Here is a 115,343-nt window from a genome sequence, read left to right on the forward strand (position 1 = left end):
CGGCGTGCTCCAAGGGCAGTGTCTCGGCCGCCGGATCGACGATCCAAAACGCCTTAGAAACGAGATCGCAGCATGGGAGCGGCAGCGAAACAAAACTCGCGCCCGTATCAACTGGATGTTCACAACGGACAAAGCTCGCACCAAACTGGGGCGCGCCTATCCAGGCATACCCAAAGAGTCAAAATCACTGTGACGAGCTACTAGGTTGCGACGGGCCGCCGGGCTGGCCAAGTCCGGCGCGTCCTGCCGGAGGCCCGATGTTCGATTCGCCGTTCGACTTCCTGACGCTCGTCCTCGCCATCGTCGCGATCATTTTCGCGCGCAAGGCGCTGGGCCGGATCGACCTGCTGCAGCGCCGCCTGGATGCGATCGAGGCCGCGGGCGGCGCCGCCGCGCGGACGGCCATGCCGCCGCCGCTGACTCCGCTGCAGGAGTTCGAGCAGACGCCGCCGACGGCGCCTTCCGTCGCGCCGCCACCGCTCCCGGAGGCGGCTCCCAGCGAACCGGCCGCGCAGACCGAGCCAGCCGCGGACGCGCCAGGTGCCGTACCGCCGCCCCTGCCGGAGCCGCCAGCCCCTCCGCAGCCTGCACCCGGCTTCGAGGAGACGCTCGGCACGCGCTGGGTGGTGTGGATCGGCGGCCTGACGCTCGCGCTCGGCGGCTTCTTCATGGTGCGCTATTCGATCGAGGCCGGCTTGCTCGGCCCCGGCGTCCGCACGATGCTCGGCGGATTGTTTGCGCTGGCGCTGCTCGGCGCCGGTGAATGGACCAGGCGCCAGGAAAGCATCTCCAACATCGCGGCGCTGCCGATCGCCAACATCCCGGCGATCCTCACTGCCGCCGGCACCGCGGTGGCATTCGCTACCGTCTACGCCGCCTACGCGCTGTATGATTTCCTCGCCCCGGCGAGCGCCTTCATCCTGCTCGGTATGGTCGCGCTCGGCACGCTGGCGGCCGCGCTGCTGCACGGACCCGCGCTGGCCGGGCTCGGCATCGTCGGCGCCTTCGTCACGCCGCTCCTGGTGTCGTCAGACAAGCCCGACTTCTGGTCGCTCTACGTCTACCTCGCCATCGTCACGGCGGCGGCGTTCGGCCTCGCCCGGATCCGGCTGTGGCGCTGGCTCGCGGTCACGACGATCGCCTTCGCGCTGCTGTGGACCTTCCCTTGCCTGCAATGCGGGCCCGAGATGATCGCGCCGCACGTCTTCCATGTCATCGCGGGCTTCGTGCTGGCGGCGCTGCTCGTGGTCTGCGGCTTCATGTTCGGTCCCGACGGCGACGGCGAGGAGATCGAGCCGATTTCATCTAGCTCGCTCGCCGCCTATCTGTTTGGCGCGATGCTGATCGCGCTCAACAGCGCCCACGCCGACACCGCGATGATCGGCTTTGCGCTGCTGACAGCCGCGAGCCTGCTTGTCGCCTGGCGCGCGCCTGCTGCTACCCGTGCGATCGGCGCCGCGTCGATCTTCGTGTTCATTGTGTTCGGCGAATGGGCCGTCCGCCGCAACGTCGACATGCTGGTGCTGCCGGGCGGCGCGATCCCCGGCATCGGCCGGTCCGTGACCGATGGCTCGGTCTCGCTGCATCTCGTCACCGCCGCGCTGTTCGCGGCCGCCTTCGGCATCGCCGGCTTCCTCGCGCAATTCCGTTTTACCACCACGAAGGTCACGGTGACCTGGGCCGCGGCGGCGGTGTTCACGCCGGTCGCGCTGCTGGTCGCACTCTATGCACGCATCGCGCATCTCGACCGCTCGATCCCGTTCGCGGTCCTCGCCGTGCTGCTGGCGGCGGCCTACGCAGCCGCGACCGAGGCGCTGACCCGGCGCGACGAGCGGCCGGAGCTGTCGCCTTCGATTGCGTTGTCCGCCACCGGCGCCCTCGCCTCGCTGGCGCTGGCGCTGACCTTCGCGCTCGACAAGGGCTGGCTCACCATCGCGCTCGCGCTGGTGTCGATGGGCACGGCGTGGCTGTCGGTGCAGCGGCCGATTCCGTTCCTGCGCTGGCTTGCCGCGATCCTGGCCGGCATCGTCGTGCTGCGCATCGGCTATGAGCCGCGGATCGCGGGCGACGCCGTCGGCACCACGCCGATCTTCAACTGGCTGCTGTGGGGCTATGGCGTGCCGGCGCTGTCATTCTGGGCGGCAAGCCATTTCCTGCGTCGCAACGGCGACGACGTCCCGCTGCGCATCGTCGAATCCGCCGCGATCCTGTTCACGGTGCTGCTTGCCTTCATGGAGATCCGCCACGCGGTCAACAGCGGCGATGTCTATTATGCCAGCGCCGGGCTGACCGAGGTCGCGCTGCAGGTCGGCGCGACGCTTGCGATGGCGATCGGACTGGAGCGGCTGCGCCTGCGCAGCGGCAGCATCGTGCACAATGTCGGCGCGATCCTGCTGACCGCATTCGCCGGGCTTGCCAGCCTGTTCGGACTGCTGGCGCTGGAGAACCCGATACTGTGGTGGCAGGACGTCGGCGGCAGCTTCATCAACCTGCTGCTGCTCGGCTACGCGCTGCCGGCGGTGCTGGCGCTGCTGCTGTCCTATGCGGTGGCGGGCCATCGTCCTGCCGGCTATGCCAACACGATCGCCGCCGGCGCGCTGGTCCTTGCGCTCGCTTACGTCACGTTCGAGATTCGCAGGCTCTACCACGGACCCGTGCTGACGCGCGGCGAGACCACGGGCGCGGAGCAATACACCTATTCGATCGCCTGGCTGATGTTCGGCGTCGCGCTGCTCGGCATCGGCATCGTCGTCAACTCGCAGCGGGCGCGGCTCGCGTCTGCTGCGGTGATCGGGCTGACGATCCTGAAGGCGTTCCTGATCGACATGTCGACGCTCACGGGTGTCTACCGGGCGCTGTCGTTCATGTGCCTTGGCATCGTGCTGGTCGCGATCGGCTGGCTGTATCAGCGGATCCTGTTTCGCAGGCGAACCGCTCAGCCGCTCGCGCAGGCTGAGGGTTAGGACTTGCCGTCCTGAAAGACAGCTTCAGTCGACGGACTCGGCGACCAGTCGAATCCTGAACACGGGTTTTCTGCCCTCGTCGAGCAGCTCCATGTGCCATTCGCTGTTCTGCTTCAGATTGCGCGAAATGCTGCCGAGGAAATTTCCGCAGACCTTGGTCATCTCGGCCCAGGCCACGTCGCGGCTTTCAAACTCCGTCGCGTGGTCGGATGCACCAGCGTAATCGCCATCACTAATTCGAAAAAAATATTGCGCCATATGACTACTCAAAATCAGAGTCCCCAATGTCCCGCCTCACGGCGAACGCCAGGTATTGAGTAGCGAGCAAGGCGTGGCGACCGCCATCCGTATGACTACGGCTTGGCGGCGCTATTCCCGCTAGCGCGCAGATGAAAGGTTAGTCGGTGGAGCGGCGCAATTCCGGCGCGCTCTCGACCTTGGCGGGCTCGGCCTTGACCGGCTCGAGCTTCGCGCTTCCGACCTGCGGCGTCTCAACGCGCGACACTTCGGTCTGCGAGGCATCCGCGGATCGGGTGCGCGGATGCAGCGAGCGCGGACGCGCCGCCGCGCGCGCCATCAGCATCTGCTGGCCGCCCTGGTGATGGAAATCGCAATAGGCAAAGCCCATGCCGGAGACCGAGCCGCGGAACGAGCGGTCGTCCTGCTTGTCGAGATTGAAGCACGGTTCGAACGGAATGCCCTTCAGCGACGCGCAAACGCTCTGACCGCGGATCTGCAGCGTGTTGCCGGGCAGGCGCAGGTGACGGATCGGCCCCGAGCCGGAGAACTGGACCGAGCCTGCCGCACCCAGATCGTCGAGGATGCGACCGGCGCCGCGGGTGCCATCGAAACAGGTGAACGCGAACACCTTGCCGGCGACGAACCTGCGGGCCTCATCGGCGTTCATCATGCCCGCGAATGCCGGCACGACCATTGCTCCGGCCGTGACGGCCCCCAACACCAAACGCGCAAGCATGAGCTACTCCACTTACGAGCGCGGGCACTCGCTCCTTGTTGCGCATGACCCCCGCACCAACGCTTTTCGACGTCTGCGCGAGGAAACCCGGCCCCCCGGGATCATGCTGCAAGTCTCTTTACCCGCTGCTTACCATACCAACAGTGGCAACATTGGAGCAGCTTGGTTGGTAAAGTCTGAACGTCCTCAGACTATTTTTACCACGATGCGGCCGCGGACCTGGCCACCGAGGATTTTCGCGCCAAAGCCCATGACTTCGTCCAGGGCGATTTCATGAGTGATATCAGCCAGTTTTGCCTTATCCAGATCGCTGGCAAGGCGGCGCCAGGCGGTCCTCCGCAGCTCGATCGGACACATCACCGAATCGATACCGAGAAGGCACACGCCCCGCAAAATGAAGGGCGCGACCGACGACGGCAGATCCATACCGGCCGCCAGACCGCAGGCCGCGATGGCTCCGCCATACTTCGTCATCGACAGCAGGTTGGCGAGCGTGGTCGACCCGACGCTGTCGACGCCGCCGGCCCAGCGCTCCTTCGCCAGCGCCTTGGGCGCACCTGACAGTTCTGCGCGGTCGATCACCTCGGTGGCGCCGAGACCCTTGAGATAGTCGGTCTCCGACGTCCGCCCGGTCGACGCGATGACGTGGTAGCCAAGCTTCGAGAGCACGGCGATCGCCACCGAGCCGACGCCGCCGGCGGCACCCGTGACCACCACAGGGCCGCTCTTCGGGGTGAGACCATGCTTCTCCAGCGCCAGCACCGAGAGCATCGCGGTATAGCCGGCGGTACCGACCGCCATCGCATCGCGGGCCGAGATGCCGTCGGGCAGCCGCACCAGCCAGTCGCCCTTGACCCGGGCCTTTTCGGCATAGGCGCCGAGATGGGTCTCGCCCATGCCCCAGCCGTTGCAGACGACCTTGTCGCCCGCCTTCCAGTCCGGATGGCTGGATTGCTCGACCGTGCCGGCGAAATCGATGCCGGCGATCATCGGGAACCGGCGCACCACCGGTGCCTTGCCAGTCAGTGCGAGGCCGTCCTTGTAGTTCAGTGTCGACCACTCGACGCGGACGGTGACGTCGCCGTCCATCAGCTCGGCTTCGTCGAATTGGGTGAGTGCGGCGGTGGTACCCTTGTCCGCCTTGTCGATCCTGATTGCCTTGAACGTTGCCACGATGTGCACTCCCCGTAATCTTGGTTTCGGGGAAATGGTTTACCCCATCAGGCAGGCTGCGCAACCGGGCGGACGACGGGCTTTTCGACGATCGGCAGATTGATCAGCGCCGACAGCACGCCAAACAGCACCGACAGCCACCAGATCGGGGTGTAGGAGCCATACTGCTCGAACACGATGCCGCCGAGCCAGACGCCGAGGAAGCCACCGACCTGATGGCTGACGAAGGCGAAGCCGTACAGCGTCGCAAACCAGCGCGTGCCGAACATCAGCGCCACCAGCGCCGAAGTCGGCGGCACTGTGGAGAGCCAGGTCAGGCCGGAGATTGCCCCGAACGCGATCGCCGAGAAGGTCGTGATCGGGAACGAGATGAAGGCGACGATCGACGCCGCGCGGGTGAAGTAGATCACCGACAGGATGTAGCGCTTCGGGAAGACGTTCTGCAGCCAGCCGACGCTGAGCGAGCCCACGATGTTGAACAGGCCGATCGCCGCGATCACCCAGCCGCCGGTCGATGCCGGAATGCCGCGGTCGGCGAGATAGGCCGGCAGATGCACGGTGATGAAGGCGAGCTGGAAGCCGCAGGTGAAGAAGCCGAGCACCAGCAGCACGTAGGAGCGATGGCCGAACGCCTCCGCCAGCGCGGTCTTGAACGACTGCTGATCAGCCGGCGCGGCGTCATTCGTCTCCGCCGGCGGTGTCGAGAGTGCCAGCGACAGCGGCAGGATCAGCAGCATCAGCGCGCCGAATACGAGGAGCGCGGTCTGCCAGCCGAAATTGTCGATCACCGCGACGCCGAACGGCGCGAACAGGAATTGGCCGAACGAGCCCGCGGCGGTGCCGGCGCCGAGCGCGATGCCGCGCTGCGCGGGCGGCAGCAGCTTGCTGAACGCCGACAGCACCAGGTTGAACGATGAGCCCGACAGGCCGAAGCCGATCAAGACGCCGGCGCCAAGGTTGAGCGAGAGCGGCGTCGCCGAGTAACGCATCAGGAGCAGGCCCGCGGCGTAAAGCAGTGCGCCGACGACCATCACACGCAGCAGCCCGAAGCGGTCGGCAATCGCGCCGGCGATCGGCTGGCCGAGCCCCCACAACAGGTTCTGCAGCGCCAGCGCGAGGCCGAACACGTCGCGGCCCCAGGTGAATTCATGGCTCATCGGCTGCACGAAGAAGCCGAGGCTGGAGCGCGGCCCGAAGCTCAGCAGCGCAATCGCGCAGCCACAGACGATGATGACAAGCGGCGTGCGCCACGTGCCCGACGTCGGTCGAAGATCCCCGGTGGTAACGGCCATCTTGTCTTCCCCCGCAACTGCTGCGCGGGGAGCCGCCCCGCCGAACGTTACGGGGAGTTAATGCAGGTGCATGAAAACCCCAAGAGGGGCCGGAGAAAAATATTCGCCTGCAGGGCTGCTCTGCAGAATCGGAGAGGATGATGACCGTCATTCCGGGGCACGCCGGCCGCGGAACGGGAGGCAGAAGGCCCTATCGCCGGGCGCTGGCCTGCTCGGCCGAGCTCTGGGCGGCCTCGGCGAGCTGCGCCGAGATCTTGGCGGTCTCGGCCGGGTTGCCCCAGCTCGGCGCGTCGCTGCCGTCGCCCCAGGCGCGCGGGCGATAGAAGGTGTGGACGCCGAACTTGTACATCTTCTTCATCTCGCTGACCCAGGACGGCCGCACCCAGTAGGCGTGGTAGTGGGTCGAGCGGTCGACTTCCGGCAGCCACAATTCGCCGTCGAGCATCGCCTTCGCGATCTTCTTGGCGCGATCCCACATGTCGGGCTCGCGGACGACGTCGGCGACGTTGTCGCAGGCGAAGGTGAACTGACAGGCGTAATGGCGATTCTTGTTCTGGTAGACCACGCCGCACACCGTCTCCGGATATTTGCCGGAGAAGGCGCGATTCAGCACCACCTGGGCGACCGCGATCTGGCCGCGCACCGCTTCACCGCGGGCTTCGAAATAGACCGCCTCGGCGAGGCACTTCTCCGACTTGGCGCGCGACTTCTCGTCGAACAGGCCGAGCCGCTCCGCCGGCGTCTTGGTGTGCTGGTCGTCCGCATTGACCTCGCCCTTCGGCGCGATGCTCTCGCCCATCTCGCCGGCCTTGACCGGACCGTCGGCATCGACCGGCAGTGACGCCATCACCTTCATGTCGGGATCGGGCGTTGCTGCCGGCGGTACGACAACCGGCGCCTCGCCGGGCTGCCAGCGCTCGAGGTTCTCCGGCGTGCCGAGCGACGAGCCGAAGAACAGACTGGCGGTCTGAAATGCGAACGGGTCGCGCTCGCGCGCCGCATCGGCGGGCGCAGCAGCGGGCTTTGCGGGCGCGGGCTTCAGATCGTCGAGCGGGCTGGCCTCGAGCGAGAGCGACACGTCGTTCTGCTGCGGCGACGGCTTGGCATATTGCGGCAAGGGCGGCGCGCGCAGCGCCTCCTGCAATTCAGGATCGAGCGGCGCGCTGTCGGCCGGTGCGGTCGCGGTCTTCATGCCCTTGACCGACGAATTCGATGTCGCCGGATCCTCGTTCGCCGGCGCCGTATTTGCAGGCTCCGCCGGTTCGACCTGATCGGGCCGCCGGACGACGAGGCGATCGCCCTTCATGGTGCGATCGACCTTGGGAAAATCGGATGCCTGATAGCGCGGCGGCGGGGCCGTGATCGGATTGCGCGTCACCGTTCCGGTGATGTCGAGGTTCGAACTGTCCAGTCTTGCGAGCAGGATTTGCGGCGCTTGCGGCGCGGACGTGCCGATCGGACGGCCGAAGCTGTAGGTCGCGACCTGGATGGAGCCGACGGCGGAGGCGAAGACGCGCTTCTGCCAGCGCTCGGCGACGCCGGGCTGCCGGGCCAGGAGCGAGGCGATATCCTGATATCCGATCTCGGTCGGCATCAGTGCGAAGATGCCAAGACCGAGACCGAAGAGCGCAAGACGTGCGCCCCTCGGCTGGTTACGCGACACAAACATCGTACGCTCACGCAACGCTTACTGAGTGCAATCGAACGCGGTACATCCGCGCAATTCGACCTTTCTCGTTGCTAAACCGTTTAGGTTGCCGCGGAGTTAATCGGCGTTGCTCGCGCGCTACACTCAAGCGATCGCGCATGTTTCGCACGTTGCATTGCGCGCCTTGGTAAACGCGCGGCGCATGAAAGTCGTAAACAACAAGTCAACGGAGATGGTGAACAAAGTGTTGCAGGCACGGTAGCCACCCGCCGTCATTGCGAGGAGCGACAGCGACGACTTGTCCGCCGAAGCCTTGGCGAAGGCTGAAGCGATCCATGGCTCGGCAAGTGGAAACATGGATTGCTTCGCGGAGCCTGTCATCGGGCGCGCGTTCGCGCGACCCGTCGGCTCGCAATGACGCTATATTTTCAGGCTGCCTCAACAAACAAAAATGGCCGGGACTTGGTCCCGGCCATCGCACTCTCTGAACTGTAAGATCGCTCACGCCTGGCTGGCGATCTCCTTGCCGAGCGCGGCCTGCGCCGCGGCGAGACGCGCGATCGGCACGCGATAGGGCGAGCACGAGACGTAATCGAGCCCGACCTCGTGGCAGAACGCGACCGACGCGGGATCGCCGCCGTGCTCGCCGCAGATGCCGACCTTGAGGTTCGGACGCGTCTTGCGGCCGCGGGTGACGCCGATCCTGACGAGCTCGCCGACGCCGTCGCGATCGACCGAGATGAACGGATCGATCTCGAGGATGCCCTTGGCGACATAGGTGCCGAGGAAGCTCGCGGCGTCGTCGCGGCTGATGCCGTAGGTGGTCTGCGTCAGGTCGTTGGTGCCGAAGGAGAAGAACTCCGCGGTCTCGGCCACCTCGCCCGCCATCAGGCAGGCGCGCGGCAGCTCGATCATGGTGCCGACCTGGTAGCTCAGCTTGACGCCGGTTTCCTTCATCACCGCGTTGGCTGTCGCATCGATCCGCGCCTTGACCAGATCGAACTCGGCCTTGGTCGCGATCAGCGGCACCATCACCTCGAGACCGACCGGCTTGCCGGTGCGCTTGCCGGCTTCGACGGCAGCCTCGAAGATCGCACGCGCCTGCATCTCGGCGATCTCCGGGTAGGCGATCGCAAGACGGCAGCCGCGGAAACCGAGCATCGGGTTGAACTCGGAGAGTTCGCGGGCGCGGTCGGCGAGCTTGCGCGGATCGGTGTTCATGGCGCGCGCCACTTCCTCGATCTCGGCCTGGGTGTGCGGCAGGAACTCGTGCAGCGGCGGATCGAGCAAGCGGATCGTGACGGGCAGGCCCTGCATGATCTCGAACAGCTCGACGAAGTCGGCGCGCTGCATCGGCAACAGCTTCGACAGCGCGGCGCGGCGCGACTGCTCGTCCTCGGAGAGGATCATCTCGCGCACGGTGCGGATGCGGGTCTCCTCGAAGAACATGTGCTCGGTGCGGCAGAGGCCGATGCCTTCGGCGCCGAACTTCACCGCGGTGCGCGCGTCATCGGGCGTGTCGCCGTTGACGCGAACGCCGAGCTTGCGGACCTCGTCGGCCCAGCCCATCAGCGTGCCGAACTCGCCGGACAGTTCCGGCTCGATCATCGGCATGCGGCCGGCCAGCACCTGGCCGACCGAGCCATCGATGGTGATGACGTCGCCGGTCTTGAAGGTGCGCGAGCCCACGCTCATGGTGCCGCGGCCGTAATCGACGCGGATGGTGCCGCAGCCGGAGACGCAGGGCTTGCCCATGCCGCGCGCAACCACCGCCGCGTGCGAGGTCATGCCGCCGCGGGTGGTGAGGATGCCTTCCGCCGCGTGCATGCCGTGGATGTCTTCCGGGCTGGTCTCGATACGGACCAGGATGACCTTGCGTCCGTCGGCCTGCAGCTTGGCCGCTTCGTCCGACGAGAACACGATCTCGCCCGAGGCAGCGCCAGGCGACGCCGGCAGGCCGGTCGCGATCACGTCGCGCTTGGCGGCCGGATCGATGGTCGGGTGCAGCAGCTGGTCGAGCGAGGCCGGATCGATCCGCGTCACCGCGTCCTTGCGCGAGATCAGGCCTTCATTGGCGAGCTCGACCGCGATGCGCAGCGCCGCCTTCGCGGTGCGCTTGCCGCCGCGGGTCTGCAGCATCCACAGCTTGCCCTGCTCGACCGTGAACTCCATGTCCTGCATGTCGCGGTAGTGCTTCTCGAGCAGCGTGTAGATCCGCGTCAGCTCCTTGAACGCGGCCGGCATCGCCGCTTCCATCGACAGCTTGTCGGAGCCGGATTCCTGGCGCGCCTCCTCGGTGATGTCCTGTGGCGTGCGGATGCCGGCGACGACGTCCTCGCCCTGCGCATTGATCAGGAACTCGCCGTAGAGCTTGCTCTCGCCGGTCGAGGGATTGCGGGTGAACGCGACGCCGGTGGCCGAGGTCTCGCCCATGTTGCCGAACACCATCGCCTGCACGTTGACGGCGGTGCCCCAGGATTCCGGAATGTCGTGCAGCTTGCGATAGGTCACCGCGCGCGCGTTCATCCAGGATGAGAACACCGCGCCGATCGCGCCCCACAGCTGATCGTGCGGATCCTGCGGGAAGTCGTGGCCGGTCTCCTTGGCGACCGCCTCCTTGTACTTGCCGACCAGCTCGACCCAGTCGTCGCCGGTGAGGTCGGTGTCGAGCGAATAGCCCTGGCCGTCCTTGAAGGTGTCGAGGATGTCCTCGAAGTGATGATGCTCGAAGCCGAGCACCACGTCCGAATACATCGTGATGAAGCGGCGATAGCTGTCATAGGCGAAGCGGCGGTCGCCGGAGAGTTCGGCCAGCGCCTCGACGGTGCGGTCGTTGAGGCCGAGGTTGAGCACGGTGTCCATCATGCCCGGCATCGAGGCGCGCGCGCCCGAGCGGACCGAGACCAGCAGCGGGTTCTTGGCGTCGCCGAACGTCTTGCCGGTCAGCTTGCCGACATAGTCGAGCGCCTTCTCAACCTGTGCTTTCAATTCCTTCGGATACGTCTTGTCGTGCTCGTAGAAATAGGTGCAGACCGAGGTCGGAATGGTGAAGCCGGGAGGCACCGGCAGGCCGAGATTGGCCATTTCCGCGAGGTTGGCGCCCTTGCCGCCGAGCAGATTGCGCAAGGTCGCCTGGCCCTCGGCCTTGCCGTCGCCGAACGTATAGACCCACTTGCCGGCCTTGATCGCAGCCGGGGCCGCCTTCTTCGCAACGGCCTTCGCCGGCGCCTTCCCAGCGGGCTTTGCGGCCGGCTTTGCAGCCGATTTGGGAGCGGCTTTCGGCGCCGCCTTCGGGGCGCTCTTCTTCAGCGCCTTGCGCGCCGGGGCGGCCTTGCGGGCTGCGGCGGAGGGCTTTGATTTCGCTGCTGTTTTCTCGGCAGTTTTCGCAGCAGTTTTCTTGGACTTCGCGACGGCTTTGGCCATGTCAGACAACAATCCGGAAGGAGGGGTCGAAGATGCGCGCCTTACACCATTTTGAGGGGTTCCGCGCAAGCCGCGAAACCCCGCTTTCCCGCTAGAGGTGCAACCAGCGCAGCAGACCCATCCCCACGAGCCCGACGAAGATCAGATAGATTGCGACGATGTAGTTGAGGAGCCGCGGCATGATCAGGATTAGGACGCCTGCGATCAGAGCCACGATAGCAGGCAGATGCCCAGCGGTGATGGTCATTGAAGTTTTCTCCGGGGGTTTTTGGAGGAGCGAATCGAGCGGCAGTTTATCCGCTGAGGGAAGTTCCCACATCAAGACGCCCGTCCCGCCGACGAGTTCCCGCAACTCACGAAAATTGCTCCAAATTGCCGCGTATATGGCGGCGGCTTTCCGGAACATCACCGCAGCCGATGCATTGGCTCGCCGTGCGCATCGGCGAAGGCTGGCGCGCACCGAAAAAGAATGGAGCGAGCCATGCGAAACAGATTACTTGCCGTTGCAGCGGTTGCTGCCGCGATCACGGTGCCGGCTGTTGCCGCACAGGCCCAGACCGTTGGCATCGTCCGCGGTGGTCCGGCAGTCGCCGTCGATGATGACGGAGGCATCGCGGTCGAACAGCGTCCGGCATTCCGCGAATACATCGTGCGCGAGCGTGTACCGAACTACACGGTTCCGGATCGCGTCGTGGTCGGCACCGTGCTGCCTGACGCCGGCGTGACCTATTACGACGTGCCGCAGCGGTTCGGCGCGACGCCCTATCGTTACACCGTCGTGAACGGCGAGACCGTTCTGGTCGAGCCGCGTTCGCGACGGATCGTTCAGGTGGTCGACTAGATCAACGTCAGCACGATCGCCTGAACGACAGTCCGGGCGCCGCGCAAGCGGATGTGCGCGAGGATCGACCGGACCAGAAAGCCCCGTCCGGCCTCCCCTCCGGGCGGGGCTCTTCCGTTCTGATGCCGTGCCGGGTTACGACTTGAGGATCGAGAGTAGCGTCGAGGTCGACTTGTAGCTCTTGATCGCGGCGTCCTGGAAATCCTGCGTCCAGTTGGCAGCCTGGCGCTCCTCCGCGCTCATCGAGGAATATTGCTTGAGGATGCCGAGGCTGAACTGGCGCGGATCGCCGGCGGTCTGGCTCTGCTTCAGCGCGTCGAGCACGGCGAGACGCGTCCGCGTATTGAGTTCCTGCTTGGCCGCGAAGATCTCCTCGGTGGAGAACTTCTTGTCCTGGTTCAGCGAGATCGCCGAGAGCGAGCGGTTGTCGAGCGAGGAAAGGTCGGCGAGCTGTCCGGTCTTGCGGCGGGGATCGTAGACCAGCTCCTTGCCGCTTTTCGCCGCCTCGCTCTTCTGCCGATCGAGGAAGGCGCGCACGTCGCTGGCAATGCTGCTGAAGTCGCGCGTGGTGCTCTTTGTGGGAGGCGCCGTCCCCGCCAGCGAGGCCGCGATCGGATCGCCGGAAATTCCCGATGGTGCCGTGTTCGGATCCTGCTGCGTCGCCTGATAGCCCTTCAGCACCGCGGCGCGCTGGCGGGCCCAGGTTGCGGTGGCCTTCTCCTCATCGCTCGCACCATCGAGATAATCGAGCGCGGTCTTGTAGCTGATGCTGTAGTCGCCGGTCAGGCGCGTGGTCGCCAGCGACGGCTCCAACGCCTTGTCGAAGCGCTGCTTTAGCTCGGTGGCCGCAACAGTCTGCTCGTCCGGGGTGAACTTGCCGCCATTGTTGGTCGAGATCGCAAACAGCGAGCGACGGTCCAGCGTCGAGAGATCGATGGTGGTCTTGCCGTCGACGATCGGCGCCTTGACGCCGGCGACCGTGTAGAGCCGGTCGAGCGTGATCCGCGCATCGCTGGTGACGGTGGCAAAATCCGGCAGCGGCGCCTTGGCGAGCTGCGCGCGGGCGGCGTCCGACAGCGTGAGGTTGGTTGCCGCGTTGGCCGTCGAGGACGCCGACAGATCGCCGGCGGTGCCGTCGCCCGACAAGGTCGCCGCCAGTGACGGCGTCGCTGCTGCCCGCGCATAGGCCGAACCATATTGGGCGTAGGGATTGGGCGTGGTGCCGATCGAGGTCATCGGGCGGTCCCTGCATTGGCGCGAGGGGCGATGTCTTAAGAAATCGTTGCTTTGTCAGGACCTTCGCAGGGCATGGTTAACAAATTGCAAATTGTGTCGAAATATTTCCAGCGCGACGCAAATCGCTGCGGCGGTGGTCTATTTGTCGACGACCCAGGCGTGGCGGCGCTGCGTGAAGACCGATTGCGACGGTGCGGGAAAATCGGGGTCCGCGAAGGCGCCGACCGCAACGCCGATCAGGTCCGGCGCGCGACCGGGCTCCCAATAGACCGACGATCCGCAATTCGGGCAGAAATGAAACACCACGGCAGATCCACTGCCGCCGATGCGGCTGTATTCGCGCGCCTCGCCCTGCGGCTCGACGTCAGCGCGCGGAAAGAACGCCGCGACGCCATAGGTGCTGCCGGTTCGCTTCTGACACTCCAGGCAATGACACAGCGCTACTGTGGTGGGCTCGCCCTGGCAGGTGACGCGGAGCTGTCCGCAGGCGCATGTCGCGAGCCGCGCCATCATCGCCCGCCCTTGCTGGCGACCAGCCGGTGAATGACCTTGCCGGACGATGCGCTGACGACCTCCGCGTCGAGCAGCAACTCGGCCGCCGCCAGCTCGGCCCGCACCAGCGCGGTATCGAACGCCGCGTAAAGCCGGCCATGCGCATCGCGCGCATCGTCACCTCTGGTCACGCGCCAGCTCAGATAGAAGATGCCGCCGGGCTTCACGATATCGAACATGCGACGGACCGACGGCGCGATCAGCGCGTGATCGAGATGCATGATCACGGTCTCGCAGAGCACATTGTCGAAGCTGCCGGAGGCGGTGCCGGACAGGTCCGGCAGCTCGGCGCGGGCAAAGCGCAGCGCCGGATAGCGGGCGCAGGCTTCCGCGAGCAGGCCCCCGGAGGCGTCGAAGCCTTCGGCCGGAAAGCCGTTGGCATTGAGCCAAGCCACCTCGCGGCCGCTGCCGCAGCCGATATCGGCGGTCGCGCCGCCCCGGATGAAGAACCGCGTGACGATGTCGTGCAGATCGACCGGGGCCGGCTGTTCGTGCCAGTCCTGCGCAAACGCCGCCGCATCCTTGTCGTAAGCGGCGAGCGTTGCGCGGTCCATCGATCAGCCCTCGATCCTGGAGAAGTCCGCAACCGCGCGCGTCGCAGCGCGGATCTCGTTGAGCAGCTTGAGGCGGTTTTCGCGCACCTTCGGATCGTCGTCGTTGACCTTGACCTTGTCGAAGAACGCATCGACCGCCGGACGCAGCTTGGCCATCGCGCTCATCGCGCCGGCGAAGTCTTCCTTGGCGACGGCGGCGGAGGCCTCGGCCTTCACCTGGTCGATCGCCTTGGCCAGCGTCTTCTCTTCGTCGAGCGTGTAGAGCGCGGCGTCAGGCGCGCCGTCGAAGGTCCGCTTGTCCCTCTTCTCCTCGATCGCGAGAATGTTGCTGGCGCGTTTCGTGCCAGCGAGCAGGTTTTTGCCGTCGTCGCTGTCGAGGAATTTGCCGAGCGCCTCGACGCGCCGGACGACGAGCAGCAGATCGTCCTGGCCACCAAGCGAGAACACGGCATCGACGAGATCGTGGCGCGCGCCCTGATCGCGGAGCTGGACCTTCAGGCGGTCGGCAAAGAAGGCTAGCAGATCGTTCGGCAGCGTTTCGGCATCGGCCTCGAGCGACAATCCGAGCAACGCGGATTTGGCCGTCTTCAGGATCGGCAGGCGCAGCGTATTCTCGACGATCAGCCTGATCGCACCGAGCGCTGCCCGGCGCAGCGCGAACGGGTCCTTCGAACCCGTCGGCTTCTCATCGATCGCCCAGAATCCGGCGAGCGTGTCCAGCTTGTCCGCCAGCGCGACCGCGACGCCGACCGGATCGGTCGGCACGCGATCGGTCGGCCCCTGCGGCTTCCAGTGGTCCTCGCTCGCGGCGGCGACGGACGCATCCTCGCCCTGCGCCAGCGCGTAGTACTTGCCCATCAGGCCCTGCAACTCCGGGAATTCGCCGACCACTTCGGTCAGCAAATCGGCCTTCGCGAGGCGCGCGGCGCGCCTGGTCTTCGCGACGTCGGCGCCGACCAGCGGCGCGATCTCGGCGGCGAGCCGCTCGATCCGCTTGATGCGCTCCGCCTGGGTGCCGAGCTTCTCGTGGAACACGATCTGCTCGAACTTCGGCAGCCGGTCTTCCAGCTTGGTCTTCAGATCGGTCTCGTAGAAGAATTTTGCGTCGGACAGCCGCGGACGGATCACGCGCTCATTGCCGGCGACGATGGTCTTGCCGCCGTCGGGCGCCTCGATATTGGCGGTCAGCACGAACTTGTTGGTCAGCTTGCCCGTCTTGGGATCCCTGACCACGAAGCACTTCTGGTTGTTGCGGATGGTGGCGCGGATCACTTCGTCGGGGATCGACAGGTATTGCTCCTCGAACGATCCCATCATCACGACCGGCCATTCGACGAGGCCCGAAACCTCGTCGACCAGTACCTGATCCTCGACCAGTTCGAGGCCCTGCGCGAACGCCAGTTCCTTGGCGTCCTCGAGGATGATGTCCTTGCGCGCCTGCGGATCGAGGATCACCTTCGCGGCCTTCAGCTTGGCCTCGTAATCCTCGAAGCGGCGCACGGAGATCGCACCCGGCGCCATGAAGCGATGGCCATAGGTGGTCTGCCCGGCCTCGATGCCGTCGACGGAGAACTTGACGATGTCGGGCTCCTCGGTCTCCAGACCGAAGGTCGCGGTGATGGCGTGCAGCGGGCGCACCCAGGTGAGCGAGCCTGATTTCGCCGAGCGCGCGCCCCAGCGCATCGATTTCGGCCAGGGGAAGGTCCGGATAATCACCGGCAGCATTTCCGCGATCACGTCGATCGCGGCACGGCCGGGCTTTTCGATGAGCGCAATGTAGAAGTCGCCCTTCGCATCTTTCTGGACCTTTGCTTCATCCAGCGACGTGAGACCGGTCGCTTTCAGAAAGCCCTGCACCGCCGCATCAGGGGCGCCGATCTTCGGGCCGCGACGTTCGGTCTTCAAATCGGGCTGGCGCGCGGGAATGCCGTGCACGGTGAGCGCAAGACGGCGCGGGGTCGCGAATGCCTTGGCGCCCTCATACACCAGGCCTTCGGCGACCAGCTTGTCGGTCACCATGCGGCGCAGATCGTCGGCCGCTTTCGCCTGCATGCGCGCGGGAATTTCTTCGGAGAACAGTTCGAGGAGAAGATCGGGCATCAGACCGCCCTGCCCGTTTCAGTGTGGATCCATGCCTCGCCGCAGGCCTTCGCCAGGTCGCGCACGCGGGCGATGTAGCTCTGCCGCTCCGTCACCGAGATGACCCCGCGGGCGTCGAGCAGGTTGAACACGTGGCTCGCCTTGATGCACTGGTCGTAGGCCGGCAAGGCCATCAGATGTTCCTTTTGATTCCCACCCTCACGCCAGCCGGCGGCGAGATATTTGCGGCAGGCCTCCTCGGCCATCCTGAACTGCTCGAACAGCATCGCGGTGTCGGCGTGCTCGAAATTGTGTCGTGAGTATTCCTGCTCGGCCTGCAGGAAGACGTCGCCATAGGTCACCTTCTCGGCGCCCTCGCGGCCGTTGAAGTTGAGGTCGTAGACGCGGTCGACGCCCTGCACATACATCGCGAGCCGCTCGAGTCCGTAGGTAAGCTCGCCCGCGACTGGCGCGCATTCGACGCCGGCGACCTGCTGGAAGTAGGTGAACTGCGACACCTCCATGCCGTCGCACCAGCACTCCCAGCCGAGGCCCCAGGCGCCGAGGGTCGGGCTTTCCCAGTCGTCCTCGACGAAGCGGATGTCGTGGACGGCGGCGTCGATCCCGATCGCGGCCAGCGACTTCAGGTACAGGTCCTGAAGGTTCGGCAGCGACGGCTTCATGATCACCTGGAACTGGTAGTAGTGCTGCAGGCGGTTGGGATTTTCGCCGTAGCGGCCGTCCTTGGGCCGGCGCGAGGGCTGCACATAGGCCGCGTTCCAGGGCTTGGGCCCCAGCGCGCGCAGCGTGGTCGCGGGATGGAAGGTGCCGGCGCCCATTTCCATGTCGTAGGGCTGCAGGATGACGCACCCCTGCTCGGCCCAGAACCGCTGGAGGGCCAGGATGAAGCCCTGGAACGAACGTTCCGGGCGCATGTGGTCAGGCAGGGCGTCCATCGTTGGAATCGATCTCGCGAGGGGGTGTGAGGCGCGCGGGACCGTATCGGCGGCAGCCAATGGAATCAAGGCGATGGGGGATGTTTCTGCACCTCGCCCCGCTTGCGGGGAGAGGTCGAAATTCGCGCGCAGCGCGCATTTCGGGTGAGGGGACTCTCCGCGTAGGTCTTTCGAATCTGCGGAAACAGCCCCTCACCCCGGCCCTCTCCCCGCAAGCGCGGGGCGAGGGAGATCCAAGCCCCCTAGCCCGGGCGATAGGCCCCGGTCACGGGGTCGCGGCGCAGGGTCTTAATTTCGCCCGCGCGGGTGGCCTCGGCCACGCGGGACAATCGCGCCTCTTCGAGTTCCTGGTTGATCCGGACGGCCGTCTTGTACGCCCAGCGGACCACGGCCAGGCTTCCCAAGACGCCTGCGAATGCAATCAGCGGCGGCATCGGTCGATCCTTGTCGTTCACGTCTGTCAGGCCCCCAATGACAGGCATTCTCGCGCAAGGCGGCCTGCGCCGCAATCGCGGTTTTTGGGGCTAAATGGCGCGCTCACATCCCTGTGTTCACAGCCCGAATCTGGCCCAAATCGCCCGGGTTTCCAGCGCCGAGATCACCTCGTCCGGCAGCGCGGCCAGCCCGTCCAGCGCCGCCAGCGACCCTGCCCCCGGCGCCCGCCGGCCGAGCAGGCCGGACAGCAAGCCGCTGGCCGGCGCAATCACCGGGGTCAGCACCTTGTCGCCATAGCGGGCCCGCAAAGTGGAGCGGATGTCGCCGATGCCGTCGGCGAGCCCGAGACCGATCGCGGTATCGCCGGCCCAGTATTCACCGGTGAACAGCATGTCGTCGGCACCCTTGAGGCGGCTGCCGCGGCTCTGCTTCACCAGCGCGATGAAGATCGCATGGATCTCGCGCTGGATCGCCTTCAGCCGGGCGACGTCGTCGGGGTTCTCGGGAAGGAACGGATCGAGCATCGCCTTGTGGCTGCCCGCCGTATACAGCCGGCGCTCGACCCCGATCTTCTTGATCAGCCCCTCCAGGCCAAAGCTGCCGCCGACCACGCCGATCGAGCCGAGGATCGAGGACGGGTCGCAATAAATCTCGTCGCCCGCGCAGGCGATCATGTAGCCGCCGGAGGCCGCGACGTCCTCGACGAACACCAGCACCGGCAACTTCTTCTCGGCGGCGAGTTGCCGGATGCGCAGATAGATCTGCCGTGACTGCACCGGCGAGCCGCCCGGCGAATTGATCACCAGCGCCACCGCCTTGGCATTCCGCGTGCCAAAGGCGCGCTCCAGCATCTTGGCGACGCCGGAGAGTGTCATGCCGGGCCGCAACGGCGTCACCGCGCCGATCACGCCTGCCAGCCGCACCACCGGCACGACGGCCGCGCCGCGCCTGAAGCGCGCCGGCAACACTGCCTGCACGCGTTCGAGCAGTCCCGAACGTCCAGCGTGATCACTTATTTGTTCACTCATGCCGTTACCTCGAATTAACCACTTTTTATCACGCCACTGTCATTGGAATCCGTGGAACGCGTTTTGCATTTTGTCATTGGGGCTGCAATGCGCGGGCGGAGAGGGACTCATGAAAATCTATCTGCTGATTTTGCTGATCGGTACACTCCTGGCGGCGATCCACTTCACGTCCACGCCGGACCGCCAGTCGGAAACGGCTTCGCAGTGATTTAGTGCCTCTGACGACGTGGGCAGCATGCCTGCCCGCTAAAGCGCAATGCCATCGCGCCTTGGCTTCTTGTTCGAGCATGATCGTTTTAGCGCCGCGCCAGCGGCAATTCCCCCTTCCCAGCCAACACCTCCTGCACCCATTTATTGGGCACGCCTGACTCTTCATTGAGCAGCAGTGCGGCATGGAGCCGCGTCGGCGCCCGGCCGCCCTTGGTCGCCCGCACCAGGATTCGGATCGCCGGCGACGTCCCGTCACCGTGAACCGGCAGGATCTCGAGGCTGCCAAAACCACGGTCCAGCGCGGCCAGCACCTCGGCAATGCCGTCGGCCCGCCAGATCAGCGCAAGCTGCCCGTTCGACTTGAGAATCCGCCGCGCCGCGTGAACCCAACCGGCCAGCGTGGTCGCGCTCGCGACATGGGCGCGCTCGCGCACACCGTCCGGCGAGGCGCGGTGCCGCGACGGATCGTTGAACGGCGGGTTCATCAGCACGACGTCGGCGCTATCCGGCCCGAGGCCGGCATCATCGAAGGCTGCGGCGCCGGCTTCGACATCAAGCACGATCACCTCCGCCATGATCGCGTTGGTGGCGGCATTATTCCGCGCAAGCTCGGCCAGGGCCGGGTCGATTTCGACCAGAACGGGATTGATCCCCCTCACCCGCCGCGCCACGGCCAGCCCGGCCGCGCCGACGCCGGAGCCGAGATCGACGACGCGGTCGCCTGATCGAGCCGGCGTCGCCGCGGCGAGCAGGATCGCGTCATGGCCGGCGCGGTGGCCGCTGCGGGGTTGCCGCAGGCGCAATTGGCCACCGAGAAATCCGTCTTCGGTGATCCCGGCGGCCGGAGACTCGCTTTTTGACGCGTTTTCTTCACGCGAACCGGGGCCCATTTCGCTCGAAAACGCTCTAGTCATCGGCCCGCAATTCGTGGCCGAGGCCGGCATCGGTCAGGAGCTGGCGGGCCTCGTGGTTGTCGTCCTCATGCACCAGGATCCGGCGCGGCAAGACGCCGAGCGAGCCCTCGATGATGCTCATGTTCTGGTCCAGCACCAGATGATGGATGTTAGCGCTGTCGAGCAGCGCGCCGATGGCGGAGACCAGCACCATGTCATTGGTCCGTACCAATTCCCGCAAAATACGCTCTCCTGTCGCCCCGGCAATGCGGCACTTGCGCCACATGTCAATAACTTGATGGCCTTGCCGCTGCACCGCGCAGTTTCTATTGTTATAGCTGAGCATAGTGCGTATTCGGCAAAATTGGAGACCAGCGTGGCGGTTATTGTACCCTTCGAAAGCCCGTCCAATGCTTCGATCGACGGGCTGGTGGGACTTCTCGCCGCCGACATGGAGCGCGTCAACGCGACGATCCTTTCGCGGACCGGCTCCGAGGTCACCATGATCCCCGAGGTCGCCAATCACCTGATCTCCTCCGGGGGCAAGCGGTTGCGCCCGATGCTGACGCTGGCGATGGCCCAGCTCGCCGACTATTCCGGCGACGGCCATATCAAGCTCGCCGCCGCGGTCGAGTTCATGCACACCGCGACCCTGCTGCATGACGACGTGGTCGACGAGAGCGAGCTGCGCCGCGGCAAATTGTCCGCGCGGATGCTGTGGGGCAACGAGGCCAGCGTGCTGGTCGGCGACTTCCTGCTCGGCCAGGCGTTCCGGATGATGGTCGAGGTCGGCTCGCTCCGCGCGCTCGACATCCTCTCCGCCGCCGCCGCCACCATCGCCGAGGGCGAGGTGATGCAGCTTGCCGCCGCCAAGAACACCGCGACCACCGAGGACGAATATCTCGCCGTGATCCGCGGCAAGACCGCGGAGCTGTTCGCCGCCGCCTGCGAGGTCGGCCCCGTGATCGCCAACCGTCCGAAGGCCGAGCAGACCGCCTGCCGCTCGGTCGGCATGAATCTCGGCATCGCCTTCCAGCTCGTCGACGACGTGCTCGACTATGGCGGCAAATCCGCAAAACTCGGCAAGAATGTCGGCGACGATTTCCGCGAGGGCAAGATCACGCTCCCGGTGGTGCTCGCCTTCCGCCGCGGCAATGACACCGAACGCAAGTTCTGGATCCGCGCGCTGGAGCGCGGCGAGATCGGATCGGCCGACCTCGATCACGCGATCGGACTGATGACCAAGCACCGCGCCCTCGAAGACACCATCAGCCGCGCCCAGCACTACGGCGCGATGGCGGTCGACGCGCTGGCGCTGTTCCCGCCCTCGCCGATGAAGACCGCGCTGGAAGAGGTCGTCGCGTTCTGCCTGGCGCGCTCTCATTGATCTAGGCGCTCGCGAACAACAGAGGCGGTGTGTGTCGTCCTGCGATAGCCGGGACCCATACTCCGCGGCGAGAGTTGTAGGCGGGTCTCGTCATTCCAGCGTCACGCAAATAACAAGCATCGGTGGTCATGGGTCCCAGCTTTCGCGGGGGCGACAGCAGGGTTTGCTGCACCGGCGCCCGCTACTCCTTCACCGGCACCCAGATCTCCAGCCCGCCATTGCCGGTACTCGCATCGAACTTCTCGTCGTAGCGCTCGAAGTTCGGCGCGTCCGCGACCTTCATGCCGGATTGCGGCAGCCAGCGATTCCAGATCGTGTTGACGGTGCGGCGGATGGTCGAGATGTGGTCGGCGTGGGTGAACACGACGTATTTCTGCTCGGGAATGCGGACGCGCGCGAACTCGCGCGGCAGGTCGGAGAAATCGGCGACCTCGACGCCGGCGATGTAATCGAAATTGCCGGCATCGTCGCCGTTGCAGCAGACGCCATAGGCGACGTTGCCGACCTGGCGGGGGATATGCGCGCATTGCTGGTGGAAGCCCTGCCACTGGTTCGGAATGCCGGCATCGCTGCCATTGCCGTGGTTGTAACGCTCGCCGATGCCGGCGACGAGGAACGCCTTCCCGGTGGCGATGCGCGGCGGATCGATGTGGTCGAGAGCTGTCGAGATCATGGTGATCGGCTCCTGGAGATTGAGTGTCGTCAGACACGTTGTCGCGCGCACCGTCTCGGGCGTGACGCCGAAATGGTCGCGAAACGCGCGGGTGAATGCTTCGTGGGAGCCGTAATCCGCATCCAGCGCGAGGCTGAGAATATCGGGCGCACCGGCCGCGAGCTCGCGCGCGGCTTCGCTGAGCCGCCGGGCCCGCACATAACGCATCACCGAGAACCCGGTCGCCTCCGCGAACGCCCGTACCAGATGGAAGCGCGAGACGCCGGCTACGGCGGCAATCTCGTCGAGTGTCAGCGGCGCGCCGAGATGGCTTTCGATATACCAGAGCGCCTTCTGGGCTGGATTCATGGATGACGGCTTTCCTGCAAAGCTCGGGCATCATGCACGGCGGCCGCGCGCGGCATTTGACAGTCCTTGCTGCCCGACGGCGAAACCGCGGTTCCGCTCCACGGAAATTTACCCGCAAAGCCGTCGCTGGCAACAATGTTGCAATCGTGCATACTCGCCAACGCATCGATCCGACGGCTCATCAAGCTGCCCGATAATCAAGACTGCAAGAGCCGCGGCCAGCATGTCAGGGAGGACAATGATGCACCACCAACGCTTGAGCTATGCCAACTGCGTCAAATCAGCGGCGCTTGCGGGGCTTTTGACGATCGCCGTCGCCAGCGCCGCCAACGCGCAGAAGAAATACGATCCGGGCGCAACCGACACCGAGATCAAGGTCGGCAACATCATGCCCTATTCCGGTCCGGCGTCCGCCTACGCCACGATCGGCAAGACCGAAGCCGCCTATTTCAACAAACTCAACAGCGAAGGCGGCATCAACGGCCGCAAGGTCAACTTCATCTCCTACGATGACGCCTACTCGCCGCCGAAGATGGTCGAGCAGGCCCGCAAGCTGGTCGAGAGCGACGAGGTGCTCCTGATCTTCAATCCGCTGGGCACGCCGGGCAATACCGCGATCCAGAAATACATGAACGCCAAGAAGGTGCCGCAGTTGTTCGTGTCCACCGGCGCGGCCAAGTGGAATGATCCGAAGAACTTCCCGTGGACCATGGGCTGGCAGCCGAGCTACCAGGTCGAAGCGCGCATCTATGCCAAGTACATTCTGCAGAACTATCCGGGCAAGACCATCGGCGTGCTCTATCAGAACGACGATTTCGGCAAGGACTATCTGATCGGCCTGCACGACGGGCTCGGCGACCAGGCCAAGAAGCTGATCGTCGTCGAATCCTCCTACGAGACTTCGTCACCGACGGTGGATTCGCAGATCGTGCAGATCAAGGGCGCCAACCCTGACATCTTCGTCAACATTGCAACGCCGAAGTTCGCGGCGCAGGCGATCAAGAAAGCCGCCGAGCTCGACTGGCATCCGGTGCAGTTCCTGACCAACGTCTCCGGCTCGATCGGCGGCGTGATGAAGCCGGCCGGCTATGAAGCGAGCCAGGGCGTGCTGTCCACGGCGTATCTCAAGGACCCCAAGGATACCGAGTGGAAGAACGATCCGGCGATGACCGAGTGGCGCGCCTTCATGACCAAGTGGTATCCCGAAGGCGACCTCGACGACGCCGCCACCGTATTCGGCTATGGTGTCGCCAAGGGGCTCGAGCAGGTGCTGCGGCAATGCGGCGACAATCTCACCCGCGAGAACCTGATGAAGCAGGCGGCCAGCCTCAACTTCGAGATCGGCATCTATCTGCCCGGCACCAAGATCAAGACCGGGCCGGACGACTATGCGCCGATCGAGCAGCTGCAGATGATGCGCTTCAAGGGCGAGAGCTGGGAGCGGTTCGGCCCCATCATGAGCGGCGAGAAGAGCAGTTGAGGGCTTTCCTCCACAACTTTGCGGTTCGTGATGCCCGGCCGTGCGCCGGGCATCCACGTCTTCGACATGATTCACGAGCAAGACTTGTCGCAAGCAAGACTCGTTACGAGCAAGATTTGCGATGGCCGGAACCCAGACCAGCCGAAGCGACGCCGTTCTTCAGGCTCAAGTGTCCGGCCACCACGAATTCCAGGCACATCCTGCGATCGGAAGGACAACAACAATGAAAATCACCGACGTCCGCGCCCACCATATCCGCATTCCCTACGACGCCGGGCCCGCGAGCTTCCGCCAGGGAGCTTCCGCGATCTCGGCGCTCGACATGGTGCTGGTCGAGGTTTCGACCGATGCCGGCCTCACCGGCTGGGGCGATGCCTTCGCCTATGTCTGCCCGAAGACGAGCTGCACGGCGGTGGCCGAGATGATCGCGCCGCAGGCCCGCGGCCTCGAGGTGCCCGACGCCGCCAGTATCCCCGCCGCGATGGAGCAGATCCAGCGCAACCTCCATCTGTTCGGCCGCTACGGCATCACGATGTTTGCGATCTCGGCGCTCGACATCGCGCTGTGGGATCTCGCCGGCAAGGTGAAGGGCGTGCCGCTGCATCAACTGATCGGCGGCGCGAAGCGGAGCACGATCCCGGCCTATGCGAGCCTGATGCGAATCGGCAATCCGGCGCACATCGCCGCCGAATGCAAGAAGGCGATCAAGCTGGGCTATTCCGCGATCAAGCTGCACGAGACCACCGTGCCCGCGGTCGCCGCCGCGCGCGAGGCGATCGGCCCTGACGTGCCGCTGATGGTCGACATGAACTGCCCGCTGGACGGACCCGCGGCGATCCAGTTCGCGCGCGACTGCAAGCAGGCCGCGCCGCTGTTCCTGGAGGAGCCGGTCTGGCCGCCGGAGGATTTTGCGACGCTCGCCGAGGTGCGCAGAGAAGGCCGGCTCGATATCGCGGCCGGCGAGAACGCCTGCACCGTGCATCAATTCCGCCAGATGATGACCGCAGGCGCGGTCAGTCACGCGCAGCCCTCCGTGATCAAGGTCGGCGGCATCACCGAATTTCTGAGGGTGGCCGTCCTCGCCGACGAGTTCGGCGTCCAGGTGATTCCGCACTCGCCCTATTTCGGGCCGGGCTTCCTCGCCACGCTGCATCTGATGGCGATCCGCGACGCGGGGCTGATCGAGGTGTTCTTCATGAAGCGTCCGGCCTGCCTGTGGGGCGATCGCATCGACGTCGACGCCAACGGCCATGTCGCCGTGCCGCAGGGCCCCGGCCTCGGCTACGAGCCGGATCGCGACGTGATGGAGCAGTATCGGGTGGCGTGAGCCGAGACGCGCGTCCTGTCGTTGCGAGGAGCTCGCGACAAAATTGCAAAGCAATTTTGCGCTGAAGCGACGAAGCAATCCATCGTTCCGCACGCGCGGTGGGATGGATTGCTTCGCGGAGCCTGTCATCCGGCGGCGCTTCGCGCCGACCGGGTGGCGCGCAATGACGATTTCCTACTTCGTCCCGTCCTTCGCGGCGGGCGCGGCGTCCTTCGCCGGCGGCGCGTCGGCCTTCTTCTTCAGGTCCTCGGTCAGCTTGACCTGCGCTGTTTGCAGATCGGTGATGAGCTTCTGCAAGTTCGCGACCGAACTCTGCAAGCTCACGATCTGCCGGTTGGCGGCATCGAGCTTCTGTTGATGATCCGATGTGAGCTTGTTGATCGTCTTCTGCAGGAAATCGACATTGCTCTGCAAACAGCTCGTGCGCCGCTCCATGGTTTTCTCGACGGTGCAGATCTCGATGCCGGGAACGTCCTGCGCATGCGCGGTTCCGGCGACGCCGAGTGCGAGCGGTGCCAGCAAGGCGAGAACAAAACGAGCGGTCATCGGCGTCTCCAGGCAAATGCGTCATTCACAGTTTTGTGCTCGCGACGCTGAAAGCGAGGCAGACATACCACACTGAAACCGCATTCAAGCGGTGTGCTTCACCCATTACGGGACTACTCGTGGGGACGGGGGCCTTCGGAACTTGTTTGGTTCGATCCCTTTTGGCTCGACCTTGGGCAGTGGAGACAGATCGCATGGCAACGCGCGAAAAACGGATGGCGCAATTCGACGGCAATGGCGAACCGGCGCCGGAACAGCGCGTGGAAGTACTTTGTGAGGATCATAGCGGAACGTATCAGCTGCCGTTCGCCTGCCGCTTCGTCAACGGCCAGTGGCGCAATGACAACACCGGCGGCGCGCTGGAAGCCAACGTCATCGCATGGCGGATGCCGCGCGAGAAGCAGGCAGGCGTGGCCTGAGGCCGACATCGGTGCGCGCTGTTTCAAAACGCGACGCGCGCGCACCGTGTCTTAAGATTTGGAACGCGGGTGGAACGAACCGCGTCCGAATCACTGATCGAGCAACGTACTGCGTTGTTCACGGCTAGATGTGGCCATCAGCCCGAGGCTGCGCACCACATACAGAAGCATGACGATCGGCCGCAGCCAGCGGCCGATAACAAAGGTTAACTCTTCCGCAGACGACATCGCGATCCCTCCTCTCTGTCCGCCCGGGCGATCATTTCCACGGCGTGATCGGCGGCACCGCTTCGGTCGCCGGCGGCACATCCACAGTCTTGAAATCGGCTGGGCTGACGATCTCGAGATATTCCATGTCCTTCGAGTAATCGAACAAATAGTGGGTGATGCCGGGACGCTGATGGATGACGTCGCCGGCCTCGACCAGCGTCTCCTTGTCCTCGTACATGAAGCGCGCCCAGCCCTTGGTCATGATGACGATCTGAAAATCGCACAGATGCTTGTGCCAGCCGGTGCCCTGCTCCGGCGGCATATCGGGATTGGCCTTGACCAGGTGGCAGATCACCTGCCCGCTGGTGGCATCGGCGATGCCGAGATCGCGATACAGGAAGAAGTCGCGCAGACCTCCGCCCTTGAACTCGGTGTCACCGGGTTTGACGTGGGAGAATTTGCTGACGACGGCGTGCTGGTTCATTTCAAGCCTCCACGGTTCTCGTGTTCGCGAGATCGCGGCGCGGCTCAGCGTCCAAATTTTCGGCAGCGTCGCATCGTCGCGGTCACAGCTCGGTCATTGCCATGCGAAATCCTTGCCAGCCGGGTTAGGCTGCGGCGAACCGTCTCGCCATGCGCTGATATCGCCGCAGAAGCATTTGGAGCGAGGCACGAATTTGCGCCTCAGTGGCTGTCGCGCGGGTCCGGCGCGCATGCCGGTGCCCGACGCCGGCGGCACGTCTATTGAGCAAGGCTTGCCTCGTGCTTGAGCCGCCGATGCAGGCAGGCCGGGCCGGGCGCTGCCTAATATTCGACCTCGAGCTCCTCGACGTCGGCCGGCTCCGCCTTCGCGGCCTCGATCCATTCCTGCATCTCGGGCATCGTCATGATGGTGCTGGCATACACCGCAAGCGCAGGCTCGAGCTTGACGTCATAGGTCATGAAGCGGGTCACGACCGGCGCATACATCGCGTCCGCCATGGTGCGGCGTTCGCCGAACAGGAACGGCCCGCCCGATGCGCCGAGGCAGTCGCGCCAGATGGTGCAGACGCGATCGATGTCGGCTTGCGCCCGCGACCAGATCTTGAAGCCGGGGAAATGGCCCTTGAGATTGACCGGCAGCGAAGAGCGCAGCGTGGTAAAGCCGGAATGGATTTCGCCCGAGATCGAGCGGCAATGCGCGCGCTGGATCCGGTCTTCCGGCAACAGCCCTGCATGCGGCATGATCTCGTTGAGATACTCGCCGATCGCGAGCGTATCCCAGACCGTCGCGCCGTCGTGGCGCAGGCAGGGCACCAGGATCGAGGACGACAGCAGCAGCAGCTCGGCGCGGGCCGACGGGTCGTCGGGCGCGGTGACCACCTCCTCGAAGTCGAGCCCGGCGAATTTCGCCAGCAGCCAGCCGCGCAGCGACCAGGAGGAGTAATTCTTGCTGCTGATGGTGAGTGTCGCTTTCGCCATATCTGTCCCTCACGCCTGAACGCGTCCTCAGCTCCCGGATATCGCGCCGGTTCAGCCGCCGCCCATCAGCTTTTGCAGCAAGCCACGTGCCAATTTGCCGGGCGGCCGGCCCGCCTCTGGCGTCGATATTGCATGGCGAGCCAGGCCACGGGTGGATGCGTATGATGTCAATGATGTACCAAGCCTATCAGAACCACATGGACCTCACGGCGCCATGGCGGACCGGGGCTGCAGCGGCGCTGAAATACCTCAATCTGGTGCCGCAGGGCGCCGCTGACCGGATGTATGGCCGGCTCGCGGCCGCGCTCGAGCTGATCTCCCGCTCCAGCCTGACCTACGCGCGGCCCCCTTATGGCATCGGCAGCGTGACCGTCGGCAACAGGGAATTGCAGGTGACCGAGGAGGTTGCCTATGCCACGCCGTTCGGCTCGCTGCTGCATTTCAGGAAGGTCGACGGCCCGGAGCAGCCGCGGCTATTGCTGGTGGCGCCGATGTCCGGGCATTTCGCCACGCTGCTGCGCGGCACCGTGAAGACGCTGCTGCAGGACCACGACGTCTACATCACCGACTGGCACAATCCGCGCGACATCCCGCGCAGCGAGGGCCGCTTCGGGCTCGAGGACTACACCGACCATCTGATCGACTTCCTCGGCCAGCTCGGCCCGCGCGCGCATATGGTGGCGATCTGCCAGCCCTCGGTGTCGGCGCTCGCCGCCGCCGCGATCATGTCGGAAGACAATCATCCGGCGCGGCCGGCCTCGCTGACCCTGATGGCCGGGCCGATCGACACAAGGATCCAGCCGACCAAGGTGAACGAATTCGCCAAGAGCAAGCCGATCAAATGGTTCGAGGACAATCTGATCAACTACGTGCCGATGCAGTGCAAGGGCGCGTTGCGCCAGGTCTATCCCGGCTTCGTGCAGCTCACGGCGTTCGTGTCGATGAACCTGGAACGCCACATCAAGCAGCATATCGATCTGGCCCACCATCTCGCCAAGGGCGAGACCGCCAAGGCCGAGGTGATCAAGACCTTCTACGACGAATATTTCGCGGTCATGGACCTCCCGGCGGAGTTCTACATCGAGACGGTGCGCGACGTGTTCCAGGAGCATCTGTTGCCGCAGGGCATGCTGATGCATCGCGGCCGCCCGGTGAATCCGGCGTCGATCCGGCGCATGGGGTTGATGACGGTGGAAGGCGAGAAGGACGACATCTGCTCGATCGGCCAGACGCTCGCCGCGCAGGACCTCTGCACCGGAGTCCGCACCTATCGCAAGGTGCATCACATGCAGGCCGGCGTCGGCCATTACGGCGTGTTTTCCGGCAAGCGCTGGAACAACGAGATCTACCCGCTGCTGCGCGATTTCGTGCACGTGAATTCGTGACGGATCGGCAACGATCTTTCCCCGTCATTGCGAGCGAAGCGAAGCAATCCATCGTTCCACATGGGCGGAAAGGTGGATTGCTTCGTCGCTACGCTCCTCGCAATGACGGGTGGCGGCTAGCCACGCATCGACTCGCGCTATAGTCTCCCGGCCACGACGACCCGCTTCCCAAGAATCGTCCAGGGAGAAACTCCATGCGCGCGCCCACTGCCTTCCGTGCCCTCACGCTCGCCGTCATCGGCGCCCTCGCCTTCACCTCAGCCGTATCCGCCGCCGAAGTCCATGTCATGATCTCGGGCGGACTGACGGCGGCCTACAAGGCGCTGGTGCCGGAGTTCGAGCGCAAGACCGGGCACAAGGTGGTGACCGCCTTCGGGCCGTCGATGGGCACCACGACGAACGCCATTCCGGTGCGGCTGGAGCGCGGCGAGCCGGCCGACGTGCTGATCATGGTCGGCTATGCGCTCGGCGATCTCATCAAGCAGGGCAAAGTGCTGGCCGACAGCCGCGTCGATCTCGTGAAGTCGCCGATCGGCATCGCGGTGAAGGCCGGCGCGCCAAAACCGGACATCGGCTCGGCCGACACCGTCAAGCAGGCGCTGCTGGCGGCGAAGTCTGTCGCCTATTCCGACAGCGCCAGCGGCGTCTATGTCTCGACCGAGATGTTCGCAAAGCTCGGCATCGCCGATCAGATGAAGGACAAGGCGCGGATGATCCCGGCGACGCCGGTCGGCGAGATCGTGGCCAAAGGCGAGGCCGAGATCGGCCTGCAGCAGATCTCCGAGCTGAAGCCGGTCGCCGGCATCGACATCGTCGGCCCATTGCCGGAGCCGTTGCAGAAGATCACGGTATTTTCCGCCGGGATCGCGACGGCTGCAAAGGAGCGTGAGGCCGGCAAGGCGCTGATCAGCTTCCTCGCCTCGCCGGACGCGCGCGACGCGCTGGTGAAGAGCGGCCTCGATCCGATTACGGCGGGTGGGACGCATTAGCGGCGTCCGACTCTCTCCCCGTTCTACTCCCTCCCCGTCATCCTGAGGAGCCCGCACTTGCGGGCGTCTCGAAGGATGCACGGCCCGGCTGGTGGCCGTCGACCCTTCGAGACGCGCGCAAGTGCGCGCTCCTCAGGGTGACGGGACTAGATGGCGACTAGATACACTACCGCCAATGATGCGCGCCGTAGGCGAGCAGCAGCACCACGACCAGCGCCAGCAGCAGCGTGGTCGACTTCCAGAACAGCACCGGGTTGCGCTCGATCAGCGGGGTCGATGACGTCGTCAGATATTTTGCGTTGGGATTGCGCAGGTCGAACAGGAACTCCGAAAAGCTCTCATAGCGCTTGAGCGGGTTGGCATGCACGGCGCGCTCCAGCGCGCCGTCGACCCAGCCCGGTATCTCGCGCCCGCGATGCGCGGCCGGACGATAGACCAGCCGGTTGAAGTCGGATCGTGTCCGGGCCCGCGCGATCTGCGCGCCATAGGGCAAGCGTCCCGTCAGCATCTGGTAAGTGACGACGCCGAGCGAGAACAGGTCGGAGCGCGCGGTGCCGCCCTCACCGAGGAAATATTCCGGCGCGGTGTATTGCTGGGTGCCCAGAATGTCCTCGACGCCCGCCGGCGCCGCCTCGCCGACGCCCGGATCCGCGTCGAGCCGAAATCGATGATCTTCACCGTGCCAGTCCTGTCGATCATGATGTTGTCGGGCCTGACGTCCTGGTGCAGCATCTCCTTGCGGTGGAAGGCGCGCAGCCCTTTTGCAATTTGCTCGGTGATGCCGCGTACCGTCTCCAGCGACGGCGCTGGATTGTCCGTGATCCACTGCGTCAGGGTCTGACCGTCGATATATTCCATCGTGACGTAAAGGAAATTGCGCTTGCGCTGCGGCAAAAACGGCTTCAGCACATGCGGGCTGTCGATCCGCCGGGCGACCCATTCTTCCATCATGAAACGCTTCAGATAGGCCGGATCGTCGCGCAGGTCGATCGAGGGGATCTTGATCGTGACCGTGGTGGCGCTGTCCTCGTCGACCGCGAGATAGATGTGACTGCGGTGCGATGCGTGGAGCTCGCGCACGATGCGATAGCCGTCGAACAGCATCCGTGCGTCGAGCAGCGGCGGCAGCGGCAGTTCGGTCGGCTGGCCGAACACCTCGCCGGCATCGCCGTCGGGCAATTCGTCGATCCGGACGATCTGCACGGTGAGATTGTCCGGGCTGCCGTTCTCATAGGCCTGCTCGACGATCGATTTCGCCGTGACATCGAGATCGGCGGCACAGTCCTTGATCGTCTTCGCGAGCTGCCGCGCCGGGACATGCTCGTAGATCCCGTCGGTTACCAGCAGGAAGATGTCGCCGCGCTCTAGCGGGAGCGCCTGGTAGTCGATCTCGAGCTGCGGGTTCACGCCGAGCGCGCGGCCAAGATAGCTCTGCTGCGAGGAGATCACGACGCGGTGGTCGATGGTCAGTTGTTCGAGGCTGTTGCCGGCGACGCGGTAGATCCTGGAGTCGCCGACATGGAACAGGTGCGCCGTGGTCGACCGGATGACCAGGGCGCTCAGCGTGCAGACGTAACCCTTGTCCTTGTCGTAGGGATTCTGGCTGCGCCTTGTCTGCGCGTGCAGCCAGGAATTGGTCGCCTCCAGCACGCGCTGCGCCGAAGACTTTACCGACCAGGATTCCGAGGTGCAGTAGTAGTCGGTCAGGAAGCTCTTGACCGCGGATTCGGCGGCGATGCGGCCGACGCTGCTCGAGGAGATGCCGTCGGCGAGCACCACCGCGATGCCCTTCAGGCCGAGCAGCGGCTCGCCGGGGATCAAGGCGCCGTGGAAGTCCTGATTGGCGTCCTTGCGGCCCTGATCAGAGAATTGCCCGACCGATATTGTCAGCGCGCGCGGCATCGACCGTCCCAAAGCCAATGGGGACCTCCGTGACAGGAGAGCCCCATAAGTCGTCGAGGATCAAGCCGCGAGGCGCTGGCGCTTCGGCGCCGTCTTCACATGCGTGGTGTAGAGCGTGAGCCCGGTGAAGGCGAGGCCGCCGGCGAGATTGCCGAGCACGGTCGGGATCTCGTTCCAGATCAGGTAGTCCATGATCGAGAACTTCGCATGCAGCATCAGTCCCGACGGGAACAGGAACATGTTCACCACCGAATGCTCGAACACCATGTAGAAGAACACCAGGATCGGCATCCACATCGCGATCACCTTCCCGGGCACCGTGGTGGAGATCATCGCCCCGACGACGCCGGTCGAAACCATCCAGTTGCAGAGCATGCCGCGGATGAACAGCGTGGCCATGCCGGCCGCGCCATGCGCCGCATAGCCCAGCGTTCGCCCCTCGCCGATATTGCCGATGGTCATGCCGACCTTGTCGGGCTCCTGCGTGAAGCCGAACGTCGTCACGAACGCCATCATGAACGCCACCGTGAGCGCGCCTCCGAAATTGCCCATGAAGACGAGAGCCCAGTTGCGCAGCACGCCGCCAAGCGTGACGCCGGGACGCTTGTCGAGCAGCGCCAGCGGCGAAAGGACGAACACGCCGGTCAATAGATCGAAGCCCAGCAGATAGAGCATGACGAAACCGACCGGAAACAACAATGCTCCGACAAGCGGCTGACCCGTATTGACGTTGATCGTCACGGCGAACCAGGCCGCCAGCGCGAGGATCGCGCCGGCCATGTAGGCGCGGATCACGGTGTCGCGGGTCGACATGAAGATCTTGGATTCGCCGGCATCCACCATCTTGGTGACGAATTCGGACGGAGCGAGATAGGCCATTCGTAAAATCCCCTTGCGCAATTCGGCCGCGCCGGTTGCCTGCCGGAAGCGACGCGAGTTGGTTGAAATGCTCGTTCGTCCGGGAGATGGGGGGTCAACGATTGCTCGTGACGCCCGGGCTGGGCGCCTTGATCCCCTCGCCTCGGCCAGCACTGGCCTTGGCAATCCGGAGGTCGGCAGTCGTCATTGACTGGTGCAATCAAAAGCAATGGATGTGCCAAGCGGCGACGCTGGCGATTGGCTTTAAATCCCCGTCAATACAATGAGTTAGGCTGGTGGCGCAGGAACCGCACGGCGCGATGGCGCGGAATTATGCAGCATGCCCAGATGTCGCCCAGAGGATGCGCGCCCCTCCATCACCGTCATTCCCGCGCAAAGGCTTCGCCTTTGCGCGGGGATGACGGTGAACGAGTCGATACGCACCGCTACTTCACTTCACCTCGATGCGGACCGGCGCGCCCTTCAGCCCGTTGTTGTCGTAGGCCTTGCGGAGCGTGCCGTTGGCGATCGCCTCCGTCATGAACCTGGTGGCGAAGGCCGCGGCGAGCGGATGGTTGAGCGGTACCGCGACCGCGGTGACGGTCTGCTTGAAGGTCTCGTCCAGCACGCGCGTGCCCGGAATCTTCTTCGCCATCGCGTTGAGCTGATCGCGCGACAATGCGAAGGCGTCGATCTCGCCGCTCTTCAGCAGATTGAAGATCTCGTCGTAGGTCTGATAGCCCGTCACCTTGGCGTGCTTGAGATGGGCGATCGCGCCGCGCATCGTGGTGGTGGCATTGACGGCGGCGACCTTGACGCCGTCCTGGTCGAGCGTGGCGAAATTCGTGATCGTCGAGCCGGGCTTGACGATATAGGTAGCGTCGGCAACCTCGTAGATCGGCCCGAACGTCATCTTGGTCTCACGCTCGGGATCCTTGGGCAGGAAGGTGATGTCCCAGGTGTTCTTGGCCGCCGCGTCGGTGATCTGGCCGGAATTCTGGTGCACGACATATTCGACGGGGATGCCGAGTTGCGCCGCCATCTCGCGGCCGAGATCGACGGGAACGCCCGCATAGCCGCTCTCGGTCTTGGTCGACCAGAACGCACCGCCGGCCGGGCTGATCGCGATCGCGACCCGGAGCTTTCCGGTCGGCGCGATCTGATCCTTCAAGGCGTCGGCATCCGCTGATGTGGCCATGACAATCACTCCCAGAACGAGGCCGGCCAGACGCAGCAGTCGAGGCGACATCAGACTTCCTCCACGCCGAATCTTGCTGTCCGGCAGGCGCGCAACAAACCGCACGGCGCGGCCTTGTGCAAGCGCCGGTTCCCGCAAGGGAGCTATCCGTATCGGCCTATCTGACCCGGATGGTGATTTTTTCGGAGACGACCGGCGGGCTGAATGGATAGTGCTTGGCGTCACCCAGCACCAGCTGCAAGGTGTGCTTGCCGGGCGCCAGATCGAGTTGCGTCTCGGTCTGGCCGGCACCGAAATGCAGATGAGACTTGTCCGACGGAATCGGCTCATTCGGATTCAACGGCTCATTCACGTCGATCAGAAGATGGTGATGGCCGCTGTTCGGGTAGTCGTCGCCGGCATGGGTGACGCCCATGTTGCGCAGCCCAAAGCGGCACCAGAACGGGCTCTTGAGCTTGGCGCCGTCGCGCGGCCAGATGAAATACAGCTTGGTGTCCTTGCCGGCCGGCTTGTTCTGAGCGTCGGCCGGAGCCGCGAACAGCGTCAGTGCCGCGGCGAGCATGATCAAGCCTGCACTTTTCATAGCCCCTCCATGAAGCCTGGCGATCAGGGATGATCGCTCAGGGAGACAGCGCGACCCGCAAACCGTGGGTCGGATAACGAACATTGGTGTCGTAATTATCGCGATTGGCCGGGCGCACATAGCGTGCGTCATTCTTCCACGAGCCGGAGCGGATGACATGCGAGGCGCAGTCGCCGCCGGACCAGACCGCACCGTCGGTCGGCGCGCCCTGGTAATTCCTGTGCCAGCAATCCTCGACCCATTGATCGACCCCGCCGCCCATGTCGTAGAGGCCGAACGGATTCGGCTTGTAGCTGCCGACCTTGACCGGCTGCTCAGCCGCACTGTCGCCGCCGCAATCCTTGCACCCGGCGTGGCCCGATTGCACCTGGTCGCCCCACCAGTACTTCGATTGCGTTCCGCCGCGCGCCGCATATTCCCACTCGGCTTCGCTCGGCAGCCGGTAGGGCTTCTTGGTACGCTCGGCGAGCCACGTCACATATTGCTTCGCATCGCTCCAGCTGACATTGGTGACCGGAGCGTCGTCCTTGCCGCTGGCCGTGAAGCCACAGGCCTTGGCCGCCGCGCAGGCGTTCCATTCGCGGACCGTGACCGGATACTTGCCCATGGCAAAGGGCTTGACCGTCACCCGGCGGATCGGCCGCTCGGAAGGATCGTCATTGCTTCCCATCGAGAAGCTGCCGGCTTGAAGTGAGACCAGTTCGGGCTCCGGCAGCTCCGGGGTAGGGCTCGCCGAGGGCGCGGGCTGAGGCGACGCTTGCTGTGTCGGTGCCGCCGGGGCCGGACTTGCGGTTTGGGTCGGAGCCGGGCTTGGTGCCGGCGGCTGGACGGCAGGCGATGCCGTCGGTGCCGGAGGCGCCTGTGCCACGTCGGCCGGCTTGCCGCGCGGTTGGGCGAGCAGATACCACAGCACGCCGCCGGCGATGATCGCGACCGCCAATCCGAGCAGCGTGAGCAGGACGGACTCACGGCGCCTGCGCGTCCGTTGGTACGCGGCTGCATCCGGCAGCACACGATAAACCCGGACCGGATCGGTGATGTTCTTGACCTTGCGGTCGCCGAGCGATTCGTATCCGCAGACCATCTTGTGCTTGATCTGCTCGTAGATGCCGCCGGAGATGAAGACGTCACCCGGCGCCGCGATCCCTTCCAGACGCGAGGCCACGTTGACGCCGTCGCCATAGATATCGTCGGGCTCGATGATGACGTCGCCGAGGTTGACGCCGATCCGGTACTCGATCCAGTGATCTCTCGCGATCGCCGCGTTGCGGCCGATCATGTTCTGCTGGATCACGATGCTGCAACGGACGGCCTCGACCGGACTGTCGAACATCGCGATAAAGCCGTCGCCGGTGGTCTTGACCAGCTTGCCGTGGTGCTCGGCAATCGTGGGCTCGATCAGATCGCGCAGGGTCCGCTTGACGCGCGTATGCGTGCCTTCCTCATCGAGCTGCATCAACCGGCTGTAGCCGGCGATATCGCCCGCTACGATCGCCGCGAGGCGCCGCGGCATTGAATCGCCGGGAGGCTGGGTATTGTCGGGCTGTGACCGGCCTGACTTGAAGTCGCGAATTTCTCCCATAGCGCTCCGGCTGCTCCGCAAAGACGTGTTCAAGGCGCAACCGGCGCCTTCGTCCCCGAGGCCCGTTTCAACCTACCACACCTGCGGGTCGGAACAAAGTTCGCGAAGCGTGACCATGTCACGGTTATCCGCCGTCGGTCGAGGCCCGCCGGTCGGGCACGCCTCGTCGCAACGTTAAATGGGCGGCAAAACGCCTGCGTCAGCCCGCCTGCGCGGCCGGGGTGCGGATCTCGCGCGGCAGGATGATCGCGGCCGCAATCGCCAGCAGGCACAGCGCCGCGAACGCGCGCAGCATCATCGAGAAGCCGCCCTGGTCGTACAGCCAGGCGACCAGGCCGACGGAAGCGCCGGCCGCGGTGAAGCCGACGAAATAGCGCACCGCATAGGCGCGCGAGCGCCATTCCTCGGTGGTGTACTTGCCGACCATGGCATCGTTCACCGTGACCTGACCGAACGCGCCCATCACGATGCCGATCGAGACCACGATCAGCGGCAGGTTGTTTAGGCTCGCCGCCAGATAAAGGAACGGCGCCAGCAGGAACGACAGCGGCAGCGCCACCGTCTTCAGCGAATATCTGTCGAGCAGCTTGCCGATGGTGTACTGCGTCATCGCGCCGAACACATAGACCCCGGCCGCGATCACGCCGAGCAGCGCCGGGCTCTTGGTCAGGTCGGCGAGCCGTTCGGCGAACAGCTTCGGCAGCGCCACCGTCACCGCGTTGAAGGTGGTGGAGATCGCGATCACCACGATCAGCAGCGACAGCACCACCCGCCACATGTCCTCCTTGGCGACCCGCACCTGCGCTGCGGCCTGCCTGGAGCCCTTGCGGTCCTCATGCACCACCGTCATCGCAAAGGCGATGCCGATCAGCACGGTGACCGTGCCGGGCACGATGAAGGCCCAGCGCCAGCCGAGATACTGGCCGATCACGCCGGTCACCAGCGCCGACGAGGCGACGCCGAGATTGCCCCAGACGCCGTTGATCCCCATCTGGGCGCCGAGCTTCTCGGCATAGGACACGATCATCGCGGTGCCGACCGGATGATAGATCGAGGCGAAGACGCCGATCGCCAGCAGTGCGGCGCCGAGCTGCAGCGGTGTCTGCACGAAGCCGACCGAGATCATCGACAGGCCGATGCCGACGAAGAAGATCACCATCATGTGGCGGCGGCTCCAGCGGTCGCCGAGCCAGCCCGTGACCAGCGAGCCGGCGCCGAAGGCGATGAAGCCCGGGGTCGCATAAGGCAGGAGTTCCGAATAGGCCATGCCGAGCGCCGGACCCATGATGATGACGGCGGCGGCGAAAATCAGCATCGCGTAGTGATCGATGAAATGGGCGGCGTTGACGAAGGTGATCACCCGGCTGGGACTGTTGCTTGGACTGTTCATCGGCACGTCTCTCACGCGATTCTTCAATTGCTCGAAAATAGGTTATAGGTGCTTGTCCTGACGGGATGTCGCCAATGACTATCGCTGAGCCGCCAATAAGAGCCCTCCACCAGGACCGGCGCGTCACCGGGGACGGCGTGCATCTGGTGGCGCGCAGCTACCGCAAGGGCGTCCGGCTCGACCCGCACATGCACCGCGAGGCACAGCTGGTCTATGCCGCCAGCGGCACCATGCAGGTGACGACGCCGAAGGGGCGCTGGCTGGTGCCGCCGGACCGCGCGGTGTGGGTCCCTGCCCTGCTCCCGCACGCGATCGACGTGCTTGCCGACATCGAGATGCGCACGCTGTATTTCGACCAGGCCTGGCTCGCGCGCGAAAAGCGCAGTGACAGCCTCGACCACGAATTCGTGGTGCGGGTGTCGCCGCTGGTGCACCAGGCGATCCTCGCGCTGTTCGACGCCTCATGCGGACGCGAGCGCACCGATCTGTTGATCCGCCTCGTGATGCTGGAGCTGCATCAGGCCGAGGACTCCGCGACCTTCATCCCGTTGCCGCAGGAGCCGCGCTGCCGCCGCGCCGCCGACCTCGTGCTGGCCGATCCGACGCAGGACCACGACATCGATGCGCTGGCGCGCACCGTCGGCACCTCGGCGCGGACGCTGTCGCGGCTGTTCTCGGCGGAAACGCAGCTCTCGTTCAAGAGCTGGTGCCAGCGCGCCCGCATCGCGGCCGCGATCGAGCGCCTGTCGAGCAGCGCGAACGTTTCGGTCAAGCAGGTCGCCTCCGACCTCGGCTATGCCAGCGTACCGGCATTTTCCCACGCGTTCCGCCAGGTAACCGGCAAGACACCGACCGCGTTCGCGGAGAAAACGTGCGAGAAAACGTGAACCGGGTTTGTCACCGGGCGCAGCGACGACGAATTATACCGCTGTCGCGCTGCGACATATTTCCGTACGATCCATGCGCTTGATTGCTGTGCTCCCGACCTTAAATCCCGTGTAAGGTCCGGCTTCATTGGATACGACCTGCTGGATACGACCTGCTCATGGCCAATGCCTTCTTCTCCGATCTGCTCTCGACGATTTCCGAACGCGGCCGCGTCCTGCTCGGCCGCGCCAGCCCGGCCAACGACAAGCAGGATGCTTCCGAACTGCTGGAATTGTGCGAGGCGCTGTTATCCGGCCGCGGCGAAGCCTCCGGCACCGCGATGGCGCGCGAAGTGCTCGACCGCTACCATCATCTCGATGCCGCCGGGCGGCTGTCGTTCTTCCAGACGCTGGCCCGCGATTTTGGCCCCGATCACGCCAAGCTGGCGCAGGCGATCGAAAGCTGGCGCGCCAAGGCCAATGGCGATGACGCCAGCGACCTGCATTTCGCCTCCGAGCCGCGCCGCCAGGAATTGATCCGCCGGCTCAATCGCGCGCCGGGCGGCACCGGCGAACTGGTGTCGATCCGCTCGGATCTGCTTTCATTGATGAAGGGCAACAAGGACCTTGCCGCGCTCGATCGCGACGTGGTGCATCTGCTCTCGTCCTGGTTCAACAGGGGATTCCTCGTGCTGCGCAGGATAGACTGGTCGTCTCCGGCCAATATTCTGGAGAAGATCATCCGTTATGAGGCCGTACACGAGATCCGCGATTGGGACGATCTGCGCCGCCGCATCGATCCGATCGATCGCCGCTGTTACGCCTTCTTCCATCCGGCGCTGGCCGACGAGCCGCTGATCTTCGTCGAGGTCGCGCTCACCGAAGCCATCCCGGGCGCAATCGCGCCGCTGCTGGCCGAAGAGCGCGAGCCGGTGCCGGTCGAGCGCGCCCGCACCGCGGTGTTCTATTCAATCTCCAACACCCAGCGCGGCCTTGGCGGCATCTCCTTCGGCAGCTTCCTGATCAAGCAGGTGGTCGAGGAGCTGCGCCGCGAATTGCCGAAGCTCGACAACTTCGTGACGCTATCGCCGGTGCCGGGCTTCATGCAGTGGGTCAAGCAGGCCGACGACGTGCCGCTCACCGAGGAGGACCGCCAGCTGCTGGAAAGCCTCGGCAAGCCCGACTGGTTCGAGAACGCCGAGCTCGCGACCCAGCTGCGCGCCGTGCTGGAGCCGCTTGCCGCCTACTATTTCCTGAAGGCGCGCACGCCGAAGGGACGACTGATCGATTCGGTCGCGCGCTTCCATCTCGGCAACGGCGCACGCTTGGAGCGGATCAACTGGCTCGGCGATCTCTCGCCCAAGGGCCTGCGCGAATCCGCCGGCATCATGGTCAACTACCTCTACCGCCTCGACGACATCGAGAAGAACCACGAAGCCTACGCCAACAATGGCGAGGTGATCGCCTCGAGCGCGGTGAAGAAGCTGTTGAAGGGCGAAGGCCGGCGGCTGCTGGACATGCGGTTGGGGTGACAGGCCAACCCCTCTCCACGTCATTGCGAGCACACCTCTCTACCGTTGTCATGGCCGGGCTTGTCCCGGCGATCCACGTCTTTCTTGTAGACCGCGGCAAAGACGTGGATGCCCGGGACAAGCTCGGGCATGACGGTGAAAGCTAAAACCTCGCCCGCGCCATCAGCCTTACCGTGCGGCCCTGTCCCGCCGAGATATTGTTGTTGCCGTCAGCCGACGCCCAATAGCCCTTGTCAAAAATGTTCTCGACGTTGAGCTGGGCGCTCCAGGTCTCGTCGATCTTGGCGTAGATCGCCGCATCGAAGCGCACGAAGCCCGGCAGCCGCACCGTATCGTCGGACGAGGCGAAGGAATCGCCGAAATAGATCACGCCGAGCGCAGCCGCCCACATCGGCGTGAACTGATACTTGTTCCACCAGGCAAACTGATTGTACGGCACCAGCTGGACGCGGTTGCCGGGCACGACGGTCGCCGAGGTGGCGCCGGTGATCTTCGCGTCAGTGTAGGCATAGGCCAGCGACGACTGCCATTGCGCGGTGACATAGCCGGTCAGGCTCGCCTCGACGCCTCGCGTGAGCGTGCTGCCGGAGGGGAAGAAGAAGCCGGGATTGTTGCCGTCGGCGATCGGCTGGTTGGTGCGGTTCAGATTGTAGACTGCGGTCGAGAACAGCAGCTTCGGATTGATGTTCCACTTCATGCCGAGCTCGACATTCTCGAAGCGCTGCGGCTGCAGGATCAGGGTGCCGTCGTTCAGCGCGCTGAACTGGTCGCCCGAGGCCGGCAGGAAGGAGACGCTGTAGGCGGTATAGACCGACATCGAATCGATCGGTTTGATGATCAGGGCGCCCTGCGGCGACACCAGATTATCGACGCGATTGCGATTGATGTTGGTGTTCATGTCGGTGGCCGACATGTCGTAGCGATCGAACCGGGCGCCGGCGATGATCTGCACCGCGCGCGAAATCTCGATGGTGTCCCTGAGATAGCCGGACTGAATGTTCAGCGCATAGCGGCTGTTCGAATCGGGCGTGGTGACTCCGTCGCTGTTGGTGCCGGTGAAGTGGTGAAGAAACGTCACCGGGCCGAAATAGGTCGGCGCGAACGGGTTCTGCACGATGGTGTTGGTGCCGTTCGGGAACACGCCGGTGTTGCGGATATCGACGCCGGTCTGCCGGCCGAACTCGGTGCCGAAGCCGACGGTGTGGAACAGCGGCCCGGTCCAGGCCTTGTAGGTGAAATCGGTCTGGTTGAAGACATTGTCGCGATTCGTCGTGTGCTGATAGGCGCCGAGATTGACCGCGGTGTCGGCAGGATTGACCGCGCCGGCGAGCGGACCGCCCGTTGGATAGACGTTCTGATAGAATTTCTGGTAGTCGGCGGCGATGGTGCCGTTGCGCACCGTCAGCCCGTTCTCGAAATCGTGCTCAATGATCGCCATGCCGGTCTGCACCGTCGCCTGCGCAGTGTTCAGGCTTGGGCTGCCGAAGAAGGTCGAGAAGTCGCCGTTCGGCGCGAACGGCGTGGTCGGGTTGAAGCGGGTCGCGCCGCCCGGCAGACCCTGCGAGGGATTGCCGCGATCGGCGGTGCGCTCGTCGTGAAAGTACTCGTAGCTCAGTTTGATTTTGGTGTTGTCGTCGGGCTTCAGCGTCACCGTCGGATTGATGCCGTAGCGCTCCAGATGATTGAAATCGCGGAAGGCGTCGGCACCCTCGTAGAACACGTTGAGCCTTGCTGCGACGTTGTCGTTGATCGCCTGTCCGGCATCGAGGCTGACGCGGCGATCGCCCCACGAGCCGGTCTGCGCCGTCGCCTCGTAGACGCGGTTGCCGTCGGCTTCCTTGAGGGTGCGGTTGAGCAGGCCGCCGCCGGCGCCGCGGCCGAAGGTCAGCGCGCTCGGCCCCTTCAGCACCTCGATGCTCTGGGCGTTGTACATGTCGCGGAAATACTGCACGTCGTCACGAAAGCCGTTGACGAAGAAGTTGGCGCTGGAATCGACGCCGCGGATCACGAGTTCGTCGCGATTGCCCTCGCCCTGATGCACGGCAACGCCGGGGACATAGCGGGTGACGTCGGTGAGGCCCTGATAGTTCTGGTCGCGGATCTGCTCCCGCGTGATCACGTTGAGCGATTGCGGGATGTTGACGATGGCGGTGTTGGTCCTGGTCGCAACCGACGTGCTGTTGGCGAAATAGCCCGATGTGCCGGTGCGGGCGTCCTGCGATTCCGCGAACGGTTTTGCCGCCGCCGCGGGCGCGATCCGCCGTGCCGTCTGGGTGCGGCGGCCTCGTGCTGCGGCGGTGTTACGCGATGTCGATGGTGCGTTGCGGCGACGTTGCGTGGCCGGCGCGGTGACGGTCACCGGCGGCAGCGACGAGGCGCCGGCCTGCGACGGCGCCGATTGCGCCTGTGCGGCAGACGTTGCGAGCGGAACGCTCAGCGCGAGATAGCTCGCCGTGAGCAGCGCAAGCAAGACAGTGCGACGATGGGCTTGTGTTCTTGATGTCATGACGTCGTCCCCAAGCAACTCTCGCCTTCGTTGAAGGCGATGCGCCGTCCTCTAGAGAGGTGCGGCGCTGTGCGTCCAGACGACGGGCGCGAGAAAATTTTTGCGTGACGACGGAATAAAATCGCGACGAATGGACGCGGATACACCTCGCGGCGAGCGCAGGGTTGGAAAAGTCAAGGATGCGAATGGTTTCTGTCGGCTTCCGGATTTGCGCCTGGAAACGAAGAGCGGCGCTTGCGCGCCGCACTTCTTGTAGCAATTCCAGATTGTAGCGATTCTAAAACGATCAGGACGTCGCGGTCATGCGGTTGCGGACCGCGGCCGCAACCCCGCCGGCAGATGCGCATCGATCCAGCCAGTGATCGCACGCTCGTTGCGATGGTAGAGCAGGCCTGCGGCGATCACGGCAATGCCGATCAGCGACAGCGAGAACGGAAACCACAGCGAGTCCTTGAAGACGACGTCGGCGAGATGGCCGAGATAGAGGCAGATGCCGAACGCGCCGAACACCGCATAGGCGCGCCGCATCAAAATCACGGCAATCACGATCAGGCCGACATTGAGCAGGCAATACACCGCCTTGCTCAATTCGGTTGAGCCTTCGGACGCGCTAATTCCGCACCAGAACGCCATCAGGCCGAACAGATGCAGCCAGAACGCAAAGTCGCCGTTGCGGCTGCGATAGTCCACGATCCAGGCGACCGCGAGCACGGCAAGCCCGAACCAGATCGACACCCTGCGGCGCATCTCGAAATCGGCGTGAGCCATGCCGCTGAACCACGGCGCCAGGTCCATCGACATGAACCACAGCGCGACCGAGATGATCGCGACGATGAAGGCGAAGCGGTAGTAGCGCAGCGCGACGATGCCGGCGGCGACGGTCGCGATCTCCATGAAGATCCAGCTGCCCTTCACCCAGACGTAGAAGTCCTGCACGGTTCCCGGCTTGCCGAACTTGCCCCACCAGCCAAGCTCGTCCTGGATGCCGTAGACCGCGAGCGGCGCCATCGAGACCGCGATCGCGATCAGCAGGCCGCCGGGAACCCGCAGATTCTTGGCGTGCCAGAGGTGGTGACCCGCCACGCTGAACCCGACCGCATAGGCGATCGCGCAGGCCGTGAGCGCGCGGCCGCCCATCTGGGTGAAGGCCAGGGTCGAGAACAGGCCCATGGCACCGATCACAATGAGCGCGCCGGCGTACCAGAGCACATGCGCGGCATCGAATTTGGCGGCGGGACTTGCATCGCCCGCCGAACCCTGCCCGGCGCTGCTCGCCAGGAAAGCGAGCAACCGTTCCAGATCGGCCGGGCTGATCACCCCGGCATTTGCGGCGTCCCGGAGATCCTTGGCTGAATATGGCATGCGGCTATCCTCACGGCCGGTTTTTGCACCTGCTCCCGATCATCCGGGACAAAGGCGCCCCGTTCTCATGAGTATATCCAGAAATGAGCAACGTTCAACAATTCTTGAGCATCGCTCACATAATTTTGCGAGCAAGCTCGGGCCCACCCCGCGCCCCCGGCGGATCGGCACCCGCTGGCCGGACTTAGTCCGCCAGCGCCTTCATCTCCTTGTAGAGATCGGATTTGCCCTCGAAGCCGATGCCGGGAAGGTCGGGCATCACGATGTGGCCACCCTCGACGCGCACGCCGTCCGGGAACCCGCCATAGGGCTGGAACAGGTCGGGGTAGCTCTCATTGCCGCCGAGGCCGAGGCCGGCCGCGATGTTGAGCGACATCTGGTGGCCGCCATGCGGGATGCAGCGGCTCGGCGACCAGCCGTGGGTCTTCAGCACCTCGAGCGTGCGCTGATACTCGCAGAGCCCGTAGGACAGCGCGCAATCGAATTGCAGCCAGTCGCGGTCCGGCCGCATGCCGCCGTAGCGGATCAGGTTCCGCGCATCCTGGTGGCTGAACAGGTTCTCGCCGGTCGCCATCGCCCCCGGATAGAACTCGGCCAGCGCGGCCTGCAGCGCGTAGTCGAGCGGGTCGCCGGCCTCCTCGTACCAGAACAGCGGATACTCGCGCAGCATCTTGGCGTAGGCGATCGCGGTCTCCAGATCGAAGCGGCCGTTGGCGTCGACCGCAAGCTGCGCCGCGCTGCCAATCTCCTTCAGCACCGCCTCGATGCGCTCGCGGTCCTCGCCAAGCGACGCGCCGCCGATCTTCATCTTCACGACGTTGTAGCCGCGGTCGAGATAGCCACGCATCTCCTTGCGCAGCGCGCCGAGGTCCTTGCCAGGATAGTAGTAGCCGCCGGCTGCGTAGACGAATACGCGCGGATTGGCGGTGCGGCCGTGGCGCTCGGCGAGCAGACGGAACAGCGGCTTGCCCGCGATCTTCGCCACCGCGTCCCACACCGCCATGTCGATGGTGCCGACCGCGACCGAGCGCTCGCCATGGCCGCCCGGCTTCTCGTTCGACATCAGCGTCGACCAGACCTTGTCCGGATCGAGATTGCCGCCATCGGCATCGAGCAGCGATTTCGGATCGGCTTCCTTGAGGCGCGGCGCGAAGCGCTCGCGGATCAGACCGCCCTGCCCGTAGCGGCCGTTGGAATTGAAGCCGTAGCCGACCACCCGCTTGCCGTCGCGCACCACGTCAGTGACCACGGCCACCAGGCTCGAGGTCATCTTTGTGAAGTCGATATAGGCGTTGCGGATCGGCGAGGAGATCGGTTTTGTGATTTCGCGGACGTCGACGATGCGGACGGACATGGCGCTGCTTTCGCAATTTGTTAGGCACGTCATTCCGGGGCGATGCGAAGCATCGAACCCTCAGGTGCGCAGTTGCGCACCGAGAATCTCGAGATTCCGGGTCTGGTCCTTCGGACCATCCCGGAATGACGGTTGCTACGTCTTGTCCCGGAAATACGGCTCGACCGGCCCGTGCACCTTGATGGTCAGCGGATTGCCGTAACGGTCCTTGGCATTGCCGGCGGTGACGCGGACCCAGCCTTCGCTGATGCAGTACTCCTCGACATTGGTCTTCTCGGCGCCTTTGAAGCGGATGCCGACATCGCGGGCGAGAATCTCCGCGTTGTAGTACGGGCTGTTCGGATCGACCGAGAGGCGGTCGGGGAATTGGTCGTTGGTGTCGTTGTCGTCGCTCATAGCAGCGCCTCGATGTCCTTCCTCAATCCTTCGGGCCGGGCGGTCGGCGCATGCCGCGCCACGACCTTGCCGGCGCGATCGACCAGGAACTTGGTGAAGTTCCATTTGATCGCGGGCCCGAGCAGGCCCGACTTCTCACGTTTCAGGTGTTCGTACAATGGATGCGCGCCTGAGCCATTGACGTCGATCTTGGCGAACATCGGAAACGTGACGGCGTAGTTGGTCTCGCAGAACGCGGCGATCTGCTTCGCATCGCCCGGCTCCTGCGCGCCGAACTGGTTGCAGGGGAAGCCGAGCACGGCGAAGCCGCGCGGCGACAGGCCGGCGTGCAGCTCCTGCAGGCCCTTGTATTGCGGCGTGAACCCGCAGGCGCTCGCCGTGTTCACGATCAGCAGCACCTGGCCCTCGAACCGCTGCAGCGGTACGTCGTCGCCGGCGAGCGACTTGGCGGTGAAATCGTAAACCGTCGCCATCTCAGCTGACCGGATCGATCGGCGACGACGGCGTGCCGCCGGCCTCGACCGCCTCACCAGCGGCAAGGCAGAGATCCTCGCGGTGGCGTCCGGCCACCAGTTGCACGCCGACCGGGATCCGTCCGACGAGACCGGTGGAGACCACGAGCCCGGGAAGCCCCATGAACGGGATCGCAATCTGCGGCAGCTGCGCGTGCCACACCCGCGCGAACGACGCCTCGTCCTTGCGGTCGAGATGGTCGGGGAACGGTAGCTCGCCGGACACCGGCATCAGCAGCACCGGATATTTCTCGAAGAAGGCGAACCATTCGCGCGTCAGGGTCGCGCGGCGGGTCAGCGCCTGCGACAGGTCGAACGGATGCACCCGGGCGCGGACGCCGCGCAGGCAGGCCAGTGCGCCGGGATCGCCCTCGCGCTCGGCGAATGCGAGCTGGGCCTCATAGCCGTCGCCGAGCCAGAGCCGGGTCTGGATCTCGGCCGCCTCGCGCAAGGACGGCGTGTTTGCAATTTCCTCGACGATCCAGCCGGCCTTCTGCAAGCGCTTGCCGGCATCGGCCACCGCGGCGACCACTTCCGGCACCGGATTAAGACCGTCGGGATTGAGGCACATCGCAACGCGCTTCTCGCGCGGTGGGCCTTCGAGCGGCACCGGCGCATACCAGGGGTCGCGATAGTCCGGCGCCGACATCGCCGCGAGCGAGATGCGCAGATCGTTGATGGTGCGCGCCAGCGGGCCCGACACCGCGCTGATCTGCGGGCCGATCGGCCGCTCCGGCAAAGCCGAATTGAAGGCCGGGATGCGGCCCATGCTTGGCCGCAGGCCGTGCACGCCGCAGGCGTAGGCCGGATAGCGCACCGAGCCGGCGATATCGGTGCCGTGCGCGATGTGGCCGATGCCGGCCGCGACCGCCGAACCCGCGCCGCCGGACGAGCCGCCCGGGGTGATGCCGGGATCGCGCGGGTTCTTGGTGTCGCCGTGAATGAGGTTGGTGGTGAACCAGCGATAGGAGACCGCCGGACAATTGGTGCGGCCGAGCAGCACCGCGCCGGCCTTGCGCAGATTGGCGACCACCGGATTGTCGACCCTGGCGATGACGTCGCGCTGTGCCTTCAGCCCATTGGTGGTGGCGTAGCCCTCTTGGTCGACATTGACCTTGATGGTGACCGGCACGCCGGCGAGCGGCCCGACCGCCTCGCCGCGCGCAATGGCCGCATCGATCTTGGCCGCCTGCGCCAGCACGTCGTCCGGCCGGTGATCGACCACCGCGTTGAGCTTCGGGTTGACCGCGTCGAGCCGGGCGAGCCCCGCCTCCGCTGCCTCCTTCGCCGAGACCTTCTTCGATCTGATGAGGCTGGCGAGCTCGGCCGCCGACAGACGCCAAATATCCTGCATGTGCAACTCCGTGTGACGCTGCGTTTTAGCGCCGCGCGGAGAACATGGCCAGCGGTCCGCCGCCTGATGTTTCAGCGGACATGCGCGATGTAATAGGCAAGGTCGCCGATCTGCTCCTTGGTGACCGTCTGCATCACGTCGGCCATGGTGGCGTCATAGCCATGGCGGCTGTTGTCCTTGTATTCGGCCAGCGTCTTGGCGAGGTAGTCCTCGCGCTGGTTGGCGATGCGCGGGACATTCTCCTTGCCGGAGAAATCGGTGTTGTGGCAGCTGTTGCAGCGGTTCTGCTGCGCCAGCGCCTGGCCCCGCGCCATCCGCGCCGGATCGCCGGCATCAGCGGGCGGCGTGGGCTTCGGCAAGGTCGCGATGAAGTCCGAGAAGCTGCGCAAATCATCGTCGGTCAGCGGCTTCGCCATCTCGTTCATCGGGTCGAACACCCGCAGCTTCTCGCGGAACATGAAGAGCTGGATCAGCGCATAGGGCGCCGTCTGGCCGCCAAGCGACGGCGTGTTCTCGGTCTCCGACGTGCCATGCTCGCCATGGCAGGCAAAGCACGCCGCGGCGCGCTCCTGGATGGTCTCGGCATTTGCGGAAAGAGCGGATGCAACCAGGAGCACAGGGATCATGAACTTACGCATCGGCTGCTCCTGACTTTCAGTGTCATTCCGGGGCGCCCGAAGGGCGAACCCGGAATCTCGAGATTCCGGGTCTGGTGCTGTCGCACCAGCCCGGAATGACGTTGGTGGTTGTTACTGATTGGCGACCTTCGGCTTGCCGTAGCTGACGCGATAGACCGCGCCGTTCCAGTCGTCGGAGACCAGCAGCGAGCCATCCTTCAGCAGCATCACGTCGACCGGGCGGCCGGCATACTTGTTGTCTTCGAGGAAGCCGGTCAGGAACGGCTCCATCGACTTCACGGTGCCGTCCTTGTTCAGCCTGACGGCGACCACGTCACCACCCTGCTTCTGCGACTTGTTCCAGGAGCCGTGACGCGCGACGAAGATCACGTTCTTGTAGGTCTTCGGGAACATGCTGCCGGTGTAGAAGCGCATGCCGAGCGACGCGGTATGCGGGCCCATCAGGCCGACCGGCGCGGTGTAGTCCTTGCAGGTCTTGCCCCAGCCGAGCTCCTGGTCGATGATGTTGCCCTGGTAGCAGTACGGCGCGCCGAAATCCTCGCCCGCCTTGGTGATGCGGTTGAGCTCGTCTTCCGGCACCGTCTCCGACAGCCAATCGCGGCCGTTGTCGGTGAAGTACATCTGCTTGTTCTCGGGATTCCAGTCGAAGCCGACCGTGTTGCGCACGCCGAGCGCGTAGACCTCGGCGCCGGAGCCATCGAGATTCATGCGGCGGATCTGGCCGTGGTCGGCATCATGCAGCACGTTGTTGCCGGGCTGTCCGACCGGAACATAAAGCTTGTTGTCGGGACCGACGGCGATGAACTTCCAGCCATGCGCCTCGTCCTTCGGCAGCTTGTCGTAGATGACGGTGGGATTCGGGGGGTTATCCAGATTGTCCTCGATCTTGTCGATCTTGGAGACCTTCGAGAGTTCGGCGATGTAGAGCGTGCCGTCCTTGAAGGCGACGCCGTTCGGACGATAGAGACCGGAGGCGATCACCTTGACCGAGCGCTTGCCGTCCTTGTTGACGATCGCATAGACCTTGTCGACGAGGCGGCTGCCGACGAACACCGTGCCCTTGTCGCCGAGCGCCAGCGAGCGCGCATTGGCCATGCCGGCCGCATAGACCTCGACATTGAAGCCGGCCGGCACCTTGAGCTTGGCGAGCGGCAGCTTGTCGGGTGCGGACGGCAGCGGCGGCGGCGCCACCGGCGCGAGCTTGGCGGCGGCTTCATTGTCGGGACGCCCGATCAAGGGCGAGCCAGGCGGCAGCGGCTGGGCGGCAGGGGCGGCACCTGCCGCCGGCGCGGCCGGCTGTTGCGCCGCAGCAGAGAGCGTGAACGCCCCGAGCATGACCCCCGCGAGCAGCAAGCTGCGCGGTGCGAACGAGTGTTTTTTCATGAAGATCTCCCCTGGGTGGAAGCCGTTGTTGATTGCGCCATTGACGTCGCCCGGCGCCGTTCGGCTTTCCGTTCATAGTCTTGCGAATTTGTCCGGACAATTGCAATCGGAAGCATGCCGGACATCGGCCAACGCATGGTTGTGGCCGCGCGGGGCCAGCGTCAGTGCCTTGTCATCGAGCGGTCCGGGCGATCGAGGATCGCCTCCGTGAATGGAAACTCCAGCACGACCTCGCCCTCGTCGTCGGTCACCTCGATCACGGCGCTGAGCAGCGCGCCATCGGCGCCCTCGGTTTTGAGCAGTTCGCGAATCATCGCGCGCGCCATTTCCCACGCACGATCGGGGTCCCGCAGGATTTCGCCGTCGGGATCGGAGATCAGCTCGTCGCCGATACGGGTGTTGAAGAAATAGCGTGGCATCGGCTGAACTCGGCTCGGTTAGTCGCCTCCCGTCGCGGGGAAGCACGGATCGCCACCGGGACCTTCGGAGGACCGCGGGCTGCTGTTTACTTATTCCAACATCACCATTCACCGTGTGGCGAACAACAGGAAAAAGGTCTGATGCCACGGGCTTTTGACGGGAAACGCGCGCACAAATTTGTGAGTGGGTAAGATTTGCTTGCCGCAGTGCAGCATGCCCTTCGAGGCGGCACCTTACAGAAAATTTAACTGGCGAACTTTTCCAACCACAGTAGTTTACTCTGCAGGGCGGAAAGTTCGTCCGGTTGCAACAAGGAGAGCCAAATGGCCTGGAAAGCACCGAAGATCGTCGAAGTGTCGGTCGGCATGGAAATCAACATGTATATGTGCGCAACCCGCAAGTAAGCGGCAGCGCCACATACACGTTTAGCGTTTTAGCGCAGGTGGACATCCGGGCGTAACGCGCTCCCGAGCAAGGGAGTGTGTTTCAAATCCGGGGTCCACCTCGTAACGTTTCTGGGTCCAACAAACTTCTCCAGGGCCAAGCTTCTCCAGGGGACGGATCATGCTTCGTGTCGTCGTCCTGGGTGCCGCGGCGGGTGGCGGCGTTCCGCAGTGGAACTGCGGCTGTGCCGTCTGCAGGACGGCGCGAAGCGACCATCCCGAGCTGCAGAGCACGCAAGCCTCGATCGCGGTCAGCGGCGATGGCGTGCACTGGTTCCTGGTCAATGCATCCCCGGATCTGCGCCAGCAGTTGATTGCCACGCCGCAGCTGCATCCGAAGCACGGCGCACTGCGCCATAGCCCGATCGCGGGCGTCATCCTCACCAATGGCGAGATCGACGCGGTCGCCGGGCTATTGTCGATGCGCGAGGGTTCGCCGTTCACGATCTACGCGCATGAGCGGGTGCTTGCGATCCTGCGTTCGAACAGCATCTTCAACGTGCTCAGCGACAAGAACGTCGACCGCCGGCCGATCGCGGTCGATCAGGCCTTCGAACCGGCCCTGCCCGACGGATCGCCGTCCGGGCTTGAGGTGCTGCCGTTCGAGGTTCCCGGCAAGGGCGCGTGGTATCTCGAGGGCAAGGCGCATCCGGCGGGCGCCGACGGCGTCGGTGATACGCTCGGCCTGCGTATTGCGGACAGGCGCAGCGGCAAATATTTCTATTTCCTGGCCGCCTGCGCACGGGTGACTGACGACCTGAAATCACGGCTCAAGGGCGCCCCGCTGGTGTTTTTCGACGGCACGGTGTGGCGCGACGACGAACTGATCGCGGCGGGCCTTGGCAACAAGACCGGCCAGGGCATGGGCCATATCGCGATGTCCGGCGATCAGGGTGCGATCGAAAGCCTCGCCGGGCTCGACATCGGACGAAAAGTGTTTTTGCATATCAACAACTCCAACCCGGCGCTGCTTGGGACCTCGGCCGAACGCAAGGCGGCCGAACAGGCGGGCTGGCAGATTCCCTCCGACGGAACGGAGATCGTGCTGTGAATGTCGTGCCTACCACCGGAATGACCGCGCTCTCGATCGGCAAGGGCATCACGCTCGACAGTGCCGAGGAGATGGAGGCGACGCTGCGCACGATCGGTGCCACGCGGTATCACAGCCTGCACCCGTTCCACCGCCTGCTGCACGGCGGCAAGCTCAACAAGGGCCAGGTCCAGGCCTGGGCGCTGAACCGCTATTACTACCAGAGCACGATCCCGCTGAAGGACGCGATGGTGATCTCGCGCTTCCGCGACCGCAACACAAGGATCGAATGGCGCCACCGCATCGAGGATCATGACGGCGATCTCGGCAATGAAGGCGGCATCGAGCGCTGGCTGAAGCTGACCGAAGGCCTCGGCCTCGACACGGCTTACGTGGAGTCCACCGAAGGCATCTTGCCGGCGACGCGCTTTGCCGTCGAAGCCTATGTGCATTTCTGCCGCGACCGCACCCCGCTGGAGGCGATCGCCTCCTCGCTCACCGAATTGTTCGCGCCGAACCTGCACGAGGAGCGCATCTCGGGGATGCTGAAGCACTACGACTTCGTCAACCCCGACATCATGAGCTATTTCAGCCGCCGCCTCACCCAGGCGCCGCGCGACGCCGGCTTCGCGCTTGATTATGTCAAGCAGCACGCCAAGACGCCGGCGGAGCGCGAAGCGGTCTGCAACGCGCTGATCTTCAAGACCAACGTGCTGTGGGTGCAGCTCGACGCGCTGTATCATGCGTATGTCGACGGCCAGATTCCGCCCGGCGCGTTCGTGCCGAAGACAGGTTAGAGCATGATCCGGAAAAGTGGGAGCCGGTTTTCCGAAAGATCATGCTCAGACAAAGAGACTTAGATCATGACCAGCCGCAACATCAGCGTCAGCGAGACCAGCCGGCCGAAACTGCCGCGCCATACCAAGCTGAAATTCGACGAGACGCGGCAGGTCTGGGTGATCCTGGCGCCGGAGCGCGTGCTGGCGCCGGACGACATCGCGGTCGAGGTGCTGCAGCTGTGTGACGGCATGCGCAGTGTCGCCGAGATGGTGGACCAGCTCGCCGAAAAATACGCCGCCCCACGCGAGGCGATCGCAACCGATGTGATCGCGATGCTGCAGGATCTGGCCGACAAGGGTTTTCTCACCGAAGCGCGCGAGAGCACAGCATGAGTGACACGCTCGCCGACAACAAGACGACAGCGCCGGGCCCGAGCGCAGCCCCAAGCGATGGGCTCGCCGTGCTGGAGAGCCGCCGCTCGGCGGCCGAGACCTACGGCATTCCCCTTGCGGTGCTGCTCGAGATCACCCACCGCTGCCCGCTGCAATGCCCCTACTGCTCGAACCCGGTCGAGCTCGACCGCGGCTCGACCGAGCTCACCACGGACGAATGGAAGAAGGTGCTGAGCGAGCTTGCCGAGCTCGGCGTGCTGCAGATCCATTTCTCCGGCGGCGAGCCGACCGCGCGCAAGGACATCGTCGAGCTGGTGCAGCACGCGACCGATGTCGGGCTCTATTCCAACCTGATCACCTCGGCCGTGCTGTTGACCAGGGACAAGCTTTCGGCGCTGGCCGACGCCGGCCTCAGCCATGTGCAGATCAGTTTTCAGGGCAACGAGCCCAACGTCGCCGACCGCGTGGCCGGGCTGAAGGACGCGCACAAGAAGAAGCTCGAGGTCGCCAAATGGACGCGCGAGCTCGAATTGCCGCTCACGGTGAATGCGGTGATGCACCGGCAGAACCTGCATCAGCTGACCGACATCATCCAGATGGCGGTCGACCTCGACGCCGACCGGCTCGAGGTCGCCAACGTGCAGTATTACGGCTGGGCGCTGAAGAACCGTGCCGCGCTGATGCCGACGATCGAGCAGATCGAGGAGACCAGCCGCATCGTCGAGGAAGCCCAAATGCGCCTGAAGGGCACGCTTGCGATCGACTATGTGGTGCCGGATTACTACGCGCTGCGGCCGAAGAAATGCATGGGCGGCTGGGGCCGCCAGTTCTTCAACATCTCGCCGGCCGGCAAGGTGCTGCCGTGCCACGCCGCCGAAAGCATCACCGGGCTTGAATTCGAATCGGTGCGCTCGAATCATTCGATCGCCTGGATCTGGCAGAACTCGGAGGCCTTCAACCGCTATCGCGGCACCGGCTGGATGCCGGAGCCGTGCAAGAGTTGCGAATTCCGCGAGATCGATTACGGCGGCTGCCGCTGCCAGGCCTTTGCGCTGACCGGCGATGCCGGCAACACGGACCCGGCCTGCGCGCTGTCGCCGCGACACGAGGAGATCTTCAAGCAGGCCGAGCAGGAATCCGCCGGCACGCAGAACCGCTTCCTGTATCGTAACTTCGCCGGCGGCACGTTGGAGACGGACGCCCCCCGGAACGAATCCCAGGACAAGCGCAATGGCGCCTGACGCCGACGTCGGCAAGGCCGCGAGGCGTGCCGATCCCTTTGCGCCGCTGACGTCGGAATGGCTCGACGTCGGCGATGGCCACGATCTCCATGTCGAGAGCGTCGGGCGCGAGGGTGGCATTCCCGCGGTCTATCTGCATGGCGGCCCCGGTAGCGGCTGCCAGCCCGATCATCGCCGGCTGTTCGATCCCGAGCGCTTTCACGCCGTGCTGTTCGACCAGCGCGGCTGCGGCCGCAGCCGGCCGAAGGGCAGCCGCGACAACAACGCGACGCAGCACCTGATCGCGGACATGGAGAAGATCCGCGAGCGCTTCGGCTTCGCGCGCTGGATGGTGGTCGGCGGCTCTTGGGGCGCGACGCTGGCGCTGGCCTATGCGCAGGCCCATCCCGAGCGGGTCAGCGGGCTCGCACTGCGCGCGACGTTTCTCGGCACAGCCGAGGAGCTGGACGACGTTTTCCTGCGCGCCCTGCCGCGCTTCTATCCCGCCCTCCACGAGGACTTCCTCAACTTCCTGCCCGAGAGCGAGCGCGCAGCACCGCTTGCGGCCTATTATCGCCGCATCCTCGATCCCGACGCCGCCGTGCATGCGCCGGCCGCGCGCGCCTGGCACGACACCGAACGCGCGTTGTCGGAGCACACGCCGAAGCAGACGCGGCTCGATCTCAAGGCCTCAGGCGCCCTGCCCTCGACGCCGTTCATGGAGGCGCACTACTTCGCCAACGATTGCTTCATGCGGCCGCATCAATTGATGAGTGAGGCCGGCAAGCTCGCCGGCATTCCCGGCATCCTGGTGCAGGGCCGCTACGATCTGTTGTGCCCGCCCGCAACATCGCACGCGCTCGCCGCGCGCTGGCCGGGCAGCGAGGTCCGCATCATCGATGGCGCCGGCCACATCCTCTACGATCCCGGCATCCGCAACGCCGTGATGAAGGCGATCGCCGACCTCGCGGCCAAGCGCTAGACCGCCGCCGGAACGCACCCGACGTCAAGGAGCCGGTGAAGAACTCGACCGGCTCCCTTGCTTCCCTCAATGTTTGCACTTGCCGGGAGGACATGCCGGCGCTGCCCGTGGCGCGGCCGCGGGCCTTGGCGGCGCCGCCATCCGCGGTGGCGGCGCTGCATGTTGCACCTGCATCGCCGGCCGAGGCGGCGGCGCGGCGCGCGGAGCCGGTGCCGGCGCCGGACGCGGCGGCAAAGCCGCAGCACGAGGTGGCGGGGCAACCGGCCGCGGCGGGGGAGCCGCAGCCCGCACGGGCGGAGCTGCGGCATGGACCGGCGGAGCTGCCGCATGCGCCGGCGCGGGCCGGGAGACCGGCGCCGGCGACACTGCGGCGCGCGCGGGTGCCGGGTGCGCCGCCGGCGTCGGCCGTGTCGACATCGCGCTGTTCGCCGGCGACGGCGCCGCCGAGGGCTTCACGTTTGCGGTCGGCGCGGTCGCCGCATGCGGAAGCGGTTGCGCACCTGGCTTGCCGGCGGCCGCGGGTGAGGCGGGCGCGTTTGTCGCCGGCGCGGCACCGGGCTTGGCCGGAGGAGCAGGCTGCGCATTGGCAGGCGCCATGGCAGTCGCCGGCTTGCCCGGCACCACCGCATTCGGCTTTGCGCCAGGTTGCGCGGCGCCGGGTTGTGCGGCTCCCGGCGGCACAGCGCCATGCTGCATGGCATTGGCCGGTGCGGTCGCCGACTGCGGCAGCGGCGGTCCATTTTTCGCGCCCGGCAGGGTATGCGCACCCGGCGTGCCCGGCGCGCCCATCGCATTCGGAGCGGCGGCAGCATTCGGAGTGGCAGCAGCGTTCGGCGCCGCGGCAGCGTTCGGTGCGGCGCGCGGAGCTCCCATCGCCGCGCCCTGCGCGGGCGTCGCGCCTTGCGGAGCGCCCGGCAGATTGGCGCGCTGCATCGCCGCGGCCGGCAGTCGCGGTGCCGCCGTCACCGGCGCGCCGCCCATCGCCGCCGTCACCCCGGCCGCATGGAGCTGCGCCGGCGTCGGGTTGGGATTGTTGATGACCGTGTTGATGACCGTGGTGTTGTGGATGTTGTTGAACACGATGTTGTTCTGCGGCGGCACGACATAGGCCGGTGCGGCGACATAGGCCGGCATCGCCACGAACATCGGCGTCGGCAGCACGTACAGGCCGATCGGCGGCGGCGGTGGCGGCAGCACGACGAAGTCCGGCGGCGGCGGCGGCAGGAAGAACACCGGCGGCGGCGGTGGCGGCGCGAAGGCGAACACCGGATCGCTGTAATACAGCACCGGGCGGTCGACATAGTCGATCTCGTCGGGCGGCGGCGGCGGCACGTCGTAGTCGAGCACCGTGAACTGCGCCGGCGGCTCCAGCGCGGCCGACAGATAGGCGAGCCGGCGCCGGCAGTCGTAGGCATGCGGCCCGCGCGGATAGCGCCGCAGATACGACCAATACGCATCAGTCGAGTCGGCGTTGTAGGTGCGCCGCCAGGTGATCGCCTCGCGCCGCGCCGCCACGATCGCGCGCACGCGCTTGGCCAGCGGATCGTTCGGATAGGCCTGCAGGTAATCCTCGTAGCCCTGCAGCGTGTCGCGCTCCAGCGCCGCGGCGTAGGCATCCTGCGCCGAGAAATCGCGGATCGGCTTGGTGCGCAGCCCGGCATCGACCTGCTGCGGCGGCGCGTCCGGCTTGCGCTCGAAGAACATGAAGGGCGCGTCGACCTTGTGCGCATCCCACGGGATCTCGGCGCCCTTGGTCATCTCGTTGACCCGCAGGCGGACGCGGTCGAACACCTCGGGCAGAGTCAGGCCGCCGGTGCGGATCATTTCCGCCAGTGCTTGCGCGTAAGGCCCGTAGGGCGGCGCACCGTCAGGGGCGACGGTGCCGGGCGCCGAGTTGAAGGCGATCAGCATCTTCGGATCGGGATCGACCAGCGCAAGACCGCCGGCCAGCGGCTGGCCTTCCTTGGCGAAGGGATTGCTGCGCGCCGCATCGAGCACGATCACGCCGGCCTTGATCGGCAGCGCCGAGAGTTGGTGGCTGTAGTCGGAGATGCGGATCGCCTCGACCGGCACGTCGGTGTCGCGGGCAATCTTGGCATCGACCGGCACGAAATAGTTCTCGCCGGTGAGCTGCACGCCGTAACCGGCGAGATAGACGAAGGCGACGGCATTGGGCCCCGCCTCCTGCACCTTCTGGATGAAATCGCGGAACGATTTGCGCAGCGTCTCGCCGTCGAGATCGCGTGCGCCGATCACGTCGAAGCCGGCGGCCTGCAAGGTCTGCGCGATCAGACCGGCGTCGTTCGCGGCGGTCTGCAACGCGCCGGCCTCATAGACGCCGTTGCCGACGACAAGTGCGAGACGCTTTTCCTGATCCTGCGCATGCACGGGAAGCGAGGCGAGCGACACCAGACCGACGATCAATGCCCACAGAATGCGTGCCATGGTGGTCGTCCCTTTTCTTCTCGAGAGTTGGCGTAACGAATGAAATGCTACCTCTGTGAACCGGTGCTGAACAGCATTGCAGCAATTGTGGCAATCCTTGGTCTGTGGTGACGGGAACCGGCTTCCCTGGTTTGCGCGATCAGGCGATATTGCGCGGATAAAACAGGCAAAAAAGGAGCACTCGATGCCAATCGCCGGACAAGGCATGCTGCTGACTTCGATGGATATCGACAGCTTGCACGAAGCTGAATTCAATCGCTGGTACGACCGCGAACATCTCGAGGAACGGGTCGCCATCGACGGCTTCCTGGAAGCCCGCCGCTACGTCGCCCATGACGGCAAGCCGAAATATCTCAGCCTCTACTCGACCGCGACCTTCGATGTGCTCGAGAGCCTGGCCTATCGCAAGGCGCTCGCCAACCAGACCGACTGGTCGAAGGCCAATATCGCGCGCTTTCAGAACATGATCCGCGGGGTCGCGCGCATCACGATCAGCCGCGGCGTCGGCAGGGGCGCAGCGCTCGGCATCATCCGCCTGCGCCCGCCCGCCGAAGGCGCGGACAAACTTCGCGCTGCATTGCGGGAGCAACTCGATCCAGCTTCGCGCGACGGCATCATCTCGATGCACCTTCTGGAGAACGACCCTGATCTGTCGAAACCGCTCACGCCGGATGCGGCGAAACCCGATCCCGGGGCCGGCGACTGGTTCGTGCTGATCGACGCCACCGACGTCGGCGCGATCCCCGCAGCGGCCGCAGGCATCACCGGCAATGCAGCCTTGAAGCCGCTCGTGGTCACCAGCGGCGTCTACAGGCTGTTGTGGGATATCGCGAAGAGCGACCTTCCGCGCGAGTAAGCCTGATCCGAAAGCGTGCGAAGCGCTTTCCCGAAAAACATCTTCTCAAGCAAACGTGGCGGTGCAGATCATGCTGCACCGCCACATAACGCAATCGAGATTAACGCTACACGCGCATCAGCCGCGCGAAAGCTGATGATCGGACAATTTAGCCTTTGCCTTCTCTGGAACGGCTCTAATAAGATAAGCCTATGATCCAATTCAAAAACCAGAACAACGCCACGTGAGCGTTCGTCGTCAACGATAAGGCCGCGCGGGTCTGGCATTTTCGCGCGGGTCAAAGGTAGGAATGAAACCGACTGATATCTCGGCGCCTGACTACTTCCACAAAGTAGTCGATTGCCAATGGGCCTGTCCCGCACACACACCCGTTCCCGAGTACATCCGGTTGATTGCTGAGGGGCGTTACAGCGACGCCTACATGATCAATTGGAAGTCCAACGTGTTCCCCGGCATTCTCGGGCGCACCTGCGACCGTCCATGCGAGCCAGCATGCCGCCGCGGCCGGGTCGAGGACAACCCGGTCGCGATCTGCCGCCTGAAGCGCGTCGCAGCCGACTTCAAGGACGACATCAAGCATCGGCTGCCGAAGCCCGGGCCGAAGAACGGGAAGCGCATCGCGCTGGTCGGCGGCGGCCCTGCCTCGCTCGCCGTGGCGCGCGATCTCGCGCCGCTCGGCTATCACTGCACCGTGTTCGACGGCGATCCCAAGGCCGGCGGCATGATGCGCAGCCAGATTCCGAAATTCCGCCTGCCCGACAGCGTGATCGACGAGGAGACCGACTACATCCTGAACCTCGGTGTCGAGTTCAGGGGTGGTCAGCGCGTCGACAGCCTGAAGCAGCTGCTCGCCGAGAACTATGACGCGATCTTTGTCGGCTCTGGCGCACCGCGCGGCCGCGAGCTCGACATCCCCGGCCGCAAGGAGGGCGCCGCCAACATCCATATCGGCATCGAGTGGCTGGCCAACGTGTCGTTCGGCCACGTCGACAAGATCGGCCGCCGCGTCATCGTGCTCGGCGGCGGCAACACGGCGATGGATTGCTGCCGCACCGCGCGCCGCCTCGGCGGCGAAAGCGTCAAGGTGATTGTCCGCTCCGGCTTCGAGGAAATGAAGGCTTCGCCGTGGGAGAAGGAAGACGCGCTTCACGAGGACATCCCGATCCTGAACTACATGGTGCCGGTGGCGTTCAAGCATGTGGCCGGCAAGCTGATCGGCGTCACCTTCCAGAAGGTGAAGGCGGAGTACGACGCCAAGGGCCGCCGCAATCTGGTGCCCTCGGGCGAGCCGGACGAGACCGTGCCCTGCGACGATGTGCTCGTTGCGGTCGGCCAGGAGAACGCGTTCCCCTGGATCGAAGCCGATTGCGGCATCGAATTCGACAAGTGGCACATGCCGAAGGTCGATCCCAAGACGTTCGTCTCGACCAATCCGAAGGTGTTCTTCGGCGGCGATGCGGCGTTCGGGCCGAAGAACATCATCTGGGCGGTCGCGCATGGCCACGACGCCGCGCTCTCCATCCACCGCATGCTGTCCGGCGAGGACATCAACGAGCGCCCGCTGCCCGAGGTGCACGTCTCCTCGCAGAAGATGGGCATCCACGAGTGGAGCTACGACAACGACATCTCCGCCGACAAGCGCTTCAAGGTGCCGCATCGCGACAAGGTGGTCGCGCTGAAGGACATCCGCGCCGAGGTCGAGCTCGGCTACGACCTCAAGCTCGCGCTCGGCGAGGCGCAGCGCTGCCTGAATTGCGACGTGCAGACGGTGTTTTCCGCGCCGCTCTGCATCGAATGCGACGCCTGCGTCGACATCTGTCCGATGGACTGCATCAGCTTCACCGAGAACGGTGAGGAGGATGATTTGCGGCAGCGGCTGAAAGCGCCCTCGCCGCATCACGACCAGGCGCTCTACGTCTCCGGCGACCTCAAGACCGGCCGCGTCATGGTGAAGGACGAAGACGTCTGCCTGCATTGCGGGCTGTGTGCCGAGCGCTGCCCGACCGGCGCCTGGGACATGCAGAAGTACCTCATCGATATGGTTCAAGCGGGATCAACATGTCAGTCCAAAGCCCGATCAGCAGCGTAAACGACTTCGTCGTCCGCTTCGCCAACGTCAACGGTTCGGGCTCAGCTTCCGCCAACGAACTGTTCGCGCGCTCGATTCTGCGCCACGGCGTGCCGGTCTCGCCACGCAACATCTTCCCGTCCAACATCCAGGGCTTGCCGACCTGGTATGAGGTGCGCGTCACCGAGGACGGCCATCTCGGCGCCCGCGGCGGCGTCGACTTGATGGTGGCGATGAACCCGCAGACCTGGGACAAGGACGTCGCCTCGATCGAGCCCGGCGGCTATCTGTTCTACGATTCGACCAAGCCGATGCCGTCGTCGAAATTCCGCGAGGACATCACCGTCATCGGCGTGCCGCTGACCGCGATCACCAACTCGACCTACACCGATCCCAGGCAGCGCCAGCTGTTCAAGAACATCATCTATCTCGGCGCGCTCTGCGCCCTGCTCGACCTCGATCCCAAGCTGGTCGAGCAGCTGATCGGCGAGCAGTACAAGGGCAAGGAGAAGCTGCTGTCCTCCAACGTCCATGCGCTGCATCTCGGCCGCGACTGGGCGCTGCAAAACCTGAAATGTCCGCTCGGGCTGCGGGTGAAGAAGTCCGACAAGGTCGGCGACCGCATCTTCGTCGAAGGCAACAGCGCGGCCGCGCTCGGCGCCGTCTATGGCGGCGCCACCGTGTGCGCGTGGTATCCGATCACACCGTCATCATCGGTGGCGGAAGCCTTCACCAGCCACTGCAAGAAGTACCGCCACGATCCCGAAACCGGCAAGGCGAAATACGCCATCGTGCAGGGCGAGGACGAACTCGCCTCGATCGGCATCGTGATCGGCGCCTCCTGGAACGGCGCACGGGCCTTCACCGCGACCTCGGGTCCCGGCATCTCGCTGATGACCGAGTTCATCGGCCTGTCCTATTTCGCCGAGATCCCGGCCGTGATCATGAACATCCAGCGCGCCGGCCCTTCGACGGGCATGCCGACCCGCACCCAGCAATGCGACGTGATCGCCTGCGCCTATGCCTCGCACGGAGATACCAAGCACGTGCTGCTGTTCCCGGAAGATCCGGCGGAGGCGTTCGAGTTCGCCGCGGCCGCCTTCGACCTCGCCGAGCGGCTGCAGACCACGATCTTCCTGATGCTCGATCTCGACATCGGCATGAACCACCGGCTGTGCCGCCCGCTGAAGTGGGACGACGCCAAGCAATACGACCGCGGCAAGGTGATGACGGCGGAGATGCTCGAGGAAGGCCGCGACTTCGGCCGCTATCTCGACGTCGACGGCGACGGCATCCCCTATCGCACCTATCCCGGCACGCATCCGACCAAGGGTTCCTACTTCACCCGCGGCACCTCGCGCGACCGCTACGCGCGCTATTCAGAGGAAGGCGCGGTCTATGCCGACAACATGCAACGCCTGGTGCGCAAGTTCGAGACCGCGCAGGACATGGTGCCGCGGCCGCTGCAGGCCAATGCGGCGAAGCCGACCAAATACGGCGTGATCTATTTCGGCTCGACCTCGCCCGCGATGGACGAGGCGATCGGGATCCTGGAGGCGCGCGGCCATCAGCTCGACCGCATGCGGATCCGCGCGTTCCCGTTCCACTCCAGCGTCGCGAGCTTCATCGCCGACCACGACTTCGTCTACGTGGTTGAACAGAACCGCGACGCGCAGCTTCGCCAGCTGATCGTCAACGAGAACGGCATCGACCCCGTCAGGCTGGTGCCGATCCTGCACTATGACGGCACACCGATCACCGCGCGCTTCATCGCAGGCGCCATCGGCGACCACCAGGATCATCTCAAGGTGACCCCTCTCCGCAAGGCCGTGACATGACCTACATTGCAAAGCCGAAGTTTCATCATCCGGGCCTGAAGAAGAACGAGCTGGGCTATACCCACCGCGACTATGAGGGGAAGATCTCGACGCTGTGCGCCGGCTGCGGTCACGATTCGATCACCGCCTCGATCATCGAGGCCTGCTACGAGCTCTCGATCGAGCCGCACCGGGTGGCGAAGATTTCCGGCATCGGCTGCTCGTCGAAGACGCCGGACTATTTCCTCGGCAATTCGCACGGCTTCAACTCGGTGCACGGCCGCATGCCGTCGGTCCTGACCGGCGCCAACCTCGCCAACCGCGACCTGATCTATCTCGGCGTCTCCGGCGACGGCGATTCCGCCTCGATCGGCTTCGGCCAGTTCGCGCATTCGATCCGGCGCGCCGTCAACATGACCTACATCGTCGAGAACAACGGCGTGTACGGCCTGACCAAGGGCCAGTTCTCGGCCACCGCCGACCGCGGCTCGAAGTCCAAGAAGGGTGTCGTCAATACCGACAACGCGATCGACCTGGTCGCGATCGCGCTGCAGCTCGGGGCCACATTCGTGGCGCGCTCTTTCTCCGGCGATAAGACCCAGCTGGTGCCGCTGATCGCGGCTGCGATCCGCCACCAGGGCGCGTCCTTCATCGACGTGATCAGCCCCTGCATCGCCTTCAACAACCACGCCGGCTCGACCAAGAGTTTTGACTATGTCCGCGAGCACAATGACGCGGTGAATCGCCTCGACGTGCTGGTCGGCCGCGATCCGATCAGCGTCGACTATGCGCCCGGCACCGTTCAGGTGGTCGAGCAGCATGACGGCTCCAGACTGGCGCTGCGCAAGCTCGACGCCGACTACGATCCGCATGATCGTCTGGGCGCGATGACCTTCCTGCAGAAGCACGCGGCCAAGGGCCAGATCGTCACTGGCCTGCTCTATGTCGATCCGGATGCCGAGGATCTGCACACCCATCTCGACACCGTCGAGACGCCGCTCAACACGCTCGACGAACAAGCGCTGTGCCCGGGTTCAGCCGTGCTGGACAAGATCAACGCCAGCCTGCGCTGAGCAGTGGCAGCACACTCCGTGTCGTCCCTGCTCCCGTGCGCAATTGCGCACTAGGCAGGGACGACAGCGGAGTTGGTGACGGCTACTTGTCGCTCAAGACGTCGCCGAACAGCGCCCAGGACTTGCCGTCGAACCGCGCCATCTGGATTTGCCGGATCGGCGTCACATTGTCGGGCTCGGTCTGCACCTTGATGCCGGGCAACAGCATCGGCAGCTCGAGCGCCTTCAGATTGGTCGCCTGCTTGATGATGTTGGCACGGCTGTAGTCGCCGTTGCAGTTCTTCAGCACCGCCGTCATGACCTGCGCCACCGTGTAGCCCTGCACGTTGAAGAGGTCGCCCGGGCTCGCATTCGGCTGGTACTTCTTCATCCAGTCCGCAAACTCCTTCTGCGCGGGATCGTCGGCCCAGCGCGGATCGGTCGGATCCTTCAGATAGAGCCCGGTCACGACGCCGATGACGTTCTCGAGACCGGCCGGTTCAAGCACCGCGGAGACCGAGTTCGAGACGGTCGGCAGGATGGTCAGCGGCTTCCAGCCCATGCTCGCCGCCTTGCGCAGCGCCTGGGCCGCGAATTTCGGCGTCGCCTCCGCGAAGAAGACGTCCGCGCCGGACTCGCGCATCGTCACCATCTGGGAATCGATGGTGGGATCGGTCGTGAGATACGTGGTCTCGGCGACGATCTGGCCGACATGCTCGCCGAGCCCGTCCTTGAAACCCCTCAGATAGTCCTTGCCGGCGTCCTCGTTGGGCGTGATGACGGCGATCTTCGCATCCGGCTTGGTCTTCAGGATGTATTTTGCGTAGAGCCGGCCTTCGAGCTCGTAGGTCGGATTGAAACCGACCGTCCACGGGAACTGTTTTGGATCGTTCCAGCGCGTCGCGCCGGAGGACACGAACAGCTGCGGCACGCGCTTGATGTTGAGGTACTTCTGCACCGAGATGTTCGGCGCGGTGCCGACCGCGCTGAAGATCGCGAGCACCTCGTCCTGCTCGACGAGCTTGCGGGTCTGCTCGACGGTCTTCGACGGTGAATAGGCGTCGTCGAGACTCTCGAAGTCGATCTTGCGGCCGTTGATGCCGCCCTGATCGTTGAGCATCTGGAAATATGCGGCTTCGGCACGCGCGATCGTGCCGTAGGCCGACGCCGGGCCGCTATAGGGCGCGGTGTTTCCTATTTTGATCGCGGTATCGGCTGCCACGGACGGCGAGATCAACGAGGCCGTGAGCGCGGTGAAGGCGAGAAAGCCCGCCAGGCGGGAGCGAGTTGACAAGAGCATATCCTTTTCTTGGTTTTCTTGACGCGGCGCACATTATCCATCGCGTCCGCGCAGGCAATCACCAAGAACGTCTCGCGAGATTTCCGCATGCCGGCAATCGCGCTCGCGCATAGAACGCCATGCGCTTTCAAAGTCGGAATGTTGCCGGCATGTTCATGATGTGAGCCTTCGATAGACATGAAGGTTCACCGAGCAAGACTCGCATTCCGCGCGGCGGTGTGCGCCGCGCTCATGTCAGCGAGAGCGTGATCCTCACGCCGCTACCGCGGCCGCGCGCGGGCTGACGACGTATTCCTTCAACACCTTGTCGGTGCCGTCGATTTCGGTCAGCGCGACGTCGTAGGACCACAGATCGGCGAGGTGTTGCAGCACGCGCCGCGCGTCGGTCTCGTTGAGCTGCGCGCCCTTCACGGTGGTGTGACGCAGCATCAGGCGGCGATCGCCGTCGAGATCGACATCCACAACCTCGATATTGGCGTCGACGAAGCCGACGTCGTATTGCCGCGCCAGCTCGCGGCGGACCCGGCGGTAGCCGCGCTCGTCGTGGATCGCGTCGACCTTGATCCCCTGGCTTTCCGCGGGGTCGTCGTGCAAATGGAACATGCGGAAGCGCCGGATCAGTGCCGGGCTGAGGAACTGGTTGATGAAGCTCTCGTCGCGGTAGTTGCTCCAGATCTCGCGCAGCACGCCCTCGACGTCGCCCTTGCCGGCGATGTCGGGGAACCACTCGCGGTCCTCGTCCTCCGGATTTTTCACGATCCGCTCGATGTCCTGCATCATGGCGAAGCCGAGCGCGTAGGGATTGAAGCCGGAATAGCGGCGGTCGTCGAATTCGGGCTGGAACACCACATTGGTGTGCGACTGCAGGAATTCGAGGAAATTGCCGTCGGTGAGCCGGCCCTGCTGATGCAGCCGGCTCATGATGCGGTAGTGGACGTAGGTCGCGGTGCCCTCGTTCATCACCTTGGTCTGGCCCTGCGGGTAGAAATACTGCGCGATGTGGCGGACGATGCGGATCAGCTCGCGCTGCCAGGGTGCAAGGCGCGGCGCGGTCTTCTCGAGGAAATAGAGGATGTTCTCCTGCGGCAAGCCGAGCAGCGCGCGGCGGCGCTCGGCCGTGAGCGTAGCCTTGCTCTTGGCCTTGGTGTTCGGCACCGTCCGCCACAAATCGTTGAACACGCTTTCCTCGTGCTGCCGGCGCTCGCCGGCACGCTTCTCCTCGGCACGCAAATCGAGCGTCTTCTTCCCGGGATAGCGGTCGACGCCATGCGACATCAGCGCATGCGCGGCATCGAGCGTCCGCTCCACCGTCTCGCGGCCATGGCGGTCCTCGCAGACCGCGATGTAGCCTTTGGCGAATTCCAGATAGTCGAGAATGCCGTCGGCATCGGTCCACTGCTTGAACAGATAGTTGTTCTTGAAGAAGTGATTGTGCCCGAACGCCGCGTGCGCGATCACCAGCGTCTGCATCGTCGCCGTGTTCTCCTCCATGAGATAGGAGATGCACGGCGAGGAATTGATCACGATCTCATAGGCGAGGCCCATCAGGCCCTTGCGATAGGACGCCTCCTGGAACGCGAATTGCTTGCCGAATGACCAGTGCTTGTAGAACAGCGGCATGCCGACCGAGGAATAGGCGTCGAGCATCTGCTCGGCGGTGATCACCTCGATCTGGTTGGGATAGACGTCGAGCCCGAGCTCGGTGCGCGCGATTTTCTCGCAGGCGTCGTGGACCCGCTGCAAGGTCTGGAAATCCCAATCGGCGCCCTCGAACAGCCGTTCCCCGGAAGAACCCATCACGCTACACCCTTTCCTGCTTGCTGCGGCGCTTGAACAGGTCCTGGAACACCGGGAAGATCTCGCCGCGCTCGCTCACCTTGCGCATCGACAGCGGCGCGCCCTCGTTGCGGAGACGCTCATAGAGCGTCCAGAGCGAGGAGTCCGGCATGTCGAAAGTGTAGTTGGCGGCTTCGCCGACCTCGAGATAGGCGAAGAACTGGCAGACCGGCAGGATCTTGTCGGTCAGGAGGTGACCGGTCAGCGCGCTGTCCGAGGTCATGTTGTCGCCGTCCGAGGCCTGGGCGGCGTAGATGTTCCAGTCGGCCGGACGGAAGCGGGTGCGGACGATATCGTTCATCGCGACCAGCGCGCTCGACACCAGCGTGCCGCCGGAAGCCGGGCCATGGAAGAAGGTGTCCTCGTCGACCTCCTCGGCGCGGTCGGTGTGGCGGATGAACACGATCTCGACGTGCTTGTAGCGCCGCTTCAGGAACACGTAGAGCAGCATATAGAACCGCTTCGCCAGATCCTTCATGTGCTCGGACATCGAGCCCGATACGTCCATCAGGCAGAACATCACGGCCTGCGCCACCGGCTTCGGCACCGTCTCGAAGCGGCGGTAGCGGATGTCGATCGGATCGATGAACGGGATCCGTTTGGCCTTGGCCTTCAACGCTTCGAGCAGCGCCAGCAGCTCGCGGCGCCGCGCATCGTCATCGCATTCGGCAAGCTCCGCCTCGAGCGCCTCGATGTCGTCCTTGCGCGGCCGGCGCAGTGCCACGCGCCGCGCCAGCGCCCGGCTCACCGTGCGGCTGATCGAGATGTTGGCGGGCGAACCCGACGTCGCATAGCCGGCGCGCTGGATGCCTTCGCTTTCGGTTTCCGCAAGTTTGCGTTTGGCAAGATCGGGCAGTTCGAGGTCGTCGAGGAAGAGATCGACGAATTCGTCGCGGCTGAGCACGAAGCGGAAGGCGTCCTCGCTGTCGCCTTCGCCTGCGCCGGAGCCCTTGGCGCCGCTTTGGTTCGGGCGCTGCAGCCAGTCGCCCTCGACGAACTTCTTGTTGCCGGGCAGCACCATGTCACGCGTGCCGCCCTCGCGCCGGAACCGCGGCTCGTCCATGCCGTCCAGCGGGATTGTCACTTCGCCGCCTTCCAGGACATCCTTGATGTCCCGGTCCTGTGACGACTTCTTGACGGCCCCCTGCACCAGCGCCTTGGCGCGCCGCAGGAAGCGCTGGCGGTTCTCCAGGCTCTTGCTACCCGGATTCAACCGCCGATCGACGATATGCATGACCACGTTGCATCTGCCTCACCGGATGCGATCATGACAGTCGCATCGCATTTTATTGGACAGGACGAGACGAAACGGAAAGCCGGTGCCGGCTTTCCGGATCGCGTATTAGCCGGCCTGCTTCACCCGCATGTACCACTCGACGAGCCGGCGGACCTGGCGCTCGGTATAGCCGCGCTCCACCATCCGCTCGACGAACTCGCCGTGCTTCTTCTCGGTCTCGCCGTCCTTCTTGGAGCCGAACGAAATGACCGGAAGCAGATCCTCGACCTGTGAGAATATCCGCTTCTCGATCACGTCGCGAACCTTTTCGTAGGAGGTCCAGCTCGGGTTCTTGCCGCCATTGTGCGCCCGCGAGCGCAGCGAGAACTTGACGACCTCGTTGCGGAAGTCCTTCGGGTTGGCGATGCCGGCCGGCTTCTCGATCTTGGTCAGCTCCTGGTTCAGGAGCTCGCGGTTCATCAGCTGGCCGGTGTCGGGATCCTTGAAGTCCTGATCCTCGATCCAGGCGTCGGCGTAGTCGACATAGCGGTCGAACAGGTTCTGACCGTAGTCGGCGTAGGATTCCAGATAGGCCTTCTGGATCTCGTTGCCGATGAACTCGGCATAACGCGGCGCGAGGTCGGCCTTGATGAATTCGAGATAGCGCTTCTCGGTCTCGTCAGGCAGCTGCTCGCGGCGGATCGCCTGCTCCAGCACATACATCAGGTGCACCGCATCGGCGCCGACTTCGGTGGTGTCATGGTTGAAGGTCGAGGCGAGCACCTTGAAGGCAAAGCGGGTGGAGACGCCGTCCATGCCCTCGTCGACGCCGGCCGCGTCCTTGTACTCCTGAACGCTGCGCGCCTTCGGATCGGATTCCTTGAGGCTCTCGCCGTCATAGACCCGCATCTTGCCAAACAGCGTCGAGTTCTCGTGCTTGCGCAGCCGCGACATCACCGAGAAGCGCGCCATCGTCTCCAGCGTCGCCGGAGCGCAAGGTGCTGCGGCAAGCTCGGAGCCCTGGATCAGCTTCTCGTAGATCTTCTGCTCCTCGGTGACCCGCAGGACGTACGGGACCTTGATGACGCAGATGCGGTCGATGAAGGCCTCGTTGTTCTTGTTGGTCTTGAAGCTCTGCCACTCCGCCTCGTTGGAGTGCGCGAGGATGATGCCGGTGAACGGAATCGCGCCGATGTTCTCGGTGCCGATGTAGTTACCCTCCTGCGTCGCGGTCAGCAGCGGGTGCAGCATCTTGATCGGTGCCTTGAACATTTCGACGAACTCGAGCACGCCCTGGTTGGCGCGGTTGAGGCCGCCGGAATAGCTGTAGGCGTCGGGATCGTTCTGGGCGTAGGTCTCGAGCTTGCGGATGTCGACCTTGCCGACCAGCGAGGAGATGTCCTGGTTGTTCTCGTCACCGGGCTCGGTCTTGGCAACCGCGATCTGGCGCAGCCTTGAAGGCTGGATGCGCGCGACGCGGAATTGCGAGATGTCGCCACCGAAGGCTTCGAGCCGCTTGTAGGCCCAGGGCGACATCAGCCCGCTCAGCCGGCGGCGCGGAATGCCGTACTTCTCCTCGATCATCGGGCCAAGCGTCTCGGGATCAAACAGCCCAAGCGGGCTCTCGAACACCGGCGACAGCTCGTCGCCCGCCTTCAGCACGTAGATCGGATGAATCTCCATCAGCGCCTTGATGCGCTCGGCGAGCGATGACTTGCCGCCGCCGACCGGCCCGAGCAGATAGAGGATCTGCTTGCGCTCTTCGAGGCCCTGCGCGGCGTGACGGAAGAAGCCGACGAGGCGCTCGATCGTATCCTCCATGCCGTAGAAGCCGGCGAAGGCCGGATACGACCTGATCGTACGGTTCAAAAAGATACGGCCAAGGCGTGGGTCCTTGGCCGTGTCGATCATCTGGGGCTCACCGATTGCCGCCAATAACCGCTCGGCCGCATTTGCATATCGCATCGGATCACTTCGACACGACTCCAAATACTCGGCCATCGACATGTCGGTCTGGCTTCGCGCTTCAAACGACCTTGCGAAGGCGTTGAACAAAGAATCGTTGTACATGATCCCTCTCTCCACGATATGTATCGCCGCACGACTGACACGAGTCGTAACAAGAGCGTCCTAGGATCGAATCAGCGTCGGCACGCTGGGTCCATTGGACACTCGACCGACTCAGTTCGGCAATGCACGGCGCGTGCAGCCTCTGCCTTATCAACAGGCAGGAAGCTTAATGGTTCATCAATATCCCCTTGTTTTTGGTGGCTGTAACCCCCTCGCCACATCCGTGGTTTACCGGGGCCAGGCCTCCGAAGCGGACATCCGAGCGGGCAACTTCCCGTCCGGCGATGGACGTTGGGCTTCCCTGAAAAAGTGTGACCGTTCAGCCGTGGCGTCAAGATGCACGCGTCATAGACTCTCATGAACAAACGTTCAGCCACCGTTGAACGTGCCTCCTTGTCGCCGCGACTAAGGCAACGAGCCCGCGCAGTTCCGCGCGGCACCATTGCCGCGCTTTAAAGATGACACCTTGGAGGCGCTGGCTATTCCCGAGCCGGTCATGAAGCAGGCGCTCCTTGTTGTCGCACTCGCAGCCGCCGCCTGGACCGGCGCGCCGTTAGCCGTTCAGGCGCAGGAAGGCGTCGACAAGGCCGCGGCGGCCGCCTTCGACAACAGGATGTTCGCGGGCCCGCCCGGCGCGAAAGCCTATGCCTGCTTCGTGCGGCGCTACGATGCAAATCATCTGGCGCAGCATCCGAAGCAGAAGGTCAGCGCGATGAAGCTGCTGGTGTCAGCGGAAGACGCTCCGGAGGACAAGGCCACCAACTATTCATTCCGGCTCGGCGTCGCGTGCCGCCACCGCCCTGGCAATTTCGACTCCAGCGGCTACTGCAATCATGCCATCGCGGCCCGGCCACGAAATACGCTTCGAATGCGGCGTGGATTGCGAGGGCGGCGGTATCACCGTGGCGTTGTCCAGGGACAATAAATCCGCGATTGCGCGCCTTGGCCGCATCATGGTGTGGAATCGCAACAAGCCCGACGACGATGCGGGCGAAGCGCTGTTCGCCGGCGCCGACGACAAGATCTTTCGCGTCGATCGCGCGGACTTGGGCGAATGCGCCGAACTTGTGACCGACCGCAAGGAACTCGCTGCGCTCCGCCACAAATGATAGGTTTGCCCAAAGGGACAACTGGATCAACAATAATTGCGCGAGAGACGCCATGCGCCGACGCAGCATCCTCTGGGGCACGCTTTCAGCGATCGGCGCCGTCTTGGCAGCGTCCCGGGCCGGCGCCGCCACCGAAGCACCGCCGCAAAAGCTGAAGGTGGTCTATCACCTCGATGACCTCGACAAGGTCAATTTCGTGATCGGCAACATCCAGAACCATCTCGACGGCGTCGGCGGCCCCGGCAATGTGACGATTGCGCTGGTGGTGCACGGCCGGGCGCTGAAGGCGTTTCATGCAGCAGCCGCCAATCCCGAGCTGTCAAAACATGTCGCGCGGTTCACCAAGGATGGGATCGAGTTCGCCGCCTGCGGCAACACCATGAAATCGCAGAACATCGGCCTCGCCGACTTGCTCCCCGGCTTCGTTGCCGCCGAGCGCGGCGGGGTGGTCCGCCTCGCCGAGCTGCAATCCCAGGGTTACCTCTACCTGCGCCCCTGACGCGCGGTCCTGCGCCGCAACGCGTCATAAAAATGTGCTGAGATGGAGGTCTGCTCGCACCTGCGTCCGGGCGGATCGAACTGTTGTGAATGGCGTTATCCCTTGGAAATGCTGATATTCCGCCCGGGGCTCCCGCCATGTTGACAATCCCCCTCCGCCCCCGAAAGCTGCCCGGGAACCCAAAAATCGACCCTCGATCGAACGAGAACAGGCACCCATGAACCCCGTCAAAGCACTCGAAAATCACCGCCAGGCCGTCTGGCTGGACTTCCTCGCCCGCGGCTTCGTCGCCGACGGCGATCTGAAGCGGCTGATCGAGACCGACGGCGTCAAAGGCGTGACGTCCAACCCCTCGATCTTCGAGAAGGCGATCGGCAGCTCGGACGAATATGACGGGGCGATCGGCAAGGCCCTCAAGAACGGCGACCGCTCGGTCGCCGACCTGTTCGAGCACCTCGCGGTCGAGGACATCCAGCACGCCGCCGACGTGCTGCGCCCGGTCTACGACCAGAGCCACGGCGGCGACGGCTTCGTCAGCCTCGAGGTGTCGCCCTATCTCGCGATGGACACCAAGGGCACGATCGCGGAAGCCGAACGGCTCTGGAAGGACGTCCACCGCAAGAACCTGATGGTCAAGGTACCGGCGACGCCCGAGGGCCTGCCGGCGATCGAGTACCTGATCGGCGAAGGCATCAGCATCAACATCACGCTGCTGTTCTCGCAGAAGGTCTATCGCCAGGTCGCCGAGGCCTATCTCAAGGGCCTGGAGAAATACGTCGGCAAGGGCGGCGATCCCTCCCATGTCGCGAGCGTCGCGAGCTTCTTCGTCAGCCGCATCGACACCGCCGTCGACAAGCAGCTCGACGAGAAGATCGCCAAGGCCAACGATCCGCACGAAAAGGAGCGGCTCGCGGCCTTGAAGGGCAAGGTCGCCATCGCCAATGCCAAGCTCGCCTATCAGGACTACAAGCACCTGTTCGCTGGCAACCGCTGGGACAAGCTGACGGCCAAGGGCGCCAAGCCGCAGCGGCTGTTGTGGGCTTCGACCGGCACCAAGAACAAGGACTATAGCGACGTGCTCTATGTCGAGGAGCTGATCGGCCCCGACACCGTCAACACCGTGCCGCCGGCAACGCTCGATGCCTTCCGCGACCACGGCAAGGTCCGCGACAGCCTCGAGGAGAATGTCGAGGACGCCCGCCACGTGCTGGAAGAGCTGGAGAAGTCCGGCATCTCGCTCGATGCGATCACCGAGGAACTGGTCAAGGACGGCGTCAAGCTGTTCGCCGACGCGGCCGACAAGCTCTACGGCGCGGTCGCCCACAAGCGCGCCACCTCGCTCGGCGGCGGCATCGACCGCCAGAAGCTCGCGCTCGGCGCCACCATCGAGAAGGCGGTCGAGAAGAGCACCGAGGAATGGCGCGCCTCCGCCCGGATCCGAAGGCTCTGGCACAAGGACAAATCGGTCTGGACCGGCGACGACGAGGACAAATGGCTGGGCTGGCTCACCAGCGCGGTCACCGCTGATGTCGCCGACTATGAGGACTTCGCCCGGCGCGTGAAGGGGCAGAACTTCACCGATGCCGTCGTGCTCGGCATGGGCGGGTCGAGCCTCGGGCCGGAGGTCCTGGCCCAGACCTTCCCGCACCGGTCCGGTTTCCCGCGGCTGCACGTGCTCGATTCCACCGATCCGGCGCAGGTGCGCGCGATGGAGGAGTATGTCGACATCGCAAGGACGCTGTTCATCGTCTCCTCCAAATCCGGCGGCACCACCGAGCCGAACGTGATGAAGGACTATTTCTTCGATCGGGTGGCGAAGGCGATCGGCAAGGACAAGGCCGGCCACCGCTTCATCGCGGTGACCGATCCTGACTCATCGCTGCAGAAGGTCGCGATCAAGCAGGGCTTTGCCCGCATCTTTTACGGCGACCCCGCGATCGGCGGCCGCTATTCCGTGCTGTCGCCGTTCGGTCTGGTGCCGGCGGCCGCTGCCGGCATCGACGTCCGCAGCCTGCTCGGCCATACGCTCGCGATGGTGCGCTCTTGCGGTGCCGACGTGCCGCCGCAGGAGAACCCGGGCGTGCAGCTCGGGCTCGCGATGGGCATCGCGGGGCTCGAAGGCCGCGACAAGGTGACGATCTTCGCCTCGCCGGACGTTGCCGATTTCGGCGCCTGGGCCGAGCAGCTGATCGCGGAATCGACCGGCAAGGACGGCAAGGGCCTGATCCCGATCGAGGGCGAGACGATTGGCGACGCCGCGGTCTACGGCAACGACCGGTTCTTCATCGATCTGCGCACCGATGGCGAGAACGATGCAGCGCATGAGGCCAAGCTCGCGGCGCTCGAGGCCGCCGGCCATCCCGTGGTTCGGATCGTGATGAAGTCGATCGACCATATCGGCCAGGAGTTCTTCCGCTTCGAGATCGCGACCGCGGTCGCCGGCTCGATCCTCGGCATCAACCCGTTCAACCAGCCCGACGTCGAAGCCGCCAAGGTCAAGACCCGCGAACTGACGGCAGCGTTCGAGAAGACCGGGTCGCTGCCGGCCGAACAGCCGGTGGTGTCGGCGGACGGGGTCGATCTCTACACCGACGCGCAGAACGCCGAGGAGCTGCGCAAGGCCGGTGCGAACGGCGATCTCGACTCCTGGATCAAGGCGCACCTCGCGCGCTCCGGCCGCGGCGACTATGTCGCCCTGCTCGCCTATATCGAGCGCGATGGCGACACCATCGACGCCATGCAGGCGATGCGGCTGAAGGTGCGCGACGCAAGGCACCTTGCGACCTGCGCCGAGTTCGGTCCGCGCTTCCTGCATTCGACCGGGCAGGCCTACAAGGGCGGGCCCGACAGCGGTGTGTTCCTGCAGGTCACGACCGACGATACGGCGGACCTGCCGGTGCCCGGCCAGAAGGCGAGCTTCGGCGTGATCAAGGCGGCACAGGCGCGCGGCGATTTCGACGTGCTCACCGAGCGCGGCCGGCGGGCGCTGCGCGTGCATCTCAAGGGCGATCTCAGCTCCGGGCTCGCGGCGCTCGATGCCGCGATCTCGGCTGCACTGAACTGACGGAGGCGAGGGATGCAACTCGGCATGATCGGCCTCGGGCGGATGGGCGGCAACATCGTCCGCCGCCTGATGACCCAGGGCCACACCACCGTGGTCTACGACAAGGATCCGAAGGCCGTCGCGGCGCTCGTCGCCGACAATGCGATCGGGTCCTCATCGCTGGAGGATTTCATCCTCAAGCTGGAGGCGCCGCGCACCGCCTGGGTGATGCTGCCGGCCGGCAAGATCACCGAAGCCACCATCGAGGCGCTGTCGAAGCTGATGCAGCCAGGCGACGTCATCATCGATGGCGGCAACACCTTCTGGCAGGACGACGTCCGCCGCGGCAAGGCGCTCAGGGAGCGCGGGCTGCATTACATCGATGTCGGCACCAGCGGCGGCATCTGGGGCATCGAGCGCGGCTACTGCATGATGATCGGCGGCGACAAGAAAGTGGTCGACCGGCTCGACCCGATCTTCAAGACGCTGGCGCCCGGGATCGGCGACATTCCTCGCACCTCCGGCCGCGAGGGCCGCGATCCGCGCATCGAACAGGGCTACATTCACGCCGGCCCGATCGGCGCCGGGCATTTCGTCAAGATGATCCACAACGGCATCGAATACGGCCTGATGCAGGCCTATGCCGAAGGCTTCGACATCCTGAAGAACGCCAATATCGAGGCGCTGCCGGCCGAGCATCGCTTCGACCTCGACATCGCCGACATCGCCGAAGTCTGGCGGCGCGGCAGCGTGATCCCGTCCTGGCTGCTCGACCTCACGGCATCGGCGCTGGCGCAGAACCACACGCTCGACAATTATTCCGGCTTTGTCGAGGATTCCGGCGAAGGCCGCTGGACAGTCAATGCCGCGGTCGACGAGGCCGTGCCGGCCGAGGTGCTGACGGCCGCGCTCTACACGCGCTTCCGCTCGCGCAAGGATCACACCTTCGCAGAGAAGATCCTCTCGGCGATGCGCGCAGGCTTTGGCGGCCACAAGGAGCCGCCGAAGAAAACTTAAAGCGAACCGCGGAAGGTCACGTGCAGAAGAAACCAGACCCTTGCTCCTTCATCATCTTCGGCGCCACCGGTGATCTGACACATCGGCTTGTCATCCCGGCGCTCTACAATCTTGCCGCCGGCAATCTGCTGCCGGAGAAATTCTGCGTCGTCGGCATCGCCCGCAAGGGCATGTCGAGCGACCAGATGAAGGACAGCCTGATGCAAGGGCTACGCAAGTTCGCCACGCGCCCGCTGGATGAGGCCATCGTCACACGCCTGTTTGAATGCGTCACCGCGATCGAGGCCGACCCGAGCGATCCGCCCTCCTTCGATGCCATGAACGAGCGGCTCGAGAAGCTCGAACAGGCGCGCGGCACCGGTGGCAACCGGCTGTTCTACCTCGCGACCCCGCCGCGGGCCTTTCTCCCGATCAGCCAGCAGCTTGGACGCACCGGCATGCTGGAGGAGAACGGCGCCTGGCGGCGGCTGATCGTCGAAAAGCCGTTCGGCACCGATCTGGCGTCGGCCAGGGCGCTGAATGCCGCGCTGCTGAAGCTGATGGACGAGCACCAGATCTACCGGATCGATCACTATCTCGGCAAGGAAACCGTCCAGAACATCCTGGTGCTGCGCTTCGCCAACGGCATGTTCGAGCCGATCTGGAATCGCAACCACATCGACCACATCCAGATCACCGTCGACGAGAAGCTCGGCGTCGGTCATCGCGGCAGCTTCTACGACGCCACCGGCGCGCTGCGCGACATGGTGCCGAACCATCTGTTCCAGCTGCTGTCGCTGGTGACGATGGAGCCGCCGGCGCGGTTCGACGCCCACGCGGTGCGCTCCGAAAAGGCCGAGGTGCTGAGCGCGATCCAGACCCAGAGCGAACAGGAGGCGCTGCACAATTCGGTGCGCGGCCAGTATCGCGCCGGCCGGATCGGCGACACCGAGATCGAGGACTTTCTCAAGACGCCCGACGTCAGGCCCGACAGCTCGACCGAGACCTATGCCGCGCTGAAGCTGACCATCGACAATTGGCGCTGGGCCGGCGTGCCGTTCTACCTGCGCACCGGCAAGGCGCTGACCACCAAGCGCACCGAGATCGCGATCAAGTTCAAGCAGGCGCCGTTTGCGATGTTCCGCGACACGTCGGTCGATCGCCTGTCGCAGAACTACCTCGTCATCTCCACCGAGCCGACCGAAGGCATCGAGCTGCAGTTCAACACCAAGGTACCCGGCCCGACCATCAACATCGACGGCGTCGAGATGAAGTTCCGCTACAAGGACTACTTCAAGGCCGAGCCGTCGACCGGCTACGAGACGCTGATCTATGACTGCATGATCGGCGACAATCTGCTGTTCCAGCGCGCCGACAGCGTCGAGGCCGGATGGCAGGCGGTGCAGCCCTTCATCGACGCCTGGAAGAGCGCCGGCGGCCGTGGCCTGCAACCCTACAAGGCCGGCAGCGAAGGCCCGGAGGCCGCCAATGCGCTGCTGACGCGTGACGGCCGCAGCTGGCGGAAGCTGGGCTGACATGACCGCGACCGGCAAGCGCCAGATCATCACGGTCGCCGATCCGGCGGCACTGGCGCAGGCGGCCGCCGAGCGGGTGATCGCCAGGATCGAGCAGAACAGCGGCCGGATCGCGGTGTGCCTCACCGGCGGTTCCAGCCCGAAGGCGCTCTATCAGCTGCTGGCGACGCCGGACTATCGCGCGAGGATTCCGTGGGACCGCATCGACTGGTTCATCGGCGACGAGCGCCTGGTGCCGCGCAAGGACAAGTTGCACAACATGAGCATGGCGCGCCAGGCCTTCCTCGACCGCTGTGCGCCGGCCGCGAATGTCCATCCGATCGCGACCGACACCGCCGATCTCAGGGATCCCGACATCAGCGCGGCGCTGTACGAGAACGAGCTGATGGCGTTCTACGGCGCCGAGCAGCTCGATCCGAAGCGGCCGCTGTTCGACCTGGTACTGATGGGCATCGGCCCCGACGGCCATACCGCGTCGCTGTTTCCGGGTTATCCCGCGGTCGAGGAAACGCAGCGCTGGGTGGTCGGCGTGCCGAAGGCCAATGTCGAGCCGTTCGTACCGCGCGTGTCGCTGACCCTGCCCGCCCTCGCCTCCTGCCGCGAGATGCTGTTCGAGGTGGCGGGCGAGAACAAGCGCGCGATCTTGACGCGCCTCTTCGCAGGCGAGAACCTGCCGGCAAACCGCGCGCGATCGCTGGGCGAGACCGTCTGGCTGATCGATCAGGCCGCGCTGCCGGAGGACTTTCGTGGGTGACGGACAAAACCCCTGCGCACTGGTCGTGATGGGCGTGTCGGGTTCGGGCAAGAGCACCATCGCCGACCGCCTGGCGATCAGGATCGGCTGGCGCTTCGAGGACGGCGACAGTTTTCATCCGCCAAGCAATGTCGCCAAAATGCATTCCGGCCAGCCGCTCACCGACGAGGATCGCTGGCCCTGGCTGCGCGCGATCGCCGACGAGATCGACCGCACCTGCGGCGTCCGCGAACGCGCCGTCATCGCCTGCTCCGCGCTGAAGCGCGCCTATCGCGACATCCTGGTGCATGGCCGCGACGATATCCGCATCGTCTTCCTCGACGGCTCGCAGGAGCTGATCGCCACGCGGCTCGGCGCGCGCAAGGGCCATTTCATGCCGCCGGGGCTGCTCGCCAGCCAGTTCAAGACGCTGGAGCCGCCGACCCCAGAGGAACGCCCGATCACGGTTGCGATCGACCGTCCGGTCGAAACCATCGTCGAAGACATCGTCAATCAACTGAAGCTGGACCGCACATGACCCGCATCGCCCTTGTCGTATCCGATGTCGACGGCACGCTGCTCACCAAGGACAAGACCTTGACCGACGGCGCCAGGGCGGCGGTGCGCAGGCTGCACGAGGCCGGCATCGGCTTCACCATCGTCTCCAGCCGGCCGACGATCGGGATGGGCTTTCTGGTTGCGCCGCTTGCGATCACACAGCCGATCGGCGCCTTCAACGGCTCTTCGATCGTCGATCCGCAGCTCAAGCCCCTCGAGCAGCATTTGATCCCGGCCGCGGTCGCAAAACGCTGCATCGACATGCTGCGCGAGCGCGACGTCGACATCTGGCTGTTCACCAACGACCGCTGGCTGACGCGCAATCCTGACGGCGAGTACACCGCCCACGAGCAGCGCACGATCAAGCATGATCCGACCATCGTCGGCGATTTCACGCCCTATCTCGACCAGGCTTGCAAGATCGTCGGCGCGAGCTCGGATGCGGCCCTGCTGCAACGCTGCGAGGCCGAGATGCAGCAGATGGTCGGCCGTGATGCCACCGCGGTCCGCTCGCAGACCTACTATCTCGACGTCACCCCGCCCGGTCACGACAAGGGCACCTTCGTCGAGGGCATCGCGAAGCGCCTTGGCGTACCGCTGGAGAACGTCGCCACGATCGGCGACATGCAGAACGATCTGCCGATGTTCGCGCGAAGCGGCGTCTCCTTCGCGATGGGCAATGCCAGCGATGACGTGAAGGCGCGCGCCACGCATGTCACCGAATCCAACGAGCAGGACGGTTTCGCACGCGCGATGGACACGGTGTTGCAGCTTCGCTGAGGCGTGCGAACGATCGCCCCACCCGTGATCGAGCGCGGGGCGCAGCGTGATCGCCGTTACAGTCCGCCACGTCGCAATCGAGTCAAATCGATCATGTGATCGCGTCACGCTGATCACGCGGCCCTTTGTCACGGCGAGATCTGTCACCCGACCAATCCGCGGTTCCTGAGGCGGGCCGATCACACTCGCACGATTTCGGAATATTGGAAATATATTCCTGATTTGCCCGACGTGTCAAGTTGCCCGGTCGAGTGCCGGCAGCTGCCGGCTCCTTTGCATGGGGTTGTTTTCGATATTTTGGCAGCGCGGACCTGCGGCGGTCCCGCAAGCGGAAGATGGAGGGCGGCATCGCCGCGGTGTTTTAAGTCGAACGCTGCACCGCAGGCTTCTCGGCGTCGGCCCTGGCGGCGCTGAGATTGTGCGCGGTGTTGATCAACGCGATATGGGTCAGCGCCTGCGGGAAATTGCCGGTCTGCCGGCCGGCGCCGGAATCGAACTCCTCGGCCAACAGTCCGAGATCGTTGGCGACCGCCACCACGCGGTCGAACATGGTCTGCGCCTTGTCGACATCTCCCGCCAGCACATGAGCGTCGGCTAGCCACAGGCTGCAGGCCAGGAACGCGCCCTCGATCGGCTGGACCTCATCGGACACCTCGCGCGGATCGTGCCGCAGCACGAAGCCGTCGCGCATCATGTGCCGTTCGACCGCGTCGATCGTGCCGCGGATGCGCGGATCGCCCGACGGCAGGAAGCCGACCGACGGCAGCAGCAGCAGGCTGGCGTCGAGCAACTTTGAGCCATAGCTCTCGACGAAACTGTTGAGGCCGGGATCGAAGCCGCGTTGGCAGACGTCGCGATGAATGGCCTCGCGCAGCACCCGCCATTTGACGAGCGGCCCCTTGAAGCCGAACCGCTCCGCGCTCTTGATGGCGCGGTCGAAGGCGACCCAGCACATCACCTTGGAGAACACGTAGTGTCTGGGGGTGCCACGGCGTTCCCAGATGCCGTGATCCGGCTGATCCCAGACATCGGCGAGATGGGTGACGACGGTGCATTCGAGCGACCAGTTCTCTTCGTCGAGCTTCAGCTTGGCCATGCGGGACTGATGGAAGGCGTCGATCAGCTCGCCATAGACGTCGAGCTGAAGTTGCGCATGCGCGGCGTTGCCGGCGCGTACCGGCTGCGCCCCTTCATAGCCGGACAGCCACCCTGCCTCCCATTCCAGGAGGCGTCGCTGGCCCAGGATGCCGTACATGATCTGCATGTTGGCCGGCGCGCCGGCTGCGGCCCGCAGCAGCCAGTTGTGCCAGGCTGCCGCTTCCTCGGTGTAGCCCGAGTTCATCAGGGCCAGCAGCGTAAAGGTGGCGTCGCGCAGCCAGCAGAACCGGTAGTCCCAATTGCGCGCGCCGCCGAGCTTTTCCGGCAACGACGTGGTGGGTGCCGCGACGATGCCGCCGGTCGGCCTGAAGGTCAGCGCCTTCAGCGTGATCAGCGAGCGCATCACGAGGGCGCGTTGATAGCTGCCGTCATAGGTCGAACGGCTGCACCATTCCCGCCAGTATTCCTCGGTGTCCTTCAGCGCAGCCTCAGGGTCGATCGCCTCCGGCACCGGGTGATAGGACGGTCCATAGGTCAGGACGAACGGCACGGTGTCGCCTTCGCCGATCTCGAAATCGGCGATCGTGGTCAGATCCTTGCCGCGGGTTTCGACCGGCGTGCGCAGCACGGTCATGTCCTGCCCGCTGATCGCCAGAAGCCCGTCACCATCCGGATTCTTCCGCACCCAGGGGACATCGACGCCGAAGCCGAAGCGGATCACCAGCTCCATGCGCATCTTGACGCGGCCGCTGACGCCGCGAACGAGGCGGACCACATCGGAGGCGTTGCCGCGCGGCGGCATGAAATCGATCAGCGCGACCGCGCCGCCCTCCGCCTCGAACCGGGTCTCCAGGATCAGCGTATCGTCCCAGTAGCGCCGCGAGGTCTGCTTGATCTCGCCTGTGGGCGCCAGCAGCCAGCGACCGTTCCTCGACGTGCCAAGCAGCGCCGCGAAGCAGGGGTCGGAATCGAACGCCGGCCAACACAGCCAGTCGATCGAGCCGTCGCGGCCGACCAGCGCGGCGGTCTCGCAATCTCCGATCAGTCCATAGTCTTCGATACGAGAGGCCACGCGCTGCGCTCCGCGTTACCCGGTGTGCGAGCGCTCGCGGGTCGCGCGCTTGAGGGCGTCGACGTCGATCGCCGACGCGAGATGCTCGATCGAGACCGGAAGCCGCCGCTTCCAGTTCGGATGCTCGTAGACGGTGCCGGGGATGTTCGGCTGCTCGACAATGCCGAGCAGGTCCTCCATCGACACCGCCATCATCCGCGACCGCGTCCGTGCCAAGAAGCTCGCCACCGAATAGAAATCGTTCGCGTGGATGTCGTGCCGGCGCAGCACGTCGTCGAGCTGGCCGAGCGCGTGCCAGCGCCCCTCGTCGGTCTCGCCGGGATCGATCCCGAGCGCACGCTTGGTCTTGAGGTCGCTGAACGAGCGCCAGCCCGCATAGGTCGAGAGGTCGTGGGTGTTGAAGGTCACCAGCGCATTCGGCAGATAGTAGTCGGCGTTGCGGAAGACGCCCTGGTCGTCGGTCTCGAACATCATCACGAGATAGGACCAGATGCCCCAGCCGTTCATCTGCTCGCGGAACCCGGGAGGTACGGTGCCGAGGTCCTCGCCGATCACGACGCAGCGGCTCGCCACGCTCTCCTGCGCGGTCGCCGCCAGCAGCGCCTCGAACGGCATCAGCACATAGGCGCCATTGGCCGGGCCGAAGCCGCGCGGTACCAGATAGAGCCGCTTCAGCCCGAACGCGTGGTCGAGCCTGATTGCGCCGGCGTGGTGCATCGAGGCGCGCAGCATCTGCCTGAACGGCTCGAACGAGCGCTGTTCAAGGCCCGCGGCGTTGAAGCCGGCAAGCCCCCAGTCCTGGCCCGCCGTGTTGAGCGGGTCAGGCGGCGCGCCGACGCCGAGATGGCGCGAGATCGCGATCTGCTCATTCCAGGCGTCGAACCCGTCCGACTGCACGCCGACGGCGACGTCGAGATAAAGCCCGACCCGCATGCCGCGCTTGTGCGCCAGCGCCTGGCAGGCGCCGAGTTGACGGTCCGCGGTCCATTGCACGAATTCGACGAACTCGACCTCGGCGGCAGAGTCGCGCGAGCGGCGCAATTTTGCACAAGCTGCGTCGCTCGGCTGCCGCCATTCGTCCGGCCATTCCCACCACGGCGTGTTGAATTTGTGCCGCATCACCTCGAAGCAGGCGAAGCGCGACAGCAGCGTGCCCTGCTCGTTGCGATAGGCCTCGAAATCCTGCCAGCGGCCGAGGCCCGGGTTGGCCTTGAAGGCCGCGAACGCCGCGCGCAGCGCGGGCCATTTCTGCGCCGCGACGCCGACATAGTCGACCATGTCGTGGCTGCGGAGCGGTGCCAGCGCGGCCTTGGTCTCGGCATCGACGCGGAATTCGGGAATCTGCTCGACGTCGATGTAAAGCGCATTGAGGAACAGCCGGCTGTTCGGCGAGTACGGGCTGCAATCGCCGGGCCGATCGTCGAACAGCGCATGCAGCGGATTGAGCCCGACGCCGTCGGCGCCGAGCCGGTGGGCGAATTCGAGCAGGTGCTGCAGGTCGGTGAAGTCACCGATGCCCCAGTTGCGCGCGGACCGCACGCCGTAGAGTTGCACCGCGATCACCCAGCAGCGGTCGAACTCGCCGCCGAAGGCGCCGTGCGGCGCCACCAGCAGCGGCAGCTCCTCGCTGCCAGATGCGTCCGATAGCTGCAACCGGTGCACGCCTTCGGGCAGACCTGACGGCCACGTCACACTGCGCTCACGCGCCTCGCCCTGCGCGAGCACCCCGGTGCCATTCGCAAGCTTCCATTGCACCGGAAGCCGGGCAGCCTCCGAGAACTGCGTTTGCGCAGCCTGGCCGCCTCTGACCACCACGGGATCGGCGATGATCCGACGGGGCGCCTGCGGCGGCAGCGCGTCGAGGATCGCCGTGAGCGCCTCGGGGGTTGTCACACGGCGGTGACCGCTGCCATCGATATACTCGGTCTGGATTCCCAGGGTCTGGGCTTTGGCGTAAAGGTCCATTCGGCACGCTGCCTGCTCGCAACGGTTGGTGGATCGTTGCTAAATTGTACAGATACGGGAAAGGGATAGTTGATGTTCAACGCTCTACCCTATCCGGCGTTCCCACCGGGAACCATTGCCCGGCGAGCGGCTTTCTATATGGGTCTGGCGCGCCTCCTTCCCGGCGCCGGGACGTCATTTGCATTTTTAATGGCGGCATCACCGTGAACAAAACCCTCCGGCCTGTCGAGAGTGCCCATGGCACTTTTCATATCACCGATGTCTATCCGTCGGTTGATGGCGGCCGCTTTCCGGTCAAGCGCATTGTGGGCGAACCTGTCGAAGTGTGGGCCGACATCTACCGTGCCGGACATGACGTGATATCGGCGGCATTGGTGTGGCGGCGCGAGGGCGACAGCGAATGGCAGGTCGCGCCGATGACGGCGCACAGCGACGACCGCTGGGGCGGCGCTTTCGTGCCCGACCGGCCCGGCCGCTACGCCTTCGCGATCGAGGCCTGGACCGATGAATTCGCCAGCTGGCGGCATCGTTTCGAGCAGACGCCGCGCGACGGCAGCGATCACACGCTGGACGCGCTCGAAGGCGCGGGCATGCTGACCCAGGCGCAGGCCGGCAGCCCGGCGGCGGCGGCCGTCATCATCAGGCAGTGCGAAATCTTTCTGCAGACCGGCGAACCAGGTGCGCTGCTCGCGCCCGAATTGCGGGAGGCGATGGCCGGCAGCCAGTTTCGCCGCGATCTGATGCGATCGCAGCTCTACCCGCTGACCGCGGACCGCCCGCGGGCGCGCAGCGGCGCATGGTACCAGATGTTTCCGCGCAGCCAGGGCAAGACACCGGGCATGCATGCAACCTTCAACGACTGCATCGCGCGGCTTCCCGACATCGCCGCGATGGGCTTTGACGTCGTCCTGCTCGCGCCGATCCACCCGATCGGCCGGCAGCACCGCAAGGGCCGCAACAATGCCGCGATCGCACAGGCGGGCGATCCCGGCAGCCCCTATGCGATCGGCGCAGCCGAGGGCGGCCACGACGCCGTGCATCCGGAACTCGGCACGCTCGACGACTTCCGCGCCTTCGTGGCGGCAAGCAAGGCGCATGGCCTCGAGGTCGCGCTCGATTTCGCCGTGCAGTGCTCCCCTGATCATCCCTGGCTGAACGAACATCCAGAGTGGTTCAAGCGGCGCCCGGACGGATCGATGCGCACCGCCGAGCATCCCCCGCAGCGCTGGGATGATATCGTGAACCCGGATTTCGGGTCCGAAGACGCCGGCGCCCTGTGGCGCGCACTGCGCGACGTCGTGCTGTTCTGGGTCGAACAGGGCGTCAGGATCTTCCGGGTCGACAATCCGCACACCAAGCCGCTGGCGTTCTGGGAGTGGCTGATCCGCGAGGTGCGGGACCGCGACGCGGACGTGCTGTTCCTTGCGGAAGCCTTCGCGCGCCCGAAACTGATGAAGGGCCTCGCCAAGCTCGGCTTCACGCAGTCCTACAGCTATTTCACCTGGCGGACGCAGCGCTTCGAGCTCGAACAATATCTCGGCGAGTTGACCTCCTATCCCGAGCGTGACTTCTTTCGGCCGAATTTCTTCGTCAACACACCGGACATCCTGCCCTTCCACCTGCAAAGCGGCGAATCCTGGATGTTCAAGTCGCGTCTCGCGCTGGCCGCGACGCTTTCAAGCAGCTATGGCATTTACAGCGGCTTCGAATTGCTCGAGCACACGCCAGTCCCCGGCCGCGAGGAATATCTCAACTCCGAGAAGTACGAGATCAGGGTTCGCAACTGGGAGCAGCCGGGGAACATCAAGCCCTATATCGCAGCTCTCAACCGGATCAGACGCGGCAATCCGGCCCTGCAACAATTCGCCAATTTGCGCTTTATCAGTGTCGATGACGGTGGCGTGATCGGCTTCATCAAGGAGGCCGTCGATCAGGGCAATGTGATCGCGGCCGCGATTGCATTATCAGCCGAGTTGCGTGAGGTCTGGCTGCCGCTCGGCGACGTCATGGTCGGCCGTGGCGATGCCCGCCGCCCCGTCTCGGCAGTGGAAGACCTTGTCACCGGAGAGCGCCACGCGCTCGAATGGGGAGGCATCCGTCTACGTATAGATCCTGCGCGCGATCCCGCGTTGCTGCTGCGCTGTGTCGCCTGAAGGAGCCGTCATGAACGTATTCTCCTCCGTCAATACCCAGGAGAAGGTCGCAACCGAGACTGCGGACCAGCTGTGGTACAAGGACGCGATCATTTACCAGCTGCATGTCAAGGCATTTGCCGACAGCAACAATGACGGCATCGGCGACTTCGCGGGGCTGACGGAGAAACTCGGCTATCTGCAGGAGCTCGGCGTCACCGCGCTGTGGCTGTTGCCGTTCTATCCCTCGCCCGGCCGCGACGACGGCTACGACATCGGCGACTACGGCGACATCAATCCCGATTTCGGGACGATGAAGGACTTCAAGCGCTTCATCCAGGAGGCCAAGAAGCGCGGCCTGCGCGTCATCACCGAGCTCGTCGTCAACCACACCTCGGACCAGCATGCGTGGTTCAAGCGCGCGCGCCGCAGCCCGCCGAATTCGAGCGCGCGCAGCTGGTACGTCTGGAGCGACACCGACCAGAAATACCTCGATACAAGGATCATCTTTACCGATACGGAGAAGTCGAACTGGACCTGGGATCCGGAGGCCGGCCAGTTCTACTGGCACCGCTTCTTCTCGCACCAGCCGGACCTGAATTTCGACAATCCGCGCGTGGTGCGCGCCATCGTGCAGGTGATGAAGCGCTGGCTCGACACCGGCGTCGACGGTTTCCGGCTCGACGCCATTCCCTATCTGTGCGAGCGCGACGGCACCAACAACGAGAACCTGCCGGAGACGCATGCCATCATCAAGCGGCTGCGCCAGGAGCTCGACGCCTATGCCAAGGGCAAGATCCTGCTGGCCGAAGCCAATCAATGGCCGGAGGACGTGCAGGAATATTTCGGCCATGGCGACGAATGCCACATGGCCTATCACTTCCCGCTGATGCCGCGCATCTACATGGCGATCGCCCAGGAAGACCGCTTTCCGATCACCGACATCCTGCGGCAGACGCCCGACATTCCCGCCGCTGCGCAGTGGGCGCTGTTCCTGCGCAATCACGACGAGCTGACGCTGGAAATGGTCACCGACGTCGAGCGCGACTATCTGTGGTCGACGTACGCCAACGATCCGCGCGCCCGCATCAATGTCGGAATCCGCCGCCGCCTTGCGCCGCTGATGGACAACGACCGGCGCAAGATCGAGCTGATGAACTCGCTGCTGCTGTCGTTCCCGGGCACGCCGATCATCTATTACGGCGACGAGATCGGCATGGGCGACAACATCTATCTCGGCGACCGCAACGGCGTGCGGACGCCAATGCAGTGGTCGCCGGACCGCAACGGCGGCTTCTCGCGCGCCGACCCGGCGCGGCTCTACGCGCCGATGATCATGGACCCGGTCTACGGCTATGAATCCGTCAATGTCGAGGCGCAGTCGCGCAGCCTGTCGTCGCTGCTGTCGGCGACCAAGCGGCTGATCGCGGTACGCAAGTCGACGCTTGCCTTCGGGCGCGGCACCATGACCTTCATCCGCCCGGAGAACCGCTCGGTGCTGGCCTATGTGCGCCAGTACCAGGGTGAGGCGATCCTGTGCATCGCCAATCTGTCGCGGTCGGCGCAGGCCACCGAGCTCGACCTCTCCGCCTTCAAGGACCGCATTCCGCTCGAGATGCTCGGCCGCACGCGCTTCCCGGCTATCGGCGAGCTGCCCTACATGATCACGCTCGCGCCGTACGGCTTCTACTGGTTCCAGCTGCAGGAGCGCGACAAGTCCGAGCCGGTGACGCCGCGCGCGGTGCCGGAATTCGAGACGCTGGTGGTGCCGCTGAATTCGACCTGGATGTCACTGGCGCGCACCCGCGGCGTGTTCGAGCACGACGTGCTGCCCGGTCATCTCGCCCGCACGCGCTGGTATCCGGAACGATCGGCGAGCGCGATCCAGCCGGTGCTGGTCTCCGCGATCCCGTTCTGCGACATCGGCGACAACCGGCCGTGGCTCGCCTTCTTCGAGACCACGCAGCGCGGCACCACCAGCCGCTACGTGCTGCCGATGCAGATCGAGTGGGTGCGCTTCGACCGCGAGCGCTACAACCCGCGCGCCTTCGCCGCGATACGCCAGGGCGCGCGCGAGGGCACGCTGCTCGACGTTGCCACCGACCAGATCTTCACCGGCTTGTTCCTGCGCAACCTGCGGGAAAACCTCACGGTCGACGAAGGCGAGCAAGGCCTCAAGCTCGAATTCCGGCCGACCAGCCGCTTCTCCGACCGGCCGGTGCGGCAGCCCGAGCGTATCCGGGTGTTCGAGAACGACCAGCCGCATTCGACCGCGCTGGTCGACAACGAATATGTCACCAAGATCTATCGCAAGCTCGAGGTCGGCATCAATCCGGAGATCGAGATGGGCCGCTTCCTCACCGAGGTGGTCAACTTTCCGAACACCCCTGCCTTGCTCGGCACCGCCGAGCTGATCGAGGGCGACAAGCGCAGCGCCATCGCCGTCCTGCATGCGATGGTCGTCAACCAGGGCGACCTCTGGACCATCGCAGGCGCACACCTCGACCGCCTGGTCGAACGGCAGCGCCTGCTGACAGTGAGCGAGCACCCCGTGGAGAACAGCGACCAGGCCACCTATCTGCGCCACATGTCGCATAGCGGAAAGCGGCTGGCCGAGCTGCATCTGGCGCTCGCCAGCAACCGCGACCTGCCGGACTTCGCGCCCGAGCCGACCAAGCCCGACGACCTGCAGCGCTGGGCCGACGAGATCATGGCGCGGGCCGAGCGCGTGTTCGATACGCTGAAGCAGCGGCGCGGCTCACTGAGAGAGGCCGACCGGCTGCTGGCCGATCAGTTGCAGGCCCAGCACGACACGCTGCCGGAGCGGCTCAAGGCGCTGCTGCCGCGCGAAACCGACGGGTTCAATATCCGCCATCACGGCGACCTGCATCTCGGTCAGTTGCTGGTGGTCAAGGACGACGTCTTCATCATCGATTTCGACGGCGGACCGGGCCGCACCATCGCCGAGCGGCGGCGCAAGGCGCCGCCGGCGCGCGACGTCGCCGGCCTGATCCGTTCGATCGACTATGCGGCGACCGCCGCGCTGGAACGCACGCTCAAGGTCTCCCCCGACGAGAGCGGCCGGCTGAGCCTCGCCTTGGCCGAATGGCGCGACCAGGCCGCGGATACCCTGCTGGCGGCCTATCGCGAGACGGTGGCCGGCCAGCGGCTGTGGCCCGCCGACGCCAAGACGGCCGATCGCCTGCTCAATTTTTTCCTGCTTGAGAAAGCCTTCTATGAGATCGAGTATGAGCTGGCCAACCGGCCGGATTGGCTGCGGGTGCCGCTCACCGGCCTGCTGAGGATCCTGGCGCAACAGCCGCATGAGGTTGCATGAGCAAACTGCCCGCCGAGGCCTATGCCATCATCGAGGGCCGCCACTCCGACCCCTTCCACTATCTCGGGCTTCACCCCGAGGGGGACCGCAACGTCGTGCGCGCCTTCCTGCCCGATGCCAGCAATGTCGAGGCGATCGGCGAGCATGGCGAGACCGCACAGCTGGCGCGGATCCATGACGCCGGCCTGTTCGCAGGCCCCCTGCCGAACGGCTCGACGCGCTACCAGCTCCGCGCCCGTTTCGGCGACAACGTTGTCGAGCTGGAGGATGCCTACCGCTTTCCGCCGATCCTGAGCGATTTCGATCTCTATCTGCTCGGCGAAGGCACGCATCAGCGCGTCTACGACACGCTCGGCGCGCATCCGATGACGCTCGACGGCGTCGACGGCATCGGCTTCGTGGTGCTGGCGCCGAATGCGCGCCGGGTCAGCGTGGTCGGCGACTTCAATTTCTGGGACGGACGGCGGCATCCGATGCGCGTGCGCGGCCCGGGCTACTGGGAACTGTTCATCCCGCGTGCAAGGGTCGGCGACCACTACAAGTTCGAGATCATCGGGCGCAACGGCCAGCATCTGCCGCTGAAGTCCGATCCCCTGGCGTTCGCCGCCGAGGTGCGCCCGAAGACCGCCTCGATCGTGATCGACGAGCGCAAGATCCCGCATCCGCGCCCGGCGCCGGATCGCGTCAACGCGCTGAGCTCGCCGATGTCGATCTACGAGGTCCATCTCGGATCGTGGCGGCGCAAGGGACGCAACGAGTGGCTGACCTATCGCGAGATGGCGGAGCAGCTGCCGGCCTATGCCAGCGACATGGGCTTTACCCATGTCGAATTCCTGCCGATATCAGAGCATCCGTTCGACGGCTCCTGGGGCTACCAGCCGACGGGCATGTTCGCGCCGACCAGCCGCTTCGGCTCGCCGGACGATTTCGCCGCGCTGATCGACGCCTGCCACGGCGCAGGGCTCGCCGTGCTGCTCGACTGGGTGCCCGGGCATTTCCCCGACGATCCGCACGGGCTCGGCAATTTCGACGGCACCGCGCTCTACGAGCACGCCAATCCGCTGCAGGGCCGTCACCTCGATTGGGGTACGCTGATCTACAATTACGGGCGCACCGAGATCACCAACTTCCTGGTGTCGAACGCACTGTTCTGGCTCGATCGCTACGGCATCGACGGGCTGCGCGTCGATGCCGTCGCCTCCATGCTCTATCTCGACTACAGCCGTCCCGCCGGTGGCTGGATTCCGAACAAATATGGCGGCCGGGAGAACATCGAGGCGATCGACTTCCTGCGCCGCTTCAACACCGAATTGTTCGCGCATTTTCCGCAGGCGACGACGGCGGCGGAAGAATCCACCGCATGGCCGCAGGTGTCGCGTCCCGTCGAGTATGGCGGGCTCGGCTTCGGCTACAAGTGGAACATGGGCTGGATGCACGACACGCTGAAATATATCGGCAAGGATCCCATCCACCGCAAATACCATCACGGCGACATCCTGTTCGGCCTGCACTACGCCTTCTCGGAGAATTTCATCCTGCCGCTGTCCCACGACGAGGTGGTGCACGGCAAGCGCTCGATCCTCGGCCGCATGCCCGGCGACGACTGGCAGCGCTTTGCCAATCTGCGCGCCTATTACAGCTTCATGTTCGGCCACCCCGGCAAGAAGCTGATGTTCATGGGCTGCGAGTTCGGCCAGGAACGCGAGTGGAATCACGACTACTCGATCGATTGGCATCTGCTGCAACAACCGAAGCACAGCGGCATCCAGAACCTGGTCCGCGACCTCAACCGGCTCTATCGCGCGCTGCCGGCGCTGCACGAGCTCGACTGCGACCAGGCCGGCTTCGAATGGGTCATCACCGACGATGCCAACAACAACGTGTTTGCCTGGATCCGCAAGGGCAATGCTGAGCGCGCACGCTGCCTCGTGATCGCAAACTTCTCACCCAACGTCTACCGCAACTATCGCGTCCCGGTGCCGTTCGCGGGCAAGTGGCACGAGGTGTTCAACTCGGATTCCGCGCATTACGGCGGCACCAATGTCGGCAATGTCGGCGAGGTGCGCGCATCGGAGGACGCCACGCCCGAGCTGAGCCTGACCATTCCGCCGCTGGCTGCGATCTTCCTCGTACCGGAAAGCTGATTGATGCGACTGACCGGGGGTACGTCCGCACGGCTCGGTGCAAGCTGGGACGGCAGAGGCACCAATTTTGCGCTTTTCTCGGCGAACGCGGAGAAGGTGGAGCTGTGCCTGTTCGACGGCCAGGGCCGCCGCGAGCTCGAGCGGATCGAGATGCCGGAGCGCACCGAAGACGTCTGGCACTGCTATCTCAACGACGTCTCGCCGGGCCAGCTCTACGGCTATCGCGTCTACGGGCCCTACGCGCCGGAGCGCGGCCATCGCTTCAACGCCAACAAGCTGCTGCTCGACCCCTACGCCAAGCGGCTCGCCGGCCGGCTGGTATGGAGCGATGCGCATTTCGCCTACCGCACCGGCAGCGCGCGCGAGGACCTTTCGTTCGACCGGCGCGACAATGCCCGCGGCATGCCGAAGGCGGTCGTGGTCGACGAGACCTTCAACTGGGGCCGCCGCGAGATCCGGCCGCATATCCCCTGGGAAGACACCATCATCTACGAGGCCCACGTCAAGGGCCTGACGCAGAAGCGCGAGGACGTGCCGCCGAACCTGCGCGGCACCTATGGCGGCCTGTCGTCACCGGCGATGATCGCCCACCTCAAGCGGCTCGGCGTCACCACCATCGAGCTGTTGCCGATCCACGGCCTGATCGACGACCGTATCCTGGTCGAGAAGAAGCTGGCGAACTACTGGGGCTACAACACCATCGCCTTCTTCGCGCCGGAGGCGCGCTACGCCCAGGACAATGCGCTCGATTCCTTCCGCACCACGGTGGCGCGGCTGCACGATGCCGGCATCGAGGTGTTGCTCGACGTCGTCTATAACCACACCGCCGAGGGCAACCATATGGGCCCGACGCTGTGCTTCCGCGGCATCGACAATGCCTCCTATTACTGGCTGAACCGCGAGAACCCGCGCTTCTACGACGACTTCACCGGCTGCGGCAGCTCGGTCAACCTCACCCATCCGCGCGTGCTGCAGATGGTGATGGATTCGCTGCGCTACTGGGTCGAGGTCTGCCATGTCGACGGCTTCCGCTTCGATCTCGCCACCACCCTGGCGCGCGGGCCGAACGGGTTCGATCGCAACCACCCCTTCCTCACCGCGATACGCCAGGACCCGGTGCTGGCAACCGCCAAGATGGTCGCCGAGCCCTGGGACCTCGGTCTCGGCGGCTACCAGGTCGGTGCGTTTCCATCGCAATGGTCGGAATGGAATGACCGCTATCGCAGCGCGATGCGGCGCTACTGGAGCGGCGAAGGCAGCCTGATCGGCGACATCTCGGGCCGCATGACCGCGTCGTCGGATTTGTTTCACCACGACAACCGCGCGACCCGCGCCAGCGTCAACCACATCACGGTGCATGACGGTTTCACGCTCGCCGATCTCTTCAGCTACAACGAGAAGCACAACGAGGCCAACGGCGAGGACAATCGCGACGGCTCCAACGACAATCACAGCAACAATTGCAGCCATGAGGGCCCGACCGACGATCCTGCCATCATCGCGCTGCGCCGCCAGCTGCGGAAGAATGCGCTGGCCTGCCTGCTGCTCGCACAGGGCACGCCGCTGATCCTCGCCGGCGACGAGGTCGCGAACACGCAAGGTGGCAACAACAACGCCTATTGCCAGGACAACGAGACCGGCTGGATCGGCTGGGAGAACCTCGGCACGGACGACGACGCCATCGATTTCATCGGCCACCTCACAGCACTGCGCCAGCGCTTCGGCCAGATCCGCTGCCAGCGCTGGCTCGACGGCCGGCGCACCGACGGCAGCTATGGCGTGCTCTGGCTGACGCCCGCGGCGGAAGAGATGAAGGAATCCGACTGGAAATTCCCCGAGAGCCGATTCCTCGCCTATGTGCTGGGGCCGATGGAACCAGGACAGGCGCCGATCTTTATCGTGCTCAATGCCGCACCGCAGGAGATCGTGTTCAGGATGCCGAGGATGGCGGAATACAGGAGCTGGCGGCAAGTCTTGAACACGACCAAGGCCGAGCAAACGGCTGAGCAATTCGCATCCGGCGCCGATACCAGGGCACCGCCGCGCTCGGTGCTGGCATTTGCAGGCTCCACATGAACAGACAACATTTCGGCGCCGAGCTGACACCTGACGGCACGCGCTTCCGGCTCTGGGCGCCGGCGGCCAAGCGCGTCGACCTCCTGCTCGACAACCCGCATCCGCTCACGCGCGATGCGGCCGGCTGGTACGTCGCCGAGGTCCCGGGCGCGCGCGCCGGCACGCGTTACAAATTCCGCATCGATGACGAAGTCGATGTGCCGGATCCCGCCTCCGCATTCCAGCCGGACGACGTGTTCGGCCCGAGCGATGTGGTCGACCACGCCGCCTTCAAGTGGCGCGCGACGGACTGGCGCGGACGCCCCTGGCATGAGGCCGTCGTCCTCGAGGCCCATGTCGGCACCTTCACCCGAGAGGGCACCTATCGCGCCATGATCGACAAGCTCGATCATCTCGTGGCGACCGGCATCACCGCGCTCGAGCTGATGCCGCTGGCGGATTTCGCCGGGAAGCGCAACTGGGGCTATGACGGCGTGCTATGGTACGCGCCCGACAGCGCCTACGGCCGGCCCGAGGACCTGAAGACCCTGATCGACGAAGCGCATCTGCGCGGGCTGATGGTGATGCTCGACGTGGTCTATAACCATTTCGGCCCCGAGGGGAATTATCTCGGCCGCTATGCGCCGTCCTTCTTCAGTGACGCGCACACCCCGTGGGGCAGCGCTATCGATTATCGTGTGCCCGAGGTGCGCGCGTTTGCGATCGGCAGCGTGGTGAGCTGGCTGCGCGACTATCGCTTCGACGGGCTGCGGTTCGATGCGGTCAACACCATCGTCGAAGCAGGCGAAGTCTCCGTGCTCCATGACTTCAGCAATGCCGCCGGCAAGCTCGCCACCGAGACCGGCCGCTATATCAACCTCGTGCTCGAAAACGGCGACAACATTGCAAGCCTGCTCGATGCCGCCGAGGATCCGCCGCACGGCAAATTCCGCGGCCAATGGAACGACGACTATCATCACGCCTGGCACGTGCTGCTGACCGGTGAGACGCAGGGCTATTATGGCGACTACCGGGCGCCGAAGCAGGACCTCGCACGCGCGCTGTCGTCCGGCTACATCTACCAGGGCGAAGTCTCGGAGTTCTGGGGCGGCAAGGCCCGCGGCGAGCCGAGCGGCATGCTGTCGCCGACCTGCTTCATCAACTTCCTGCAGAACCACGACCAGATCGGCAACCGGCCGCTCGGCGATCGTCTCGTCAGCATTGCCCGGCCGGAGGCGGTCGCGGCGGCGCTGGCGGTGACGCTGATCGCGCCGACCACGCCGATGCTGTTCATGGGCGAGGAATGGGGCGCGACGACGCCCTTCCCGTTCTTCTGCGATTTCAAGGGCGAGCTCGCCAATGCCGTCCGCGCCGGACGACGCAAGGAGTTCGCCTGGGCCTATGCCAAATATGGCGACGACATTCCCGACCCGCTCGCCGACGAAACGGTGCGGTCGGCCGTGCTCGACTGGGCGGCGCTCGGCCATGATCCGGCGCGCGCGCGGCTTGCGCTGGTGCGCGACCTGCTCGCCGTTCGCCGGCAGGAGATCATGCCCCGGCTCAAAGGGTGCCGTTTCGGCGATGCCATCGTGGCTGGCGACCTGTTGACGGCGCATTGGCAGATGGGCGACGGCAGCACGCTGCGGCTGACAGCCAATTTGTCCGCTCGCGACATCCCCGATGGACCGGAGCCGAAGGGAACTGCGATCTGGGGCGGCGCGTTGTCGAGCGACCTCCCCGGCTGGGCGGTGCGCTGGCACATCGGATAGCACAATGCCTCCGGCGATCCCGATCGCGACCTACCGTCTGCAACTCACTGCCGATTTTGACTTCGATGCCGCCGCCGGCGTTGCGCCGTATCTGAAGGCGCTCGGCATCAGCCATGTCTATGCGTCGCCCTTCATGAAGGCGCGCAAGGGCTCGACCCACGGCTATGACGTCGTCGACCACACCAAATTCAACCCGGAACTTGGTGGCGAGGACGGTTTTGCGCGGCTAAGCGACACATTGAAGCACCACGATCTCGGCCTGATCCTGGATTTCGTGCCGAACCATGTCGGCGTTCACTTCGCCGACAATCCGTGGTGGCTCGATGTGCTGGAATGGGGACCGGCGTCGCCGCACGCGGTCTCCTTCGACATCGACTGGGACCAGCTGCCCTATCGCGCGCGCGGCGGCGTGCTGTTGCCGATCCTCGGCTCGTCCTATGGCCAGGCGCTGGAGCGCGGCGACATCGAGCTGCGCTATGACGCGAACGAGGGCAGCTTCTCGGCCTGGTATTTCGAGCACCGCCTGCCGATCGCGCCGGAGCGCTATGGCGAGGTGCTGCGCACCATCGTCCGCGAGGCCGCGGCCGAAGACAGCCCGACCGGACGCGCGATGCTCGAGCTCGCCGCGCAATACCGGGCGCTGCGTCGCCCCAACCGCGTCGAAGCGCCGGCGCTGAAGGCGGCGATCAAGGCGATCGAGGGCGGCGCCGACGTCATCGCACGCGGCCTCGATGCCTATCGCGCCGGCGAGGACCGCCCGACCCAGACGCTGGCCCTGCATCATTTGCTGGAACGCCAGCACTACAAGCTCGGCCACTGGCGGCTGGCGTCCAGCGACATCAACTATCGCCGCTTCTTCGACGTCAACACGCTGGCCGGCCTCAGGGTCGAGGACGCCGCGACCTTCGAGGCGAGCCACAGCCTCGTGAAGCGGCTGATCGCCGAAGACCGGCTGCAGGGCCTGCGGCTCGACCATATCGACGGCCTGCGCGATCCCGCGCAATACTTCCAGCGGCTGCGCCGCCTGATCCGCTCCGCGCAGGGCGCGAAGGCCAGGCCGTTCTACATGGTGATCGAGAAGATCCTCGGCGAGGACGAGAAGCTGCCGAAATTCAGCGGCGTTCACGGCACCACCGGCTATGAATGGATGAACACGATCAGCCAGGCACTGGTCGACGGTCGCGGCCTCGATCCACTGAACGAGATCTGGCGCCAGATCAGCAACCAGTCGCCGAACCTGACGCCGGTGTTGCGCGAGGCCAAGCAACGCGTGCTGGAGACGCTACTCACCAGCGAATTCACCGTGCTGGCGCGGCTGCTTGCGCGCATTGCCAGCGGACACTACTCGACCCGCGACTTCTCCGGCGACAGTCTGCGGCAGGCGCTCGAGCTCTATGTGCTGCACTTTCCGGTCTATCGCACCTATCTGACCGCCTCCGGCCCCGCCGCGCATGACCGCACGCTGATCAGCGAGACCATCGAGCGCGCTCGCGCCGACTGGTTCGCCGCCGACGAGGGTATCTTCGATTTCCTGCGCGATGCCTTGACCATGGACCTTTTGCAGCCCGGCCGGCCGCCGCATGGCGCGCCGCGGGTGCGACGCTTCGCGCTGAAGGTGCAGCAATTCACCGGGCCGATGATGGCGAAGTCGCTGGAGGATACCGCCTTCTATCGCTATCACCGGCTGCTGGCGCTCAACGAGGTTGGCGGCGATCCGGCGGCGGGTGCGATCGCAGCGGAGGCCTTTCACGCCATGATGCAGGCCCGCGCCCGCGAATGGCCGCACGGCATGACGGCGACCGCGACCCACGACACCAAGCGCGGCGAGGACGCCCGCGCCCGCATCATGGCGCTTGCGGAAATCCCCGGCGAATGGACCAGCGCGGTGGCGCGCTGGAAGGTGCTGAATGCGCCGCATCTGGTGCTCGACGGCGAGATGCGCGCGCCATCGGCGACGTTCGAATACATGCTGTATCAGGCCCTGCTCGGCGCCTGGGATCCCGATGATGCGTCGCTCGCCGCCCGCATCCAGGCCTACGCGCTGAAGGCGGCGCGCGAGGGCAAGCAGGAAACCAGCTGGCTCAATCCGCACCAGCCTTACGAGGCCGGCGTGAAAGCCTTCATCGAGCGGATCCTCGATCGCAAGACCTCGCCGGAATTCCTCGATGCGCTGGGGACGCTGGCGCAGCGGACCGCGTTGATCGGCGCGCTGAATTCGCTCAGCCAGATCACGCTGAAGGCAACCATGCCGGGCGTGCCGGATTTCTACCAGGGCACCGAAAGCTGGGATCTTTCGCTGGTCGACCCGGACAACCGCCGCCCGGTCGACTTTACCGAACGGGCGGGAATGCTCGCCGCACTGGAGATGCCGGATTGGGATGCGCTGGCGCAAAACTGGCGCGACGGCCGCCTCAAATTCGCATGGACGCGGCATCTGCTCCGGCTCCGCAACGAGATGGCCGATGTGTTCACCAGCGGCGACTACATGCCGCTCGCGGTCAGCGGCCCGCACCGCGATCACGTCATTGCCTTCGCGCGGCGCCATGGCCGCGAGGCGGCCATCGTTGCGGTGGCAAGGTCATTCGCCCCGTTCACGCAGGGCGGCCGCAGCTGGCCGCGCCCCGAGGCTTTTGAAGGTGAAATCGACGCGGCTGGATATGCGCTCAGGGATGGCGCAACCCGGATTCAGCTCCCGGAACTGTTCGGCAATCTGCCGGTTGCCGTGCTCAAGACAAAGGTCGCGGGGACGAAACGCACCGCAAGGCCGGCCCGCTCGCACGCCTGACGTCCTGCGTCAGCGCTTGGTCAGCAGCAATTTCCCGCGCTTCTGGATCGCCACCTGCGCGACCTCGGCGAACCGTTGCAGCAGCCACGGCAGCGTCACCTCGACGCGCACATGGGCATCCTCGACATCGACATGCCCGGCCGCGACCTGCCCCAGCGCCCGGACGCGAAAGCTCATCCGGTTGTCGTCCCAGCGCTCCTCGTCGACGCTTATGACCGGCAGGTTCGCCGTCGCGCGCGACAGGCCCGTTTTCAAGCGGCGCATCGCCTCGTCGCGGCCGAGGCTATGGGGTATCGAAACGATCAGCGGCGCCGACATTGCGATGCACTCCTCCGTGGGTTTGGTTGATGTAGTTCTGTTCCAAGGCAAACGGAAGAACCACACAGGTTTATCACAGCGCCAACTCCGGAACCTTCACAGTTACGGGTTGTTTTCCTTCCCGAAGGGCAGAAACGAGACGAGCCCGCGGGGCTGAGGAGACGCTAGATGTCAATTGGAACGATCATTCTCATCATTCTGGTCATTGCGCTGCTTGGCGGCTTCAGCGGCATCGGCGGCGGACCGTTTTACGGCACCGGCTATTACGGCGGCGGCGGGCTCGGCCTGGTCGTCGTGATTCTGCTGATCCTGCTCCTGATGGGACGACTGTAGCCCTTGGTAGCGTTGCGTCCTGCCGATATCGACGGCCAGCATCACCCGCGAAAGCGGGTGGTGCTTCGTTGGACGGCGCTTACTTGGCCGCGAGCTTCTTCATCGCCGACTTGATCGACGACGCTGCGTCCTCGTAGCCATCCCAGGCCTTCGTCTTCGCGAGCAAGGCCGGCACGGTGCGCAGCGTGAATTTCTTCGGATCGAGATCACCGCGCAGCTGCGGCCAGGTCAGCGGCATCGACACTGTCGCCCCCGGACGCGCCCGCGGCGACAACACCGCGACCGCCGTCGACATCCTGTCGTTGCGCAAATAGTCAAGGAAGATCTTTCCCGTGCGCTTGGCCTTGGACATGTTGATCAGATAGCGCTCGGGATCGTCCTGCGCCATCCACTGGCAGACCGCCTGCGCGAACGCCTTGGCCTCCTTCCACGTCACCTTGTCCCTGCTGCCTGCGAGCAGCGGTGTGACGACGTGCAGACCTTTGCCGCCGGTGGTCTTGCAGAAGCTTTCGAGGCCGACCGCGGTCAGCCGTTGCCGCATGTCCTTGGCGGCGTCGATCACGTCGGTGAATGCAACATCGGGCGCGGGATCGAGATCGAACACCAGCCGGCCCGGCGTGTCATAGGCATCGGGCGCGCAATTCCAGGGATGCAGCTCGAGACCGCCGAGCTGCGCGACTGCTGCCAGGCCCTCGATCTGGTCGATCTGCAAATAGGGTTTACGGTCGCCCGAGACCTTCGCAAGCTTGAGCAGTTTTGATGTGCCGGCCATCGCATGACGCTGGAAGAAGGTCTCGCCCTTGATGCCGTCGGGCGCACGCACGATCGAGCACGGCCGGCCCTTGAGATAGGAGATCATCCATTCGCCGACCGCCTCGAAATAGTTCGCGAGGTCGAGCTTGGTCACCGGCTCGCCATCGCCCGCATCGGGCCACAGCGCCTTGTCCGGGTGCGAGATGACGACGCCCATCACCTCGCTGGACGCCTTCCCGGTGCCCTTCTTCGCCACGCCCTTGGCCATCGGCTTCACCACTTTGGTTACAACCGGCCGCTCGGCCTCGACCTCGTGCGCCGGCTTGTCCTGGCGCAGGCCCTTGAAGGCGGCCTGGCGGATATTGCCGGCGTCGGTCCAGCCGGCGAACTCGATCTCGGCGACCAGCTCCGGCTTGAGCCAGTGCACGTCGCGGGTCTTCTTCGGCGCGTCCTTGCCACCGAACGGGTTCTTGTCCGCCTCCGCCGCCTTCAGCGCCGGCATAATGCGGCGGACCGTGTCCTGGCCGAAGCCGGTGCCGACGATGCCGACAAACGCCAGATGATCGCCGCGATAGACGCCCGCCATCAGCGAGCGAAATTTGCCATTGGTGGTCTTCCAGCCGCCGAGCACCACCTCATGGCCGGCGCGGATTTTTGCCTTGGTCCAGTCGTCGGAGCGACTGGAACGGTAGGCGCCGTCGAGCCGTTTGGAGACGATGCCTTCGAGGCCGAGCTTGCGCGCGGATTCCAGCACCGCCTCGCCGCGCTGCTCGAAATGTTCGACATAGCGGATCAGAGGGTTCTTGCCCTTGCGCGCCGCGAGCAATTGCTTCAGCCGCGTCTTGCGCTCGGCGAGCGGCAGCGGGCGCAGGTCCTCGGTGCCGGCGAACAGCAGGTCGAACGCGTAGAAGATCAGCCGATCCGTCTTGCCGTCGGAGAGCGCGGCCTGCAGCGTCGAAAAATGCGGCGTGCCGTTCTTGTCGAGCGCGACGATCTCGCCATCGATCAGCGCGTCGGGCAGCTTCTCCGCCTCCTTCACGATCGCGCCGAACTTGGCGGTCCAGTCGAGCCCCTTGCGCGTCTTCAGCACGGCCTCGCCGTCTTCGACGCGGAGCTGCACGCGGTAACCGTCGAACTTGATCTCGTGGCACCAGCCCGTGCCATTGGGTGGAGACTCGACCGCGGCGCAGAGCTGCGGCGCGACGAAATCGGGCATCTCCGATACCTGCTTCGGTTTCGCCTGCCGCGTCACTTTCAGCCGCTCCTTGGGCGTCGGCGACTTGGTCCTGGCGCGCGCGTCCGCAGCCATGCCGTGGTTGGACTGCCAGACCGCGTCCGCTTTGGCCTTGCCGTTGCCCTTGGCCAGCATGAACGGCTTCGGCGCCCGGCCCTTGCCGGCCGCGATCTGCGCCATCGAGCGTCCGGAGGCGACCGAACGGTCCTCGTCGAGGATCTCCTCGCCGTTGCCGTCAACGGCATATTCGTCGCGGTGCTTGATCAGGAGCCAGTTGGTGCGCTTGCCGCCAAAGCGGTCGCCCTTCATCCGCACCAGCACCCAGCTGCCGTGCAGCTTGTCGCCCTCAAGCGTGAACTTCAGGTCGCCCTTCTTGAAGCCACGCTCGGGATCGTCCGATTCCCAGGTGCCGCGATCCCACAGTTGCACGGTGCCGCCGCCGTACTGGCCTTCGGGAATGGTGCCTTCGAAATCGCCATAGTCGAGCGGATGATCCTCGACCTCCACCGCCAGCCGCTTGTCATGCGGATCGAGCGAGGGCCCGCGCGTCACCGCCCAGGACTTGAAGACGCCGTCGAATTCGAGCCGCAGATCGTAATGCAACCGCGTCGCGTCGTGCTTCTGGATGACGAAGCGCCGCTGCTTGCTGGGTGCGACCTTGACGTCGCCCGACGGCTCGCTGGTCTTCTCGAAATCGCGCTTCTTGCGATAGGTGGACAGGTTTCTCAGCGACACAACAAACCTCGGCAAACCCTCGGCGCAAACGACGGCCGCCGCCTCCGTGCGGCCATCAGGAACCAAAACCCACGGTATCCGTTCAAGTTCCAAACTCAAGCTGTTTGGAGGCGATCATGGCCGCTCCCCGCGCCTACTGGAAAGGCACGCTCAAGCTCTCGCTGGTGTCATGCCCGGTGGCGCTCTACCCGGCCTCGACCGCGGTCGAGAAGACCCGCTTCCACATGATCAACCGGGAGACCGGCAACCGGCTGAAGCAGCAGATGGTCGATACCGAGACCGGCGACGTTGTCGAGGGCGATCAGAAGGGCCGCGGCTACGAGGTCAGCAAGGGCAAATATGTCGAGATCGAGAAGGACGAGCTCGAAGCGGTGCAGATCGAGAGCAACCATACCATCGACATCGACAGCTTCGTGCCCGAGGGCGAGATCGACAAGCGCTATCTCGACCACCCCTACTACATCAGGCCCGACGGCAAGGCCGGCGTCGACGCGTTCGCGGTGATCCGCGACGCCATGAAGGATCAGGACCGCGTCGCGCTGGCGCGGATCGTGCTGACCAACCGCGAGCATGTGATCGCGATCGAGCCGCTCGACAAGGGCATGCTCGGCACCACCTTGCGTTACCCCTACGAGCTGCGCGACGCCGACGATTATTTCGACGACATCAGGAGCCCGAAGGTCACGAAGGACATGATCGAGCTCGCCGGCCATATCCTCGACAGCAAGGCCGCGCATTTCGATCCGTCGAAATTCAAGGACGAGTACGAGACCGCGCTGAAGGCCCTGGTCCGCCGCAAGGCGGCCGGCAAGCCGATCAAGGCCGCCGAGCGCGAGGAGAAGCCAAGCAACGTCGTGAGCCTGATGGACGCGCTGCAGCAGAGCCTGAAAGGCGGCAAGAGCGGCGCAAGGCGCTCGCGCTCCACCGCGCGCCGCCCGACCCCGCATCGCCGCGCCGCCAAGAAGGCGCACCGGTCAAGCGCGCGGCGACGCAAGGCGGGATGAGATCTCTCGTCCTTGCGAGCGCAGCGAAGCAATCCATCTCTCCACATACGCGGAGGGATGGATTGCTTCGTCGCTACGCTCCTCGCAATGACGGATGGATGCAACTCGTCCGCTACTTCTTCTTCGAGCTCTTCCGCTTCTTGGCAGTCTTGCGCTTCTTCGCCGTCTTCTTCTTTGACGACTTCTTCGGCACTTTCCTGCCCTTGGCGCGTGCCTCGGACAAGCCGATCGCGATCGCCTGCTTGCGGCTCTTCACCTTCTTCTTGGAGCGGCCGCTGCGCAGCGTGCCGGCCTTGCGTTTCTTCATCGCGCCCTCGACATCGCCCGATGCCTTCCGCGAATATTTCCTTGCCATGGCTTGTCTCCCGCTAACGGAAAACAAGCCTCGATGGCAGCGAAAGTTCCGTTTGGTGTCGTCGGGCGACGGCACCAACGTAGCCCGCATGAGCGCAGCGACATGCGGGAGATGCCCCGGATATCGCTTCGCTCATCCGGGCTACATGTTAGTCCGCCGCGCGCAGCCGATAGCCGATGCCGGTCTCGGTCAGCACGAATTGCGGACGCTCCGGGTCGGCCTCGATCTTCTGGCGGAGCTGGCGCACATAGACGCGCAGATATTGCGCGTCGGTCAGTTCGTCCCACAATTCCTTCAAGAGGAAGCGGTGGGTCAGCACCTTGCCGGCATGCTGAACCAGCACGCGCAACAGGTCATATTCCTTCGGCGACAGCTTGATCTCTTTGTCGCCGACCTTGACGATCCGGCGCACCAGATCGACCGAAAGATCGCCGGAGCGAAACACCGGCCGCTCGCCCTGCACCTGCAACTGGTGCCGCAGCGCCGCGCGCAGCCGCGCCAGCAATTCGTCCATGCCGAACGGCTTGGTCAGGTAGTCGTCGGCGCCGAGATCGAGCGCCTGCACCTTGCCGGCCTCGTCGCCGCGGCTCGACAGCACCACGATCGGCACGCTCTCGTTGCGGCCGCGGATCATGCGCAAGAGGTCATGGCCCTGAATGTCGGGCAATCCGAGGTCGAGGATGATCAGCGCCGGTCCCTCACCCAGCATCTCCAGCGCCAGCTTGCCGTTGGATGCCTCGAGGATGTCATAGCCCTGCGTGCTCAGCCCCATCCGCAGCAACTTGCGGATCGGCGGCTCGTCGTCGATGACCAGGACCTTGATCGGCGTCGCGTTCATGCAGCAGTGTCCAGCGCGTTGGTGTCGGCAGGGATCGGCAGGCGGATGGTGATGACGGCGCCGCTGCGGTCGGCGCGGTTGGCCGCCGCGATCGTGCCGCGCATCGCCTCGACGAAGCCGCGCGAAATCGCAAGCCCGAGGCCGGTACCGGGACGGACATGGTCGCCCTTCTCGGCGCGATAGAATTTGTCGAACACGCTTTCGAGCTCGGCCGCGGGAATCCCGTTGCCTTCATCGAGGATCTGCAGCGCGATGGTGTCGCGATCGCGGGCGCCGCGGATCGAGATCGTGGTGTCCGACGGGGCGTATTTGGCAGCGTTGTCGAGCAGGTTGAACAGCACCTGCTCGAACAGCACGGCGTCGAGCTCCAGCATCGGCAGGTCGGCCGCGAGCTCCAGCGACACCCGGTGATGCACCAGGATCTTGCTCGCCCGCCGCAGCGCGCTGCCGACGATCTCGCCGACATCATGGCGCGCCGTGTTCGGCACGATCGCGCCGGATTCCAGCTTGGTCATGTCGAGCAGATTGGCGATGAACCGATTCAGCCGCTCGGACTCGTCGATCACGGTGGCGAGCAGATCGTGCTTCTGCGCATCGCTCAGGTTGGCGCCGAGGTCGCGCAGCGCCGAGGCCGAGCCGAGCACCGAGGCCAGCGGCGTCTTGAGATCGTGCGAGATCGAGGTCAGGAGCGCGCCGCGCAGCCGGTCGGATTCCACCGTGCGCTTGACGCGATCCATGTCCTCGACCAGCAGCACGCGCTCGATTGCGAGCGCGCCCTGATCGACCAGCGCGTCGAGCAGCCGGCGCTGGTCCGGCGTCAGCAAGGGCCCGGTGCGGTCGTCATCGATGCCGATCACGCCGATCGGGCCGCGGCCGGTGCGCATCGGCAGGAACAGTCGTTTGCCGCCCGGCAGCGTGTCGGAGCCGCGGCCGGCCGGGCGGTCGTTGCCCCAGGCCCAGTTGGCGGCGGCAAGATCGGCCTGGTCGAGCTGATCCTCCGGCGGATAGCCGCTCTTGACGGTCAGCATGCCGTCCTCCGGCAGCAGCAGCACCACGCGCACCTTGAGCATCAGCGCGATCTGGTAGGCGGTCGCCCACAGCACGTCGTCCAGTGTCGCGGTGCCGGCAAGCTTGCGGCTGAAGGCGTAGAGCGATTCGGTGGTGCGGACACGGCTGATCGCGGTGTCGGCCTGGGTGCGAACCCGCGCCGCGACGTTGGAGACCAGCAGCGCGATCAGCATGAAGAAGAAGAACGCCGCGACATTGGTCGGGTCAGTGATGGTGAAGGTATAGACCGGCGGCAGGAAGAAGAAATTGTAGCACAGCGAGGCCGCGACGCTCGCCAGCAGCGACGGCCCGAGGCCATAGCGCGCCGCGGCGCCGACCACGGCGGTGAGGAAGACCAGGTCGACATTCTCGATGCCGAAGAACGGCTGGATCAGCTTGGCCGCGCCGAGCCCGAGCGCCGCCAGCAGCAGCGCCATCAGATAGGGCCGCGGATTGAACGGCTCCTGCCGCTGCGCGGTCTGCACCGCCGCCTTGCCGACCGGCAGCTCGTCGCCGGCGATCACGTTGACGCTGATATTGCCGGCGCGGCGCACCAGATCGTGCACCACGGACCCATGCGTCAGCTCGAACCAGCGCGAGCGCGTCGACTTGCCGATGATGATCTGGGTGACGTTGTTGGCCTGGGCGAAATTGATGACGTCGTCGGCGATACGGCGGCCGACGCCGGGCAGCGTCAGCGCCTCGCCGCCGAGCGATTCCGCGAGCCGCATGGTGTCGGCCAGCCGGTCGCGCTGCTCGTCGGAAAGTTGCAGGCTGCGCCGCGTCTCGATGCTGACCGCGGTCCATTGCGCATGCAGCCGGTCGGCGAGGCGCTTGGTGTAGCGCACGAGGCCGGCCGCGCGCGGATCCTCGCTCAGGCAGACCAGGATGCGCTCGCCGGCGGCCCAGGGTCCGGCAATCGCATTGGCCTGCATGTGGTTGAGCAGCTGCTCGTCGACCCGCTCGGCGGTGCGGCGCAGCGCCAGCTCGCGCAGCGCGGTGAGATTGCCGGGCGAGAAATAGTGTTCCAGCGCCCGCTCGGCCTGCTTGGGCACATAGACCTTGCCCTCCTTCAGCCGCTGGATCAGGTCGTCGGGCGTCAGGTCGATCAGCTCGATGGCATCGGCGCGATCGACCACCGAGTCGGGCACCGTCTCGCGCACCCGTACATGGGTGATCTGCGCGACGACGTCGTTGAGGCTCTCGATGTGCTGGATGTTGATCGCGGTATAGACGTCGATGCCGTGCGACAGCAGCTCCTCGACGTCGAGATAGCGCTTGGGATGCCGGCTGCCCGGCGCGTTGGTATGGGCGAGCTCGTCGACCAGCGCGAGCTGCGGCCGCCGCGCGATCAATGCATCGAGGTCCATCTCCTCTAGCGTCTGGTCGCGATAGGTCAGCCGCTTCCGCGGCAGCACCTCGAGACCCCTGAGCAGCGTCTCGGTCTCGACCCGACCGTGGGTTTCGACGACGCCGACCACGACGTCGACGCCCGCCTTCAGGCGGGCGTGGGCGCTCGAGAGCATCTCGTAGGTCTTGCCGACGCCGGGGGCGGCGCCGATGAAGATCTTCAGCCGTCCCGATCGATCGGTCTCCCGGCGCGCCGCCTCCAGCAGCGCATCCGGCGAGGGTCGTTTGTCAGGGTCGCGCTGATTGGCCATACCGCAATATAGTCATCCTGCGAGGGGCAGCCTACTCTCCTATTTTGGCTTTGCCGCGTCGAGCGCCAGGTTGAGCGCAAGAACGTTAACACGGGGCTCGCCGATCACGCCGGCGAAGCGGCCCTGCGTGGTCTGCGTCACCAGCTCACGCACTGCGTCCTCGGACATGCTGCGCGCTTTGGCGACCCGCGGCACCTGGAACAGCGCGGCGTCCGGCGAGATATCCGGATCGAGCCCGCTGCCCGACGTGGTCACAAGATCGACCGGCACGCTGGCGGACGGGTTCTGCGCCTTCAGCTTCTCGACATCCTCCTTGACCCGGTCGTTCAGCGCCTTGCTGGTCGGGCCGAGGTTGGAGCCGCCGGAATTGGCCGCGTTGTAGGCCGCCGGCACTGTCTTCGTGGAGTCGTTCGGATCGGGCGCGACCGTCGCCGACGGCCGGCCATGGAAGTATTTATCTTCCTTGAACTCCTGCCCGATCAGGGCGGAGCCGATCACCTTGCCGCCCTGCTCGATCAGGCTGCCTTGCGCCTGGCGCGGGAAGATGACGCCGGCGATGCCGGTGATGGCGAGCGGATAGGCAAGGCCCGTGATCGCGGTCAGCAGGACCAGCACGAGGATGGCGGGGCGGATTTCTTTCAGCATGACTGGTCTCCTAAATCTCTTTCGTCATTGCGAGCGAAGCGAAGCAATCCATGGATCGGCATAACGGATGGATGGATTGCTTCGTCGCTTCGCTCCTCGCAATGACGTTGTGGTTAAGCCAGGCCCAAGGCGGCGACGACGAGGTCGATCGCCTTGATGCCGATGAACGGGATGACGATGCCGCCGAGACCGTAGATCATCAGGTTACGGCCGAGCAGCGCGCCGGCACCCACCGCGCGATACTTGACGCCCTTCAGCGCCAAGGGAATCAGCGCGATGATGATCAGCGCATTGAAGATGATCGCCGACAGGATCGCGCTTTGCGGACTCGCCAGGTGCATCACGTTCAACACCTGAAGCTGCGGATAGAACGCGAGGAACATCGCCGGGATGATCGCAAAGTACTTCGCGACGTCGTTGGCGATCGAGAACGTGGTCAGCGCGCCGCGGGTCATCAGCAGCTGCTTGCCGATCTCGACCACCTCGATCAGCTTGGTCGGGTTGGAATCGAGGTCGACCATGTTGCCGGCCTCGCGGGCGGCCTGCGTGCCGGTGTTCATGGCGACGCCGACATCGGCCTGCGCCAGCGCCGGCGCGTCGTTGGTGCCGTCGCCGCACATCGCGACCAGCTTGCCCTTGGATTGCTCGTCGCGGATCAGCTTGAGCTTGTCCTCGGGGGTTGCCTGCGCCAGGAAGTCGTCGACGCCGGCCTCGGCCGCGATCGCGGCCGCGGTCATCGGGTTGTCGCCGGTGATCATCACGGTGCGGATGCCCATGCGGCGCAGTTCGGCAAAGCGCTCGCGGATACCGCCCTTGACGATGTCCTTCAGGTGCACGACGCCGAGCAGCTTGCCGTCCTTGGCAACGGCCAGCGGCGTGCCGCCGGCCTTTGCGATCTCGTCGGCGATCGACTGGATCTCGCGCGCTTCGGCGCTCATCGTCGCCGCGACCGCGCGGACGGTGTTGCCCGAGGCGACGGTGCGGGGCGAGCCGCCGTCGACATAGGCAAGGATCGCGTCCACCGCGCCCTTGCGGACCGACGACGTGCCGGCATCGATGCCGCTCATGCGGGTCTGCGCGGTGAACGGCACGAAGGTCGCGGCAAGCTCATGCATGTCGCGTCCGCGGATGCCGTATTTCTCCTTGGCGAGCACCACGATCGAGCGGCCTTCCGGCGTCTCGTCGGCCAGCGAGGCAAGCTGCGCTGCGTCGGCGAGGTCCTGCTCGGCGACGCCGCGGATCGGACGGAATGCGGTCGCCTGGCGGTTGCCGAGCGTGATGGTGCCGGTCTTGTCCAGCAGCAGCGTATCGACGTCGCCGGCAGCCTCCACCGCGCGGCCGGACATCGCCAGCACGTTGAAGCGCACCAGGCGGTCCATGCCGGCGATGCCGATCGCCGACAGAAGCGCGCCGATCGTGGTCGGGATCAGCGTCACGAACAGCGCCACCAGCACCACGACCGAAATCGAGCCGCCGGCATAGGCCGCATAGCTCGGGATCGTCACCGTCGCGAACACGAAGATGATGGTGAGGCCGGCCAGCAGGATGTTGAGCGCGATCTCGTTCGGCGTCTTCTGCCGCTCGGCGCCCTCCACCAGCTTGATCATGCGGTCGATGAAGGTCGAGCCCTGGGCTGCGGTGATGCGGACACGGATCCAGTCCGACAGCACCTGGGTGCCGCCGGTGACCGCGGAACGGTCGCCGCCGGACTCGCGGATCACGGGCGCGGATTCACCCGTGATCGCGGCTTCATTGACCGAGGCCACGCCTTCGATCACCTCGCCGTCGGACGGGATGTTGTCGCCGGCCTCGACCAGCACGACGTCGCCGACCTTCAGCGAGGTGCCGGGCACCATGCGGTAGGTCCGGTCGGTGCCGGTGAGCAGCTTGGCCTGGCTCTCGGTACGGGTCTTTTTCAGCGATTCCGCCTGCGCCTTGCCGCGGCCTTCGGCAACGGCCTCGGCGAAGTTGGCGAACAGCACCGTGAACCAGAGCCAGAGGATAATCTGGAAGGTGAAGCCGAGATTGGCGCTGCCGGTGACGAGGTCGCGGACGAAGATCACCGTGGTCAACGCGGCCACGACCTCGACCACGAACATCACGGGGTTCTTCGCCATCAGCCTAGGATCGAGCTTGACGAAGGCCGAGCGGATCGCCGGCACCAGGATCTTCGGGTCGAACATGGTCGACGCCGTCACCTGCTTTTGCAGTCTTGTGGTTTCCATGGTTGTCACTCCGGACAATTCGATCAGAACAGGGTGTTGGCGTTCATGGCGAGGTGCTCGACGATCGGCCCGAGCGCCAGCGCCGGGAAGAAGGTGAGACCGCCGATGATCAGGATCACGCCGATGACGAGGCCGACGAACAACCCGCCGGTGGTCGGGAAGGTGCCCGCCGAGGCCGGGATCGACTTCTTCTCGACCAGCGAACCTGCAATGGCCATCGCCGGCACGATCATGAAGAAGCGGCCGACGAACATCGCGGAGGCGAGCGTCAGATTGTAGAACAGGGTGTTGCCGGTGAGGCCCGCGAAGGCCGAGCCGTTGTTGCCGGTCGCCGAGGTGAACGCGTACAGCACCTCGGTGAAGCCGTGCGGGCCGGAGTTCGCCATCGAGGCCACCGCCGACGGCAGTACCACGCCGACCGCGGTCCAGCCGAGATACATCAGCGGCAGCACCAGGATCGCGAGCATCGCCATCTTGACCTCGCGCGCCTCGATCTTCTTGCCGACATATTCCGGAGTGCGGCCGACCATCAGGCCGGCGACGAAGATCGCCAGCACGACGAACAGCAACATGCCGTAGAAGCCGGCGCCGACGCCGCCGATGATGACCTCGCCGAGCTGCATGTTGATCAGCGGGATCATGCCGCCGAGCGCGGTGAAGCTGTCATGCATGGCATTGACCGCGCCGCAGGAGGCGGCAGTCGTGACGACGGCGAACAGCGAGGACGCGACGATGCCGAAGCGGACCTCCTTGCCCTCCATGTTGCCGCCGGTGAGACCGAGCGCGTGCAGCGCCGAGGTGCCGTTGGCTTCCGCCCAGTAGGTGACGGTGACGCCGGCGACGAACAGGATGCCCATCACGGCGAAGATCGCCCAGCCCTGGCGCTCGTTGCCGACCATGCGGCCGAACACGTTGGTCATGGCGGCGCCGAGTGCGAAGATCGAGACCATCTGCACGAGGTTCGACAGCGCGGTCGGATTCTCGAACGGATGCGCGGCGTTGGCGTTGAAGAAGCCGCCGCCATTGGTGCCGAGCATCTTGATCGCGACCTGCGAGGCCACGGGCCCGAGCGCGATGGTCTGCTTGCCGCCCTCCAGCGTGGTGGCGTCGACATAAGCGCCGAGCGTCTGCGGCATGCCCTGCCAGACCAGGAACAGCGCGTAGACGACGCAGATCGGCAGCAGCACGTAGAGCGTGCAGCGCGTGACATCAACCCAGAAATTGCCGACGGTGCGCATCGACGAGCGGGTGAAGCCGCGGATCAGCGCCATCGCCAGCGCGATGCCGGTCGCCGCCGACAGGAAATTCTGGTGGGTGAGGCCGACCATCTGGACCAGATAGGACAGCGTGCTCTCGCCGCCGTAGTTCTGCCAGTTGGTGTTGGTGATGAAGGAGATCGCGGTGTTGAAGGAAAGGTCCTCGGCGACCGCCGACTGTCCGGCCGGGTTGAACGGCAGCACCGCCTGCAGCCGCATCAGGCCGTAGATGATGGCGAAGCCGCCGACATGGAACAGCAGCATGGCGACCGTATAGGTCAGCCAGTGCTGCTCGCGCCGCTCGTCGACGCCGCCGACCCAGTAGATGCCGCGCTCGACCGGGCGCAGCACGGGCGACAGGAAGGTGCGCTCGCCGCTGAACACGCGGGTCATGTACCAGCCGAGCGGTTTGACCAGCGCGGCCACGATCGCGCAAAACAGAATAATTTGAATCCAGCCGATGACGGTCATTGCGTCAAACCTTTCGAATGGGAGCGAAGCGCAGCATCGACGCGAACAAGCCGAGCAACAGCCCGGTCAGCATCGCGTCGGCTAACAGAATTGTGCAAAGCGCTGACATCGCGGGCCGCCTAGAAGCGTTCGGGCCGCAGCAATGCGTAAGTGAGGTAGAACAGCAGGCCGAACGAGACGAGGCCGGCGAGCGAGTAATCGAAGATCATCGTCGCCTCCGTTACAGCCGTTCGCAGGCGTAGGCGTAGCCGATGCCGGCCGCGAAGAAGCCGATCGCAAGCGCCGCCATGAGAATGTCCATCATGTGAGACTCCTATGCGTCACAGGGCGCGGGCCATTGCATAGGCGTCCCGCGCCGGATGGCCGTGAGGTGCCATCCGGGACATAGGTTTTCGAGAGGTGGCGAGTAAGGACGTTATAGGAATCCTATAAGTGCCACGAGCTGCGCAGCCGTCGTCCCGGCGAAGGCCGGGACCCATAACCACAGGGCCGAGTTTTGTGATGGCTGGGCCCCAGCGCGACACGAAAACTGAAATCGGCGGTTGGGTCCCGGCCTTCGCCGGGACGACGTGTCTTTATGGAATCCCTATATCTCCGTCCCCCGCCTCATCTCGTTTTCAAATGGCACTCCGGCCATTTTGAGCGTGCGGCTAATGCCTTGAGCTTGGATTTCTTGGGCCGCGCAAGACGAGATGACGCCATGTCAGTGCTTTCCCAGAACACCTCCATCGATCTCGGCGAACGGCTGCGCGACGCCTATGCGGTGACAGCCGAATTCATGGCCGACATCATCAGCCAGACCTGCCGGCGCTTTCCCTCGGTCGGACAGAGCGGCAAGACCCGCCAGGTCGAGCGGCTGATCCAGTCGGGCGCCTGGACCGACGCCGCGATCGCGCTGCTCGATCTGGAACTGCCGCAATGGCAGATCCGCCGCCTGGTCTATGACGAGGGCGAGTGGCACTGTGCGTTGTCGCGCGAACGCGAGCTGCCGGACTGGCTCGACCAGTCGATCGAGACCCACCACACCGATCTTGCACTCGCGATCCTCAGCGCCTTCGTGGAGGCGCAGCGCATCTCGACGCCCGATAGCCGAACCAGCGTGCCGACCGTCCGTCGCGACACGCGCGCGCTGTACGAGCCGCTGTTCGTCGACAATATCGGCTGACGGCGGCGCGGCCGTGGACACCAAACAACTGCCGCGGCAGCTGCAGTCGGTCCAGGTCATGGTCCGCTTCGGCTTCCGGCTTGCCATCATGATCGGCTTTGCCGTGTTCGCCGGCGCCGGCTTCGGCAAGGGCCTCGTCACCCTGTTGTGGATGTCGGCCGTGATCTGCGCCTTCGCCGGGATCGCCAAGCGCGAAATGCCGTTTGCCGCAAACCTCAATCACTGGGACGAGATGACCGCCTATGTCGCGCTGTGCGCGCTCGGCACCGGCATCGTCCAGCGCCTCTAGACCATCCTCACAAATCCTATGCCGCTCCTATGAAGTCGCTGCTCGCACGCGCTCGATTTCATATCCCGCAAATCAGACATTGATCGCGTGACCGTGACTGAAGCGTTTTCGAGCGAGCCGGACACCGGTTCGCGCGAGGAAAACGCGTCAGAAACAAAAAGAAGGACCACCACCGTGAAACTCGTCGAACCTCCCTCGTGTAGCGCCGCGTCCACCGTCGTCTTCATCGGCCGCAACCATCGCGGCCAGTGGGTCGCCCAGCAACAGAACGGCCTCTATGGCGGCCTGTTCGTCAACCGCGCCCAGGCCGTCAAATACGCGCTGTTCGAAAACGGCCAGCATCCTGAAATGATCGTCGAGCTGTCGCGTGAGATCGAGCTCGATATGCGCGGCGAGACCGCGAGCTTTCCCGCAATCCGCGTGGCGTGAGCCACCCATGACTTGACAAACATGACCTGGCAAACGGCTGCGAAAGCCGACACGGCCGGATGGCTGTCGGGCTTCATCCCCGATCTTCCGACCCCCTTCAACCATCGGGGCGAGATCGACGCGGAGGCGTTCGGCCGGCTGTGCGAGCGCCAGATCGCGGCCGGCGTCACCGCGCTGGTGGTCGGCGAGACCGCAGGTGAAAGCGCGATGCTGCAGCCCGCGGAACGTGCGCAGCTGGTCCGGATCGCGGCCGGCGTCGCGCGCAAGCGGGTTCGCATCATCGCCGGCGCCGGATCGAACGCGACCGACCGCGCCGTCACATTCACCCGGGCCGCGGAAGCGGCCGGCGCCGACGCCGTCATGTCGGTCGTACCCTATTACAACAAGCCTATGCCACGGGGCACGGCGGCGCATTTCCACGCGGTCGCCGCGGCCACCACGCTGCCCGTCATCCTGCACGACATTCCGTCGCGCACGGTCAAGGGCCTTGCCGACGAGACGCTGCTCGAGCTCGCCGCATCGCCACGCTTCGTGGGATTGCGCGACGGCAGCGGTGACGTTGCCCGGCTGGCGCGCCTGCGCTCACGCCTGCCGGCGACATTCCGGATGCTGACCGGCGACGACGCCTCCTCGCTGGCCTGGCTCGCCGCCGGTGGCGATGGCTGCATCTCGGTCGTGACGAACGTCGCGCCCGATCTGTACGTGGCCGTTCACAGGCATTTCCGCGAGGGACGGTTGTATCAGGCGCGGGAGTTGCACCAGCGGCTGGTGCCGCTTGCGACCTTGCTGGAGCGCGAGCATCCCGCCGCATTGAAGTTCGCGCTGGCGCTTCTGGGATTCATGCAGCCGGCGACGCGGCTGCCGATCGTGCAATTGAACGGGTCGGCAAAGGCCGAGGTCTCGCAGGCGATGGCTGAGCTTGCCGACGAGTACCTCGCAGCCGCGCATTGAGGTTTGCTGACCCGACGGAAGCCATCGCAATGCACAATGCGATCAGCACACGGTGCCCGTGACACGGCGCCAACTTGAGGTTCCGAAACGACGCCCCATATCCACGGCAAGGGAGTGCTTGCCGTGCACACCACCTTCAAGGCGGCCCTCGTTGTTGCGACCGTCCTGGTCGCTCTGGTTGTCTCCATCCGTCCCGGTCCGGCCGCGGACAACAGCCATCTTGCCCTGACCATTTCAATCGACGGGGCAATTGGGCCGGCAGCGGCCAGCTACGTCAAGGACGGCCTGGCCAAGGCCGCCGAGCGCCACGCCGAAATTGTTATCCTGCGTTTGAATACGCCGGGCGGCCTCAGCACCAGCATGCGTGAGATCATCGCCGACGTGCTGGCCTCGCCCGTTCCCGTGGTCGGCTACGTTGCGCCATCCGGCGCCCATGCCGCGAGCGCCGGGACCTATATCCTCTATGCGACCCATCTCGCGGCCATGGCGCCCGGCACCAATATCGGCGCCGCGACGCCGGTGCAGATCGGCGGCCCGATACCGGGGCTGCCGGGCAGCACTCCGGACAAGGGCGGCAAGGACCAGAAGGACGGCGGCCATCCGTCCGAAACCACGGATGCCATGACGGCGAAGGTGACGAATGATGCCGTTGCCTTCATCCGCAGCCTCGCCGAATTGCGTGGCCGCAATGCCGACTGGGCCGAGAAGGCGGTGCGCGATGCCGCCACCCTCTCCGCCAACGCAGCGCTGCAGGCCAACGTCATCGATCTCACCGCGCGCGATCCGGCCGACCTGCTCAGGCAGGTCGATGGCCGGACCATCGAGCTTCCCGGCGGCAAGACGCAACGCCTGGCGACCACGGACACCGCGATCGAGGCCATCGATCCCACCTGGATCGCGCGCGCGCTTGCGGTCATCACCGACCCCAACATCGCATTCATTCTCCTGATGGTCGGCATCTACGGCCTGATCTTCGAGTTCATGTCGCCCGGTGCCGTGGCGCCCGGGGTTGTCGGGACGATCTGCCTGCTGCTCGGTCTGTACGCACTCAACATGCTGCCGATCAACTACGCGGGCTTCGCCCTGATGCTGGTTGGGATCGCGCTGCTCGCAATCGAAGCCTTCAACCCGACCGTCGTGATCGGCCTCGGAGGAATAGTCGCCTTCGTGCTTGGAGCAGCCATGCTGTTTCGGATCGAGGCGCCCGGTTACCGGCTGTCATGGCCGGTCATCGGCATCGTCGCCGCGATGTTCACGGGGCTCATTCTCGTCGTGCTCGGCGCGCTCCGCCGGGCGCGCAAGGGCCCGGTGCGGATCGGTGCGCAAGCCATGCGGGGGCTATCGGCCGAAGTGCTCGACTGGTCCGAGACCACGGGTCACGTCTTCACCAACGGCGAACGCTGGCAAGCGCGCAGCACCGAGACATTCACGGCGGGAGACACGGTGGAGGTCGCCAACATCATCGATTTGACGCTGGTGGTACGGCGCACGCCGGCCTCTCCCGGCGAGGGAGGTAAGGCATGATGCTTGATTATTTCACCTATGCGGCGATCGCGCTGCTGATCATCGTATTCCTGACCCAGGCCGTGCGCGTGCTGCGCGAATACGAGCGCGGCGTCATCTTCACGCTCGGCCGTTTCACCGGGGTGAAGGGCCCGGGGCTCATCATCCTGATTCCGGTGGTGCAGCAGCTGGTGAAGGTCGATCTCAGGGTGGTGGTGCAGGTGGTGCCGCCACAGGACGTGATTTCGCGCGACAACGTCTCGGTCAAGGTCAACGCCGTGCTCTACTTCCGCATCGTCGATCCCGAGCGCGCCATCATCAAGGTCAGCGACTACATGGCTGCGACCAGCCAGCTTGCGCAGACCACGCTGCGTTCGGTGCTCGGCAAGCACGAGCTCGACGAGATGCTGGCGGAACGCGACAAGCTGAACGCCGATATCCAGGAGACCCTCGACAGGCAGACCGACGTCTGGGGCATCAAGGTCACCGGGGTCGAGATCAAGGATATCGATCTCAATGAGACGATGGTGCGGGCGATCGCCAAGCAGGCCGAGGCGGAACGGCTGCGGCGCGCCAAGGTGATCAACGCGATGGGCGAGCAGCAGGCCGCCGAGAAGCTGGTCGAGGCCGGCCGGATCCTCGCCCAGGAGCCGCAAGCGATGCAGCTGCGCTACTTCGCGGCGCTGCACGACAT

General features: G+C 65.1%; 93 protein-coding genes and 3 pseudogenes (1 of these 96 running past the window's edge). 43 read left to right on the forward strand and 53 right to left on the reverse strand.

Annotation, left to right across the window (positions count from 1 at the left end):
* Positions 1-193: pseudogene (locus tag ACZBJS_RS09810) on the forward strand (IS630 family transposase); the annotation flags it as partial.
* Positions 194-257: 64 nt separating this feature from the next.
* A complete protein-coding gene (locus ACZBJS_RS09815; RefSeq protein ID WP_316393668.1) occupies positions 258-2,963 on the forward strand; it encodes a DUF2339 domain-containing protein in 2,706 nt (901 codons plus the stop codon).
* A 24-nt stretch (positions 2,964-2,987) separates the two neighbouring features.
* Here the strand turns inward: ACZBJS_RS09815 and ACZBJS_RS09820 are convergent, their stop codons facing one another.
* The 8 genes from ACZBJS_RS09820 to ACZBJS_RS09855 all read right to left on the reverse strand — a co-directional run bounded on the left by ACZBJS_RS09820 (position 2,988) and on the right by ACZBJS_RS09855 (position 11,722).
* The gene (locus ACZBJS_RS09820; RefSeq protein ID WP_016844381.1) at positions 2,988-3,221 is read right to left on the reverse strand and encodes a DUF6894 family protein; all 234 of its coding nucleotides are present in this window, start codon (positions 3,219-3,221) and stop codon (positions 2,988-2,990) included.
* 139 nt (positions 3,222-3,360) lie between these two features.
* Entirely contained in the window at positions 3,361-3,939 is a 579-nt protein-coding gene (locus tag ACZBJS_RS09825) for a hypothetical protein (RefSeq protein WP_028332627.1), read from the reverse strand.
* Positions 3,940-4,125: 186 nt separating this feature from the next.
* Complete coding sequence (acuI, locus tag ACZBJS_RS09830; RefSeq protein WP_316393667.1) at positions 4,126-5,112, reverse strand: acrylyl-CoA reductase (NADPH); 987 nt, start codon at positions 5,110-5,112, stop codon at positions 4,126-4,128.
* A gap of 47 nt (positions 5,113-5,159) precedes the next feature.
* Positions 5,160-6,404 carry an MFS transporter gene (locus ACZBJS_RS09835; RefSeq protein ID WP_316393666.1) on the reverse strand — a complete coding sequence of 415 codons (1,245 nt, stop codon included), beginning with the start codon at positions 6,402-6,404 and terminating at the stop codon, positions 5,160-5,162.
* A 190-nt stretch (positions 6,405-6,594) separates the two neighbouring features.
* Positions 6,595-8,073, reverse strand: a complete 1,479-nt coding sequence (locus tag ACZBJS_RS09840; protein WP_463438672.1) for a cell wall hydrolase — start codon at positions 8,071-8,073, stop codon at positions 6,595-6,597.
* A gap of 123 nt (positions 8,074-8,196) precedes the next feature.
* Positions 8,197-8,409, reverse strand: a complete 213-nt coding sequence (locus ACZBJS_RS09845; protein WP_168857493.1) for a hypothetical protein — start codon at positions 8,407-8,409, stop codon at positions 8,197-8,199.
* A gap of 144 nt (positions 8,410-8,553) precedes the next feature.
* Positions 8,554-11,475: a pyruvate, phosphate dikinase gene (gene ppdK / locus ACZBJS_RS09850; protein ID WP_168857492.1), complete on the reverse strand. Its 2,922-nt coding sequence runs from the start codon at positions 11,473-11,475 to the stop codon at positions 8,554-8,556.
* 91 nt (positions 11,476-11,566) lie between these two features.
* A complete protein-coding gene (locus ACZBJS_RS09855) occupies positions 11,567-11,722 on the reverse strand; it encodes a DUF3096 domain-containing protein (protein WP_016844375.1) in 156 nt (51 codons plus the stop codon).
* Between the two features lie 234 nt (positions 11,723-11,956).
* On the opposite strand from ACZBJS_RS09855, the gene ACZBJS_RS09860 reads away from it, so the two are divergent.
* Positions 11,957-12,316 carry a DUF1236 domain-containing protein gene (locus tag ACZBJS_RS09860; protein WP_076824009.1) on the forward strand — a complete coding sequence of 120 codons (360 nt, stop codon included), beginning with the start codon at positions 11,957-11,959 and terminating at the stop codon, positions 12,314-12,316.
* A 135-nt stretch (positions 12,317-12,451) separates the two neighbouring features.
* Here the strand turns inward: ACZBJS_RS09860 and ACZBJS_RS09865 are convergent, their stop codons facing one another.
* The 9 genes from ACZBJS_RS09865 to ACZBJS_RS09905 form a co-directional block, all read right to left on the reverse strand.
* Positions 12,452-13,552, reverse strand: a complete 1,101-nt coding sequence (locus ACZBJS_RS09865; RefSeq protein ID WP_316393664.1) for a hypothetical protein — start codon at positions 13,550-13,552, stop codon at positions 12,452-12,454.
* Positions 13,553-13,690: 138 nt separating this feature from the next.
* A complete protein-coding gene (locus ACZBJS_RS09870) occupies positions 13,691-14,065 on the reverse strand; it encodes a GFA family protein (RefSeq protein ID WP_057014925.1) in 375 nt (124 codons plus the stop codon).
* A complete protein-coding gene (locus ACZBJS_RS09875) occupies positions 14,062-14,658 on the reverse strand; it encodes a class I SAM-dependent methyltransferase (RefSeq protein ID WP_076824004.1) in 597 nt (198 codons plus the stop codon). Before ACZBJS_RS09875 ends, ACZBJS_RS09870 begins: the two co-directional genes overlap by 4 nt.
* Positions 14,659-14,661: 3 nt before the next feature.
* On the reverse strand, positions 14,662-16,758 hold the full coding sequence (glyS, locus tag ACZBJS_RS09880; RefSeq protein WP_463438673.1) for a glycine--tRNA ligase subunit beta: 2,097 nt from the start codon (positions 16,756-16,758) through the stop codon (positions 14,662-14,664).
* Positions 16,758-17,693 carry a glycine--tRNA ligase subunit alpha gene (locus ACZBJS_RS09885; RefSeq protein ID WP_316393662.1) on the reverse strand — a complete coding sequence of 312 codons (936 nt, stop codon included), beginning with the start codon at positions 17,691-17,693 and terminating at the stop codon, positions 16,758-16,760. The genes glyS and ACZBJS_RS09885 overlap by 1 nt, the downstream gene beginning before the upstream one ends.
* Positions 17,694-17,935: 242 nt before the next feature.
* Entirely contained in the window at positions 17,936-18,127 is a 192-nt protein-coding gene (locus tag ACZBJS_RS09890; RefSeq protein WP_026193154.1) for a hypothetical protein, read from the reverse strand.
* Positions 18,128-18,244: 117 nt separating this feature from the next.
* The gene (locus ACZBJS_RS09895; protein WP_057014921.1) at positions 18,245-19,156 is read right to left on the reverse strand and encodes a S49 family peptidase; all 912 of its coding nucleotides are present in this window, start codon (positions 19,154-19,156) and stop codon (positions 18,245-18,247) included.
* Between the two features lie 296 nt (positions 19,157-19,452).
* A complete protein-coding gene (locus ACZBJS_RS09900; RefSeq protein WP_316393864.1) occupies positions 19,453-20,256 on the reverse strand; it encodes a tRNA1(Val) (adenine(37)-N6)-methyltransferase in 804 nt (267 codons plus the stop codon).
* Positions 20,257-20,272: 16 nt separating this feature from the next.
* Positions 20,273-20,500: a putative signal transducing protein gene (locus tag ACZBJS_RS09905; RefSeq protein WP_026193157.1), complete on the reverse strand. Its 228-nt coding sequence runs from the start codon at positions 20,498-20,500 to the stop codon at positions 20,273-20,275.
* A gap of 135 nt (positions 20,501-20,635) precedes the next feature.
* Here ACZBJS_RS09905 and ACZBJS_RS09910 point away from each other — a divergent pair, with 135 nt between their 5' ends.
* The gene (locus ACZBJS_RS09910) at positions 20,636-21,646 is read left to right on the forward strand and encodes a polyprenyl synthetase family protein (protein WP_057015096.1); all 1,011 of its coding nucleotides are present in this window, start codon (positions 20,636-20,638) and stop codon (positions 21,644-21,646) included.
* Between the two features lie 181 nt (positions 21,647-21,827).
* On the opposite strand, the gene ACZBJS_RS09915 is transcribed toward ACZBJS_RS09910, so the two are convergent.
* The gene (locus tag ACZBJS_RS09915) at positions 21,828-22,667 is read right to left on the reverse strand and encodes an AraC family transcriptional regulator (RefSeq protein ID WP_229193006.1); all 840 of its coding nucleotides are present in this window, start codon (positions 22,665-22,667) and stop codon (positions 21,828-21,830) included.
* Positions 22,668-22,905: 238 nt separating this feature from the next.
* Between ACZBJS_RS09915 and ACZBJS_RS09920 the strand changes: the two genes are divergently transcribed.
* On the forward strand, positions 22,906-24,147 hold the full coding sequence (locus ACZBJS_RS09920) for an ABC transporter substrate-binding protein (RefSeq protein WP_229193007.1): 1,242 nt from the start codon (positions 22,906-22,908) through the stop codon (positions 24,145-24,147).
* Between the two features lie 223 nt (positions 24,148-24,370).
* Positions 24,371-25,474 carry a mandelate racemase/muconate lactonizing enzyme family protein gene (locus ACZBJS_RS09925; protein ID WP_057014917.1) on the forward strand — a complete coding sequence of 368 codons (1,104 nt, stop codon included), beginning with the start codon at positions 24,371-24,373 and terminating at the stop codon, positions 25,472-25,474.
* Positions 25,475-25,648: 174 nt separating this feature from the next.
* Here ACZBJS_RS09925 and ACZBJS_RS09930 read toward each other — a convergent pair whose 3' ends face one another.
* Positions 25,649-26,020, reverse strand: coding sequence for a hypothetical protein (locus ACZBJS_RS09930; protein WP_316393660.1), 372 nt, complete (start codon positions 26,018-26,020; stop codon positions 25,649-25,651).
* A gap of 194 nt (positions 26,021-26,214) precedes the next feature.
* Here ACZBJS_RS09930 and ACZBJS_RS09935 point away from each other — a divergent pair, with 194 nt between their 5' ends.
* Complete coding sequence (locus ACZBJS_RS09935; RefSeq protein WP_057014915.1) at positions 26,215-26,439, forward strand: hypothetical protein; 225 nt, start codon at positions 26,215-26,217, stop codon at positions 26,437-26,439.
* A 90-nt stretch (positions 26,440-26,529) separates the two neighbouring features.
* Here the strand turns inward: ACZBJS_RS09935 and ACZBJS_RS09940 are convergent, their stop codons facing one another.
* The 3 genes from ACZBJS_RS09940 to ACZBJS_RS09950 form a co-directional block, all read right to left on the reverse strand.
* The gene (locus ACZBJS_RS09940; RefSeq protein ID WP_168857487.1) at positions 26,530-26,667 is read right to left on the reverse strand and encodes a hypothetical protein; all 138 of its coding nucleotides are present in this window, start codon (positions 26,665-26,667) and stop codon (positions 26,530-26,532) included.
* Between the two features lie 31 nt (positions 26,668-26,698).
* The gene (locus ACZBJS_RS09945) at positions 26,699-27,133 is read right to left on the reverse strand and encodes a cupin domain-containing protein (protein ID WP_057014914.1); all 435 of its coding nucleotides are present in this window, start codon (positions 27,131-27,133) and stop codon (positions 26,699-26,701) included.
* A 320-nt stretch (positions 27,134-27,453) separates the two neighbouring features.
* Complete coding sequence (locus ACZBJS_RS09950) at positions 27,454-28,110, reverse strand: glutathione S-transferase family protein (protein WP_168857485.1); 657 nt, start codon at positions 28,108-28,110, stop codon at positions 27,454-27,456.
* Positions 28,111-28,271: 161 nt separating this feature from the next.
* On the opposite strand from ACZBJS_RS09950, the gene ACZBJS_RS09955 reads away from it, so the two are divergent.
* Both ACZBJS_RS09955 and ACZBJS_RS09960 read left to right on the forward strand, forming a co-directional pair.
* Positions 28,272-29,495 carry a polyhydroxyalkanoate depolymerase gene (locus tag ACZBJS_RS09955; protein ID WP_316393863.1) on the forward strand — a complete coding sequence of 408 codons (1,224 nt, stop codon included), beginning with the start codon at positions 28,272-28,274 and terminating at the stop codon, positions 29,493-29,495.
* A 194-nt stretch (positions 29,496-29,689) separates the two neighbouring features.
* Complete coding sequence (locus ACZBJS_RS09960; protein ID WP_456862629.1) at positions 29,690-30,484, forward strand: substrate-binding domain-containing protein; 795 nt, start codon at positions 29,690-29,692, stop codon at positions 30,482-30,484.
* A gap of 166 nt (positions 30,485-30,650) precedes the next feature.
* Here ACZBJS_RS09960 and ACZBJS_RS09965 read toward each other — a convergent pair.
* From ACZBJS_RS09965 to ACZBJS_RS09990, 6 genes and pseudogenes are all read right to left on the reverse strand, one after another.
* Positions 30,651-32,386 (reverse strand): annotated as a pseudogene (locus ACZBJS_RS09965) (bifunctional protein-serine/threonine kinase/phosphatase).
* Between the two features lie 60 nt (positions 32,387-32,446).
* Complete coding sequence (locus ACZBJS_RS09970) at positions 32,447-33,265, reverse strand: formate/nitrite transporter family protein (RefSeq protein ID WP_316393658.1); 819 nt, start codon at positions 33,263-33,265, stop codon at positions 32,447-32,449.
* 430 nt (positions 33,266-33,695) lie between these two features.
* Positions 33,696-34,442: a transporter substrate-binding domain-containing protein gene (locus tag ACZBJS_RS09975; RefSeq protein ID WP_316393657.1), complete on the reverse strand. Its 747-nt coding sequence runs from the start codon at positions 34,440-34,442 to the stop codon at positions 33,696-33,698.
* A gap of 157 nt (positions 34,443-34,599) precedes the next feature.
* Positions 34,600-35,025, reverse strand: coding sequence for a DUF4399 domain-containing protein (locus ACZBJS_RS09980; RefSeq protein ID WP_028342408.1), 426 nt, complete (start codon positions 35,023-35,025; stop codon positions 34,600-34,602).
* Between the two features lie 37 nt (positions 35,026-35,062).
* A complete protein-coding gene (locus ACZBJS_RS09985; RefSeq protein ID WP_316393656.1) occupies positions 35,063-36,607 on the reverse strand; it encodes an SUMF1/EgtB/PvdO family nonheme iron enzyme in 1,545 nt (514 codons plus the stop codon).
* Between the two features lie 199 nt (positions 36,608-36,806).
* Complete coding sequence (locus ACZBJS_RS09990) at positions 36,807-37,997, reverse strand: MFS transporter (protein ID WP_076823985.1); 1,191 nt, start codon at positions 37,995-37,997, stop codon at positions 36,807-36,809.
* Between the two features lie 74 nt (positions 37,998-38,071).
* On the opposite strand from ACZBJS_RS09990, the gene ACZBJS_RS09995 reads away from it, so the two are divergent.
* Both ACZBJS_RS09995 and ACZBJS_RS10000 read left to right on the forward strand, forming a co-directional pair.
* Positions 38,072-38,884, forward strand: a complete 813-nt coding sequence (locus ACZBJS_RS09995) for an AraC family transcriptional regulator (RefSeq protein ID WP_057015094.1) — start codon at positions 38,072-38,074, stop codon at positions 38,882-38,884.
* Positions 38,885-39,042: 158 nt separating this feature from the next.
* The gene (locus ACZBJS_RS10000) at positions 39,043-40,395 is read left to right on the forward strand and encodes a malonyl-CoA decarboxylase (RefSeq protein ID WP_057014905.1); all 1,353 of its coding nucleotides are present in this window, start codon (positions 39,043-39,045) and stop codon (positions 40,393-40,395) included.
* A gap of 142 nt (positions 40,396-40,537) precedes the next feature.
* Here ACZBJS_RS10000 and ACZBJS_RS10005 read toward each other — a convergent pair whose 3' ends face one another.
* The 9 genes from ACZBJS_RS10005 to ACZBJS_RS10045 form a co-directional block, all read right to left on the reverse strand.
* Entirely contained in the window at positions 40,538-42,901 is a 2,364-nt protein-coding gene (locus ACZBJS_RS10005; RefSeq protein WP_463438674.1) for a TonB-dependent receptor, read from the reverse strand.
* Positions 42,902-43,201: 300 nt separating this feature from the next.
* Positions 43,202-44,263 carry a hypothetical protein gene (locus ACZBJS_RS10010; RefSeq protein ID WP_316393654.1) on the reverse strand — a complete coding sequence of 354 codons (1,062 nt, stop codon included), beginning with the start codon at positions 44,261-44,263 and terminating at the stop codon, positions 43,202-43,204.
* A 184-nt stretch (positions 44,264-44,447) separates the two neighbouring features.
* Entirely contained in the window at positions 44,448-45,617 is a 1,170-nt protein-coding gene (locus ACZBJS_RS10015; protein ID WP_316393653.1) for a mandelate racemase/muconate lactonizing enzyme family protein, read from the reverse strand.
* Between the two features lie 135 nt (positions 45,618-45,752).
* Positions 45,753-46,013, reverse strand: coding sequence for a DUF3297 family protein (locus ACZBJS_RS10020; protein ID WP_316393652.1), 261 nt, complete (start codon positions 46,011-46,013; stop codon positions 45,753-45,755).
* On the reverse strand, positions 46,010-46,486 hold the full coding sequence (locus ACZBJS_RS10025) for a glutathione peroxidase (RefSeq protein ID WP_028332658.1): 477 nt from the start codon (positions 46,484-46,486) through the stop codon (positions 46,010-46,012). The genes ACZBJS_RS10020 and ACZBJS_RS10025 overlap by 4 nt, the downstream gene beginning before the upstream one ends.
* 1 nt (position 46,487) lies before the next feature.
* A complete protein-coding gene (locus ACZBJS_RS10030) occupies positions 46,488-47,879 on the reverse strand; it encodes an amidase family protein (protein WP_316393651.1) in 1,392 nt (463 codons plus the stop codon).
* 71 nt (positions 47,880-47,950) lie between these two features.
* Positions 47,951-48,517 carry a c-type cytochrome gene (locus ACZBJS_RS10035; protein WP_076823972.1) on the reverse strand — a complete coding sequence of 189 codons (567 nt, stop codon included), beginning with the start codon at positions 48,515-48,517 and terminating at the stop codon, positions 47,951-47,953.
* Between the two features lie 111 nt (positions 48,518-48,628).
* Entirely contained in the window at positions 48,629-49,900 is a 1,272-nt protein-coding gene (locus tag ACZBJS_RS10040; protein WP_316393650.1) for a PQQ-dependent sugar dehydrogenase, read from the reverse strand.
* Between the two features lie 161 nt (positions 49,901-50,061).
* Positions 50,062-50,319, reverse strand: coding sequence for a DUF6894 family protein (locus ACZBJS_RS10045; RefSeq protein WP_028332662.1), 258 nt, complete (start codon positions 50,317-50,319; stop codon positions 50,062-50,064).
* 324 nt (positions 50,320-50,643) lie between these two features.
* Between ACZBJS_RS10045 and pqqA the strand changes: the two genes are divergently transcribed.
* The 6 genes from pqqA to pip all read left to right on the forward strand — a co-directional run bounded on the left by pqqA (position 50,644) and on the right by pip (position 55,167).
* Positions 50,644-50,724, forward strand: a complete 81-nt coding sequence (gene pqqA / locus ACZBJS_RS10050) for a pyrroloquinoline quinone precursor peptide PqqA (protein ID WP_035635412.1) — start codon at positions 50,644-50,646, stop codon at positions 50,722-50,724.
* Between the two features lie 160 nt (positions 50,725-50,884).
* Entirely contained in the window at positions 50,885-51,814 is a 930-nt protein-coding gene (gene pqqB / locus ACZBJS_RS10055; RefSeq protein WP_316393649.1) for a pyrroloquinoline quinone biosynthesis protein PqqB, read from the forward strand.
* Positions 51,815-51,834: 20 nt separating this feature from the next.
* Complete coding sequence (gene pqqC, locus ACZBJS_RS10060; protein WP_076865727.1) at positions 51,835-52,590, forward strand: pyrroloquinoline-quinone synthase PqqC; 756 nt, start codon at positions 51,835-51,837, stop codon at positions 52,588-52,590.
* Positions 52,591-52,656: 66 nt separating this feature from the next.
* On the forward strand, positions 52,657-52,965 hold the full coding sequence (gene pqqD / locus ACZBJS_RS10065; protein WP_316393648.1) for a pyrroloquinoline quinone biosynthesis peptide chaperone PqqD: 309 nt from the start codon (positions 52,657-52,659) through the stop codon (positions 52,963-52,965).
* Positions 52,962-54,206, forward strand: coding sequence for a pyrroloquinoline quinone biosynthesis protein PqqE (gene pqqE, locus ACZBJS_RS10070; RefSeq protein ID WP_229193129.1), 1,245 nt, complete (start codon positions 52,962-52,964; stop codon positions 54,204-54,206). Before pqqD ends, pqqE begins: the two co-directional genes overlap by 4 nt.
* The gene (gene pip / locus ACZBJS_RS10075) at positions 54,196-55,167 is read left to right on the forward strand and encodes a prolyl aminopeptidase (RefSeq protein ID WP_316393646.1); all 972 of its coding nucleotides are present in this window, start codon (positions 54,196-54,198) and stop codon (positions 55,165-55,167) included. The genes pqqE and pip overlap by 11 nt, the downstream gene beginning before the upstream one ends.
* 66 nt (positions 55,168-55,233) lie before the next feature.
* Here pip and ACZBJS_RS10080 read toward each other — a convergent pair whose 3' ends face one another.
* Positions 55,234-57,612 (reverse strand): caspase family protein, encoded by a 2,379-nt coding sequence (locus tag ACZBJS_RS10080; protein ID WP_316393645.1) that lies wholly within the window; start codon positions 57,610-57,612, stop codon positions 55,234-55,236.
* Between the two features lie 184 nt (positions 57,613-57,796).
* On the opposite strand from ACZBJS_RS10080, the gene ACZBJS_RS10085 reads away from it, so the two are divergent.
* The 4 genes from ACZBJS_RS10085 to ACZBJS_RS10100 all read left to right on the forward strand — a co-directional run bounded on the left by ACZBJS_RS10085 (position 57,797) and on the right by ACZBJS_RS10100 (position 63,426).
* Positions 57,797-58,468, forward strand: coding sequence for a DUF4286 family protein (locus ACZBJS_RS10085; protein WP_253625779.1), 672 nt, complete (start codon positions 57,797-57,799; stop codon positions 58,466-58,468).
* A gap of 289 nt (positions 58,469-58,757) precedes the next feature.
* Positions 58,758-60,557, forward strand: coding sequence for an FAD-dependent oxidoreductase (locus tag ACZBJS_RS10090; RefSeq protein WP_076823960.1), 1,800 nt, complete (start codon positions 58,758-58,760; stop codon positions 60,555-60,557).
* Positions 60,527-62,374, forward strand: coding sequence for a 2-oxoacid:acceptor oxidoreductase subunit alpha (locus ACZBJS_RS10095; protein WP_018273082.1), 1,848 nt, complete (start codon positions 60,527-60,529; stop codon positions 62,372-62,374). Before ACZBJS_RS10090 ends, ACZBJS_RS10095 begins: the two co-directional genes overlap by 31 nt.
* Positions 62,371-63,426 (forward strand): 2-oxoacid:ferredoxin oxidoreductase subunit beta, encoded by a 1,056-nt coding sequence (locus ACZBJS_RS10100; RefSeq protein WP_057014892.1) that lies wholly within the window; start codon positions 62,371-62,373, stop codon positions 63,424-63,426. The genes ACZBJS_RS10095 and ACZBJS_RS10100 overlap by 4 nt, the downstream gene beginning before the upstream one ends.
* Positions 63,427-63,508: 82 nt before the next feature.
* Here the strand turns inward: ACZBJS_RS10100 and ACZBJS_RS10105 are convergent, their stop codons facing one another.
* The 4 genes from ACZBJS_RS10105 to ACZBJS_RS10120 all read right to left on the reverse strand — a co-directional run bounded on the left by ACZBJS_RS10105 (position 63,509) and on the right by ACZBJS_RS10120 (position 69,827).
* Positions 63,509-64,699 carry an ABC transporter substrate-binding protein gene (locus ACZBJS_RS10105; protein WP_076824215.1) on the reverse strand — a complete coding sequence of 397 codons (1,191 nt, stop codon included), beginning with the start codon at positions 64,697-64,699 and terminating at the stop codon, positions 63,509-63,511.
* A 258-nt stretch (positions 64,700-64,957) separates the two neighbouring features.
* Positions 64,958-66,502 carry a SpoVR family protein gene (locus tag ACZBJS_RS10110; protein WP_057014891.1) on the reverse strand — a complete coding sequence of 515 codons (1,545 nt, stop codon included), beginning with the start codon at positions 66,500-66,502 and terminating at the stop codon, positions 64,958-64,960.
* Positions 66,503-66,506: 4 nt separating this feature from the next.
* Positions 66,507-67,775: a YeaH/YhbH family protein gene (locus tag ACZBJS_RS10115; RefSeq protein WP_076823957.1), complete on the reverse strand. Its 1,269-nt coding sequence runs from the start codon at positions 67,773-67,775 to the stop codon at positions 66,507-66,509.
* 108 nt (positions 67,776-67,883) lie between these two features.
* Entirely contained in the window at positions 67,884-69,827 is a 1,944-nt protein-coding gene (locus ACZBJS_RS10120; protein WP_038382967.1) for a PrkA family serine protein kinase, read from the reverse strand.
* A gap of 496 nt (positions 69,828-70,323) precedes the next feature.
* Between ACZBJS_RS10120 and ACZBJS_RS10125 the strand changes: the two are divergent.
* The 8 genes and pseudogenes from ACZBJS_RS10125 (at position 70,324) to ACZBJS_RS10160 (ending at position 79,080) form a co-directional block, all read left to right on the forward strand.
* Positions 70,324-70,936: pseudogene (locus ACZBJS_RS10125) on the forward strand (hypothetical protein).
* A gap of 52 nt (positions 70,937-70,988) precedes the next feature.
* Positions 70,989-71,435: a DsrE family protein gene (locus tag ACZBJS_RS10130; protein ID WP_463438675.1), complete on the forward strand. Its 447-nt coding sequence runs from the start codon at positions 70,989-70,991 to the stop codon at positions 71,433-71,435.
* A 217-nt stretch (positions 71,436-71,652) separates the two neighbouring features.
* Positions 71,653-74,499 carry a bifunctional transaldolase/phosoglucose isomerase gene (locus ACZBJS_RS10135; protein WP_463438676.1) on the forward strand — a complete coding sequence of 949 codons (2,847 nt, stop codon included), beginning with the start codon at positions 71,653-71,655 and terminating at the stop codon, positions 74,497-74,499.
* 12 nt (positions 74,500-74,511) lie between these two features.
* Entirely contained in the window at positions 74,512-75,495 is a 984-nt protein-coding gene (gene gnd, locus ACZBJS_RS10140) for a phosphogluconate dehydrogenase (NAD(+)-dependent, decarboxylating) (RefSeq protein ID WP_463438677.1), read from the forward strand.
* Positions 75,496-75,515: 20 nt separating this feature from the next.
* Positions 75,516-77,009, forward strand: coding sequence for a glucose-6-phosphate dehydrogenase (gene zwf, locus ACZBJS_RS10145; RefSeq protein ID WP_463438678.1), 1,494 nt, complete (start codon positions 75,516-75,518; stop codon positions 77,007-77,009).
* Position 77,010: 1 nt separating this feature from the next.
* Entirely contained in the window at positions 77,011-77,763 is a 753-nt protein-coding gene (gene pgl, locus ACZBJS_RS10150) for a 6-phosphogluconolactonase (protein ID WP_463438679.1), read from the forward strand.
* A gap of 28 nt (positions 77,764-77,791) precedes the next feature.
* Positions 77,792-78,280 (forward strand): gluconokinase, encoded by a 489-nt coding sequence (locus tag ACZBJS_RS10155; RefSeq protein WP_076823945.1) that lies wholly within the window; start codon positions 77,792-77,794, stop codon positions 78,278-78,280.
* The gene (locus ACZBJS_RS10160) at positions 78,277-79,080 is read left to right on the forward strand and encodes an HAD family hydrolase (RefSeq protein ID WP_463438680.1); all 804 of its coding nucleotides are present in this window, start codon (positions 78,277-78,279) and stop codon (positions 79,078-79,080) included. The genes ACZBJS_RS10155 and ACZBJS_RS10160 overlap by 4 nt, the downstream gene beginning before the upstream one ends.
* Before the next feature lie 361 nt (positions 79,081-79,441).
* Here the strand turns inward: ACZBJS_RS10160 and ACZBJS_RS10165 are convergent, their stop codons facing one another.
* The gene (locus tag ACZBJS_RS10165) at positions 79,442-81,250 is read right to left on the reverse strand and encodes a glycoside hydrolase family 15 protein (RefSeq protein WP_463438681.1); all 1,809 of its coding nucleotides are present in this window, start codon (positions 81,248-81,250) and stop codon (positions 79,442-79,444) included.
* Positions 81,251-81,265: 15 nt separating this feature from the next.
* On the reverse strand, positions 81,266-83,215 hold the full coding sequence (malQ, locus tag ACZBJS_RS10170) for a 4-alpha-glucanotransferase (protein WP_463438682.1): 1,950 nt from the start codon (positions 83,213-83,215) through the stop codon (positions 81,266-81,268).
* 203 nt (positions 83,216-83,418) lie between these two features.
* Here malQ and ACZBJS_RS10175 point away from each other — a divergent pair, with 203 nt between their 5' ends.
* The 6 genes from ACZBJS_RS10175 to treY are packed head-to-tail and all read left to right on the forward strand — an operon-like array spanning position 83,419 to position 97,437.
* Complete coding sequence (locus ACZBJS_RS10175; RefSeq protein WP_463438683.1) at positions 83,419-85,368, forward strand: alpha-1,4-glucan--maltose-1-phosphate maltosyltransferase; 1,950 nt, start codon at positions 83,419-83,421, stop codon at positions 85,366-85,368.
* Positions 85,369-85,378: 10 nt separating this feature from the next.
* On the forward strand, positions 85,379-88,684 hold the full coding sequence (gene treS, locus ACZBJS_RS10180; protein ID WP_168856922.1) for a maltose alpha-D-glucosyltransferase: 3,306 nt from the start codon (positions 85,379-85,381) through the stop codon (positions 88,682-88,684).
* On the forward strand, positions 88,681-90,828 hold the full coding sequence (glgB, locus tag ACZBJS_RS10185; protein WP_438073582.1) for a 1,4-alpha-glucan branching protein GlgB: 2,148 nt from the start codon (positions 88,681-88,683) through the stop codon (positions 90,826-90,828). The genes treS and glgB overlap by 4 nt, the downstream gene beginning before the upstream one ends.
* A gap of 3 nt (positions 90,829-90,831) precedes the next feature.
* A complete protein-coding gene (gene glgX, locus ACZBJS_RS10190) occupies positions 90,832-92,904 on the forward strand; it encodes a glycogen debranching protein GlgX (protein WP_463438684.1) in 2,073 nt (690 codons plus the stop codon).
* Positions 92,901-94,652, forward strand: coding sequence for a malto-oligosyltrehalose trehalohydrolase (treZ, locus tag ACZBJS_RS10195; RefSeq protein WP_463438685.1), 1,752 nt, complete (start codon positions 92,901-92,903; stop codon positions 94,650-94,652). The genes glgX and treZ overlap by 4 nt, the downstream gene beginning before the upstream one ends.
* A 4-nt stretch (positions 94,653-94,656) precedes the next feature.
* Positions 94,657-97,437, forward strand: a complete 2,781-nt coding sequence (gene treY / locus ACZBJS_RS10200; RefSeq protein ID WP_316393632.1) for a malto-oligosyltrehalose synthase — start codon at positions 94,657-94,659, stop codon at positions 97,435-97,437.
* 9 nt (positions 97,438-97,446) lie between these two features.
* On the opposite strand, the gene ACZBJS_RS10205 is transcribed toward treY, so the two are convergent.
* Positions 97,447-97,755 (reverse strand): polyhydroxyalkanoic acid system family protein, encoded by a 309-nt coding sequence (locus ACZBJS_RS10205; protein WP_038382949.1) that lies wholly within the window; start codon positions 97,753-97,755, stop codon positions 97,447-97,449.
* Positions 97,756-97,923: 168 nt separating this feature from the next.
* Between ACZBJS_RS10205 and ACZBJS_RS10210 the strand changes: the two genes are divergently transcribed.
* Positions 97,924-98,088 carry a DUF3309 family protein gene (locus tag ACZBJS_RS10210; RefSeq protein ID WP_076823921.1) on the forward strand — a complete coding sequence of 55 codons (165 nt, stop codon included), beginning with the start codon at positions 97,924-97,926 and terminating at the stop codon, positions 98,086-98,088.
* Positions 98,089-98,167: 79 nt separating this feature from the next.
* On the opposite strand, the gene ligD is transcribed toward ACZBJS_RS10210, so the two are convergent.
* Positions 98,168-100,810 carry a DNA ligase D gene (gene ligD / locus ACZBJS_RS10215; RefSeq protein WP_463438686.1) on the reverse strand — a complete coding sequence of 881 codons (2,643 nt, stop codon included), beginning with the start codon at positions 100,808-100,810 and terminating at the stop codon, positions 98,168-98,170.
* A gap of 116 nt (positions 100,811-100,926) precedes the next feature.
* Between ligD and ku the strand changes: the two genes are divergently transcribed.
* A complete protein-coding gene (gene ku, locus ACZBJS_RS10220) occupies positions 100,927-101,814 on the forward strand; it encodes a non-homologous end joining protein Ku (protein ID WP_057015087.1) in 888 nt (295 codons plus the stop codon).
* A gap of 112 nt (positions 101,815-101,926) precedes the next feature.
* Here the strand turns inward: ku and ACZBJS_RS10225 are convergent, their stop codons facing one another.
* From ACZBJS_RS10225 to ACZBJS_RS10255, 7 genes are all read right to left on the reverse strand, one after another.
* Positions 101,927-102,169, reverse strand: a complete 243-nt coding sequence (locus ACZBJS_RS10225; protein ID WP_316393629.1) for a DUF6496 domain-containing protein — start codon at positions 102,167-102,169, stop codon at positions 101,927-101,929.
* Between the two features lie 148 nt (positions 102,170-102,317).
* A complete protein-coding gene (locus ACZBJS_RS10230) occupies positions 102,318-103,007 on the reverse strand; it encodes a response regulator (protein WP_057014875.1) in 690 nt (229 codons plus the stop codon).
* The gene (locus ACZBJS_RS10235) at positions 103,004-105,715 is read right to left on the reverse strand and encodes a sensor histidine kinase (RefSeq protein WP_076823914.1); all 2,712 of its coding nucleotides are present in this window, start codon (positions 105,713-105,715) and stop codon (positions 103,004-103,006) included. The genes ACZBJS_RS10230 and ACZBJS_RS10235 overlap by 4 nt, the downstream gene beginning before the upstream one ends.
* A gap of 39 nt (positions 105,716-105,754) precedes the next feature.
* Entirely contained in the window at positions 105,755-106,360 is a 606-nt protein-coding gene (locus ACZBJS_RS10240; protein ID WP_463438687.1) for a K(+)-transporting ATPase subunit C, read from the reverse strand.
* 113 nt (positions 106,361-106,473) lie between these two features.
* Positions 106,474-108,585 (reverse strand): potassium-transporting ATPase subunit KdpB, encoded by a 2,112-nt coding sequence (kdpB, locus tag ACZBJS_RS10245; RefSeq protein WP_057014872.1) that lies wholly within the window; start codon positions 108,583-108,585, stop codon positions 106,474-106,476.
* Between the two features lie 23 nt (positions 108,586-108,608).
* Positions 108,609-110,312, reverse strand: coding sequence for a potassium-transporting ATPase subunit KdpA (kdpA, locus tag ACZBJS_RS10250; protein WP_463438688.1), 1,704 nt, complete (start codon positions 110,310-110,312; stop codon positions 108,609-108,611).
* Between the two features lie 119 nt (positions 110,313-110,431).
* Complete coding sequence (locus ACZBJS_RS10255; RefSeq protein WP_463438689.1) at positions 110,432-110,521, reverse strand: K(+)-transporting ATPase subunit F; 90 nt, start codon at positions 110,519-110,521, stop codon at positions 110,432-110,434.
* Positions 110,522-111,012: 491 nt separating this feature from the next.
* Here ACZBJS_RS10255 and ACZBJS_RS10260 point away from each other — a divergent pair, with 491 nt between their 5' ends.
* The 6 genes from ACZBJS_RS10260 to ACZBJS_RS10285 form a co-directional block, all read left to right on the forward strand.
* A complete protein-coding gene (locus ACZBJS_RS10260) occupies positions 111,013-111,477 on the forward strand; it encodes a hypothetical protein (RefSeq protein ID WP_229189644.1) in 465 nt (154 codons plus the stop codon).
* Between the two features lie 13 nt (positions 111,478-111,490).
* Positions 111,491-111,766: a hypothetical protein gene (locus tag ACZBJS_RS10265; RefSeq protein WP_028332704.1), complete on the forward strand. Its 276-nt coding sequence runs from the start codon at positions 111,491-111,493 to the stop codon at positions 111,764-111,766.
* A gap of 174 nt (positions 111,767-111,940) precedes the next feature.
* Entirely contained in the window at positions 111,941-112,195 is a 255-nt protein-coding gene (locus ACZBJS_RS10270) for a hypothetical protein (protein WP_057015086.1), read from the forward strand.
* A gap of 21 nt (positions 112,196-112,216) precedes the next feature.
* Positions 112,217-113,146: a 4-hydroxy-tetrahydrodipicolinate synthase gene (gene dapA, locus ACZBJS_RS10275; protein WP_463438690.1), complete on the forward strand. Its 930-nt coding sequence runs from the start codon at positions 112,217-112,219 to the stop codon at positions 113,144-113,146.
* Between the two features lie 114 nt (positions 113,147-113,260).
* A complete protein-coding gene (locus ACZBJS_RS10280) occupies positions 113,261-114,670 on the forward strand; it encodes an NfeD family protein (RefSeq protein ID WP_463438691.1) in 1,410 nt (469 codons plus the stop codon).
* Positions 114,667-115,343, forward strand: partial view of a slipin family protein gene (locus ACZBJS_RS10285; RefSeq protein WP_028332707.1) — the 5' portion only. 85 nt of this gene lie beyond the right edge of the window; 677 of the gene's 762 nt are visible here — the first part of the coding sequence; its start codon is at positions 114,667-114,669; its stop codon lies beyond the right edge, outside the window. The genes ACZBJS_RS10280 and ACZBJS_RS10285 overlap by 4 nt, the downstream gene beginning before the upstream one ends.

It is taken from the genome of Bradyrhizobium sp. KZN70725, assembly GCF_055264925.1.

Excerpts from the sequence above, each read along its gene's own strand:
- ACZBJS_RS09815 (WP_316393668.1), top strand. The coding sequence starts at position 258 with ATGTTCGATTCGCCGTTCGACTTCCTGACGCTCGTCCTCGCCATCGTC.
- ACZBJS_RS09820 (WP_016844381.1), bottom strand. The coding sequence starts at position 3,221 with ATGGCGCAATATTTTTTTCGAATTAGTGATGGCGATTACGCTGGTGCA.
- ACZBJS_RS09825 (WP_028332627.1), bottom strand. The coding sequence starts at position 3,939 with ATGCTTGCGCGTTTGGTGTTGGGGGCCGTCACGGCCGGAGCAATGGTC.
- ACZBJS_RS09835 (WP_316393666.1), bottom strand. The coding sequence starts at position 6,404 with ATGGCCGTTACCACCGGGGATCTTCGACCGACGTCGGGCACGTGGCGC.
- ACZBJS_RS09840 (WP_463438672.1), bottom strand. The coding sequence starts at position 8,073 with ATGTTTGTGTCGCGTAACCAGCCGAGGGGCGCACGTCTTGCGCTCTTC.
- ACZBJS_RS09845 (WP_168857493.1), bottom strand. The coding sequence starts at position 8,409 with ATGTTTCCACTTGCCGAGCCATGGATCGCTTCAGCCTTCGCCAAGGCT.
- ppdK (WP_168857492.1), bottom strand. The coding sequence starts at position 11,475 with ATGGCCAAAGCCGTCGCGAAGTCCAAGAAAACTGCTGCGAAAACTGCC.
- ACZBJS_RS09855 (WP_016844375.1), bottom strand. The coding sequence starts at position 11,722 with ATGACCATCACCGCTGGGCATCTGCCTGCTATCGTGGCTCTGATCGCA.
- ACZBJS_RS09860 (WP_076824009.1), top strand. The coding sequence starts at position 11,957 with ATGCGAAACAGATTACTTGCCGTTGCAGCGGTTGCTGCCGCGATCACG.
- ACZBJS_RS09865 (WP_316393664.1), bottom strand. The coding sequence starts at position 13,552 with ATGACCTCGATCGGCACCACGCCCAATCCCTACGCCCAATATGGTTCG.
- ACZBJS_RS09870 (WP_057014925.1), bottom strand. The coding sequence starts at position 14,065 with ATGATGGCGCGGCTCGCGACATGCGCCTGCGGACAGCTCCGCGTCACC.
- ACZBJS_RS09875 (WP_076824004.1), bottom strand. The coding sequence starts at position 14,658 with ATGGACCGCGCAACGCTCGCCGCTTACGACAAGGATGCGGCGGCGTTT.
- glyS (WP_463438673.1), bottom strand. The coding sequence starts at position 16,758 with ATGCCCGATCTTCTCCTCGAACTGTTCTCCGAAGAAATTCCCGCGCGC.
- ACZBJS_RS09885 (WP_316393662.1), bottom strand. The coding sequence starts at position 17,693 with ATGGACGCCCTGCCTGACCACATGCGCCCGGAACGTTCGTTCCAGGGC.
- ACZBJS_RS09890 (WP_026193154.1), bottom strand. The coding sequence starts at position 18,127 with ATGCCGCCGCTGATTGCATTCGCAGGCGTCTTGGGAAGCCTGGCCGTG.
- ACZBJS_RS09895 (WP_057014921.1), bottom strand. The coding sequence starts at position 19,156 with ATGAGTGAACAAATAAGTGATCACGCTGGACGTTCGGGACTGCTCGAA.
- ACZBJS_RS09900 (WP_316393864.1), bottom strand. The coding sequence starts at position 20,256 with ATGGGCCCCGGTTCGCGTGAAGAAAACGCGTCAAAAAGCGAGTCTCCG.
- ACZBJS_RS09915 (WP_229193006.1), bottom strand. The coding sequence starts at position 22,667 with ATGAATCCAGCCCAGAAGGCGCTCTGGTATATCGAAAGCCATCTCGGC.
- ACZBJS_RS09920 (WP_229193007.1), top strand. The coding sequence starts at position 22,906 with ATGATGCACCACCAACGCTTGAGCTATGCCAACTGCGTCAAATCAGCG.
- ACZBJS_RS09925 (WP_057014917.1), top strand. The coding sequence starts at position 24,371 with ATGAAAATCACCGACGTCCGCGCCCACCATATCCGCATTCCCTACGAC.
- ACZBJS_RS09930 (WP_316393660.1), bottom strand. The coding sequence starts at position 26,020 with ATGACCGCTCGTTTTGTTCTCGCCTTGCTGGCACCGCTCGCACTCGGC.
- ACZBJS_RS09935 (WP_057014915.1), top strand. The coding sequence starts at position 26,215 with ATGGCAACGCGCGAAAAACGGATGGCGCAATTCGACGGCAATGGCGAA.
- ACZBJS_RS09940 (WP_168857487.1), bottom strand. The coding sequence starts at position 26,667 with ATGTCGTCTGCGGAAGAGTTAACCTTTGTTATCGGCCGCTGGCTGCGG.
- ACZBJS_RS09945 (WP_057014914.1), bottom strand. The coding sequence starts at position 27,133 with ATGAACCAGCACGCCGTCGTCAGCAAATTCTCCCACGTCAAACCCGGT.
- ACZBJS_RS09950 (WP_168857485.1), bottom strand. The coding sequence starts at position 28,110 with ATGGCGAAAGCGACACTCACCATCAGCAGCAAGAATTACTCCTCCTGG.
- ACZBJS_RS09955 (WP_316393863.1), top strand. The coding sequence starts at position 28,272 with ATGATGTCAATGATGTACCAAGCCTATCAGAACCACATGGACCTCACG.
- ACZBJS_RS09960 (WP_456862629.1), top strand. The coding sequence starts at position 29,690 with ATGCGCGCGCCCACTGCCTTCCGTGCCCTCACGCTCGCCGTCATCGGC.
- ACZBJS_RS09970 (WP_316393658.1), bottom strand. The coding sequence starts at position 33,265 with ATGGCCTATCTCGCTCCGTCCGAATTCGTCACCAAGATGGTGGATGCC.
- ACZBJS_RS09975 (WP_316393657.1), bottom strand. The coding sequence starts at position 34,442 with ATGGCCACATCAGCGGATGCCGACGCCTTGAAGGATCAGATCGCGCCG.
- ACZBJS_RS09980 (WP_028342408.1), bottom strand. The coding sequence starts at position 35,025 with ATGAAAAGTGCAGGCTTGATCATGCTCGCCGCGGCACTGACGCTGTTC.
- ACZBJS_RS09985 (WP_316393656.1), bottom strand. The coding sequence starts at position 36,607 with ATGGGAGAAATTCGCGACTTCAAGTCAGGCCGGTCACAGCCCGACAAT.
- ACZBJS_RS09990 (WP_076823985.1), bottom strand. The coding sequence starts at position 37,997 with ATGAACAGTCCAAGCAACAGTCCCAGCCGGGTGATCACCTTCGTCAAC.
- ACZBJS_RS09995 (WP_057015094.1), top strand. The coding sequence starts at position 38,072 with ATGACTATCGCTGAGCCGCCAATAAGAGCCCTCCACCAGGACCGGCGC.
- ACZBJS_RS10000 (WP_057014905.1), top strand. The coding sequence starts at position 39,043 with ATGGCCAATGCCTTCTTCTCCGATCTGCTCTCGACGATTTCCGAACGC.
- ACZBJS_RS10005 (WP_463438674.1), bottom strand. The coding sequence starts at position 42,901 with ATGACATCAAGAACACAAGCCCATCGTCGCACTGTCTTGCTTGCGCTG.
- ACZBJS_RS10010 (WP_316393654.1), bottom strand. The coding sequence starts at position 44,263 with ATGCCATATTCAGCCAAGGATCTCCGGGACGCCGCAAATGCCGGGGTG.
- ACZBJS_RS10015 (WP_316393653.1), bottom strand. The coding sequence starts at position 45,617 with ATGTCCGTCCGCATCGTCGACGTCCGCGAAATCACAAAACCGATCTCC.
- ACZBJS_RS10020 (WP_316393652.1), bottom strand. The coding sequence starts at position 46,013 with ATGAGCGACGACAACGACACCAACGACCAATTCCCCGACCGCCTCTCG.
- ACZBJS_RS10025 (WP_028332658.1), bottom strand. The coding sequence starts at position 46,486 with ATGGCGACGGTTTACGATTTCACCGCCAAGTCGCTCGCCGGCGACGAC.
- ACZBJS_RS10030 (WP_316393651.1), bottom strand. The coding sequence starts at position 47,879 with ATGCAGGATATTTGGCGTCTGTCGGCGGCCGAGCTCGCCAGCCTCATC.
- ACZBJS_RS10035 (WP_076823972.1), bottom strand. The coding sequence starts at position 48,517 with ATGCGTAAGTTCATGATCCCTGTGCTCCTGGTTGCATCCGCTCTTTCC.
- ACZBJS_RS10040 (WP_316393650.1), bottom strand. The coding sequence starts at position 49,900 with ATGAAAAAACACTCGTTCGCACCGCGCAGCTTGCTGCTCGCGGGGGTC.
- ACZBJS_RS10045 (WP_028332662.1), bottom strand. The coding sequence starts at position 50,319 with ATGCCACGCTATTTCTTCAACACCCGTATCGGCGACGAGCTGATCTCC.
- pqqA (WP_035635412.1), top strand. The coding sequence starts at position 50,644 with ATGGCCTGGAAAGCACCGAAGATCGTCGAAGTGTCGGTCGGCATGGAA.
- pqqB (WP_316393649.1), top strand. The coding sequence starts at position 50,885 with ATGCTTCGTGTCGTCGTCCTGGGTGCCGCGGCGGGTGGCGGCGTTCCG.
- pqqC (WP_076865727.1), top strand. The coding sequence starts at position 51,835 with ATGACCGCGCTCTCGATCGGCAAGGGCATCACGCTCGACAGTGCCGAG.
- pqqD (WP_316393648.1), top strand. The coding sequence starts at position 52,657 with ATGACCAGCCGCAACATCAGCGTCAGCGAGACCAGCCGGCCGAAACTG.
- pqqE (WP_229193129.1), top strand. The coding sequence starts at position 52,962 with ATGAGTGACACGCTCGCCGACAACAAGACGACAGCGCCGGGCCCGAGC.
- pip (WP_316393646.1), top strand. The coding sequence starts at position 54,196 with ATGGCGCCTGACGCCGACGTCGGCAAGGCCGCGAGGCGTGCCGATCCC.
- ACZBJS_RS10080 (WP_316393645.1), bottom strand. The coding sequence starts at position 57,612 with ATGGCACGCATTCTGTGGGCATTGATCGTCGGTCTGGTGTCGCTCGCC.
- ACZBJS_RS10085 (WP_253625779.1), top strand. The coding sequence starts at position 57,797 with ATGCCAATCGCCGGACAAGGCATGCTGCTGACTTCGATGGATATCGAC.
- ACZBJS_RS10090 (WP_076823960.1), top strand. The coding sequence starts at position 58,758 with ATGAAACCGACTGATATCTCGGCGCCTGACTACTTCCACAAAGTAGTC.
- ACZBJS_RS10095 (WP_018273082.1), top strand. The coding sequence starts at position 60,527 with ATGTCAGTCCAAAGCCCGATCAGCAGCGTAAACGACTTCGTCGTCCGC.
- ACZBJS_RS10100 (WP_057014892.1), top strand. The coding sequence starts at position 62,371 with ATGACCTACATTGCAAAGCCGAAGTTTCATCATCCGGGCCTGAAGAAG.
- ACZBJS_RS10110 (WP_057014891.1), bottom strand. The coding sequence starts at position 66,502 with ATGGGTTCTTCCGGGGAACGGCTGTTCGAGGGCGCCGATTGGGATTTC.
- ACZBJS_RS10115 (WP_076823957.1), bottom strand. The coding sequence starts at position 67,775 with ATGCATATCGTCGATCGGCGGTTGAATCCGGGTAGCAAGAGCCTGGAG.
- ACZBJS_RS10120 (WP_038382967.1), bottom strand. The coding sequence starts at position 69,827 with ATGTACAACGATTCTTTGTTCAACGCCTTCGCAAGGTCGTTTGAAGCG.
- ACZBJS_RS10130 (WP_463438675.1), top strand. The coding sequence starts at position 70,989 with ATGCGCCGACGCAGCATCCTCTGGGGCACGCTTTCAGCGATCGGCGCC.
- ACZBJS_RS10135 (WP_463438676.1), top strand. The coding sequence starts at position 71,653 with ATGAACCCCGTCAAAGCACTCGAAAATCACCGCCAGGCCGTCTGGCTG.
- gnd (WP_463438677.1), top strand. The coding sequence starts at position 74,512 with ATGCAACTCGGCATGATCGGCCTCGGGCGGATGGGCGGCAACATCGTC.
- pgl (WP_463438679.1), top strand. The coding sequence starts at position 77,011 with ATGACCGCGACCGGCAAGCGCCAGATCATCACGGTCGCCGATCCGGCG.
- ACZBJS_RS10155 (WP_076823945.1), top strand. The coding sequence starts at position 77,792 with ATGGGCGTGTCGGGTTCGGGCAAGAGCACCATCGCCGACCGCCTGGCG.
- ACZBJS_RS10160 (WP_463438680.1), top strand. The coding sequence starts at position 78,277 with ATGACCCGCATCGCCCTTGTCGTATCCGATGTCGACGGCACGCTGCTC.
- malQ (WP_463438682.1), bottom strand. The coding sequence starts at position 83,215 with ATGGACCTTTACGCCAAAGCCCAGACCCTGGGAATCCAGACCGAGTAT.
- treS (WP_168856922.1), top strand. The coding sequence starts at position 85,379 with ATGAACGTATTCTCCTCCGTCAATACCCAGGAGAAGGTCGCAACCGAG.
- glgB (WP_438073582.1), top strand. The coding sequence starts at position 88,681 with ATGAGCAAACTGCCCGCCGAGGCCTATGCCATCATCGAGGGCCGCCAC.
- glgX (WP_463438684.1), top strand. The coding sequence starts at position 90,832 with ATGCGACTGACCGGGGGTACGTCCGCACGGCTCGGTGCAAGCTGGGAC.
- treZ (WP_463438685.1), top strand. The coding sequence starts at position 92,901 with ATGAACAGACAACATTTCGGCGCCGAGCTGACACCTGACGGCACGCGC.
- treY (WP_316393632.1), top strand. The coding sequence starts at position 94,657 with ATGCCTCCGGCGATCCCGATCGCGACCTACCGTCTGCAACTCACTGCC.
- ACZBJS_RS10205 (WP_038382949.1), bottom strand. The coding sequence starts at position 97,755 with ATGTCGGCGCCGCTGATCGTTTCGATACCCCATAGCCTCGGCCGCGAC.
- ACZBJS_RS10210 (WP_076823921.1), top strand. The coding sequence starts at position 97,924 with ATGTCAATTGGAACGATCATTCTCATCATTCTGGTCATTGCGCTGCTT.
- ku (WP_057015087.1), top strand. The coding sequence starts at position 100,927 with ATGGCCGCTCCCCGCGCCTACTGGAAAGGCACGCTCAAGCTCTCGCTG.
- ACZBJS_RS10225 (WP_316393629.1), bottom strand. The coding sequence starts at position 102,169 with ATGGCAAGGAAATATTCGCGGAAGGCATCGGGCGATGTCGAGGGCGCG.
- ACZBJS_RS10230 (WP_057014875.1), bottom strand. The coding sequence starts at position 103,007 with ATGAACGCGACGCCGATCAAGGTCCTGGTCATCGACGACGAGCCGCCG.
- ACZBJS_RS10235 (WP_076823914.1), bottom strand. The coding sequence starts at position 105,715 with ATGGCCAATCAGCGCGACCCTGACAAACGACCCTCGCCGGATGCGCTG.
- ACZBJS_RS10240 (WP_463438687.1), bottom strand. The coding sequence starts at position 106,360 with ATGCTGAAAGAAATCCGCCCCGCCATCCTCGTGCTGGTCCTGCTGACC.
- kdpB (WP_057014872.1), bottom strand. The coding sequence starts at position 108,585 with ATGGAAACCACAAGACTGCAAAAGCAGGTGACGGCGTCGACCATGTTC.
- kdpA (WP_463438688.1), bottom strand. The coding sequence starts at position 110,312 with ATGACCGTCATCGGCTGGATTCAAATTATTCTGTTTTGCGCGATCGTG.
- ACZBJS_RS10255 (WP_463438689.1), bottom strand. The coding sequence starts at position 110,521 with ATGATCTTCGATTACTCGCTCGCCGGCCTCGTCTCGTTCGGCCTGCTG.
- ACZBJS_RS10260 (WP_229189644.1), top strand. The coding sequence starts at position 111,013 with ATGTCAGTGCTTTCCCAGAACACCTCCATCGATCTCGGCGAACGGCTG.
- dapA (WP_463438690.1), top strand. The coding sequence starts at position 112,217 with ATGACCTGGCAAACGGCTGCGAAAGCCGACACGGCCGGATGGCTGTCG.